This window comes from Pseudomonas sp. R2-7-07, assembly GCF_003852355.1.
Classification (GTDB): Bacteria; Pseudomonadota; Gammaproteobacteria; order Pseudomonadales; family Pseudomonadaceae; genus Aquipseudomonas.
This window is the reverse complement of sequence record NZ_CP027759.1, coordinates 1559147-1671716: the sequence shown is the minus strand read 5'-3', so window position 1 is coordinate 1671716 and position 112570 is coordinate 1559147. Positions and strand designations below refer to the sequence as shown.

General features: G+C 61.0%; 110 protein-coding genes, 1 tRNA gene and 1 pseudogene (2 of these 112 cut by a window edge). 56 read left to right on the top strand and 56 right to left on the bottom strand.

Features of this window, described 5'->3' with window-relative positions:
- Positions 1-687 carry the 5' portion of a 4-hydroxy-tetrahydrodipicolinate synthase gene (gene dapA / locus C4J86_RS07535; RefSeq protein ID WP_124366220.1) on the bottom strand. The gene continues 192 nt to the left of window position 1, outside the view, so the window shows 687 of its 879 coding nt (coding positions 1-687); the start codon lies at positions 685-687; the stop codon falls past the left edge of the window.
- Between the two features lie 262 nt (positions 688-949).
- On the opposite strand from dapA, the gene C4J86_RS07530 reads away from it, so the two are divergent.
- Both C4J86_RS07530 and C4J86_RS07525 read left to right on the top strand, forming a co-directional pair.
- Complete coding sequence (locus C4J86_RS07530; RefSeq protein WP_003189463.1) at positions 950-1510, top strand: glycine cleavage system protein R; 561 nt, start codon at positions 950-952, stop codon at positions 1508-1510.
- Positions 1511-1520: 10 nt separating this feature from the next.
- Positions 1521-1994 carry a peroxiredoxin gene (locus C4J86_RS07525; protein WP_124369959.1) on the top strand — a complete coding sequence of 158 codons (474 nt, stop codon included), beginning with the start codon at positions 1521-1523 and terminating at the stop codon, positions 1992-1994.
- 19 nt (positions 1995-2013) lie between these two features.
- Here C4J86_RS07525 and C4J86_RS07520 read toward each other — a convergent pair whose 3' ends face one another.
- Positions 2014-2253, bottom strand: coding sequence for a sulfurtransferase TusA family protein (locus C4J86_RS07520; RefSeq protein WP_124361736.1), 240 nt, complete (start codon positions 2251-2253; stop codon positions 2014-2016).
- A gap of 95 nt (positions 2254-2348) precedes the next feature.
- On the opposite strand from C4J86_RS07520, the gene C4J86_RS07515 reads away from it, so the two are divergent.
- Complete coding sequence (locus tag C4J86_RS07515) at positions 2349-3782, top strand: M48 family metalloprotease (RefSeq protein WP_124369958.1); 1434 nt, start codon at positions 2349-2351, stop codon at positions 3780-3782.
- A gap of 67 nt (positions 3783-3849) precedes the next feature.
- Here the strand turns inward: C4J86_RS07515 and C4J86_RS07510 are convergent, their stop codons facing one another.
- The 4 genes from C4J86_RS07510 to rpoE form a co-directional block, all read right to left on the bottom strand.
- A complete protein-coding gene (locus tag C4J86_RS07510) occupies positions 3850-5289 on the bottom strand; it encodes a DegQ family serine endoprotease (RefSeq protein WP_124361734.1) in 1440 nt (479 codons plus the stop codon).
- Positions 5290-5524: 235 nt separating this feature from the next.
- Positions 5525-6484 (bottom strand): MucB/RseB C-terminal domain-containing protein, encoded by a 960-nt coding sequence (locus C4J86_RS07505; RefSeq protein ID WP_124369957.1) that lies wholly within the window; start codon positions 6482-6484, stop codon positions 5525-5527.
- Positions 6485-6500: 16 nt separating this feature from the next.
- Complete coding sequence (locus tag C4J86_RS07500) at positions 6501-7088, bottom strand: sigma-E factor negative regulatory protein (protein ID WP_057723059.1); 588 nt, start codon at positions 7086-7088, stop codon at positions 6501-6503.
- A 32-nt stretch (positions 7089-7120) separates the two neighbouring features.
- Entirely contained in the window at positions 7121-7702 is a 582-nt protein-coding gene (gene rpoE, locus C4J86_RS07495; RefSeq protein WP_124369956.1) for an RNA polymerase sigma factor RpoE, read from the bottom strand.
- Positions 7703-8165: 463 nt separating this feature from the next.
- Here rpoE and nadB point away from each other — a divergent pair, with 463 nt between their 5' ends.
- On the top strand, positions 8166-9782 hold the full coding sequence (gene nadB / locus C4J86_RS07490) for an L-aspartate oxidase (RefSeq protein WP_124369955.1): 1617 nt from the start codon (positions 8166-8168) through the stop codon (positions 9780-9782).
- Here nadB and C4J86_RS07485 read toward each other — a convergent pair.
- Both C4J86_RS07485 and C4J86_RS07480 read right to left on the bottom strand, forming a co-directional pair.
- Positions 9751-10197, bottom strand: a complete 447-nt coding sequence (locus tag C4J86_RS07485; protein WP_124369954.1) for a protein YgfX — start codon at positions 10195-10197, stop codon at positions 9751-9753. The two genes, nadB and C4J86_RS07485, sit on opposite strands and share 32 nt — an antisense overlap.
- The gene (locus C4J86_RS07480) at positions 10181-10435 is read right to left on the bottom strand and encodes a succinate dehydrogenase assembly factor 2 (RefSeq protein ID WP_003189444.1); all 255 of its coding nucleotides are present in this window, start codon (positions 10433-10435) and stop codon (positions 10181-10183) included. The genes C4J86_RS07485 and C4J86_RS07480 overlap by 17 nt, the downstream gene beginning before the upstream one ends.
- A gap of 140 nt (positions 10436-10575) precedes the next feature.
- On the opposite strand from C4J86_RS07480, the gene C4J86_RS07475 reads away from it, so the two are divergent.
- Both C4J86_RS07475 and C4J86_RS07470 read left to right on the top strand, forming a co-directional pair.
- A complete protein-coding gene (locus C4J86_RS07475; protein ID WP_124369953.1) occupies positions 10576-11517 on the top strand; it encodes a folate-binding protein YgfZ in 942 nt (313 codons plus the stop codon).
- A gap of 37 nt (positions 11518-11554) precedes the next feature.
- Positions 11555-12376 carry an HDOD domain-containing protein gene (locus tag C4J86_RS07470; protein ID WP_124369952.1) on the top strand — a complete coding sequence of 274 codons (822 nt, stop codon included), beginning with the start codon at positions 11555-11557 and terminating at the stop codon, positions 12374-12376.
- Here C4J86_RS07470 and C4J86_RS07465 read toward each other — a convergent pair.
- Positions 12370-13761, bottom strand: a complete 1392-nt coding sequence (locus tag C4J86_RS07465; protein WP_124369951.1) for a sensor histidine kinase — start codon at positions 13759-13761, stop codon at positions 12370-12372. The genes C4J86_RS07470 and C4J86_RS07465 overlap by 7 nt on opposite strands.
- Positions 13754-14425 (bottom strand): response regulator, encoded by a 672-nt coding sequence (locus C4J86_RS07460; RefSeq protein WP_124366210.1) that lies wholly within the window; start codon positions 14423-14425, stop codon positions 13754-13756. The genes C4J86_RS07465 and C4J86_RS07460 overlap by 8 nt, the downstream gene beginning before the upstream one ends.
- Before the next feature lie 394 nt (positions 14426-14819).
- On the opposite strand from C4J86_RS07460, the gene C4J86_RS07455 reads away from it, so the two are divergent.
- From C4J86_RS07455 to C4J86_RS07440, 4 genes are read left to right on the top strand one after another with little or no spacing between them, the layout of a single operon-like run.
- On the top strand, positions 14820-15809 hold the full coding sequence (locus C4J86_RS07455) for a tripartite tricarboxylate transporter substrate binding protein (RefSeq protein ID WP_164484579.1): 990 nt from the start codon (positions 14820-14822) through the stop codon (positions 15807-15809).
- Positions 15810-15869: 60 nt separating this feature from the next.
- Positions 15870-16328 carry a tripartite tricarboxylate transporter TctB family protein gene (locus C4J86_RS07450; protein WP_124369950.1) on the top strand — a complete coding sequence of 153 codons (459 nt, stop codon included), beginning with the start codon at positions 15870-15872 and terminating at the stop codon, positions 16326-16328.
- A 1-nt stretch (position 16329) separates the two neighbouring features.
- On the top strand, positions 16330-17844 hold the full coding sequence (locus C4J86_RS07445) for a tripartite tricarboxylate transporter permease (protein ID WP_124369949.1): 1515 nt from the start codon (positions 16330-16332) through the stop codon (positions 17842-17844).
- Positions 17837-18874, top strand: coding sequence for an AbrB family transcriptional regulator (locus tag C4J86_RS07440; RefSeq protein ID WP_124369948.1), 1038 nt, complete (start codon positions 17837-17839; stop codon positions 18872-18874). Before C4J86_RS07445 ends, C4J86_RS07440 begins: the two co-directional genes overlap by 8 nt.
- A gap of 14 nt (positions 18875-18888) precedes the next feature.
- Here C4J86_RS07440 and ung read toward each other — a convergent pair whose 3' ends face one another.
- On the bottom strand, positions 18889-19581 hold the full coding sequence (gene ung, locus C4J86_RS07435; RefSeq protein WP_124369947.1) for a uracil-DNA glycosylase: 693 nt from the start codon (positions 19579-19581) through the stop codon (positions 18889-18891).
- Between the two features lie 136 nt (positions 19582-19717).
- Here ung and C4J86_RS07430 point away from each other — a divergent pair, with 136 nt between their 5' ends.
- Positions 19718-20830, top strand: coding sequence for an enoyl-CoA hydratase/isomerase family protein (locus tag C4J86_RS07430; RefSeq protein WP_124369946.1), 1113 nt, complete (start codon positions 19718-19720; stop codon positions 20828-20830).
- A gap of 4 nt (positions 20831-20834) precedes the next feature.
- Here C4J86_RS07430 and C4J86_RS07425 read toward each other — a convergent pair whose 3' ends face one another.
- Together C4J86_RS07425 and C4J86_RS07420 are read right to left on the bottom strand one after the other, a co-directional pair.
- Positions 20835-21269: a DUF3757 domain-containing protein gene (locus C4J86_RS07425; protein ID WP_124361719.1), complete on the bottom strand. Its 435-nt coding sequence runs from the start codon at positions 21267-21269 to the stop codon at positions 20835-20837.
- Positions 21270-21416: 147 nt separating this feature from the next.
- Positions 21417-21770 (bottom strand): hypothetical protein, encoded by a 354-nt coding sequence (locus C4J86_RS07420; RefSeq protein WP_124361718.1) that lies wholly within the window; start codon positions 21768-21770, stop codon positions 21417-21419.
- 293 nt (positions 21771-22063) lie between these two features.
- On the opposite strand from C4J86_RS07420, the gene C4J86_RS07415 reads away from it, so the two are divergent.
- The 5 genes from C4J86_RS07415 (at position 22064) to C4J86_RS07395 (ending at position 25062) form a co-directional block, all read left to right on the top strand.
- Complete coding sequence (locus C4J86_RS07415) at positions 22064-22276, top strand: cysteine-rich CWC family protein (RefSeq protein WP_124369945.1); 213 nt, start codon at positions 22064-22066, stop codon at positions 22274-22276.
- On the top strand, positions 22266-22958 hold the full coding sequence (locus tag C4J86_RS07410; RefSeq protein WP_124369944.1) for a pseudouridine synthase: 693 nt from the start codon (positions 22266-22268) through the stop codon (positions 22956-22958). The genes C4J86_RS07415 and C4J86_RS07410 overlap by 11 nt, the downstream gene beginning before the upstream one ends.
- 304 nt (positions 22959-23262) lie before the next feature.
- Positions 23263-24147, top strand: coding sequence for an alpha/beta fold hydrolase (locus C4J86_RS07405; RefSeq protein ID WP_124369943.1), 885 nt, complete (start codon positions 23263-23265; stop codon positions 24145-24147).
- Between the two features lie 134 nt (positions 24148-24281).
- Positions 24282-24355 (top strand) — tRNA-Gly (locus tag C4J86_RS07400).
- A 206-nt stretch (positions 24356-24561) separates the two neighbouring features.
- On the top strand, positions 24562-25062 hold the full coding sequence (locus C4J86_RS07395) for a methylated-DNA--[protein]-cysteine S-methyltransferase (RefSeq protein ID WP_124369942.1): 501 nt from the start codon (positions 24562-24564) through the stop codon (positions 25060-25062).
- On the opposite strand, the gene C4J86_RS07390 is transcribed toward C4J86_RS07395, so the two are convergent.
- On the bottom strand, positions 25063-25803 hold the full coding sequence (locus C4J86_RS07390) for a GNAT family N-acetyltransferase (protein ID WP_305955294.1): 741 nt from the start codon (positions 25801-25803) through the stop codon (positions 25063-25065).
- Between the two features lie 218 nt (positions 25804-26021).
- Between C4J86_RS07390 and C4J86_RS07385 the strand changes: the two genes are divergently transcribed.
- Positions 26022-26447, top strand: coding sequence for a low affinity iron permease family protein (locus tag C4J86_RS07385; protein WP_124361712.1), 426 nt, complete (start codon positions 26022-26024; stop codon positions 26445-26447).
- Positions 26448-26517: 70 nt separating this feature from the next.
- On the opposite strand, the gene C4J86_RS07380 is transcribed toward C4J86_RS07385, so the two are convergent.
- Together C4J86_RS07380 and fos are read right to left on the bottom strand one after the other, a co-directional pair.
- A complete protein-coding gene (locus C4J86_RS07380) occupies positions 26518-27045 on the bottom strand; it encodes a DUF4142 domain-containing protein (protein ID WP_057723086.1) in 528 nt (175 codons plus the stop codon).
- Between the two features lie 169 nt (positions 27046-27214).
- On the bottom strand, positions 27215-27625 hold the full coding sequence (gene fos, locus C4J86_RS07375) for a fosfomycin resistance glutathione transferase (RefSeq protein ID WP_124369940.1): 411 nt from the start codon (positions 27623-27625) through the stop codon (positions 27215-27217).
- A 100-nt stretch (positions 27626-27725) separates the two neighbouring features.
- On the opposite strand from fos, the gene C4J86_RS07370 reads away from it, so the two are divergent.
- Together C4J86_RS07370 and C4J86_RS07365 are read left to right on the top strand one after the other, a co-directional pair.
- Positions 27726-27965 (top strand): CopG family ribbon-helix-helix protein, encoded by a 240-nt coding sequence (locus C4J86_RS07370; RefSeq protein ID WP_124361708.1) that lies wholly within the window; start codon positions 27726-27728, stop codon positions 27963-27965.
- On the top strand, positions 27955-28239 hold the full coding sequence (locus tag C4J86_RS07365) for a type II toxin-antitoxin system RelE/ParE family toxin (RefSeq protein WP_124361707.1): 285 nt from the start codon (positions 27955-27957) through the stop codon (positions 28237-28239). Before C4J86_RS07370 ends, C4J86_RS07365 begins: the two co-directional genes overlap by 11 nt.
- Before the next feature lie 7 nt (positions 28240-28246).
- On the opposite strand, the gene C4J86_RS07360 is transcribed toward C4J86_RS07365, so the two are convergent.
- Positions 28247-29155, bottom strand: a complete 909-nt coding sequence (locus tag C4J86_RS07360; protein WP_177413157.1) for a LysR family transcriptional regulator — start codon at positions 29153-29155, stop codon at positions 28247-28249.
- A gap of 77 nt (positions 29156-29232) precedes the next feature.
- On the opposite strand from C4J86_RS07360, the gene C4J86_RS07355 reads away from it, so the two are divergent.
- Positions 29233-29721: a DMT family transporter gene (locus tag C4J86_RS07355; protein ID WP_124369938.1), complete on the top strand. Its 489-nt coding sequence runs from the start codon at positions 29233-29235 to the stop codon at positions 29719-29721.
- Between the two features lie 86 nt (positions 29722-29807).
- On the opposite strand, the pseudogene C4J86_RS07350 reads toward C4J86_RS07355, so the two are convergent.
- From C4J86_RS07350 to yiaY, 3 genes and pseudogenes are all read right to left on the bottom strand, one after another.
- Positions 29808-30999 (bottom strand): annotated as a pseudogene (locus C4J86_RS07350) (CaiB/BaiF CoA transferase family protein).
- Between the two features lie 92 nt (positions 31000-31091).
- Entirely contained in the window at positions 31092-31766 is a 675-nt protein-coding gene (locus C4J86_RS07345) for an NAD-dependent epimerase/dehydratase family protein (protein WP_124369937.1), read from the bottom strand.
- Between the two features lie 91 nt (positions 31767-31857).
- Positions 31858-33006 (bottom strand): L-threonine dehydrogenase, encoded by a 1149-nt coding sequence (yiaY, locus tag C4J86_RS07340; protein WP_124369936.1) that lies wholly within the window; start codon positions 33004-33006, stop codon positions 31858-31860.
- Positions 33007-33129: 123 nt separating this feature from the next.
- On the opposite strand from yiaY, the gene C4J86_RS07335 reads away from it, so the two are divergent.
- Positions 33130-34146 (top strand): DUF4917 family protein, encoded by a 1017-nt coding sequence (locus tag C4J86_RS07335; protein ID WP_124369935.1) that lies wholly within the window; start codon positions 33130-33132, stop codon positions 34144-34146.
- Between the two features lie 125 nt (positions 34147-34271).
- Here the strand turns inward: C4J86_RS07335 and C4J86_RS07325 are convergent, their stop codons facing one another.
- The 4 genes from C4J86_RS07325 to C4J86_RS07310 form a co-directional block, all read right to left on the bottom strand.
- Positions 34272-35489, bottom strand: coding sequence for an SAM-dependent methyltransferase (locus tag C4J86_RS07325; RefSeq protein WP_124369933.1), 1218 nt, complete (start codon positions 35487-35489; stop codon positions 34272-34274).
- 220 nt (positions 35490-35709) lie between these two features.
- Positions 35710-36327 carry a TPM domain-containing protein gene (locus C4J86_RS07320; RefSeq protein WP_124366185.1) on the bottom strand — a complete coding sequence of 206 codons (618 nt, stop codon included), beginning with the start codon at positions 36325-36327 and terminating at the stop codon, positions 35710-35712.
- Positions 36328-36358: 31 nt separating this feature from the next.
- Positions 36359-37120, bottom strand: coding sequence for a YgcG family protein (locus C4J86_RS07315; protein WP_124369932.1), 762 nt, complete (start codon positions 37118-37120; stop codon positions 36359-36361).
- Between the two features lie 18 nt (positions 37121-37138).
- The gene (locus C4J86_RS07310) at positions 37139-37750 is read right to left on the bottom strand and encodes a LemA family protein (RefSeq protein WP_124361693.1); all 612 of its coding nucleotides are present in this window, start codon (positions 37748-37750) and stop codon (positions 37139-37141) included.
- A 237-nt stretch (positions 37751-37987) separates the two neighbouring features.
- Between C4J86_RS07310 and bglX the strand changes: the two genes are divergently transcribed.
- Both bglX and C4J86_RS07300 read left to right on the top strand, forming a co-directional pair.
- On the top strand, positions 37988-40279 hold the full coding sequence (gene bglX, locus C4J86_RS07305; protein WP_124366183.1) for a beta-glucosidase BglX: 2292 nt from the start codon (positions 37988-37990) through the stop codon (positions 40277-40279).
- Positions 40280-40544: 265 nt separating this feature from the next.
- Positions 40545-43487: an autotransporter domain-containing protein gene (locus tag C4J86_RS07300; RefSeq protein ID WP_164487765.1), complete on the top strand. Its 2943-nt coding sequence runs from the start codon at positions 40545-40547 to the stop codon at positions 43485-43487.
- Positions 43488-43517: 30 nt separating this feature from the next.
- Here C4J86_RS07300 and C4J86_RS07295 read toward each other — a convergent pair whose 3' ends face one another.
- From C4J86_RS07295 to C4J86_RS07280, 4 genes are all read right to left on the bottom strand, one after another.
- Positions 43518-44675 (bottom strand): phosphatidylserine/phosphatidylglycerophosphate/cardiolipin synthase family protein, encoded by a 1158-nt coding sequence (locus C4J86_RS07295; protein WP_124369930.1) that lies wholly within the window; start codon positions 44673-44675, stop codon positions 43518-43520.
- 1 nt (position 44676) lies between these two features.
- Positions 44677-45258, bottom strand: a complete 582-nt coding sequence (locus C4J86_RS07290; protein ID WP_124369929.1) for a YceI family protein — start codon at positions 45256-45258, stop codon at positions 44677-44679.
- Between the two features lie 171 nt (positions 45259-45429).
- Positions 45430-45744: an amidase gene (locus tag C4J86_RS07285; RefSeq protein ID WP_124369928.1), complete on the bottom strand. Its 315-nt coding sequence runs from the start codon at positions 45742-45744 to the stop codon at positions 45430-45432.
- Positions 45741-46814 carry a serine hydrolase gene (locus C4J86_RS07280; protein WP_124369927.1) on the bottom strand — a complete coding sequence of 358 codons (1074 nt, stop codon included), beginning with the start codon at positions 46812-46814 and terminating at the stop codon, positions 45741-45743. The genes C4J86_RS07285 and C4J86_RS07280 overlap by 4 nt, the downstream gene beginning before the upstream one ends.
- A gap of 185 nt (positions 46815-46999) precedes the next feature.
- Between C4J86_RS07280 and olsB the strand changes: the two genes are divergently transcribed.
- Both olsB and C4J86_RS07270 read left to right on the top strand, forming a co-directional pair.
- Positions 47000-47755, top strand: coding sequence for an L-ornithine N(alpha)-acyltransferase (gene olsB, locus C4J86_RS07275; RefSeq protein ID WP_124361688.1), 756 nt, complete (start codon positions 47000-47002; stop codon positions 47753-47755).
- Positions 47755-48546 carry a 1-acyl-sn-glycerol-3-phosphate acyltransferase gene (locus C4J86_RS07270; RefSeq protein ID WP_124369926.1) on the top strand — a complete coding sequence of 264 codons (792 nt, stop codon included), beginning with the start codon at positions 47755-47757 and terminating at the stop codon, positions 48544-48546. Before olsB ends, C4J86_RS07270 begins: the two co-directional genes overlap by 1 nt.
- Positions 48547-48659: 113 nt before the next feature.
- On the opposite strand, the gene C4J86_RS07265 is transcribed toward C4J86_RS07270, so the two are convergent.
- Positions 48660-49244 carry an ACP phosphodiesterase gene (locus tag C4J86_RS07265; RefSeq protein ID WP_124369925.1) on the bottom strand — a complete coding sequence of 195 codons (585 nt, stop codon included), beginning with the start codon at positions 49242-49244 and terminating at the stop codon, positions 48660-48662.
- 154 nt (positions 49245-49398) lie between these two features.
- On the opposite strand from C4J86_RS07265, the gene C4J86_RS07260 reads away from it, so the two are divergent.
- Both C4J86_RS07260 and C4J86_RS07255 read left to right on the top strand, forming a co-directional pair.
- Positions 49399-49740 carry a helix-turn-helix transcriptional regulator gene (locus C4J86_RS07260; protein ID WP_124361685.1) on the top strand — a complete coding sequence of 114 codons (342 nt, stop codon included), beginning with the start codon at positions 49399-49401 and terminating at the stop codon, positions 49738-49740.
- A 26-nt stretch (positions 49741-49766) separates the two neighbouring features.
- Positions 49767-50822, top strand: a complete 1056-nt coding sequence (locus C4J86_RS07255; protein WP_124369924.1) for an alkene reductase — start codon at positions 49767-49769, stop codon at positions 50820-50822.
- A 303-nt stretch (positions 50823-51125) separates the two neighbouring features.
- On the opposite strand, the gene C4J86_RS07250 is transcribed toward C4J86_RS07255, so the two are convergent.
- Positions 51126-51758, bottom strand: a complete 633-nt coding sequence (locus C4J86_RS07250) for a TetR family transcriptional regulator (protein WP_124369923.1) — start codon at positions 51756-51758, stop codon at positions 51126-51128.
- Positions 51759-52044: 286 nt separating this feature from the next.
- Between C4J86_RS07250 and C4J86_RS07245 the strand changes: the two genes are divergently transcribed.
- The 5 genes from C4J86_RS07245 (at position 52045) to C4J86_RS07225 (ending at position 60228) form a co-directional block, all read left to right on the top strand.
- A complete protein-coding gene (locus C4J86_RS07245) occupies positions 52045-53193 on the top strand; it encodes an efflux RND transporter periplasmic adaptor subunit (RefSeq protein WP_124369922.1) in 1149 nt (382 codons plus the stop codon).
- 3 nt (positions 53194-53196) lie between these two features.
- On the top strand, positions 53197-56358 hold the full coding sequence (locus C4J86_RS07240; RefSeq protein ID WP_124369921.1) for an efflux RND transporter permease subunit: 3162 nt from the start codon (positions 53197-53199) through the stop codon (positions 56356-56358).
- The gene (gene adeC, locus C4J86_RS07235) at positions 56355-57812 is read left to right on the top strand and encodes an AdeC/AdeK/OprM family multidrug efflux complex outer membrane factor (RefSeq protein WP_124361680.1); all 1458 of its coding nucleotides are present in this window, start codon (positions 56355-56357) and stop codon (positions 57810-57812) included. Before C4J86_RS07240 ends, adeC begins: the two co-directional genes overlap by 4 nt.
- 181 nt (positions 57813-57993) lie before the next feature.
- A complete protein-coding gene (locus tag C4J86_RS07230) occupies positions 57994-59244 on the top strand; it encodes an OprD family porin (protein ID WP_124369920.1) in 1251 nt (416 codons plus the stop codon).
- Between the two features lie 84 nt (positions 59245-59328).
- Positions 59329-60228: a polysaccharide deacetylase family protein gene (locus C4J86_RS07225; RefSeq protein ID WP_124369919.1), complete on the top strand. Its 900-nt coding sequence runs from the start codon at positions 59329-59331 to the stop codon at positions 60226-60228.
- A 139-nt stretch (positions 60229-60367) separates the two neighbouring features.
- Here C4J86_RS07225 and pcaC read toward each other — a convergent pair whose 3' ends face one another.
- The 11 genes from pcaC to pcaR form a co-directional block, all read right to left on the bottom strand.
- Positions 60368-60763: a 4-carboxymuconolactone decarboxylase gene (gene pcaC, locus C4J86_RS07220; RefSeq protein WP_124366168.1), complete on the bottom strand. Its 396-nt coding sequence runs from the start codon at positions 60761-60763 to the stop codon at positions 60368-60370.
- 10 nt (positions 60764-60773) lie between these two features.
- Complete coding sequence (pcaD, locus tag C4J86_RS07215) at positions 60774-61565, bottom strand: 3-oxoadipate enol-lactonase (protein ID WP_124369918.1); 792 nt, start codon at positions 61563-61565, stop codon at positions 60774-60776.
- Positions 61566-61575: 10 nt separating this feature from the next.
- Complete coding sequence (locus C4J86_RS07210; RefSeq protein WP_124369917.1) at positions 61576-62940, bottom strand: 3-carboxy-cis,cis-muconate cycloisomerase; 1365 nt, start codon at positions 62938-62940, stop codon at positions 61576-61578.
- A 10-nt stretch (positions 62941-62950) separates the two neighbouring features.
- Positions 62951-64246, bottom strand: a complete 1296-nt coding sequence (locus C4J86_RS07205) for an MFS family transporter (RefSeq protein ID WP_124369916.1) — start codon at positions 64244-64246, stop codon at positions 62951-62953.
- A 186-nt stretch (positions 64247-64432) separates the two neighbouring features.
- Positions 64433-64999, bottom strand: a complete 567-nt coding sequence (gene pcaG, locus C4J86_RS07200; protein WP_124369915.1) for a protocatechuate 3,4-dioxygenase subunit alpha — start codon at positions 64997-64999, stop codon at positions 64433-64435.
- Position 65000: 1 nt separating this feature from the next.
- Positions 65001-65705 carry a protocatechuate 3,4-dioxygenase subunit beta gene (pcaH, locus tag C4J86_RS07195; RefSeq protein WP_124369914.1) on the bottom strand — a complete coding sequence of 235 codons (705 nt, stop codon included), beginning with the start codon at positions 65703-65705 and terminating at the stop codon, positions 65001-65003.
- A gap of 17 nt (positions 65706-65722) precedes the next feature.
- Entirely contained in the window at positions 65723-66925 is a 1203-nt protein-coding gene (pcaF, locus tag C4J86_RS07190) for a 3-oxoadipyl-CoA thiolase (protein WP_177412772.1), read from the bottom strand.
- Positions 66922-67704, bottom strand: a complete 783-nt coding sequence (locus C4J86_RS07185; protein WP_177412742.1) for a CoA-transferase subunit beta — start codon at positions 67702-67704, stop codon at positions 66922-66924. The genes pcaF and C4J86_RS07185 overlap by 4 nt, the downstream gene beginning before the upstream one ends.
- Positions 67701-68558 (bottom strand): CoA transferase subunit A, encoded by an 858-nt coding sequence (locus C4J86_RS07180; protein ID WP_124366160.1) that lies wholly within the window; start codon positions 68556-68558, stop codon positions 67701-67703. Before C4J86_RS07180 ends, C4J86_RS07185 begins: the two co-directional genes overlap by 4 nt.
- Before the next feature lie 446 nt (positions 68559-69004).
- Entirely contained in the window at positions 69005-70345 is a 1341-nt protein-coding gene (locus C4J86_RS07170; RefSeq protein WP_124366158.1) for an MFS transporter, read from the bottom strand.
- Positions 70346-70487: 142 nt separating this feature from the next.
- A complete protein-coding gene (gene pcaR / locus C4J86_RS07165) occupies positions 70488-71330 on the bottom strand; it encodes a pca regulon transcriptional regulator PcaR (protein ID WP_124361666.1) in 843 nt (280 codons plus the stop codon).
- A gap of 513 nt (positions 71331-71843) precedes the next feature.
- On the opposite strand from pcaR, the gene C4J86_RS07160 reads away from it, so the two are divergent.
- Together C4J86_RS07160 and C4J86_RS07155 are read left to right on the top strand one after the other, a co-directional pair.
- Positions 71844-72044: a hypothetical protein gene (locus C4J86_RS07160; RefSeq protein WP_003189295.1), complete on the top strand. Its 201-nt coding sequence runs from the start codon at positions 71844-71846 to the stop codon at positions 72042-72044.
- Between the two features lie 334 nt (positions 72045-72378).
- Positions 72379-73854 (top strand): inorganic phosphate transporter, encoded by a 1476-nt coding sequence (locus C4J86_RS07155; protein WP_124361665.1) that lies wholly within the window; start codon positions 72379-72381, stop codon positions 73852-73854.
- 247 nt (positions 73855-74101) lie between these two features.
- Here the strand turns inward: C4J86_RS07155 and ccoM are convergent, their stop codons facing one another.
- The 3 genes from ccoM to C4J86_RS07145 form a co-directional block, all read right to left on the bottom strand.
- Complete coding sequence (ccoM, locus tag C4J86_RS27230) at positions 74102-74218, bottom strand: cytochrome c oxidase subunit CcoM (RefSeq protein WP_034096309.1); 117 nt, start codon at positions 74216-74218, stop codon at positions 74102-74104.
- A 143-nt stretch (positions 74219-74361) separates the two neighbouring features.
- On the bottom strand, positions 74362-74523 hold the full coding sequence (locus C4J86_RS26805) for a hypothetical protein (RefSeq protein ID WP_090408332.1): 162 nt from the start codon (positions 74521-74523) through the stop codon (positions 74362-74364).
- Positions 74524-74596: 73 nt separating this feature from the next.
- Positions 74597-74938 (bottom strand): aspartate-semialdehyde dehydrogenase, encoded by a 342-nt coding sequence (locus tag C4J86_RS07145; RefSeq protein ID WP_124361664.1) that lies wholly within the window; start codon positions 74936-74938, stop codon positions 74597-74599.
- 249 nt (positions 74939-75187) lie between these two features.
- On the opposite strand from C4J86_RS07145, the gene rapA reads away from it, so the two are divergent.
- Positions 75188-78034, top strand: coding sequence for an RNA polymerase-associated protein RapA (gene rapA / locus C4J86_RS07140; RefSeq protein ID WP_124361663.1), 2847 nt, complete (start codon positions 75188-75190; stop codon positions 78032-78034).
- A gap of 165 nt (positions 78035-78199) precedes the next feature.
- On the opposite strand, the gene C4J86_RS07135 is transcribed toward rapA, so the two are convergent.
- On the bottom strand, positions 78200-79543 hold the full coding sequence (locus C4J86_RS07135) for an MFS transporter (RefSeq protein WP_124366156.1): 1344 nt from the start codon (positions 79541-79543) through the stop codon (positions 78200-78202).
- A gap of 251 nt (positions 79544-79794) precedes the next feature.
- On the opposite strand from C4J86_RS07135, the gene C4J86_RS07125 reads away from it, so the two are divergent.
- Both C4J86_RS07125 and C4J86_RS07120 read left to right on the top strand, forming a co-directional pair.
- Positions 79795-80163: a YkgJ family cysteine cluster protein gene (locus C4J86_RS07125; RefSeq protein WP_124361661.1), complete on the top strand. Its 369-nt coding sequence runs from the start codon at positions 79795-79797 to the stop codon at positions 80161-80163.
- 137 nt (positions 80164-80300) lie between these two features.
- Complete coding sequence (locus tag C4J86_RS07120) at positions 80301-82565, top strand: bifunctional diguanylate cyclase/phosphodiesterase (protein ID WP_124369913.1); 2265 nt, start codon at positions 80301-80303, stop codon at positions 82563-82565.
- Between the two features lie 204 nt (positions 82566-82769).
- Here the strand turns inward: C4J86_RS07120 and C4J86_RS07115 are convergent, their stop codons facing one another.
- Complete coding sequence (locus C4J86_RS07115) at positions 82770-83072, bottom strand: DUF2288 domain-containing protein (RefSeq protein WP_124369912.1); 303 nt, start codon at positions 83070-83072, stop codon at positions 82770-82772.
- 340 nt (positions 83073-83412) lie between these two features.
- On the opposite strand from C4J86_RS07115, the gene C4J86_RS07105 reads away from it, so the two are divergent.
- The 9 genes from C4J86_RS07105 (at position 83413) to C4J86_RS07065 (ending at position 91038) form a co-directional block, all read left to right on the top strand.
- Positions 83413-84540 carry a branched-chain amino acid ABC transporter substrate-binding protein gene (locus C4J86_RS07105; RefSeq protein WP_027604422.1) on the top strand — a complete coding sequence of 376 codons (1128 nt, stop codon included), beginning with the start codon at positions 83413-83415 and terminating at the stop codon, positions 84538-84540.
- A 229-nt stretch (positions 84541-84769) separates the two neighbouring features.
- Positions 84770-85693 (top strand): high-affinity branched-chain amino acid ABC transporter permease LivH, encoded by a 924-nt coding sequence (gene livH / locus C4J86_RS07100; protein ID WP_003231100.1) that lies wholly within the window; start codon positions 84770-84772, stop codon positions 85691-85693.
- On the top strand, positions 85690-86943 hold the full coding sequence (locus C4J86_RS07095) for a high-affinity branched-chain amino acid ABC transporter permease LivM (protein WP_124361657.1): 1254 nt from the start codon (positions 85690-85692) through the stop codon (positions 86941-86943). Before livH ends, C4J86_RS07095 begins: the two co-directional genes overlap by 4 nt.
- Positions 86940-87707: a high-affinity branched-chain amino acid ABC transporter ATP-binding protein LivG gene (livG, locus tag C4J86_RS07090; protein ID WP_027604424.1), complete on the top strand. Its 768-nt coding sequence runs from the start codon at positions 86940-86942 to the stop codon at positions 87705-87707. The genes C4J86_RS07095 and livG overlap by 4 nt, the downstream gene beginning before the upstream one ends.
- Position 87708: 1 nt before the next feature.
- Positions 87709-88410: an ABC transporter ATP-binding protein gene (locus tag C4J86_RS07085; protein ID WP_065932826.1), complete on the top strand. Its 702-nt coding sequence runs from the start codon at positions 87709-87711 to the stop codon at positions 88408-88410.
- Between the two features lie 174 nt (positions 88411-88584).
- Positions 88585-88881, top strand: coding sequence for a DUF2282 domain-containing protein (locus C4J86_RS07080; protein ID WP_124361656.1), 297 nt, complete (start codon positions 88585-88587; stop codon positions 88879-88881).
- A gap of 23 nt (positions 88882-88904) precedes the next feature.
- Positions 88905-89783, top strand: a complete 879-nt coding sequence (locus C4J86_RS07075; RefSeq protein ID WP_124369911.1) for a DUF692 domain-containing protein — start codon at positions 88905-88907, stop codon at positions 89781-89783.
- On the top strand, positions 89780-90556 hold the full coding sequence (locus C4J86_RS07070; RefSeq protein ID WP_124369910.1) for a DUF2063 domain-containing protein: 777 nt from the start codon (positions 89780-89782) through the stop codon (positions 90554-90556). Before C4J86_RS07075 ends, C4J86_RS07070 begins: the two co-directional genes overlap by 4 nt.
- Positions 90553-91038: a DoxX family protein gene (locus tag C4J86_RS07065; protein ID WP_124361653.1), complete on the top strand. Its 486-nt coding sequence runs from the start codon at positions 90553-90555 to the stop codon at positions 91036-91038. The genes C4J86_RS07070 and C4J86_RS07065 overlap by 4 nt, the downstream gene beginning before the upstream one ends.
- Here C4J86_RS07065 and C4J86_RS07060 read toward each other — a convergent pair.
- Entirely contained in the window at positions 91026-91943 is a 918-nt protein-coding gene (locus tag C4J86_RS07060; RefSeq protein ID WP_124361652.1) for a LysR family transcriptional regulator, read from the bottom strand. The two genes, C4J86_RS07065 and C4J86_RS07060, sit on opposite strands and share 13 nt — an antisense overlap.
- Before the next feature lie 104 nt (positions 91944-92047).
- Here C4J86_RS07060 and C4J86_RS07055 point away from each other — a divergent pair, with 104 nt between their 5' ends.
- The 3 genes from C4J86_RS07055 (at position 92048) to C4J86_RS07045 (ending at position 95136) form a co-directional block, all read left to right on the top strand.
- Positions 92048-92647: a short chain dehydrogenase gene (locus tag C4J86_RS07055; protein ID WP_124369909.1), complete on the top strand. Its 600-nt coding sequence runs from the start codon at positions 92048-92050 to the stop codon at positions 92645-92647.
- Between the two features lie 95 nt (positions 92648-92742).
- The gene (locus C4J86_RS07050) at positions 92743-93414 is read left to right on the top strand and encodes a COG3650 family protein (protein ID WP_124361650.1); all 672 of its coding nucleotides are present in this window, start codon (positions 92743-92745) and stop codon (positions 93412-93414) included.
- A 108-nt stretch (positions 93415-93522) separates the two neighbouring features.
- The gene (locus tag C4J86_RS07045) at positions 93523-95136 is read left to right on the top strand and encodes an NAD(P)/FAD-dependent oxidoreductase (RefSeq protein WP_124366147.1); all 1614 of its coding nucleotides are present in this window, start codon (positions 93523-93525) and stop codon (positions 95134-95136) included.
- A 366-nt stretch (positions 95137-95502) separates the two neighbouring features.
- Here C4J86_RS07045 and C4J86_RS07040 read toward each other — a convergent pair whose 3' ends face one another.
- Positions 95503-96627, bottom strand: coding sequence for an IS481 family transposase (locus tag C4J86_RS07040; RefSeq protein WP_124369797.1), 1125 nt, complete (start codon positions 96625-96627; stop codon positions 95503-95505).
- A 449-nt stretch (positions 96628-97076) separates the two neighbouring features.
- Positions 97077-98171, bottom strand: coding sequence for a PLP-dependent cysteine synthase family protein (locus tag C4J86_RS07030; RefSeq protein WP_124366146.1), 1095 nt, complete (start codon positions 98169-98171; stop codon positions 97077-97079).
- Positions 98172-98388: 217 nt separating this feature from the next.
- Between C4J86_RS07030 and nhaA the strand changes: the two genes are divergently transcribed.
- The gene (gene nhaA, locus C4J86_RS07025; RefSeq protein WP_124369907.1) at positions 98389-99573 is read left to right on the top strand and encodes a Na+/H+ antiporter NhaA; all 1185 of its coding nucleotides are present in this window, start codon (positions 98389-98391) and stop codon (positions 99571-99573) included.
- Between the two features lie 713 nt (positions 99574-100286).
- Here the strand turns inward: nhaA and C4J86_RS07020 are convergent.
- From C4J86_RS07020 to dinG, 6 genes are all read right to left on the bottom strand, one after another.
- Positions 100287-100751, bottom strand: a complete 465-nt coding sequence (locus tag C4J86_RS07020; RefSeq protein ID WP_065886131.1) for a glycine zipper 2TM domain-containing protein — start codon at positions 100749-100751, stop codon at positions 100287-100289.
- Positions 100752-101007: 256 nt separating this feature from the next.
- Positions 101008-101655 (bottom strand): pyridoxamine 5'-phosphate oxidase, encoded by a 648-nt coding sequence (gene pdxH, locus C4J86_RS07015; protein WP_124361646.1) that lies wholly within the window; start codon positions 101653-101655, stop codon positions 101008-101010.
- A 27-nt stretch (positions 101656-101682) separates the two neighbouring features.
- The gene (locus C4J86_RS07010; protein WP_124369906.1) at positions 101683-102837 is read right to left on the bottom strand and encodes an OmpA family protein; all 1155 of its coding nucleotides are present in this window, start codon (positions 102835-102837) and stop codon (positions 101683-101685) included.
- A gap of 144 nt (positions 102838-102981) precedes the next feature.
- Positions 102982-104127 (bottom strand): serine hydrolase domain-containing protein, encoded by a 1146-nt coding sequence (locus C4J86_RS07005; RefSeq protein WP_124368943.1) that lies wholly within the window; start codon positions 104125-104127, stop codon positions 102982-102984.
- An 82-nt stretch (positions 104128-104209) separates the two neighbouring features.
- A complete protein-coding gene (locus C4J86_RS07000; RefSeq protein WP_124369905.1) occupies positions 104210-106519 on the bottom strand; it encodes a beta-galactosidase in 2310 nt (769 codons plus the stop codon).
- A gap of 89 nt (positions 106520-106608) precedes the next feature.
- Complete coding sequence (gene dinG, locus C4J86_RS06995; RefSeq protein ID WP_124361643.1) at positions 106609-108753, bottom strand: ATP-dependent DNA helicase DinG; 2145 nt, start codon at positions 108751-108753, stop codon at positions 106609-106611.
- 99 nt (positions 108754-108852) lie between these two features.
- Here dinG and C4J86_RS06990 point away from each other — a divergent pair, with 99 nt between their 5' ends.
- Positions 108853-109317: a CopD family protein gene (locus tag C4J86_RS06990; protein ID WP_124369904.1), complete on the top strand. Its 465-nt coding sequence runs from the start codon at positions 108853-108855 to the stop codon at positions 109315-109317.
- 116 nt (positions 109318-109433) lie between these two features.
- Here C4J86_RS06990 and C4J86_RS06985 read toward each other — a convergent pair whose 3' ends face one another.
- Positions 109434-110192 (bottom strand): collagen-like protein, encoded by a 759-nt coding sequence (locus C4J86_RS06985; protein WP_124369903.1) that lies wholly within the window; start codon positions 110190-110192, stop codon positions 109434-109436.
- Between the two features lie 187 nt (positions 110193-110379).
- Here C4J86_RS06985 and C4J86_RS06980 point away from each other — a divergent pair, with 187 nt between their 5' ends.
- The 5 genes from C4J86_RS06980 to C4J86_RS06960 all read left to right on the top strand — a co-directional run.
- Positions 110380-110877 (top strand): DUF6231 family protein, encoded by a 498-nt coding sequence (locus C4J86_RS06980; RefSeq protein ID WP_124369902.1) that lies wholly within the window; start codon positions 110380-110382, stop codon positions 110875-110877.
- A 4-nt stretch (positions 110878-110881) separates the two neighbouring features.
- Entirely contained in the window at positions 110882-111352 is a 471-nt protein-coding gene (locus tag C4J86_RS06975; protein WP_124369901.1) for a YchJ family protein, read from the top strand.
- A gap of 22 nt (positions 111353-111374) precedes the next feature.
- A complete protein-coding gene (locus C4J86_RS06970) occupies positions 111375-111857 on the top strand; it encodes an LEA type 2 family protein (protein WP_124361638.1) in 483 nt (160 codons plus the stop codon).
- Positions 111854-112072 (top strand): SEC-C metal-binding domain-containing protein, encoded by a 219-nt coding sequence (locus C4J86_RS06965; RefSeq protein WP_124369900.1) that lies wholly within the window; start codon positions 111854-111856, stop codon positions 112070-112072. Before C4J86_RS06970 ends, C4J86_RS06965 begins: the two co-directional genes overlap by 4 nt.
- 222 nt (positions 112073-112294) lie before the next feature.
- A protein-coding gene (locus C4J86_RS06960; protein ID WP_124369899.1) for a penicillin acylase family protein crosses the window boundary here: on the top strand, positions 112295-112570 show its 5' portion. The gene runs 2166 nt beyond the window's last position; the window shows 276 of its 2442 coding nt (coding positions 1-276); the start codon lies at positions 112295-112297; its stop codon lies beyond the right edge, outside the window.

Below are 112570 nucleotides of genomic sequence, written 5' to 3'. Positions count from 1 at the left end.
TGCGGTCGTGGCGTCACCGGCAATGGCGGCGGCGCACATTTCGCTCATGGCGCGCGGGGCGACGTTGGCGGTCACGGAAATGTTGCCCTTGCCGCCCAGCAGGATCAGCTCGACGGCGGTGGCGTCGTCACCGGAATACACCAGGAAATCGCTGCTCACGCCGGCCAGGATGTCTTTGGCGCGCTGCAGGTCGCCGGTGGCTTCCTTGATTCCGATGATGTTCGCCACGGTGGACAGGCGGATCACCGTCTCGGCTTTCATATCGCACGCAGTGCGGCCGGGTACGTTGTAGAGGATCTGCGGGATGTCGACAGCTTCGGCAATGGTGCGAAAGTGCTGGTACAGGCCTTCCTGAGTCGGCTTGTTGTAATACGGAGTCACCAGCAGGCACGCATCGGCGCCGGCCTTCTTGGCGTTTTTGGTCAGCTCGATTGCTTCACGCGTCGAGTTGGCGCCGGTACCGGCGATCACGGCGATGCGGCCCGCAACGCGCTTGACCACGAACTCGATCACCTGGATGTGTTCTTCCACATCGAGGGTGGCCGATTCACCTGTGGTGCCGACCGCTACGATGGCGTTGGTGCCTTCTTGCAGGTGGAAGTCCACCAGTTTGCCCAGGCTGTCCCAGTCGAGATGACCTTGTGCATCCATGGGTGTGACCAGTGCCACCATACTGCCCGCAATCATGCAACCGCTCCTGCCGGAAAAAGAGAGCCGTAATGGTACTGGCGCCAAGATGCTTGTACAAGCGAAGTACCGTGCGACGATGCGTTCTGGCGTAACTAAACGACGGGCAATGCCATCATTGGGCCAAAGCACCGCGTGAAGCACGCCGTTCACGTAATGAAAACGCCACCTCCTAGCCCTTGGCGATGGTTTTCGCTACCCTTCATCCTTTGATCGATACAGCTCTAACGGTATCGACCGCTCATCGCTTTAGGAAGGCTGCATGTCCACCCCCACAGTTCGCGAACAATTCCTTGTTATCAGTGCCCTCGGCGCCAACCCCATGGAGCTGACCAACGTCCTGTGCCGCGCCAGCCATGAAAACCGCTGCGCCGTCGTGACCTCGCGCCTGACCCGCCATGGCGAGTGCAGTGCGCTGGTGCTGCAGATTTCCGGCAGTTGGGACGCCTTGGCGCGCCTGGAAACCGGCCTGCCGGGACTGGCCAAGAAGCACGACTTCACCGTTAACGTGGTGCGCAGCGCAGCCCTGGAAAATCGCCCGCAGGCCCTGCCTTACGTGGCGTACGTCAGCTCGGCCTACCGCTCGGACATCGTCAACGAGCTGTGCCAGTTCTTTATCGACCACAACGTCGAGTTGGAGAACCTGACCTGCGACACCTACCAGGCGCCACAAACCGGCGGCACCATGCTCAACGCCACCTTCACCGTGACCTTGCCGGCCGGCGTGCAGATCAGTTGGCTACGCGACCAGTTCCTGGATTTCGCCGACGCCCTGAACCTTGACGCCCTGATCGAGCCTTGGCGCCCACAGAACCCCATGTAAGGACTTGCCCATGCCGGTAGCCATCGACACACCCGTCGCCGATTTCGAAGCCCAGGCCACCAGCGGCCAGACCTTCAGCCTTGCGGCCCTCAAGGGCAAGCAAGTGGTGCTCTATTTCTACCCGAAAGACAGCACCCCGGGCTGCACCACCCAGGGCCAGGGTTTCCGCGACCAATACGCCGCGTTCCAGGCCGCCAATACCGAAGTGTTTGGCGTGTCGCGCGACAGCGTGAAGTCCCATGAGAACTTCAAGAGTAAGCAGGCGTTTCCGTTCGAGCTGATCAGTGACAAGGACGAAGCGGTGTGCCAGCTGTTTGATGTGATCAAGCTGAAGAAGCTCTACGGCAAGGAATACCTGGGCGTGGATCGCAGCACCTTTCTGATCGACAGCGAAGGTGTGCTCCGCCAGGAATGGCGCGGCGTGAAAGTGCCAGGGCATGTGGACGCGGTCTTGGCGGCGGCGCAGGCGCTGAACAAGGGCTGATCTTCAGCCCATAAAGCCATCAGGCTTTGCGCAACCAATAACGGTACACACCTGCCGCTTCTTCTTCCTGGACCAGCGTATGGCCTGCCAGCTTGGCAAAGGTGCGGAAGTCGCGCTGGGAGCCTGCGTCCGTGGCGGTTACTTTGAGTACAGCCCCGCTGGCCAGTCGATTGAGCTCCAGCTTGGCCTTGAGCAAGGGCAGCGGACAGTTGAGGCCGCTGGCGTCGAGCTCGGCGTCAAAGGCTACAGCGTCGGTCATGGTGTTACTCCAGGCAAACATTTGAGCTGCTTAGAATATCTGGTCCGAAGCTCAGTGTCCGGCTACAGTAAGCTCTTTGTCGAAAGGCTTTGTGCATGACTTTCCTGCGCCCTACCCTGCTGACGCTGGCCTGCCTGCTGGCCTCCCCGGCCTTCGCTGACGAGCTGCCCTCACTTGGCGACGCCAGTTCTGCCATTGTCTCGCCGCAACAGGAATATCAACTGGGCCGCGCCTGGCTGGCCTACCTGCGCGGCCAGGTCTCGCAACTCAACGACCCGCAGCTCAAGGACTACGTCGAAACCAGCGTGTACAAGCTGGTGGAGACCAGCCAGGTCAATGACCGGCGCCTGGAATTCATCCTGATCAACAGCCCACAACTCAACGCCTTCGCCGCACCCGGCGGGATCGTCGGGGTCAATGGCGGCTTGTTCCTCAATGCCCAGACCGAAGGTGAGTACGCATCAGTGCTGGCTCACGAATTGGCGCATTTGTCCCAGCGCCACTTTGCTCGAGGCGTGGAAGCGCAGTCGCGCATGCAGATCCCGATGATGGCTGCCCTGCTCGGCGGCATCATTGCTGCCGCAGCCGGCGCTGGCGATGCAGGCATCGCCGCGATTGCCGGCTCCCAGGCCGCCGCGATCCAGGAGCAGCGTCGATTCTCTCGGCAGAATGAACAGGAGGCCGACCGTATTGGCATCCTCAACCTGGAGAAAGCCGGCTACGACCCGCGCTCCATGCCTACCATGTTCGAGCGCCTGATGCGCCAGTACCGCTTCGACGCGAAGCCGCCGGAATTCCTGTTGACGCACCCGGTGACGGAATCGCGGATCGCCGACACCCGCAACCGCGCCGAGCAGGCCAAACCCGGCGGAAAGGAAGACAGCCTGCGCTATCAGTTAATCCGCGCTCGGGTGCAATTGAAGTACGAAGACACGCCAGGCCTCGCCGCCAAGCGCTTCCAGGCCCAGTTGGACGAGAACCCGAAGAACGATGTGGCGCGTTATGGCCTGGCCATCGCCCAGATCAAGGGCACCCAGCTCAAGGAAGCACGGGAGAGCCTGGCACCGCTGCTGGCCAAAGCGCCCAACGACATCACCTACAACCTGGCGCAGATCGAGCTGGACATCACCAGCAATCGCATGCCAGACGCACAACAACGCACTGACCGCATGCTTGCCCAGTACCCCAGCAACTACCCGCTGAACCAGGTACGCGTAGATCTGCTACTCAAGCAGAATCGCACCGCTGATGCAGAGAAAGCCCTGGATGGCTTGCTCAAGTCCCGCCCGGATGATCCGGACGTGTGGTATCAGGTCGCCGAGACCCGTGGCTTGTCGGGCAATATCATCGGCCTGCACCAGGCACGCGCCGAATATTTCGCCCTGGTGGGCGACTTCCAGCAAGCCATCCAGCAACTGGACTTTGCCAAGCGCCGCGCAGGCAATAATTTTCCACTGTCCTCGCGCATCGATGCACGCCAGCGCGAGTTGATCGAACAGGAACGCCTGGTGAAAGGGATGATGAGCTAAACCCATCGCCCACAAAAAAGCCCCGCCATCATTCACCGATGGCGGGGCTTTTTATTGGGCTGGAAGGTTACTCGGCCAGCTTGAAGGTGATGAAGCTGGCACGCCCCTGACGCAGCACGCGCATCGACACCGAACGATTCTTCGGCAACGCCTTGGCGATGTCGGCGAATTCCTTGGTGGTATCGATCGCCTGGTTGTTCAGGTGGGTGATCACATCGCCCGGTTGCAGGCCGATCAAGGCGGCTGGGCCGTCCAGCACTTCCTTGATCACGACACCGCTCTTGAGATCGAAGGTTTTCTTCTGCTCGGCAGTCAGCTCAACCACGGCAATGCCCAAGCGGTTGCTGCTGCGCTCGGCGCCTGGCTTGGCGTTACCCAGGGCATCCAGGGTCGCGCCCTCTTCCGGGATTGCCCCCACGGTGAGCTCGACATTCTGGCGCTTGCCGTCACGAATCACTTCCAGCTTGGCTTTGCTGCCCGCCTTGAGTGCGCCGACCAGATGCGGCAAGTCAGCCGACATGATGATCGGCTGGCCGTTCATGCTCAGGATCACGTCGCCAACCCGCAGGCCGCCTTTGGCAGCCGGGCCGTCGTCCTGGATCTGCGCGACCAGTGCACCCGCCGGCTTATCGAGACCGAAAGACTCAGCGAGGTCCTTGTTCACTTCCTGGATCACCACGCCCAGCCAACCGCGGCTCACTTTGCCACCGGCCTTCAACTGGTTGGAAACGTCCATGGCCACGTCGATTGGAATCGCGAAGGACACGCCCATGAAACCACCGGAACGGGTGTAGATCTGCGAGTTGATGCCTACGACTTCGCCGGCCAGGTTGAACAGCGGCCCGCCGGAGTTGCCTGGGTTGATCGGCACGTCGGTCTGGATGAACGGCACATAGTTTTCATTGGGCAGGCTGCGGCCGATGGCGCTGACAATGCCCTGGGTGACGGTGTGGTCAAAGCCGAACGGCGACCCGATCGCCACCACCCACTGGCCCGCTTTCAGGTCCTGGGATTTGCCGAGTTTGAGCACCGGCAGGTCTTTGCCTTCGATTTTCAGCAAGGCCACGTCGGAACGCGGGTCGGTGCCGACCAGCTTGGCTTTCAACTCACTGCGATCGGCCAGGCGCACGAGGATCTCGTCAGCATCGGCAATCACGTGGTTGTTGGTGAGGATATAGCCGTCGGGCGAAATGATGAAACCGGAGCCCAGGGACTGCGCTTCGCGCTGGCCACCGCCACCACCGCGCGGGGTGCGTGGTTGCGGCATGCCTCGCTCGAAAAACTCGCGCAGCATCGGCGGCAAGCCTTCCAGGTCGGGCATCTGCTGGTTCGAAACTTTGCGATCCGGCAATTTCTGCGTGGTACTGATGTTCACCACCGCAGGCGAGGCCTGCTCCACCAGTTGGGTGAAATCAGGCAGCTCGACCGCTTGCGCGGGCACGGCCTGACCCAGCACCAGCACCGTGGCGACTATGGATAGGTAAGACTTCAAACGTGGTATCGACATACAGCTCCCGTTACGACGAGCAGGGTTGAGCGACAGGGTTCAAAAAAAGCCGGAAACCGCGCCCGGCATTTTTTGTTCCGCGAACAAAACAAGGCAAGGGCCGAGAAGCCCTGACCTATAAAAAACATAAGGATTTTTTGCAAGTGAAAATGCTGATCCAGACATTTCATGCTCTCGACAGGCACCCTAGCATGGCAGCAGGGTGAAAGATCAGGATGAACACTGGATTAACGACTCACGGATTGGCTGCGGCCTTTTCACCGCGAACCGACAACGCGATGCGCTCGGCGGTGCCGATTGGGATTTCCCCGACAACCGTCACCATCATCTGCCCGTCCACCGTATTCACATGCCGCGACACCGCAACCGTAGGCCCAAGCTGAGTGCGGGTTTCCGACACACTTGCGCCGTCGGCGGGTTCAAGAAATACCGAGAAACGTGCAAGCCCATCGTCGTACATCAAGCTGTCGAGGGTGGTTTTTGTCTGGGGGTCTTTGCGCGATGTAGTGCTGCTCAGCTCAAAGCCCGGCGGCAACCAGTCCAGGTGCCATGCATTGGAGGCGGGCGTTTGTGATGTCTCGCTGCGGCCAATCGCAACAGGCGTGCAGTCTCTGCTGGGCTGCAAGTCTCGATCAATGGGAGCGGCGGACGTATTCAATCGAACAAACTGAAAGCGCTCCAGCAGTCGCCCCTGCTCGCTGAGGAGCAACGACTTGAGGGGTAACGCGGTTTCACGATCCAGGTGCAACTCGAAACCATAGCGGTAAGGGTCGCGCGGGGTGATCGAAACAATAATTGCATTACGACCGGCCACGCGAGATTTGCCGATAACGGCCAGATCGTAGAATTGATTGAGTTTTTGCGGGTTCAGCGAACGTGACGCACTGTCACGGGAATTGCCCAGGCCGGCGACAAGGGTGCCGCTGACGCACTGAGTGTGACCTTCTACCCGCACGATTTCCTGGGCAGAGCCATCGAGCTGCAATAGCCGCTCCCGAACCTGACCGTTCTGAACAAGGTGCCAGATATCGTAGGTAGAAAAACTGCCGTTACGCTCATAGATGAACGTACCTTGAAAGCTTTGCTGCTGCTCTGCACGCCCAAGTCGAGTCAGCCAATCTTGGGCTTCATCGGCATGGGCGGGTAGTGCAAACCAACTACTGAACAAAAGCGTAAGGAGCGGTATGGCGCGCATAGGGCTCCTTAGCGGTTCAGCGGTTTTCCAGGCTTGCTGCGCGAGCGTATGGCAGAGCACTTTCAGCGTTCTTGCCAGCCGCTTCCTGTGCATGTTGACGCAGGTAGCCTGGGAGACGCTGGTCCTGCCAGCCGGATTGCCCCTGAAGCACACCGTTAGCCATAGGGCCGGCGGTATCAGAGCTTTCCTTGTAGCCAGCCAGTACAGCCGGGCCTTTGACTTGCGGACCGGCCATGACCGGTTGCTGAGTCTGCTGGGCCAGCTCGGCACCGGCTATTTCGTCCTGGTTGTACAGACGAACACCGGCCAGTACGGCGACGGTCACCGAGGCAGCGACTGCCAGACGACCCAGGCTACGCCATGGACCACGAGCAGCTTTAGCCGGAACGGCTTCATCGGCCAACGCGGCAGAAACGGCCGCAGCAATATCCAGACGAGGGATTAGAAGATCCTTGTGCATCACCGCCCGAGCGACTTGGTAACGAGACCAGGTGTCACGGGTTTGGGCATCATCAAATGCGTTGAGCACTCGACGAAGTTCCAGTTCATCCGCTTCGTTATCCATCACTGCGGACAGCGATTCCTGCAGGGCATCACGACTCATGGCGGTTCCTCTCTTGGCTGTCGCCGCTGTCTTTAGTTTTCCTGCAACAACGGTTGCAAGGCTTTGTCGATGGCTTCCCGGGCCCGGAAAATCCGTGACCTTACAGTCCCCACCGGACATTGCATGACGCTCGCAATGTCTTCGTAACTCAGACCATCGAATTCACGTAAAGTTAACGCCGTACGTAAATCTTCTGGCAGTTGCTGAATTGTTCGATGAACGGTTCCCTCGATTTCGTCGCGCAGCAACGCACGCTCCGGCGACTCGAGATCTTTGAGGCCGTGATCACCATCATAGAATTCAGCATCTTCTGAACTGACATCACTGTCTGGTGGGCGGCGGCCGCGAGACACCAGATAGTTCTTCGCCGTATTAATGGCGATGCGATATAGCCACGTATAAAACGCACTATCACCGCGGAAATTGCCCAGTGCACGGTACGCCTTGATAAAGGCTTCCTGTGCAACGTCCTGCGCTTCATGGGTGTCGTGCACAAACCGCACGATCAACCCGAGAATTTTGTGCTGATATTTCAGCATTAGCAGATCAAATGCGCGCTTGTCGCCGCGTTGTACGCGCTCGACCAGCTGCTGATCCTCTTCCTGGGTTAGCATGAACACTCCTCGTTGTACTCGAAGGAGGCTTGCATAACTAAACGATCAGGCTTGTAAACATAGACTCGGGCTTTTCGCAAAAGTTCTCCCCCTTCAAGCAAGTTTCCGGCACGCACTGATTTGGCACACACGAAAAACGCAGCTCAGGCAACGCCGGCTGCGCGAATAATCTTTTCGTCGGTTTTCTGACGCGTCCAATGCTCCCGACGGGCCAATAAACACAACGTTTTTCCCAGCTTTCGGGCAACCTGCTATTGAGTCGGGGCTTATGCAAAAAGTTCCCGCTCGCTGACTGGCTGTTTAACCGGGTGCTGTGCACCGTAATCTCACAATGCCACGAATGCCTGGCTATTGTGCCGCTCCACCCCTCTATATACTAGTGGTCCGTGTGCCCCTTTGATTCGCCGATCCAGGCGTCCTGCTTGCGCCTCCTCTTCGGATCGCTTTTTGCGGAATCCATTCAATGAGCCAACAGTTTCAACACGATGTCCTTGTGATCGGCAGCGGCGCCGCCGGCCTGAGCCTGGCACTGACCCTCCCCAGCCATCTGCGTATAGCCGTACTGAGCAAAGGCGACCTGGCCAACGGTTCGACATTCTGGGCACAGGGCGGCGTCGCTGCCGTACTGGACGACACCGACACCGTACAGTCTCATGTCGAAGACACCCTCAATGCCGGCGGCGGCCTGTGCAATGAAGACGCGGTGCGCTTCACCGTCGAGCATAGTCGCGAGGCGATCCAATGGCTGATCGACCAGGGTGTGCCTTTTACCCGCGATGAACACGCGGGCAGCGATGACGGCGGCTTCGAGTTCCATCTGACCCGTGAGGGCGGCCACAGCCACCGCCGCATCATCCATGCCGCCGACGCCACCGGCGCCGCCATTTTCAGGACCTTGCTCGACCAGGCGCGCCAACGCCCCAACATCGAATTGCTGGAGCAGTGCGTCGCCGTCGACCTGATCACCGAAAAACGCCTGGGCCTTCCCGGCGAGCGCTGCCTCGGCGCCTATGTGCTCAACCGCACCAGCGGCGAAGTCGACACCTACGGCGCGCGCTTCACCATCCTTGCCTCAGGTGGCGCGGCCAAGGTCTACCTCTATACCAGCAACCCCGACGGGGCCTGCGGCGACGGCATCGCCATGGCCTGGCGCTCGGGCTGCCGGGTGGCGAACCTGGAATTCAACCAGTTCCACCCCACTTGCCTGTACCACCCCCAGGCCAAGAGTTTCCTGATCACCGAGGCGCTGCGCGGGGAAGGTGCACACTTGAAGCTGCCCAATGGCGAACGCTTCATGCAACGCTTCGACCCGCGCGCCGAGCTGGCACCGCGCGACATCGTCGCCCGCGCCATCGACCACGAGATGAAGCGCCTGGGCATCGACTGCGTCTACCTGGACATCAGCCACAAACCCGAAGCCTTCATCAAGACGCACTTCCCCACCGTCTATGAACGCTGCCTGACCTTCAACATCGACATCACCAAAGGCCCGATCCCGGTCGTGCCTGCCGCGCATTACACCTGCGGCGGCGTAATGGTCGACCAGCATGGCCGCACCGACGTGCCCGGCCTGTACGCCATTGGCGAAACCAGTTTCACCGGCCTGCACGGCGCCAACCGCATGGCCAGCAACTCGCTGCTCGAATGCTTTGTATATGCGCGCTCGGCGGCGGCGGACATCCTCGAACAACTGCCGCGCATCGCGGTGCCGGCCGCCCTGCCGCGCTGGGATGCCAGCCAGGTGACGGATTCGGACGAAGACGTGATCATCGCGCACAACTGGGACGAACTGCGGCGCTTCATGTGGGACTACGTGGGGATCGTGCGGACCAACAAGCGCCTGCAACGGGCACAGCACCGGGTGCGTTTGCTGCTGGATGAGATCGACGAGTTCTACAGCAACTATAAAGTCAGCCGCGACCTGATCGAATTACGCAACCTGGCCCAAGTCGCCGAGTTGATGATCCGCTCGGCCATGGCGCGCAAGGAAAGCCGAGGGCTGCATTACACCCTCGACTACCCGCAGATGCTGCCTGAGGCCCGCGACACTATTCTGGTGCCAGCCACCTACGGCGACTGAACTTCAAGCGTACGCGCAGGCGCCGGTGCATATCGGCGGTCTGCGCGTCGTGAGGCACGCACGTCGAGCGCACCCATCGTTCACCTTGCACACGATAGCGCAGCACCACGACCAGCGGCAGCGCCAGGCTGTCAGGCCGCAGTTGCACGCTGTGCCAGCCGCGCTCGGCGCTGAACAATTGCCAGCCATCCTCATCGCGGCGCAGGCCCCGAATCGACGAGCGGTGGGTCAGCAACACATGCCGCGGCAACACCCAGGCGGCGTGGGCCAGGCACGCCAGCATGCCAAGGGATGCAAGCGGCAGATCGACTACCAGGCAGGCACCCAGTGCGAACAGCTGCGCAAGCAGATACGCCGCCAGCAACAGCCGTGAGGCCTGCCAGCGGCATTCAAAACGGTTACTTGGGCTGGACACGGTCCAGGATCATCCGAACCATGCGTTGCAGCTCCGGATCTTCCGATTCGGCGCGCTCCATGAACCAGCCGAACATGTCCTGGTCTTCGCATTCCAGCAGCCGTACGTAAAGGTCGCGATCTACCTGGTTGAGCGTCGCGTAGACTTCTTTGGTGAAAGGCACCAGCAACACGTCCAGCTCCAGCATGCCGCGACGGCTGTGCCAGTAGAGGCGATTGATTTCTACATCTTCGACCATGGAACGCTCCTCAAATAGAGCGCAAGTATACAGGCCCGACGGCACCGGGACAGCCGGCTTTGGTCGCGCCCCATGGAAACTATGCATTTGCCGGGCGCCCCTCTATGATGCACCCATGACTTTTTGACCTGCGATGACCCATGGCCGACTCTGCTTTCTTCTGCCCGCTGTCCCACGAAGGCGTTCTCGCCGTCCGCGGCGCGGACGCTGCCAAATTCCTGCAGGGCCAACTGACCTGCAACCTCAATTACCTGAGTGACACCCAGGCCAGCCTGGGCGCGCGCTGCACGCAAAAAGGCCGGATGCAGTCAAGTTTTCGCATCCTGCTACAAGGTGACGGCGTGCTCCTGGCCATGGCCAGCGAACTGCTAGAGCCGCAATTGGCAGACCTGAAGAAATACGCAGTGTTCTCCAAATCCAAACTCACCGATGAAAGCGCCGCCTGGGTGCGTTTCGGCCTGGCGCATGCCGACCAGGCGCTGGCCGCGCTGGGCCTGGCGTTGCCGGTCGAGACCGACAGCGTGGCGCGCACCGAGACGTTGATCGCCATCCGCGTGTCGCCCGACCGCGCTGAACTCTGGGCACCCGCCGAACACGCCGAAAGCCTGCGCAACCAGTTGGCGGCAAGCCTGCCGCAAGCCGAGCTGAATGAATGGCTGCTGGGCCAGGTCCGCGCCGGCATCGGCCAGGTGATGTCGCAGACCCGCGAACTATTCATCCCGCAGATGCTCAACCTGCAGGCGGTGGGCGGCGTCAGCTTCAAGAAAGGCTGCTACACCGGCCAGGAAATCGTCGCGCGCATGCAGTACCTGGGCAAACTCAAACGCCGCCTGTACCGCCTGAGTCTGGCTGCGACTGAATTACCCGAGCCAGGCACCGCACTGTTTTCCCCGAGCCATAACAGTTCGATCGGCGAAGTGGTCATCGCGGCAAAAGCCGGTCAGTCCATTGAACTTCTTGCCGTGCTGCAAGCCGAAGCTGCCGATAATGGCGACGTACGCTTAGGCAGCCTGGAAGGCCCGGGCCTGCGGCTGCTTGACCTGCCCTACGCGCTGGACCGCGATCGTGAGATCCAGCGTTAACCGCCGTACTTTTTTTGCAACACCCTAGAGAGTATGAATGAACGAGCTGGCGGAAAAAGTCCAACAGGCTTTGATGAAGGCCATCGACAACGATGACCTGGTTCTGCCGACATTACCGGAGGTGGCCCTGAAAATTCGTCAGGCCGCCGAAGACCCGGAGATCAGCATCAGCCACTTGAGTAAAGTGATCAGTCGCGATACCGCCCTGTCGGCGCGCCTGATCAAAGTGGTCAATAGCCCGTTACTCAGAGCAACTCAGGAAGTTACCGACCTGCACACTGCCATCACGCGGCTCGGCACCAATTACAGCAGCAACCTGGCCATCGGCCTGGTCATGGAGCAGATCTTTCACGCCCGCTCCGAGGTGGTCGAACAGAAAATGCGCGAAGTGTGGCGCCGCAGCCTCGAGGTCGCGGGCGTCAGCTATGCCTTGTGTCGCCGGCATAGCCAACTCAAGCCGGACCAGGCGGCCCTGGGCGGCCTGGTGCACCAGATTGGCGTGCTGCCGATCCTCACCTACGCCGAAGACCATTACGAGCTGCTGTCCGACCCGGTCAGCCTCAACCACGTGATCGACAGCATCCATCCGGTATTGGGCGACAAGCTGCTCAGCGGCTGGGACTTCCCCGAAATGCTGGCAAAACTGCCCGGCCAGTATCTGAACCTGGAACGCGACTGCGCCCAGCTCGATTACATCGATGTGGTGCAGGTCGCCGTGCTCTACTGTCACCGCCACACCGGACACCCACTGGCAAACGTCGATATGGCCGACGTACCGGCGGTGAAGAAGCTGCGGATTGACCCCTACAGCGAGACGTTGCGCACCGAACTGGATGAAGCACGTTCGATGTTCTACTGATCCCCGGCGATAAAACTCACGCGCACTTTCAACCCCACCGATTCGCCATCGTGCAGGCTGATCTGCGCCAGGTGCGCACGGCAGATCTCCCCGACAATCGCCAGCCCCAGGCCCGACCCCATACCCTGCTGGCTGCGCCGATAAAATCGCTCGAATACCCGGTCCCGCTCATCCAGCGGGATACCGGGTCCATCGTCTTCGACTTCGAGCACCGCTGGCGCCGTAACCCGCAAAATCACGTTGCCACCCGGTGGTGTGTGCGCCAGCGCATTGTCCACCAGGTTGCTCAGCAACTCATTGAGCAGCGTCGGTTCGCCGCGCAGCCACACCGGCTCGTCTGCTTCCAGCGCTAAGGCAACGCCTCGCGCGTGGGCCAATGGCGCCATGGCCATGCCCAGCTCTCGGGCCAATTGGCTGAGGTCGAGCAACTGCGCGCCGCCTTCGGCAATGGCCCTGGCACCATTTTCGATGCGTGCCAGGGACAGCAACTGATTAGCCAGGTGCGTGAGACGGTCGGTGCCCTGGGCGGCGGTTTCCAGGGTGGTGCGCCACGTGGCCGGGTCTTCGGCGCGCAGGCCCAGTTCCAGGCGGGCCTTGAGCGCGGCCAGCGGCGTACGCAACTCGTGGGCGGCGTCGGCAATGAACTGCGCCTGGCGTTCGAACTGGCCGCGCAAGCGTTCGGTGAAATGGTTGAGGGAACGCACCAGCGGGCCGAACTCATCCTGCACCTCTACCAGCGGCAAGGGCCGCAGGTCGTCGGGCTGGCGTTCTTCCACCGCCGTGCGCAGGCGCTCCAGCGGGCGCAGCGCCGCGCTGACGGCAAACCACACCAGCAACAGCGCGCCAATGGCAAGCATGCCCAGGCGCAACAAGGTGTCGGCCATCAGGCTACGGGCCATGGCGACCCGGGCTTCGTCAGTTTCCGCGACACGGATCTCCGCCATGCCATTCATGTTCGGCTCGGAGACAGCCTTGAGCAGGCTCACCACGCGCACAGGCTGGCCCTGATACACGGCGTCGTAGAACCGCGCCAAGGCTGGGTAATCATCCGTACGCGGGGTGCCGGGCGGCGGGCCGGGAAGGTTTTCGTAACCCGATATCAGCTTCTGGTTGATGTCATTGACCTGGTAATAGATACGCCCGGCGCTGTCGTAGGCAAAGGTGTCCAGGGCCACGTAGGGCACGTTGGCACTGAGCGTGCCGTCCACCTGGGTCAAGCCGGCGGCAATGGTGCGCGCCGAGGCCAGCAGCGTGCGGTCATAGGCGGTGTCGGCCGCTTCGCGCCCGTTCCAGTAGGCACTCATGCCACTGGCGAGCATCAGCAGCACCAGCAACAGCGCGAGGTTCCACAGCAGGCGCCAGCGCAGGCTGCTGGGCTTATGCATCGCGGGCTTCCAGCAGGTAGCCAAGGCCACGGAAGGTCACGATGGCGATAGGCTGGCCGTCGAGTTTCTTGCGCAGGCGGTGCACATAAATTTCGATAGCGTCCGGGCTGGCTTCTTCGTCGAGACCGAACACCTGGGAGGCCAGTTGCTCCTTGCTCATCACGCGGCCAGGCCGGGCGATGAGCGCCTCGAGCACCGCTTGCTCGCGCGAGGTCAGCGTCAGCAGTTCGCCACCGGCCGTGAAGCGCCGAGTATCGAGGTCGTACACCAGCACGCCGCACGCCTGCTGGCGCTCGCCGCCCAATACGCTGCGCCGTAGCAGCGCCTTGACCCGCGCTTCCAGTTCCGTCAGCTCAAACGGTTTGGCGAGGTAATCGTCGGCGCCCAGGTTCAAGCCATGCACGCGGTCTTTTACATCGCTGCGTGCCGTCAGCATCAACACCGGCAAATTTTTTCCACGGGCGCGCAAGCGTGCCAACACTTCGAAACCATCCATGCGCGGCAGCCCCACATCAAGGATCGCCGCCGCGTATTCCTCGCTGCTCAACGCCAGGTCCGCAGCCACGCCATCGTGCAATACGTCGACGGTCAACCCTATGCTCTTGAGCGCTTGGGCGACACTTTCGGCGAGTTGCAAATGGTCTTCAACCAGAAGGACACGCATGAATTTCTACCTCGTGCAGGCGTGGGCGACGCCACGCTTTGGCGGGCAGTTTACAGGCGCAACCTGCCCTGTGAAGCCCGAAAACATTGAAAGGCAACTGAAAGGTTAGTGAAAGCTTCGCCCTTTAGCATCCAGTTACGGTGGTTACGCCCGCCGAGCTACCTCACCCGTAGCGCCCGAAAAACGCCTCGAAGCGTTTTCGCCAAAATAAGAACAATAACGGAGTGCACCACGATGCTGTCGACACAGCCCCAGGCTCGCCCGCCTGCAAGAAATTCCCGCCTTACTCACACCCACTCTGCCCTTGCCGTCTTCGAAGACGGTGGCCGTGCGCTCGCGCAACGCCAGGCACAGCAGCGCACGCGGCTAAGCCACTCATAACAAAAATACGGAGATCACCATGACCCTTTCACTGCGTAAAGTTGCGATTACCGCCGGCTGCATGCTGTTTGCCGGCCAACTGCTGGCCGCCGACGAACCCAAGCGCCCTGAATGCATCGCCCCGGCTTCCCCGGGCGGTGGTTTTGACCTGACCTGCAAGCTGGCACAAAGCGCGCTGGTCAACCAGAAACTGCTGAGCAAGCCGATGCGCGTGACCTACATGCCAGGCGGCGTCGGCGCAGTGGCCTACAACGCGGTGGTCGCTCAGCGCCCTGCGGATGGAGGTACCCTGGTGGCCTGGTCCAGCGGTTCATTGCTGAACCTGGCCCAGGGCAAGTTCGGTCGCTTCGATGAAAGCGCCGTGCGCTGGCTCGCAGCGGTAGGCACCAGCTACGGTGCCATCGCAGTGAAAAGTGATTCACCCTACAAGACCCTCGACGATCTCGTAAAAGCCTTGAAGAAAGATCCAGGCAGCGTAGTGATAGGTTCCGGCGGTACGGTTGGCAGCCAGGACTGGATGCAAACCGCCCTGATCGCCAAGGCCGCCGGCATCAACCCGCGCGAGCTGCGTTACGTCGCGCTGGAAGGCGGCGGCGAAATCGCTACCGCTTTGCTCGGTGGCCACATTCAGGTGGGCAGCACCGATATTTCCGACTCCATGCCGCACATCCTCAGCGGCGACATGCGCTTGTTGGCGGTGTTCTCCGAGCAGCGCCTGGACGAGCCGGAAATGAAGAACATCCCGACCGCCAAAGAGCAAGGCTATGACATCGTCTGGCCAGTGGTGCGCGGCTTCTACCTCGGGCCAAAAGTCAGCGATGCCGACTACGCCTGGTGGAAGGATGCGTTTGACAAACTGCTGGCTTCCGACGAGTTCGCCAAGCTGCGTGACCAGCGCGAGCTGTTCCCGTTCGCCATGACAGGCCCGGAACTGGACACCTACGTGAAGAAACAGGTGGCTGACTACAAAGTGCTGGCCAAAGAGTTCGGCCTGATCCAGTAAACGCCCCGCTTTCGCGCGGCCACGCCCGTTTAAACACGCGGTGTGGCCCAGGAGTTCACCATGCTCTTACAACGCATTTTCGCCGCCGTACTGTTGCTGGCCTGCGCCGGCCTCGCCCTGATGGCCTGGCCGTATCAGGCGGCGTTTTCCTACGAGCCGGTCGGGCCTCGCGCCTTTCCGCTGCTGATGCTCGGGCTGATGAGCCTGGCGCTGATCTACATGCTGTTTCGCCCGCAACCCACCCAACACACCGAAGAAGACCCGGCGCTGGACCGCGACACACTGGTCAAGATCGGCATTTGCATAGCGCTGTTGATCGTGTTCGCCGCCACCTTCGAATCGTTGGGTTTCATCCTCAGCAGCCTGTTGATCGGCATCCCGATGGCACGCCTGTATGGCGGGCGCTGGATGCCCAGCGTAGTGATCGTCGGCCTGATGGCCATCGGCTTATACCTGCTGTTCGACAAAGCCATGGATGTGCCGCTGCCCCTCGGCCTGCTCGACGTACTGGAGAACTGATATGGATACTTTTGCCTATTTGGGCCAGGGGTTCGGCGTCGCGCTGAGCCCGTACAACCTGGTGACCGCCTTGTGCGGCACGCTGATCGGCACCGTGGTCGGCCTGTTGCCGGGCCTGGGGCCGATCAATGGCGTGGCGTTGTTGATCCCCATCGCATTCGCCCTGGGCCTGCCGCCCGAGTCGGCGTTGATCCTGCTTGCAGCGGTGTACCTGGGCTGCGAATACGGCGGCCGTATCAGCTCGATCTTGCTCAATATTCCGGGCGAAGCCTCCACCGTGATGACCACCCTCGACGGCTACCCGATGGCCCGCAAAGGCCTGGCCGGCGTGGCGCTGTCGTTGTCGGCGTGGAGTTCGTTCATCGGCGCGTTTATCGCCACCTGCGGCATGGTGCTGTTTGCCCCGCTGCTGGCCAAATGGGCGATTGCCTTCGGCCCGGCGGAATATTTCGTACTGATGGTGTTCGCGATTGTGTGCCTGGGCGGCATGGCCGGTGACAAGCCGCTGAAAACCTTTGTGGCGGCGCTGATCGGCCTGTTCCTCTCGGCGGTGGGCATCGACGCCAACAGCGGCGTGTACCGCTTTACCGGCGACAACATCCACCTCACCGATGGCATTCAGTTCGTGGTGTTGGTGCTGGGCCTGTTTTCCATCAGCGAGATCCTGCTGCTGCTGGAGAAAACCCACCGTGGCCAGGAAGCGGTCAAAGCCACCGGACGGATGATGTTCAACCTGAAGGAAGCGTCTTCGGTTTTCGTAGTCAACATCCGTTGCGGCCTGCTCGGCTTCATCATGGGTGTGCTGCCGGGCGCGGGTGCTACGTTGGCCTCGGCCGTTGCCTACATGACCGAGAAACGCCTGGCCGGCGCCAGCGGCACATTCGGCCAAGGTGACATGCGTGGCCTGGCCGCCCCGGAAACCGCAATCGGCGCGTCCGCCTGCGGCGCCCTGGTGCCGATGCTGACCCTGGGCGTGCCCGGTTCGGGCACCACGGCGGTGATGATCGGCGCGCTGTCGCTGTACAACATCACCCCAGGACCGCTGCTGTTCCAACAGCAACCGGACATTGTCTGGGGCCTGATCGCCTCGTTGTTCATTGCCAACATCATGCTGGTGATCCTCAACATCCCGATGATCCGCATCTTCACCCGCATCCTCGCCGTGCCGAACTGGGCGCTGGTGCCGGTGATCGCCATCATCACCGCAATTGGCGTGTACGCGGTGCATGCCACCACGTTCGACCTGTTCCTGATGGTCGGCATCGGCATCTTCGGCTACATCCTGCGCAAGCTCGACTTTCCGCTGTCGCCGGTATTGCTGGGCTTTATCCTCGGCGGCCTGATGGAACAGAACCTGCGCCGCGCGCTGTCGATCTCCAACGGTGCGCTGGACATCCTGTGGTCGAGCCCGATCACCTTCGGCGTCTGGGTACTGACCGCGCTGATGCTGATGTTCCCGCTGGTGCGCATCTACCGCAAACGTGCCCTGCAGCGTCGTGCCGTGGCCGATGTCTGAGGTCACTTTCAAGCAATGGTGGGGAACACCGCTGGTCGGCCTGGCCGGCGGTTACCTGGCCAGCCTCGTCGGCTGGCCCTTGCCCTATATGGTCGGCTCGTTGCTGGCGATCATCCTGGTGCGCTGCCTCACGCCCTGGCAATTGGCGGAAATTCCCGGCGGGCGCAAATGCGGCCAATGGGTGGTGGGCATCGGCATCGGCCTGCACTTCACGCCGGTAGTGATCGAACAGGTGATGAGCCACTTCGGGCTGATCTTCTTCGGCGCCTTGGTGACGAGTTTGTCGAGCGTGGTCGGGGTGTGGTTGATGCGCCGCAGCGGTGAAGACCGCGCCACCGCGTTTTTCTCCAGCATGCCGGGCGGCTCCGGGGAGATGGTCAACCTTGGCGCGCGCAATGGTGCGGTGCTCAGCCGGGTTGCGGCGGGGCAGAGTCTGCGCGTGCTGGTAGTGGTGCTGTGTGTGCCGGCGATCTTCAAGTATTTATTGGACGGTGGCGCGCCGCAGTTTCACCCGGCACCTGTGGATTGGCGGTGGCTGGCGTTGCTGTTTCCGATGGGGGCTCTGGTGGCCTGGGGCTGGCAGCGTTTGCACCAGCCGAACCCTTGGCTGTTCGGCCCGTTGCTGGTGAGTGCGACTGCCAGTGTGGTCTGGGACCTGCATATCGGCCTGCCCGATGGCGGCAGCCAGATCGGCCAATGGCTGATCGGCAGCGGCTTGGCGTGTCACTTCAACCGCCAGTTCTTTCGCAGGGCTCCATCCTTTATGGGTCGCACGTTGATCGGCACCGCCTTGACCATGGCACTGGCAACATTGGCGGCGGTGGGCCTTAGCGCCCTGACCCAGTTGGACCTGCGCTCCTTGACCCTGGGCATGATGCCCGGCGGCATTGCCGAAATGAGCCTCACGGCTGAAACCTTGCAATTGTCGGTGCCGTTGGTGACTGCAATGCAGGTGATGCGGCTGTTGTTCGTGCTGTTTCTGGCGGAGCCGTTGTTCAGGCATTGGAACCGCCGGCCGGAAACAATCTGAATCCTCTTCGCAGTTCAGAGCGGCGGCAACCGCCACTCGATCGGCGCCTCGCCATTCTGCTCCAGAAACTTGTTGGCGCGACTGAAATGCCCGCAGCCCAGGAACCCGCGATACGCCGACAACGGTGATGGATGCACCGAGGTCAGCACTAGGTGCTTGGTGGCATCGATCAGCTTCTGTTTGCTCTGGGCGTGGGCGCCCCACAACAAAAACACCAGATGCGGCTGATGCTCGCTGACCACCTCGATGATCCGGTCGGTAAAGAACTGCCAGCCCTTGCCCGCATGGGCATTGGCATTGGCGCGTTCCACGGTCATGGTGGTGTTGAGCATCAGCACGCCCTGGTCGGCCCAGCTTTGCAGGTAGCCGTGGTTGGGGATGTCGATGTTCAGGTCACGCTTGAGTTCTTTATAGATATTGACCAGGGACGGCGGCGCCGGCACGCCCGGTTGCACCGAGAAGCACAGGCCGTGGGCCTGGCCGGGGCCGTGGTACGGGTCCTGGCCGAGGATCACTACCTTGACCTTGTCCAGCGGCGTCGAGTTGAGGGCATTGAAAATCAGCGGGCCAGGCGGGTAGATCTCCTTGCCGGCCGCATGTTCCTGGCGCAGGAACTCGCGCAACTGGGCCATGTAGGGCTTCTCGAACTCATCGCGCAGGGCGTGTTTCCAGCTGGGTTCGAGTTTGATACGGTCGCCATCGGTCATAGTTGAATTGTCTTGTAAAAAAGAATGAGGCGAACCCTAGGAAAGCCGACCCCGCTTGTCAATTGATCTGACACACCACCGGCGCTTTCCCACGAAGGGATCATACTCATCCTTCACCTTCTCGATTGAGGTCACGATGAACCTGCACTTCGAAGAACTGACCGGCAGCGACGGCGCCCGCATCGGCATCGCCAGCCTGGACGCGCAAAAGACCCTCAACGCCCTGTCCCTGCCGATGATTTTGGCCTTGGGTGATCGCCTGGATGCCTGGGCCAAGGACCCGAACATCGTCTGCGTATTGCTGCGCGGCAATGGCCCCAAGGCCTTTTGCGCCGGTGGCGAAGTGCGCAGCCTGGCGCAGGCCTGTCGCGAACATCCCGGCGAAGTACCCGCCCTGGCCGCGCAGTTTTTCGCCGCGGAGTACCGCCTCGATTATCGCCTGCACACCTATCCCAAACCGCTGATCTGTTGGGGCCACGGCTATGTGCTGGGCGGCGGCATGGGGCTGCTGCAAAGCGCGTCCGTGCGTGTCGTGACGCCCACCAGCCGGCTGGCCATGCCGGAAATCAGCATCGGCCTGTACCCGGATGTCGGCGCCAGCAGGTTCTTGTCGCGCCTGCCCGGCAAACTCGGGTTGTTCCTGGGCCTTACCGGCGCCCATATCAATGGCCGCGATGCCTTGGACCTGGGCCTGGCCGACCGTTTCCTGCGCGATGACCAGCAAGACGAACTGCTCGAAGGCCTGCTGCAACTGAACTGGCAGGAACAGAGCGCAATGCAGCTCAACAGCCTGCTCAAGGCCCTCGCCCAGGAAGCCGTCGACCAGCAACCCGAAGCGCAGTGGTTGCCGCGCCGTAGGCAGATCGACGACTGGCTGGATGTGGGTGACATACGCTGCGCCTGGCGCGCGTTGAGCCAGTTGCGTGATCATGCTGATCCGCTGCTGGCTCGCGCCGGCAAAACGCTGAGCGAAGGCTGCCCGCTGACCGCCCATCTGGTGTGGGAGCAAATCCGCCGGGCTCGGCATTTGTCGTTGGCCCAAGTGTTCCAGATGGAGTACACGGTGAGCCTCAACTGCTGCCGTCATCCGGAATTCGCCGAAGGGGTAAGGGCGCGGTTGATCGATAAGGACCAGGCGCCGCACTGGCACTGGCCGGATATCAACACAATTCCAGAGGCGGTGGTGCAGGCGCATTTTGAAAAAGCCTGGGAGGGTAGGAATCCTCTGGCAGATTTATCCGATTATTGACAGCCTATCGTTGCGAGTCATTTATCGTGAATGCGCAATTATCGGGTTGATTGTCACGGCAGACGTAAACCTGTTGATCGAAGGGAATCTTGCCAAGCTCCCAATGCAAGCTGTCGGTCAGTGACATGGTGTTGGCAGCGCCTGAAATGCAAGGACGCATAACGACCAGCTCTTCACGCTGGTTTTCATAAACGCACTTTTCCACGTAGCCGTTTTTTCGGTCAGTGCCCTTTTCAGGCGTGAATAAAGCGCCAAGAAAGCTATGTATATATTCGTTAGGCTCAACCTTGGGACCTTGCCAGAGCACGCCATCCTGCTGGTATTGAAAGTAGCCTTTGACGTTTCGGATCATCGATTTATCCGGACAAAACTGCTTTGCCCCCGCCGGGCCCATGACGCAGCCGACTAGTAAAAGCACGCACATCAGTTGTTTGAACATAGAGGCTTTCCTTCGACAAACACACAGCGTTTCCCCGCAGTGAAATATATCTTGAGCCTCAAAGATAGCTGTTAAATCTGACAGTGCCGACGAATGGCAGGCGAAAAAAAGCGGCGCATCATGCGCCGCTTGGTTCAAAGCCTTTCTTCAGCGGTGACCACCACGCCCGCCGCCATGCTCACCACCCCGTCCGTGACCGCCGTTTCCCCAACGATTTCCTCCCCAGCCCTGGTTCGGATACGCCCGGTAGGCAGACCTCGGATAATAACGTGGCGCGGGTTGGTAATAACGCGGCGCCGAGTAATAGCGCGGGGCCGGATAGTAACGTGGAGCCGGCGCGTAGTAGCTGCCCCTGTCATAGCGAGGGCCACCGTAGTAATAGGCCGGCGCCGGTGCGGTATACACCTCGGAGCGATAGTAAGTGGCGCCTCCATCGTAGTAGGGCACACAAGCTGACAAGGTCAGGCCGAGTAATGCAGTGAGCAGCAGTCGTCGATACATGGCGGCCTCCTGGACCGCGGAAGAGCACCTCCAGCGACGCTGGAGAGCGGCACCCAGCTTGCGCCGAATGACACAATATCTGACATCAAAAACAACATCTGGTGCGTTTCAGTAACAACTTGATACATCAACACGCAATTCCTGTAGGGGCACCCGACGGGAGCCCAAGCTATATCGTCTCAGTCATATTCAGGCAGATACCGTGTCGCTCTCGATGACGGCGTTGTCCTGCTGCGGGTCCGCGCTGTATTGTGCAAGGCCGAGCATACCTGCCTATACAGCCTGACCCAGCCATGACCACACCCACGCTTTGCCCCGCCTGCGGAGCCGTCAACGACTGCGCCCTGGCAGACCCACGCACGGTTGACCAGGCGTGCTGGTGCTTCAATGTCACCATTGACCCGGCGGTACTCCTCGCGCTGCCTGACGAACTGCGCAATAAAGCCTGCCTGTGCTCGCGTTGCGCCCAAGTGGATGAACAGTTGCGCACCCCTGATGCGCGTTGATCGGTTCCTCAGCAACCTGCCGCGCTTCAATCGCAGGCAAGTACGGTTGCTGTTGGTGGAACGCCACGTCAGCGTTGATGGCGTAACGGTCAGCGATCCCCACCATGAGGTACGCGAGTTCAGCCAGGTGTGCGTGGATGGTGAGGTGCTGCAGGCGGGCAAACCGGCGCGCTATTTCATGCTGCACAAACCCCAAGGGTGCGTGAGTGCCACAGCGGATCCGCAACACCCTACCGTGCTCGATCTGCTGAATGAGCCGGACAAAAGCACGCTGCATATTGCCGGGCGCCTGGACTACAACACGACCGGCCTGATGTTGATCACCAACGACGGCCAGTGGTCGCGGCGCCTGACACAACCGACGACCAAGTTGCCCAAGGTGTACCGCGTGGAAACAGCGCAGCAAATCGGCCCCGAATACGCGGTGACATTCAAGGCGGGCCTGTACTTCGCGTTCGAAGACCTCACCACCCAACCCGCCGAGCTGGAATTACTGGGACCGACCACGGCGCGCTTGAGCATCATCGAAGGCCGTTATCACCAGGTGAAACGCATGTTCGGGCACTTCAATAACCAGGTGATTGCGCTGCACCGTGAGCGCATGGGCCCGCTGCAGTTGGATCCGTCCCTTGCGCCGGGGGAATACCGAGCCCTGACTGACGATGAAATCCGACAAGTCTGACGACCGTTCAGCCGCTGGTGGCAAAAAACCAGCCAGGCGGCTTGCGACCTGCCGAGTCTGTGCTTGAATCAAGCTCACCCGTTGAAATATGACTGGCGAGTCACCTATAACCTCCAAGAAACACCTTGCCCCGCCCGTGCTGGATTGGCGGGCCGTCCCGGCAAACATCCCGCCCTGACAACCGCTGTCGGCCAACCGCAATCGGGCCGACAGGGGCGCTCATCTTCCAGGCGTATGCCTACCTGTCATAAAGCTCGTGCAAAGTCATTTGCGCGCCCTACCCGCTTGCCAGGAGTCTTACGACATGAGGCCAGAAATCGCTGTGTTGGATATACAGGGTCAGTACCGGGTTTACACGGAGTTCTATCGCGCGGATGCCGCTGAAAAGACCATCATTCTGGTCAACGGCTCGATGGCCACCACGGCCTCTTTCGCCCAAACCGTGAAAAGCCTTTACCCCCAATTCAATGTGGTGCTGTACGACCAGCCCTACGCCGGCCGTTCCAAAATCCACAACCGCCACGAGCGGATGCTGACGAAGGAAGTCGAAGGCCAGATCCTGCTGGAGCTGATCGAGCGCTTCGCCGCCGAACACGTGCTCTCGTTCTCGTGGGGCGGTACTGCCGCCCTGTTCGCCCTCGCCCAACGCCCGCGACGCATTGAAAAGGCGGTGATCAGCTCGTTCTCCCCGGTGATCAACGCGCCCATGCGCGACTACCTTGAGCGCGGCGTCGACTACCTCGGCAACCTCGACCGCGACCGCGTCGGCCATCTGGTCAACAGCACCATCGGCAAGCACCTGCCGTCGCTGTTCAAGCGCTTCAACTACAAGCACGTCAGCAGCCTGGCCGAGCATGAATACGGGCAGATGCACTTCCACATCAGCCAGGTGCTTCACAGCGATCGCTTGTGTTACCTCAATGCAGCCAGGCAGATCGACATTCCGGTGCTATTCCTGAACGGCGAATGGGACGAGTACACCAGCGCCGAGGATGCCAGGCTGTTTGGGCAACATATAACCCACAGCAGCTTCAGCACTATCCAGGCCACGGGGCATTTCCTGGATATGGAGCATAAAGCGGCATGCCGGGACAGCCGGGAGGCTGTGGTAGGCTTTTTGAAAGGGCAGCGGCCGGTGAGTCGGTTACGCTACCAGCAGGGTCAGACGCAACATGCATGGGCGGTCTGAAGTGAGGCCCACTGTAGGAGCGGGTTCCTGCAGTGGCGCCGCTCATTTGCGGGCGGTGCGCGCGCAACATGCGATTTTTTCGAAGAAAAACTTCAAATCCAGCTGAACATCTGGTACAAAGTCAGCCGCTTTGAGCGGGTATAGTTTAGTGGCAAAACGAAAGCTTCCCAAGCTTTAGTTGAGGGTTCGATTCCCTCTACCCGCTCCACTCAAATTGGCTTTCATGTCATGCCACGGCTGACACGGAACGCATAAAAAACCGGCTCCTGGGGCCGGTTTTTTTTGGCTGGCGTTCGGGTGCCTATAACGCTCGCCTTCTACAAAGAATTCGAGCGCAAGAAACGTAGTTTGCCAATACCCTGATGGACCTACACTGGCGCCGTACGCTTCAGCATCCCTTCGAGGAGCCCGCCCATGCCATGTGAATACACACTCATGCCCTCCCCTGTCGGCGAACTCACCTTGGTGGCGCGCCATGGCAAACTTGGCGCCATCCTGTGGCAAACAGAGCGCGCCAACCGCGTACGCCTGGGTGAATTGATCGAGACCAACGACAGCCTGGTGCTATTGGAAGCCCAGCGCCAGCTAAACGAATACTTCGCGGGAACACGCAGCCAGTTCGAGCTGGAGTTGGACTTCGCCGGCACTGACTTTCAGAAACAAGTCTGGCAGGCCCTGCTGACCATTCCGTTTGGCGAAACGCGCAGCTACAGCCAGATAGCCGAGCAGATCGGCAACCCGAAAGCCGTGCGTGCAGTCGGGGCGGCGAATGGGCGTAATCCGATTTCGATCATTGCGCCCTGTCACCGAGTGGTGGGTGCTTCGGGCGGGCTGACCGGGTTTGCGGGAGGGCTTGAGGCCAAGCAATATCTGTTGACGCTGGAGAATCGCGGCCAGGCGAAACTGGCGTTCTGATCATGGCTGTGGGGCAGCTGCGCGAATAAAGGACGCGCAATCGAACAAGCGTTGGAAACCGAGCTTTCCATACAGTGCAACGGCGGCCGTCGAGGCCTCGAGAAAACACCGACGAGCCCCCAGGCCCGAGGCGTGAAGCAGGGCCGCTTGAATCAATCGAGTGGCGTAGCCTCTTCCACGAAAGCCGACCCGCGTGCCGACATCACTCAGTCGGGCCTCCCCCTCACATAACGACAAGGTCAACGAACAGCTCACCTGCCCCTCCACAGACAATGTGAAGTGATAAAGGGCTTCACCGGCGTCCAGGGATCGCTGGTGCCGAGCCTGGTAATGCGCGACCGCCTTGGGCGCTATCAGGAATGCACTGTCGAGCGGAGTCGCCCATTCGTTCAGGTTCCGAGTCAGGCTGATCTGCACACCTTCCTCGTTTATCAATGGAGCAAGGCGCGCCAATGACAGGACCATCGCCGTGGTCTCTTCAGCCGGCTGAAAGCCGAGCTGCGCGAGCACGTCGCGCAAGCCATCGACCTGTTCCTGAGGAATCACGATACGAATGGGGATCAAGGTACGGCGGATCAGTTCCAGCGGTAACTCCGTCGCTTCGCACAGCGGGTCGCTGCCCAGACGAATAAACAACATATTCCACGGCGCGCAATGTTCCTCAGCAAAGTAGGTGCTGATACCGGCGCTATGTCGACAATACATCGCGCAGGTCGCCGCAAAAAAATGCGCTTCGGTCAAGTCATAGCGTGCGAATAGGTCATGGGCGTTTTTAGCGTGCATAAGCAATAACCAGGCAAAAACCCAGTCTTGTGCTCAAGGTTTCACAGCGCCGTAGGCCCGCTCCTAAAAGCCCGACAGAAAAACCTCTACTTTTGTCCGACCGATAAGTTGTAAAAAGAAATTTCAGCGAGCGACTGCTGTCAGTAGTTTCATCACCCTTCTTGAGGAAAACGGTCATGAACTTCTCTGCAGTCTCCCAAACCCTGTCGCGCTGGGCCGGCAGCCCCCGGACGTTCTACACGGCGGTGGCGCTGATCCTGGCGTGGAGCCTGAGCGGGCCGTACTTTCATTACAACGACACCTGGCAATTGATCATTAACACCTCGACCACCATCATCACGTTCCTGATGGTGTTCCTGATCCAGAACACACAGAACCGCGACAATGACATCCTGCATATCAAGATCGACGAGCTGTTGCGTGTGTCCAAGGATGCGCAGAACGCGGTGCTGAGCCTGGACGGCCTGGACCGCAAGGAGCTTGAAAAGCTACGCCAGGAATATCGCGATATCGGCAAAGCCGGCAGCTTGAACCTCAACAGCAGTTGCGGCCCTGCCGCCGACGACGCGGCGGCGCCGAAAACAAATTTGAACCAGGCCTGAAAAAAACGGCGGTTGGAGATGATCCAACCGCCGTTTTCATTTCAAAGGGAGCTTCAACTCAAAGGGAGCTTCAACCGTCGCCTTGGTGCCCCTTGCCGTAGGTCGATGCCAGGGCGCGGGCTTTTTCCAGACGCTCCTGCAGCTTGGGCAGCGTCTCATCCACCAACGCTTTTATCTCTGGCACCTGCGACGCCGCGCCTTCCTGCTTGAACAGGGCGATGGCGTCTTCGTTTTCCTTGACCTGCTGCGCGGTGTAAGCGGCGTCGAAGGAGTCGCCGTCCTTGAGTTCGGGCATCAGGGTTTCGGCCTTGTCGACGATCTTCTCGCGCGGGGCTACCGGCAAGTCGAGCTTTTTAGCGATAGCCGCCAGATGCTGGTTGGCCAGGGTGCGCTCATTGATCACCTCGATGGTGTAATCCTTGATCTCCTGGGACGAAGTTCTGGCGTGGGCCATGCGACTGGTTTCGATATCGGCCATGCCTTTGGCCGAAGCCTGCTCGATGAATTCGGCAGGTGACTGGGCGAAAGCATTGCTGGCGCCGAGGCCCAGCAGCATCGCGAAACTGGCGGTGCGTAACCGGATAGCCATGCGGCTCATGATGGGTTCCTCCAGGGCAAAAATAGGTGCGAGGAAACAGCGCCTCGCCCTGGATTCGAATTTTGCTTGAGGCAAAGGTTTAGAAAATACTTTCCAGTGCGACGAACGGTCGTTGTTGAGTCGGGCGGTTTTGTCAGCAAACAGACCCGGACTTCTGCACGTTCCCAGTCTAGGGGTAAAACTTCATTCCGGCATAAGGCTTGGCGCGACAGGCTTGCAACCGCGAGGCGAGATCGCCGACATGGGCTTCGAGCTTGTGACCATCGGGGTCGAGAAAATAGAACGAGGCGCCTTCACTGCGATTGTCGCGCCACTCCTCCACGCCAGCGCCTCGCAAGCGTGCGACCAGGGTCATGAAATCGTGCGCTTCGACGGTCAACGCGTAATGCGTGTAATCGGCTGCCGGGATCGGGTCACGCAACGGGTCCAGCGACAAACATAACCACAGCCCAGGCAACGAAAGGTAGGCGCCGTTATCCCAAGTGGCGTCAAGCCGAAGCTGCAAGAGCTCATGGTAGAAACGGATGCTGCGCTGCAGATCGGTGACGGCCAGGGTCAGGTGATTCAGCCCGGTTAGCATAAGTTTTTCCTTGTCCGGAATGCCTCTGACGAACGGGACAATCGATCAATGAGATGACGCTGTAATATGTTGCACTACCTATCACTACATTGAGGTTCGTATGTCTGTTATGTCCCTGCGGATACCGGACGATGTCGCCGATACGCTTGCCAGTCTGGCCAAAGCGACCGGTCGCAGCAAATCGTTCCTCGCTGTTGACGCGCTACGTGAATACTTGACGCGTGAAGCATGGCAAATCGAAGAGATTCAAAAGGCGCTGAAAGAAGCTGATGCGGGGGATTTCGCGACGGCTGCCGAGGTAAAAGCCGTCGCTGACAAATGGCGCAACAATGCAGGTTGAGTGGCTGAGGACAGCCCTCAGAAACCTGGATGATGAAGCGGCCTTTATTGCTGAAGAAAACCCTAAAGCCGCCTACGAGTTCGTCCAGGCGATTTTGGCCGGGCTTGAACACATTGCGCAATTTCCCGCGTTGGGAAAAACCGGGCGCGTCCCAGGGACGCGTGAATGGGTGGTGCCCCGGTGGCCCTACATTGTCCCTTACCGTATTCGTGAAGGGCGACTACAGGTGATGCGAATTTTTCATACCCGCCGCCAACCACCTACCTCCTGGTAGCAGCTGATCAGCCCTTTAGCACACCTTGCACCCGCCCACTCAACCACTGCAACCCCGCATCCCCACCCCGTCGCGCATGCCATGCCAGCTCAAATGCAAACGAAGGAATATGAAACGGCGGTGGCACGGCGATCAGTTGGGCATGATCGATATTCAACAGGCCCCGGGAGGAGACGGTCAGGATCAGGTCCGTGCCCTGAATCAACTGCGGTGCCACGCCCCAGTGCGGCAGGCTGACGGCCACATGCCGGCGCTGACGAATCGCGGTCAGCGCACGCTCGATTTCCGGCGTGCCGCTGCCGCGCATTTCCAGCAAGACATGGGGGCGTGACAGGTAGGTAGGCAGGTCCAGCACACCCGTCGTCGGCAGGCTGTCGCGGTCGACCAGGCAGGTGTAATGCTCTTCGAATAAAGGCGTAGTCCGCAGTTCGGCAGGCATGTCAGGGAAAACCCCGGCGGCCAGGTCGAGATCGCCATTGAGCACGCCGTCGACCATGCCTTCGCGGCTGGCCTGGATGATTTGCAGGTCGATGCCCGGCGCTTCACGGCGCAACAAGCGCACCAATCCCGGTAGGAAAATCGCCGCACTGTAGTCCGACATTGCCACGCGAAAGCGGCGTTTGGCCGACGCCGGGTCAAAGCGGTTCGGCGCCAGCAGCACTTGCACCTGGGCCAGCGCCTCCGCCAACGGCGTAGCCAACTCCAGCGCACGCGCCGTTGGTATCAATGAGCCGCCCTGACGCACCAGCAACGGGTCGCCCAGCAGGTCACGCAAGCGCGCCAGCGCGTGGCTGACCGCCGGTTGGCTCAGGTGCAGACGTTCGGCGGCGCGGGTGACGTGTTGCTCGCTGAGCAACACGTCAAGAATCACCAACAGGTTGAGGTCGATGCGCCTTAGATCATTCATCAGCTGCATGCTCGGTATAAGAACTTGGAATTTAAATTTGCGCGACGAATAACCTAGAGTCCAGCAAAACCTCTGGGAGATTCGCCATGACGACGTTGCATTGGCTGGGTGTGTTGCTGCTGGCGGTGATCGCTGGTGCCGTGGTGCCGTTTCAAAGCGCGATCAACGCCAACCTGGGTCGCGGGCTCGGTCACCCGTTGTGGGCGACGCTGGCTTCGCTGTTGGTGAGCATCATTGTGTTGCTGCCGGTGATCATCGCCCTACGGCTGCCCTTGCCGAACCTGGCCTTTATCACCCAGGCGCCGCTGTGGATGTGGGCCGGTGGCGCGTTCGGGGTGTGCTTTATCTCGCTGGCATTGGTGCTGATGCCCACGCTGGGCGCATCAGGCTTCGTTGCCCTGGCGATGGCCGGGCAGATTCTCGCGTCGTTGCTGCTCGACCATTTCGGCCTGTTCGGGCTGGTGGAGCGCCAACTCACAACGCCCCGCGTGGTGGGGGCGTTGCTGTTGATCGGCGGCGTCGCACTGATTCAGTTCAGCGCGACACCGGCCCGTGCATTGGCAACGGCTGGCTGACGACCACAGCGAACCGCCATGCTGATACACGAAAACCCGGCGCGGGCAGACCTCCTACACAATCAGCGGGTCGGAATAATCGGTGATCATTGCACCACTCCCGAAGCCTTCAGACGTTGAATGTCAGCGTCTGTCAGGCCCAGGCCTGCGAGGATGTCATCGGTATGCTGGCCCAGCGCAGGCCCTTGCCAATTCACCGCGCCGGGCGTTTCCGACAGTTTGGGCACGATGCCGGGCATTTTTACCGACACACCACCGGGCAAATCGGCATCGAGCAACATATCCCGTGCCTGGTAGTGCGGGTCGCTGACAATGTCCGCCACGGAGTAGATGCGCCCGGCCGGCACTTCAGCGGCCTCCAGGGCGCTGAGCACCTGCTCGATGGGCAGGCTGCTGGTCCAGTGGGTGATTGCCGCGTCGAGCAAACCACTCTGTGCCGCACGGCCATCGTTATGGGCGAACTCAGGCGCAGCGGCCAGGTCGGCGCGGCCGATGGCGGTCATCAGGCGCTTGTAGATCGGGTCGCTGTTACCAGCGATCACCACGTAGGCGCCGTCGGCGGTCAGGTAGGTATTGGACGGCGCGATACCGGGCAAGGCACCGCCGCTGCGCTCACGCACATGGCCGAGCATGTCGTATTCGGGCACCAGGCTTTCCATCAGGTTGAACACGCTTTCCGCCAGGGACACATCGACGATCTGGCCGTCACCCTGGCCGGTCTTGACCCGCAGCAGCGACATCAGCGCGCCGATCACACCGTGCAACGACGCAAGCGAATCCCCCAGGCTCACGCCGACCCGCGCCGGTGGCGAATCCGGGTTGCCGGTGGTGTAGCGAATGCCACCCATGGCCTCGCCGATCGCACCGAAACCCGGGCGGTCGCGATAGGGCCCGGTGGCCATAGCCGGAGATGCGCACCAGGGTCAGCTTGGGGTTGAGGGCATGCAACACATCCCAACCCAGGGCGAGTTTTTCCAGGCCTCCGGGGCGCAGGTTTTCGATCAGCACGTCGGCGTCGGCGAGCAGCTGCTTGATCAGGCTCAAGCCCTCTGCCGACTTGAGGTCCAGGGCCAGGGACTGCTTGTTGCGCGATTGCAGGTACCACCACAGCGACGTGCCTTCGTGCAGCTTTCGCCATTTGCGAAGCGGATCGCCCTGCCCCATGGCTTCGATCTTGATCACCTCGGCACCAAAATCGGCCATCATCCGCGCCGCGAAGGGCGCGGCAATCAGGGTGCCGATCTCGATAACCTTGACACCGTTCAGGGGAGCCGTCATGGGATGTACCTCTTATTCTTGGAGTGTGCACCGAGGCTAAAGCACTCGGGCAGGAAAAATCCAACCGCAGCACACCAGACTTTTGTGCAGCATCAGCTACGCTCGGCGGCCAAGCGATTGATCTCGGCCTGCTCCACCACAGGCTGCGGCGCGCCACGGCTCACCGCCTGCAACATCGCACGGCCGACGGTCTCGGTGCTGACGACCCAGCTCGGCTTTATCCGACGTACAAACGAGAGCAACGGCCCGAGCACGCTATAAAACGCTTGGTACAACGGCGTCTTCGAACGCACACCGTGCAACGGCTGGACAATCCCCGGCCGGAACACATAGACCGCCTTGAACGGCAAGCGCAGCAAGGCGTTCTCGGTCTTGCCCTTGACCCGCGCCCACATCGACTTGCCCGTCTCGGAACTGTCAGTGCCGGCGCCGGAGACATAGATAAACGTCATCTGCGGGTTGAGCCGCGCCAGGGTGCTGGCGGCGACTAAAGTCAGGTCATAAGTGAGGTGGGTGTAGTTGATTTCATTCATGCCCGCCGAGGAAACACCCAGGCAAAAGAAACACGCATCAAAGCCTTGCAGCAGGTTTTCCAGAGGTTGGAAATCCAGCATGTCGCTGTGCAACACCTGATGCAGTTTGCCGTGCTCCTGGGTCAACGACGTGCGGCCGACGGCAACGACTTCCTGCACGTCGGGCGCCAGCAGGCACTCGCGCAGTACGCCCTGACCGATCATGCCGGTGGCGCCGAATAATAGAACTCTCATGGGGGACCTCAGCGGCAAGCCGCAAGCTTCAAGCTCAAGTTGAACGCGTTCAACCTTTAGCTTAACGCTTGCAGCCCAAAGCTGCCCCCTATCAAAACGCGCTGCGAAAAATCTCCTCGATCTGACGCTGATCCGCCCGTCGTGGGTTGGTCAGGCCGCATGCATCCTTCAGCGCATTACTCGCCAGCAGCGGAATATCCTGCAATTTGGCGCCAAGTTCGCGCAGGCCGGCGGGGATTTCCACGTCCTGGGACAGGGCGCGAATCGCGACGATAGCGGCCTGCGCGCCCTCTTCCGGGGTAACGCCCTTGATATCAGCCCCCAACGCGCGCGCCACGTCACTCAAACGCTTGGCGCTGACACTGGCATTGAAACTCTGCACGTGGGGCAGCAGCACCGCATTGCACACGCCATGGGGCAGGTCGTAGAGGCCGCCGAGCTGATGCGCCATGGCGTGCACGAATCCCAGCGACGCGTTGTTGAACGCCATGCCCGCGAGGAACTGCGCATACGCCATGTTTTCCCGCGCGGCTATGTCGCTGCCATCGCGCACGGCCAGGCGCAGGTTGGCGCTGATCAGTTCGATCGCCTTGATTGCGCAGGCGTCGGTGATCGGTGTGGCGGCGGTGGACACGTAGGCTTCGATGGCATGCGTCAAGGCATCCATGCCGGTGGCAGCGGTGAGGCCCTTGGGCATTGCGACCATCAATGCCGGGTCGTTGACCGACAGCAGCGGCGTGACATTGCGGTCGACGATGGCCATTTTCACGTGGCGGGTTTCGTCGGTGATGATGCAGAAACGGGTCATCTCACTGGCCGTGCCGGCAGTGGTGTTGATCGCCACCAGCGGCAATTGCGGCTTGCTCGATTGATCGACACCCTCATAGTCGCCGATACGCCCGCCGTTGGTGGCGCACAGGGCGATCCCCTTGGCGCAGTCATGGGGCGAACCGCCGCCCAGGGACACCACAAAATCGCAGGCGCTCTGTTGCAGCAGCGCCAGGCCTTTTTCGACGTTTTCCACCGTGGGGTTGGGCCTGGCGCCATCGTAGACCACCGAATCGATGTCCTGCAGCGCCAGCTTTTCGGCGATCATGCTGGCCATGCCGGCTTTGCACAGGCCCTGGTCAGTGACGATCAACGCCTTGCGAAAGCCGTAGTTGCGTATAGCAATCATGGCTTCGTCGAGGCAGCCGATGCCCATGATATTGACGGCGGGAATAAAGAACGTGCTGCTCATGGTCGATCCTCAGGGGCTTTATAGCCACAGAATCCACCGGTACCACTTGCCGCATCTTGACCAGGATCAACGCCGGCTCGTGATAAAGTCACCGTCCAGCCGATTTCGAGTAGACCCGCCGCAATGAAGGATTTCCAGGATATTGACGCCCACCTTGAAGACTGGAGCGCACTGCGCGGCGCCATCGACTTCAACGGGATTCTGATCGGCAACGGCGCAAGCCGCACGATTTGGGAAGACTTTGCCTACGACTCACTGTTTGAAAACGCCCGCACAGTGGAAGAAAAACCCCTGGGTCAATCCGAACTCAGCGTATTCGACGCGCTGCAAACCCGCAGTTTCGAGCAGGCCCTTGGTGCGCTGAAAACCACCAGCCGCGTCAACAAGGCCCTGGCGGTCAGCTCGGCGGCGCCACGCAATCGCTACTATGCGATCAAGGAAGCGCTGATCAATACGATCCACGCCGTGCACATCCCCTGGCGCCTGGTGCAGCCCTCGACCCTGACGGCCCTGAACACCGAAATGGCCCGCTACGCTACGGTCTTCACCAGCAACTACGACCTGCTCAACTACTGGGCGATCCTGCACACGCCGGGTATCGACGACCTGTTCCGCAGCGCCGATTCAAGCTTCGACCTGCGCGATACTCGCACCGACGCCACGCGTATCCTGTACCTGCACGGCGGCCTGCACCTGGTGCGCAACCTCGACGGCACCGCGCGCAAACTGCCGTCCACCGACAGCACATTGCTCAGCAGTTTCGCGATCAACAACACGATCAAGACCCTGGACGACGTGCCGCTGTTCGTCAGTGAAGGCCCGGTGCACGAGAAGCTCAAGACCATCCGCAGTTCGGATTATCTGTCGTTCTGTTATGAACAGTTGCTCACCCACGAAGGCGCGCTGTGCATCTTCGGCCATGGCCTGGGGCCGCAGGATAAACACTTGGTGGATGCGATCCGCCAGGCCAGCATCACCACCCTGGCGATTTCGGTATCGGGGCGCAGCGACGGGTTTATTCGTCAGCAGAAGCAGCGGTATTCGCAGTTATTCCAAGGCACCGGCATGGAACTGAAATTCTTTGCCGCGCGTACTCATCCACTGGGTAATCCGGCGCTGTCGGTGCCAGTCGAACACTGATCCAGTGAACGAAGAAGGCCAAATGTGGGAGGGGGCTTGCTCCCGATAACGGTGGATCAGCCAATGAATGTGTCGGCTGACACACCGCCATCGGGAGCAAGCCCCCTCCCACATGGGCCCCGCGCTTAGTTCAAGAAACTATCGGCGCGCAGCAGGGTTTCCAGGCAATGTTCGGTGATGTGGTAGAACGCCTTCAGCTCCTGAATTTTCCCCAGCAGTTGCGCGTTATCCAACGGCTGCGTGCGCTTGATCGCCAGGATCATCTTGTTCTTGTTGGTGTGCTCCAGCGAGATGAACTCAAATACTTTGGTTTCATAGCCACAGGCTTCGAGATACAAGGCGCGCAAGCTGTCGGTGACCATTTCTGCCTGTTGGCCCAGGTGCAGGCCGTATTGCAGCATTGGCTTGAGCAGCACCGGGCTCTGGATCTGCAGGCGAATCTGTTTGTGGCAGCACGGTGAGCACATGATGATCGACGCGCCGGAACGGATGCCGGTGTGAATCGCGTAGTCGGTGGCGATATCGCACGCATGCAGGGCGATCATTACGTCCAGCTCGCTCGGCGCGACGCTGCGCACGTCGCCGCACTTGAATACCAGCCCTGGGTGTTCCAGGCGTGCGGCGGCGGCGTTGCACAGGGTCACCAGGTCTTGACGCAGCTCGACACCGGTCACTTCGCCTTCGGCCTTGAGGGTGTTGCGCAGGTAGTCATGGATCGCGAACGTGAGGTAGCCCTTGCCCGAGCCGAAATCGGCGACGCGCACCGGTTGGTCCAGCTGCAACGGTGAGGCTGTCAGCGCATGGCTGAACACTTCGATGAACTTGTTGATCTGCTTCCACTTGCGCGACATCGACGGGATCAGCGCTTGGCTGGCGTCGGTCACGCCCAGATCGGCAAGGAACGGCCGGCTCAGGTCGAGGAAGCGATTTTTCTCGCGGTTATGCTCGGCAGATGGCGCCTCACGCAATTGTTGCGGCTTGCTTTTGAACAGCGAGCTTTTGTTCTTCTTGCTGTATTCCAGCTGGGCTTCGTCCGTCAGCGACAACAAGTGTGCGTTCTTGAACGAGGCTGGCAGCAGCTCGGCAATCGCCGCCACGCCGTCCGCCAGTGGGAAATTCTTGGTAATGTCGCGGGTCTTGTAGCGGTATACGAAGGACAGGCAGGGCTGCTCCTTGACCGTCACGGGCTTGATGATCAGCCGCTGCAGTTCGGCTTCCGTGCCCACGTATTTGGCCAGCACCAGCTTGATGAAGGCGTTCTGCGCCAGGCTTGCGCTCAGCAGTTCGATGAACTGGGCGTGATGATCCGGCGCAGGGCTGGCAGGTTGAGCGGTGACGGACATGAACAAAAGCGCCTCGGACAAAGAATGCGGGGCATTTTAGGGGGGATAACTGGCCAGGGCACGGAGTTATTTGACCAATGGTACGTTCCAACAGCCAAAGTAGATCCAAATGTGGGAGGGGGCTTGCTCCCGATAGCGGTGTGTCAGCCAGCTTATCTATAGCTGACACACCCTCATCGGGAGCAAGCCCCCTCCCACATTTGGAATTTTGTTGGCTGGGCTATTCGAGTACGACCAGACGGTTCGGCAGTTCATTACGCGTCTGCGTCACCGGCACATGCACCTTGAGCAATTCCCCACACGCCTCGATGCAGGCAATGAACCCGGCCAACGTCTGCCCCTGCTTCACCTGCTGGGTGAATGCCTTGACGATGCCATCCCAATTGCTGTCATCCAGCTGTTTGGAGATGCCTTCATCCACCAGGATTTCCACATAACGCTCGGCCTCGCTGACAAAAATCAGCACACCGGTGCTGCCCAGCGTGTGGTGCAGGTTCTGCTCGAGGAACTGGCGGCGTGCCAGGTTCGAGGCGCGCCAGTGGCGGACCGAGCGAGGGATCAAGCGGGTGGTGACCTTGGGCAGACGAAACAGCAGGCACAACACAATGAAGGTCGCCCACTGCGCCAACAACAAGGTGTACATGGTCAGGTAGCCCGACAGGTAATGCACCACCCCGGGTACCACCAATGCGATCAGGCTGGCCCACAGCAACGGAATGTAGGCGTAGTCATCGGCGCGTGCAGCCAGCACCGTGACCAGCTCGGCGTCGGTCTGTTGCTCGACCCGGGCGATCGCTTCGGCCACTTGGCGCTGCTCGTGTTCAGTCAGTAATGCCATGGTTGTAGATGCTCTTTTCTCGTTATTGTCATTACCAGCCGCCCGACGCCCCGCCACCGCCGAAACCACCACCGCCGCCGCGAAAACCACCGCCGCCGCCTCCCCCACTACCACCGCCGCCACCGCCACCACCGCCGCCCCCACCATGCCCGATGAGGCTGAGGATAACCAGCAGGATAGTGCCCACCGGCAGGCCCATGCGATGACACAGCCACAACACGCCGATCAGCAGGATGAAGAAACCGATGGAAAGCGCGGGATTGTCCTTCGGCGCGGACCACGGATCCGCCACACGGGCCGGCACGGCCAGCGGTTCACCGCCCACCACCTGGATCATCGCCGCGACACCGTCGCTGATGCCCTGGCTGAAATTGCCGGCCTTGAACTTGGGCGCGATCACCTGGTTGATGATCACCCAGGACTGCGCATCCGTCAGCACGCCTTCCAGGCCGTAGCCAACTTCGATGCGCAACTTGCGCTCGTCACGGGCGACGATCAACAGCGCGCCGTTGTCCTTGCCCTTCTGGCCGATCCCCCACTGGCGGCCCAATTGATAACCGTAGTCTTCAATCGGCACGCCCTGCAGGTCGGGCACGGTGACCACCACGATCTGGTCACCGGAGGTCTGTTCCAGCGCCTGCAATTGCTGCGTCAGTTGCTGGCGCACCGCCGGGTCGATCAGCTGGGCGTTGTCCACCACCCGCCCGGTCAACGCCGGGAAGGTCAGGGCCGCCTGGGCCATGCCCACGCAGGCCAGCAGCCACAGCGCCAGGCCTATCCGTAATAAACGCATCGACACCTCAAGGCAGCGTTATTTGAACTTCACCTGCGGCGCCTTATCGGCATCGGCACTGGTGGCTTCAAACGTGGCGCGGATCGGCAAGTCGCTGTACATCACGCTGTGCCACAGGCGGCCTGGGAAGGTGCGGATTTCGGTGTTGTAGGCCTGCACGGTCTGGATAAAATCGCGACGGGCCACGGCGATACGGTTTTCAGTCCCTTCGAGCTGCGATTGCAGGGCCAGGAAGTTCTGGTTGGCTTTCAGGTCCGGATAGCGTTCGGACACCACCATCAAACGGCTGAGTGCGCCGCTGAGGCCGTCCTGGGCTTGCTGGAACTGCTTGAGTTTTTCCGGGTTGTCGAGGGTGCTGGCATCGACCTGGATCGAGGTGGCCTTGGCCCGCGCTTCAATCACCGCGGTCAGGGTGTCCTGCTCATGGGCGGCATAGGCCTTCACCGTTTCCACCAGGTTGGGGATCAGGTCGGCACGGCGTTGGTACTGGTTCTGCACCTGGCCCCAGGCCGCCTTGGCCTGTTCGTCGAGGGTCGGAATGTTGTTGATGCCGCAACCGCTCAATACGCTGCTGATCAATAACAGCGCCGCGGCTTTCAAGCCCCAGCGGTAACCTTGTGCTGCTTGCATGGTGTATCTCCTGCCAATCTGGATGGAATGTGATGACTAACCCTATAAACCACGCGCTTGGGGCATAATCCGCCACCACTGGAATGCTTCGAGCCAATCAGCTACAAAGATGCCCAGCGCGAAAAAGAGTTCAGAGTGTGCTGCATTTATCTGAACAACACCCGAACAACAATAGACGCTCCCCACATTTTGGCCGATCAGCCTGACCGCTGTGCAGTGAGCCGAAAAAGGATATTCATGAAGAAGCTGTGTTTGCTCGGCCTTGTTGCCACTCTGGCCAGCCACCCCGCATGGGCAGAAACAAAGCCTGCTGCGCTTGACGACAAGGACGCCTTCGTCAGCGACCTGCTCAAGCAGATGACCCTCGATGAAAAGATCGGCCAATTGCGCCTGATCAGCATCGGCCCGGAAATGCCCCGCGAGCTGATCCGCAAGGAAATCGCCGCCGGCCGCATCGGTGGCACGTTCAACTCCATCACTCGCCCGGAAAACCGGCCGATGCAGGACGCGGCGATGCGCAGCCGGTTGAAGATCCCGATGTTCTTCGCCTACGACGTGATCCACGGCCACCGCACGATTTTCCCGATCAGCCTGGCCCTGGCCTCCAGCTGGGACATGGACGCCATCGGCCGCTCCGGGCGCATCGCCGCCCAGGAAGCCGCCGCCGACAGCCTCGACATCACCTTCGCGCCGATGGTCGACATCTCCCGTGACCCGCGCTGGGGCCGCACCTCCGAAGGCTTCGGCGAAGACACGTACCTGGTGTCGCGCATTGCCGAAGTCATGGTCAAGGCGTTCCAGGGCGCCAGCGCCGCGAACGCCGACAGCATCATGGCCAGCGTCAAGCACTTCGCCCTGTACGGCGCGGTAGAGGGCGGGCGCGATTACAACGTGGTCGACATGAGCCCGGTCAAGATGTACCAGGACTACCTGCCGCCCTACCACGCGGCGATCAAGGCCGGTTCCGGCGGCGTGATGGTAGCGCTCAACTCGATCAACGGCGTGCCCGCCACCGCCAACACCTGGCTGATGAACGACCTGCTGCGCAGGGACTGGGGCTTCAAGGGCCTGGCCGTGAGCGACCACGGTGCGATCTTCGAACTGATCAAGCACGGCGTGGCCAAGGACGGGCGTGAAGCCGCCAAACTGGCGATCAAGGCCGGCATCGACATGAGCATGAACGACACGCTGTACGGCAAGGAACTGCCGGGGCTGCTCAAGTCCGGCGAGATCGAACAGAGCGACATCGACAACGCCGTGCGCGAAGTGCTCGGCGCCAAGTACGACATGGGCCTGTTCAAGGACCCGTACCTGCGCATCGGCAAGGCCGAGGATGACCCGGCCGATACCTATGCCGACAGCCGCCTGCACCGTGCCGACGCGCGTGACATCGCGCGCCGCAGCCTGGTGTTGCTGAAGAATCAGAACCAGACGCTGCCGCTGAAAAAATCCGCGACCATCGCGCTGGTCGGCCCGCTGGCCAAGGCGCCGATCGACATGATGGGCAGCTGGGCCGCCGCCGGCAAACCGGAGCAGTCGGTGACGTTGCTGGATGGCATGAACGCCGTGATCGGCGATAAAGGCAAAATCATCTACGCCCGCGGCGCCAACATCACCAACGACAAGGCAGTGGTCGACTACCTCAACTTCCTCAACTTCGACGCCCCGGAAGTGGTGGATGACAAGCGTGCGCCGCAAGTGTTGATCGATGAGGCGGTCAAGGCGGCCCAGAATGCGGACGTCGTCGTGGCCGCCGTGGGCGAGTCCCGTGGCATGTCCCACGAGTCCTCCAGCCGTACCGACCTGAACATTCCACAAAGCCAACGGGACCTGATCAAGGCCCTAAAAGCCACCGGCAAGCCGCTGGTACTGGTGCTGATGAATGGCCGGCCGCTGTCGATTCTCGAGGAAAACCAACAGGCCGACGCCATCCTGGAAACCTGGTTCGCCGGCACCGAAGGCGGCAACGCCATTGCCGACGTGCTATTCGGCGACTACAACCCGTCGGGCAAACTGCCGATCACCTTCCCGCGTTCGGTGGGGCAGATTCCCACCTACTACAACCACCTGAGCATCGGCCGGCCGTTCACGCCGGGCAAACCGGGCAACTACACCTCGCAGTACTTCGATGACACCACCGGCCCGCTGTTTCCGTTTGGCTATGGCCTGAGCTACACCACGTTCAGCCTGTCGGACATGGCGCTGTCGTCCACCACCCTGAACAAGACCGGCAAGCTCGACGCCAGCGTCACGCTGAAAAACACCGGCAAGGTCGATGGCGAAACCGTGGTGCAGCTGTACATCCAGGACGTAGCCGGCTCGATGATCCGCCCGGTGAAAGAGCTGAAGAACTTCCAGAAAGTCATGCTCAAGGCGGGAGAGGAGCGCACGCTGCACTTCAGCATTACCGAGGAAGATTTGAAGTTTTACAACAGCCAGCTCAAATTCGCCGCAGAACCGGGTGAGTTCAATGTACAGATCGGGCTGGACTCCCAGGCTGTGCAGCAGCAGACTTTCGAGTTGCTGTAACCCACGCAGCCCCCTCTTTCGCGCGAGAGGGGGCTTGCACCCACACCTGTCGCCGTCGACATAAAGTCAAGTTTCGTTCCACAGTCCCAGCTTCCTCCGACATCCCACCCCCTGCCTGCTCGCGCACTCTGTCTGCCCTAAATCAGTGTGCAGGTGGACTATGTCGCCGACGAAAAACGTCCCACGGGCCATTTACAACATCCTTTTTTACTCAGCGCTCAAGCGAAAAGCACTCGCGCTGTGCATGCTCGGGAGTCTGCCGGGCATGCCCGTTGAAGCCGCGAGCTACAGCGAACAGGGTCGATTGCACGACGCCGCCAGCTGGCGCAGCGATGAGTTCAAAAAAAGCTGGGGGCTGGGCGCCATCGGTGCCGATTACGCTTATGCCCGGGGGTTGAGTGGCGCGGGCGTGCAAGTGGGGGTTTATGATTCCGGCAGCGACTTGCGCCATGACGAGTTTGCCGGCAAACCGCATTCCGGCGTGCGCCTGGCAGACCCCGGATGTAAAAGCGATACGGTGCTGTTCGGTGGCTGCTTCTTCAGCGAGGGTGATCGTTCCGCCGCGCATGTGCTTGAGGCTCTGCCGCCTGAAGCCTTGGTCGCATTAGAGGAGGAAATCGTCAACGGTGATTTCACCCGCGAACAAGTGGATGACTATCTTAGAAACACAGGAGCTCGCTATGAATGGCACGGCACCTTCGTGGCCGCCAACATACTCGCCAACCGAAATGGCGCCGGGGCCCATGGCGTAGCCTTCGGGGCCAATGTGAGTGCGTTGCGCAGATTCAGCAACACTTACCAGGACGGCCCCGGTGTGCGGCCGTACAGCGTCACCCATCCAACACCGGAGGCAGTCAACGCCGCCTACGCCCAACTGCACGAGCAAAATGTGCGAGTCGTCAACCATAGCTGGGGGCCTACAGTCCCCTTGGCAGATGAGGCGGCACTGGACGAGGAATTGGATCAAACCCATACCCGCAGCTATGCAGAGCTCAGAGCCATAGCCGACGCCTCCGTCAAATACGGCATGCTCCAGGTATGGGCGGCGGGCAATACACTTACCCCCAACGCAACACCACGAGCAGCACCCTTTGCTGGGGTTCATTCGAGTCTGCCGCGCGCGGTCGCCGAACTCGAGCGCTATTGGTTGACCGTGGTCAACGTCAACCAGGCGCTGACCTTGAGCGATGGTTCGTACCGCTGTGGCTTCAGCAAGGACTGGTGCCTGGCGGCGCCGGGAACGGATATCACTTCTGCCGGGGTAACAGGGGCCATACACACCGAAACCCACTACGACAACGAAGGCGACGCCGACGGCTTTACAGTGACCGGCGACAAACTCGAATTTACAGACTTCACCGCTTCCGGAACCTCCATCGCCGCGCCTCACGTAACAGGTGCACTGGCATTGCTGATCGAGCGCTTCCCTTACCTCGACAACCCGCACATCCGCGATGTGTTGCTGACCACCGCCACCGACCTGGGTGAGCCTGGCGTCGACGATGTGTACGGCTGGGGCCTGATAGATCTGAAAAAAGCCATCGACGGGCCCGGCCTACTGCGGGTGGACACACAGGTAAACATGGACCGCCCCGCCGGCGGCGCGGTGGTATGGCAAGGCGTCGCATGGGACGACTGGCGCAACGATATCAGCGGCCCCGGGCGCCTGGAAAAAAGCGGCGCCGGCTGGTTACGCTTGAGCGGCAATAACAGCTTTGCCGGGGCCACGCTCAACGCAGGTATTCTGGAGCTGGCCGGCAACAACACCCTCAAGGGCGATGTGAACCTCGAAGGCGGCGTTCTGCGCCTGAACGGCTCTTTGGCCGTCGAGGGTGACTACCGTCAAGCACCCGGCGCAACCCTGATGGCCGAGCTGGTCGCCCAGGGCCGGCCGGCAAAACTGCAGGTCGATAACCAGGCCACTGTCAACGGCGGCACGCTGTACCTGAGCGCACAACCCGGCACCTACCCATTGGGCCAGCAATACAGCATCCTCCAGGCAAAAGGTGCCGTGAGCGGCGAGTTTGCCGCGATCGACCATCGAGAGTTCTCGCCCTTTCTCAGCGTGTCCCAAGTCAAGCAAGCCAATAACCTGCTGGTCGAGTTTGCCCGTGGAAGGCCACTGGCTTCTGCGGCAAACACCACCAACCAACGCGCCGTCGCCACGGCTGCCGATGCTCAAGCTGCGCCGACCCCGCTGCTGCAGCGCCTCACCGCACTGTTCCCCGAGCAGGCCCCCTCGGCCTTGGACCAACTGAGCGGCGAGCTGCATGCCAGTACCCAAGCGGCACTGATCGAAAACAGCCGGGTAGTGCGTGAAGCCGTACTCGACCGGCAGCGTAACGCCCATGGTCGTAGCGCTACCGAGGCCGAAGCACTGAACGAGGGCGCCTGGGTGCAACTGCCACGCCAGACCGGCCAACTGCAAGGCAATAGCAACACCGCCCGCGCGTCCCACAGCAGCACAGGCCTGTTGGTCGGGTTCGATCACCGGCTGGAACAAGGCACACGCGTGGGGCTGGTTGCGGGCAGCAGCACTGGCGACGTGAAGGCCGGCGCTCGCGGTAAGGCGAGTGTCGACAGCTACCAATTGGGCCTGCACGTGGGGCACACCTGGGACGCTCTGGGCCTGTACGGCGGCATCGCCTATGCGCAGCATCAGATCGCAACCAAGCGCCGAGTCAGCTTCCCAGGCGTGGAGAATCGGCTGTCTGCCGACTACACCAGCCGTACCGTGCAGGCGTTCGCCGAAGCCAACTATCGCTTCAATCACGGTTTCTGGGATTGGCAGCCCTACCTGCAACTGGCCACTGTGCAGCAGCGCAGCGACGGCTTCACCGAACGCGGCGGCATGGCGTCACTGCGCGGCCAACGCGCGAACGACAGTGTCAAGCTGACCACCGGCGGCGTGCGCGTGAACCTCGACTTGGCCCAGGCACAGACTGGCCCGTCATGGTTGAGACTGCGTGGCGGCCTGGCCTATACCCATGCTGGCGGCGATCGACAATCGGCGGCTCAAGTGGCCTGGGAAGACGGCTACACCTTTAAGGTGAACGGCGCCCCGCTGGATCGGCTCAGCACACGACTGGAGCTGGGCGCCACCGCACGCCTGAGCCGCAACAGCGCGCTGGACCTGGCTTTCAGCCAACAGCGCGGCGAGCGTTCACGGGACCAGAACATCACGGCGCAGTATTCGTTGCAGTTCTAACCGCGTAAGTAACCAAAGGCGGGGGGCACCCTACCCTCGCCGATCCAACAGGTTGACCACCAACCTGTCGACCCACCCCCACAACCTCTGCTTCACCCGCCGCCACAGCGGCCGCGCCTTCCATGCCTGCAGGCTCATCGCCTGGCTCTGGGCGAAATCGCGCTCGAAACTGCCAGCCACAGCCTGCGTCAACTCAGGGTCCAACGCTTCGAGGTTGGCCTCCAGGTTGAAGCGCAGATTCCAGTGGTCGAAATTGCACGAGCCGATGCTCACCCAATCGTCCACCAGCACCATCTTCAGGTGCAAAAAGCACGGCTGGTATTCAAAGATCTGCACCCCCGAGCGCAGCAACCGTGGGTAATAACGGTGCCCGGCGTAACGTACGGATGGGTGGTCGGTACGCGGGCCGGTGAGCAGCAGGCGTACATCGACGCCGCGCCCCGCCGCCCGGCGTAACGCGCGACGCACGCTCCAGGTCGGCAGGAAGTACGGGGTGGCCAACCAGATCCGCTGCTGGCTGCTGTTCAAGGCGCGGATCAGCGACTGCAGGATATCGCGATGCTGACGGGCGTCGGCATAGGCAACCCGCCCCAGGCCCGGCCCGGTCGCGGGCACCTTGGGCAAACGCGGCAAACCAAAGTGGGTGGCGGGCTTCCACTCGCGGCGGGCGGCGTTGGCGTGCCATTGACGATCGAACAGCGCCTGCCAATCCAGCACCAGCGGACCGCTGATCTGCACCATCACTTCATGCCAGTCGGCGGTGTCCTGGCCCGGCGTCCAGAACTCATCCGTCACACCGGTGCCGCCAACCACCGCGATACCCTGGTCGACCAACAACACCTTGCGGTGGTCACGGTACAGGTTGCGCATCCAGCGCCGCCAGCTCAGGCGGTTGTAGAACCGCAGCTCCACACCCGCGTCGGTCAGGCGCTTGCGCAGCCCGAGGGTAAACGCCAGGCTGCCGTAATCATCGAACAGGCAACGCACCTGCACACCGCGTTCAGCCGCGAGCACCAGCGCCTGCACCATCGCTTCGGCGCAGGCGCCGGCTTCCACCAGGTACAACTCCAGATCGACCTGCTGCTCAGCCCGCGCAATCCCGGCCAACATCTGCGGGAAGAAACTCGGCCCGTCGATCAGCAACTCGAAACGGTTGGCGCTGCGCCACGGGAACACCGCGCCGCCCACGTCAGCGCGCCGTAAAGATCAGCACCGCACCCACCGGCACCGACAAACTGATCGATTTAAGACCTGCGACCTTGCGCAGCGCGGCCACGCCTGGCGCGAGGTCAAAATCCTCGGCATGCAGCACCACCGGCTCCAGGGTCACCACCTGGAAGCGCCGGTCATCCAGGCGCGTGGCCAATAGCTCGGCCGTGTAGGTCTGGGTCTTGCCATGCAAGGTGATGCTCAGCGGCAGGCGCAACTCCAGTTGCGCGCCAGAGGCCAGGTCATTGATCGGTTGCAGGTTGATCTGGGTGCTGATCAACGCTTCGGGAAACTGCTTGATCTCGAACAACTCTTTGCGCATGCGCTCGTCACGTAGCGGGACACCACTGTTGATCGACTCCAGCTCCACCTGGACCTGGGCCGCGCCCTGGCTGTCGACCTTGCCGTGCAGCACGAGGAAGCGCTGCACTTCGGCGATTTCGGTGTTTTTGGTGGTGACGAAGGACAGGCGTGAAGACTCGTTATCCAGGTACCAGTCGGCATGGGCAGGCACAGCGGCACAGGTCAGCAGTGCAAAGACCAAAGGTTTGAGATTGAACATAAAGGCTCATGGGGCAAAAAATCTGGATGAACCTTAAGCGCAATCTCACGAACGGCGCAAATCCAATGTGGGAGGGGGCTTGCCCCCGATAGCGGTGGGTCAGCAACTCATCCTGTGACTGACACGCTGCCATAGGGGGCAAGCCCCCTCCCACAGGGGTGATGTGTATATTCAGGGGTACAGGCGACAGCCCTGACGATCGCCCAGCCACCGTGCCGTGTGCGTACGTCCCAGCCCACTCGCCGTCACTTCACTGCGCTCGGGATTATCACTGAAAGCGCTGGTCGGCACGTATTGCTTCACATAGCCACGGCAGTAGTCGGCGGGTTGGTTTTCCACATAGCGACACGAGCAATACTCCTTGGCCGTGTACGCCGCGATGATGTCGGGAAAGGCTTGCAGGTTGATGCGCTCATGCCACACCCAGCCCAACAACACGAGCAACAACAGCAGCAAAACGCTGATAAGCGGATGGCGCCGAATCATGATCGCACCGCCGCCAGCACGCGTTTGAGCAGTTCGTTATGTCGGTAGCTGCCGTCGCGGTCATCGCCGTAGCGCACGATGACCAAGTGTTCGTCGGGCAGCACGAACAGCGCCTGGCCCCAGTGCCCCAATGCGGCGAAGGTGTCGGCCGGTGCGTCGGGCCAGGGTGCGGGGGTGCCCTGGTTGAGCCACCATTGCCCGCCTGGCACGGCTTCATCCTGGCCCGTTTTGTAGTGGGCGAAGGGTTGGCGATTGAACGCGACCCACTCCTTGGGCAGCAATTGTCGTTCTTCCCAACGCCCGTCCCGCGCCATCAACAGCCCGACCCGTGCCAGATCGCGGGCAGTGAGGTAGGCATAGGATGAGGCGACAAACGTCTCGTCGGCATCGGTTTCCCAGGTTGCAGTGCGAATGCCCAATGGCTTGAACAACGCCTCCCACGGGTAGCTCATATAAGCCTTGTGCCCGAGCATGCCTTTGAGCGCGGCCGACAGAATATTGCTGTCGCCGCTGGAGTAACGAAAAGCCTGGCCGGGTGCATCGGCGGCCTCGGTCTCGGCCGCGAATTGCGCCATATCGGCGCGGCCACGGGTGTAGAGCATCGCCACTACCGAGGATTTGAGCGGCGCGTATTCATAGTCTTCCTGCCAGTCCAGGCCCGAGGCCCAGTGCAGCAGGTCGGCCATCGTCACCTTGGGGTGCTGCTTCATCGGTGGGTAAAAGCGCGCGGCGGGGTCGTTCAGTTTGAAGCGGTTTTCGCCGTAGGCCACCCCCAGTACGGTCGCCATCAGGCTTTTGCTGACCGACCAGGTCAGGTGCGGCGTGCTGGCGCTAGTGGGTGCTGCGTAGCGTTCATAGATGATCTGGCCGTCGCGGATTACCAGCAGCGCGTCGGTACGAATACCTTGGCGAGTGTTGTCGTCACGGGGCGGGAATGCGTAGGCATTCAGCGCGTCGACAGCAGGACCTTCGATCAACCTGCCCGTCACCCAGTCATGGCCAGGCCAGGTTTCAGCACGTGCACTCACGGTGATGAATAACAAGACAACGCACAGCAGGCCTCTGACCATGGACGCAAACTCAAGGGGCATTCAAGCCCGCGAGCCTAATCCAGGCCGATGACAGATTGACGACAAGGGGCCTGTCATCCAACCGTCACCGTAACTTCATGGAGATGACACCGAGCCTACATAGCCTGAGTTTGGACAACAAAGTCGACTGGCCGCACAACCTGGCCGGCACTCGGAGACTCGCTATGACTCAGCTCGCCCGCATCAGCGACACCGGCAATGAACGCCGCCTGCAAGCCGAACGCCTGATTGGCGCCGCGGCCTTGCAGGAAGCCCAGGCCCTGCGGTTCAACGTGTTCAGCGGCGAGTTCAACGCCAAGCTGAAAGGCGCGGAACTGGGTCTGGACATGGATGACTATGATGTTCACTGCAGCCACATCGGCGTGCGTGACTTAAACAGCGGTCGACTGGTGGCCACCACCCGTTTGCTCGATCACCAGGCCGCCAGCACCTTGGGCCGGTTCTACAGCGAAGAGGAATTCAGCCTGCATGGGCTGCTGCACTTGCAGGGCCCGATCCTGGAAATCGGCCGTACCTGCGTCGACCCGGCCTACCGCAACGGCGGCACCATCGCGGTGCTCTGGGGCGAGTTGGCCGAGGTGCTCAACGAGGGCGGCTACAGCTACCTGATGGGGTGCGCGAGCATCCCGATGCACGACGGCGGCATCCAGGCCCACGCAATCATGCAGCGTCTGCGCGAGCGCTACCTGTGCAATGAACACCTGCGCGCCGAGCCGAAAAAGCCCCTGCCGGCGATGGACCTGCCGTCCAACGTCATCGCCGAAATGCCACCGCTGCTCAAGGCTTATATGCGCCTGGGGGCGAAGATTTGCGGCGAGCCGTGCTGGGATGAAGACTTCCAGGTGGCCGACGTGTTCATCCTGCTCAAGCGCGATGAGCTGTGCCCGCGCTATGCGCGCCACTTCAAGGCAGCCATGTGATGGGCCGCCTGCGCGTGTACGGGCGCATCGCCCGGGTGCTGCTGGTGGTGGCGCTGGGCTTGACCATGGCCAGTGTGTTTGGCCTGTTCGAGCGTTTGGGCGTGGCCAATTCGATGGTGCGACGCCAGCGTTGGTCGCGGTTCTTCATGGCGCGGTTGACCCACGCCCTGCCCTTTCGCGTGACGGTGCACGGCCAGTTGCCGCAAACGCCGATGCTGTGGGTGAGCAATCATGTGTCCTGGACGGATATTCCACTGCTGGGCATGGTGACGCCGCTGTCGTTCCTGTCCAAAGCCGAAGTGCGCACCTGGCCGGTGGCCGGCTGGTTGGCGGCGAAGGCCGGCAGCCTGTTCATCCGCCGTGGCTCGGGTGACAGCCAGTTGATTCGCAAACAGATGACCCGTCACCTGGAGCAACAGCACCCGCTGTTGATGTTCCCCGAAGGCACCACCACGGACGGTCGCAGCCTGCGCACGTTTCACGGGCGGTTGTTGGCCAGTGCGATCGATGCGGACGTGTCGCTGCAGCCGGTGGCGATTCGTTATCTGCGCAATGGCGAGGTGGACGCACTGGCACCGTTCATTGGCGACGATGATCTGCTGTCGCACCTGATGCGGCTGTTTGCCCATGACCAGGGCGATGTGGAGATTCACCTGCTCAAGCCGATTGCCTGCGCCGGGCAGGAACGCGCGGCGCTGGCGTATCAGGCGCAGCAGGCGGTGCAGAGAGCGTTGTTTGGGCCGTTGCCGGAGACTGAACAGGTAGCGGAGCGACCAGCCATCGCCGCCTGATATGAGCCATACACTGTTCCAAATGTGGGAGGGGGCTTGCTCCCGATAGCGAGGAGTCAGCTATAGATAAGCTGACTGACACACTGCTATCGGGAGCAAGCCCCCTCCCACATTCAGTTTTGGGTGGTCAGTTGGATGCTTGCGAATGCCTGTAGCTCTGGGTAGAACTCACTAAAATCCTCACTCAGCGGCTCATACAACACACGCAACTCCTGCATCGCATAACCCAACTCCTCAGGCTGGGTCAACCGCCGCGAAATCCCGCGCAACACCTGCTCCATCACTGCAAACTCACGATAAGAGCCCAACCAATCATCCGCCGCCATATACGGCGCAATCTGTGCCAACCGTCCCGGCAACTGCGGTTCGGCCGCCAGTACGCGGTACACCTGCGCGGTGAAGTGCTCCAGCGGTTGGTCGGCATACCGCGCCCAGTCCCGCGCCAGGCAATGGTCAAAAAACACATCGAGCACGATCCCGGCATAGCGCCTGCGGGTCAGACTGAAGCGCGACAACGCCTCCCCTACTAACGGGTGGCTGTCGGTAAAGCGGTCGATGGAACGGTGCAATTGGATCGCCGCTTCGATCGAGGGACTGAACTGGCCCTGCAAGCGGCCTTTGACGAAGTCGCCATACAGGCTGCCCAGCAGTTGCGCAGGCCGTTGGCCGCCCAGGTGCAAGTGTGCGAGATAATTCATGGCGCGCAGTCTACCACTGCCGCCAGCGTATCGTTATAACCCGATATATCCAATTCGACTGACCTCAGAGCAAAATCATATTGGTATATCGGGATATAACGATTTAAGGTTCGCCTCATCGCGATATAACGTTTTACGACACCGAGCCTCTGCCATGCCCTTCGACCTCGACGACATAATAAAAGCCCTGGCGCACCCAGTACGACGAGACATCCTCACCTGGCTGAAAGACCCGAAAGTGCAATTTCCCGAGCAACTGCACAATCACGAATACGGCATCTGCGCCGGGCAGATCGACCAGCGCTGCGGCTTGTCCCAGTCGACCGTGTCGGCCCACCTGGCGACGTTGCAACGGGCGGGCTTGATCACCAGCCAGAAGGCCGGGCAGTGGCATTTTTTCAAACGCAATGAGGACGTGATCCAAGCTTTCCTCACTGCGCTCTTCACCGAACTCAGCGCCCCCGGCGATGCCGAGCTGGCCCCCACGACCCACTGATCAACTTGAGACAAAGGTGCTTTCACATGCCGACTATTTTCGATCCCATCAAACTGGGCGACCTGGAACTGAAAAACCGCATCATCATGGCGCCGCTGACTCGCTGCCGTGCCGACGCCGGCCGCGTGCCCAATGCGCTAATGGCCGAGTACTACGTGCAGCGTGCATCCGCCGGGCTGATCCTCAGCGAAGCCACCTCCGTAACGCCCATGGGCGTGGGCTACCCGGACACGCCGGGCATCTGGTCCAACGACCAGGTTCGCGGCTGGTCCAATGTGACCAAGGCGATCCACGGCGCGGGCGGCAAGATCTTCCTGCAACTGTGGCACGTCGGTCGTATCTCCCATGAGTCGTACCTGAACGGCGAAACCCCGGTGGCGCCGAGCGCGATCCAACCCAAAGGCCACGTCAGCCTGGTGCGCCCACTGGCCGACTACCCGACCCCACGCGCCCTGGAAACCGCTGAAATCGCCGACATCGTCGACGCTTACCGCACCGGCGCCGAAAACGCCAAGGCCGCCGGTTTCGACGGCGTTGAAATCCACGGTGCCAACGGCTACCTGCTCGACCAGTTCCTGCAAAGCAGCACCAACCAGCGCACCGACCAGTACGGCGGTTCCCTGGAAAACCGTGCGCGCCTGCTGCTGGAAGTGACCGATGCCGCCATCGAAGTCTGGGGTGCCGGCCGCGTGGGCGTGCACCTGGCACCGCGTGCTGACGCTCACGATATGGGTGACGCCGACCTGACGGAAACCTTCACCTACGTGGCCAGTGAACTGGGCAAGCGTGGCATCGCCTTTATCTGCGCCCGTGAAAAAGAAGGCGCGGACAGCCTCGGCCCCCAACTGAAAAAAGCCTTCGGCGGCGTCTACATCGCCAACGAACGCTTCACCAAAGACAGCGCCAACGCCTGGCTGGCCGCCGGCAAGGCCGATGCGGTGGCCTTCGGCATACCGTTCATTGCCAACCCGGACCTGCCGGCACGCTTGAAGGCCAATGCGCCACTGAACGAGCCGCACCCGGAGACCTTCTACGGTAAAGGGCCAGTTGGCTATATCGACTACCCAACGCTGCCGATCTAACTGATTGAAACATGGAACAATGTGGGAGGGGGCTTGCCCCCGATGGCGGTTTGTCAGTCAATGAAGTGTTGACTGAACCACTGCTATCGGGAGCAAGCCCCCTCCCACATTTTGCCTGTGTGTAGTCCCTTGGAAACATCGCTTCACAGAACCGCAACAAAATCGCTACAAAATACTTAGGCCGCTACCTATCAACCGCCCGCCAGCGCGTATATAAAGTCATCCCTTCAATCAGGCAGAAGGACGATTGACCATCCTTAGGCTTTACTGTTGACACAACTGGACGTAATTACGCATTTTGTCTCAATTGCGCAGGCTGGGGCTCAGGCGCAGCATGTCCAGCCCGGCATCCACCCAGCGTTCGGCGTCCTGATGCAGTTGAAAGCTGTCGGGCACCAACAGCCACTGGCCGATCAGGCCTTGGATGAAGGCATGAATGCACACCGCTGCACGGGCGGTATCGAGATTTTCCGGTAATTGCCCTCGATGCACCGCATTACGCAACGTCAGGCCGATGCGCAGGTTGCACTCCAGGGTATGGGCCTGGCGCTGGCGGCGCATGTCACACATTTCATCGGTGAATTCGCACTTATGGAACAAGATCTCGTTGATGCGCCGGGTTTTCGGGTCCAGAGCCACTTGATGATAAAGATGAATCAGCAGCTTGCGCATGCACCCCAACGGGTCGACTTCATCCTCGCTTTCACTCGCCCGGGCCAATTCGTCCAAGGGTTCGTGCAGCGTGTCGAGCAGCGCCTGCAGCAAGTCGGATTTGTTGCTGAAATGCCAGTAGATGGCACCGCGCGTCACGCCCGCCAGAGCGGCGATGTCCGCCAGCGTGGTGCGCGCAACGCCCCGTTCATAAAAGGCTTGCTCGGCGGCTTGGAGGATCTGGCTGCGCGTTTCCTGAGCTTCCTCTTTGGTGCGACGAACCATGGCAGTAAAACCTCAATCAGAACACTGGGGACTATCGTTAACGCAAGGTTAATAGACGCGAACGATCATCTGAATAATTGTGGGACGACACCGTCATGGGCACCGAACGTACTAAAATCGAGGCTTTGGGCGTTGCTTTGTCAACATTGCGCCAAGCCTGTCAAGAGTTTACAAACAACCATGAACGTAAGTATATTGCGTAGCAAGCTACTTATCCACTCACAGCTTGTTTTTCACCCTTCCACACTTCTTGTGCGCACCCTGCGCGCCTGACCCGAGGATCTTCATGCAACTTAAGCCAGCTGTTACCGCTCTGGTCACTGCCGTCGCCCTGGCATCGCTGCTCAGCGGATGTAAAAAGGAAGAAGCGGCTCCGCCCGCTCAAACCCCTCAGGTCGGCGTGGTCACTATTCAACCGCAAGCCTTTACCCTGACCACCGAGCTGCCAGGCCGCACCACGGCCTATCGCATTGCCGAAGTGCGCCCGCAGGTGAACGGCATCATTCTCAAACGCCTGTTCAAGGAAGGCGCCGATGTGAAGGAAGGGCAGCAGCTCTACCAGATCGATCCGTCGGTGTATGAGGCCACGCTCAAGAGCGCCCAGGCCAAGCTGACCCAGACCAAGTCGATCACCGATCGCTACAAGCAATTGGTCGATGAGCAAGCCGTCAGCCGCCAGGAATACGACACTGCCGTCGCCGACCGCATGACCGCCGAGGCCGACCTGCAGAGCGCGCAGATCAACGTGCGCTACACCAAGGTATTCGCGCCGATCTCCGGGCGCATTGGCCGTTCTGCAGTGACGGAAGGCGCGCTGGTCAGCAATGGCCAGGCCGATGCCATGGCCGTGATCCAGCAACTGGATCCGATCTACGTCGACGTCACCCAGTCTTCGGCAGAAATGCTGAAACTGCGCCGCGACCTGGAAAGCGGCCAATTGCAAAAAGCCGGCGACAACGCCGCCATGGTCAAGCTGACCCTGGAAGACGGCAGCGACTACGGCCACCCAGGCAAGCTGGAGTTCTCTGAGGTGTCGGTCGACCAGACCACCGGTTCCGTGACCCTGCGCGCCGTGTTCCCTAACCCTGACCATGTGCTGCTGCCCGGCATGTTCGTGCACGCCCAGCTGCAAGCCGGTGTGAACAGCAAGGCCATTCTCGCGCCGCAACAAGGCGTGACCCGTGACCTGAAGGGCATTCCGACCGCACTGATCGTGAACAAGGACAACAAGGTCGAGCAGCGCGTACTGGTTGCCAATCGGACTTCCGGCGCCTACTGGCTGGTGGAAAAAGGCCTGGACGCCGGTGACCGCGTGATCACCGAAGGCCTGCAATTCATCAAGCCGGGCATTGAAGTCAAGGTCAAGGACGCCGACAACGCCAAACCCGCCGGTACTGCTGCAGCGCCTGCTGCCGCTGCTGGTCAAGGGGAGTAATCCATGTCGAAATTTTTTATCGACCGTCCCATTTTTGCCTGGGTAATTGCCCTGGTGATCATGCTGGTCGGGGCACTGTCGATCCTGAAGTTGCCCATCAACCAATACCCGGCCATTGCGCCAACCGCTATTGATATCCAGGTGACCTACCCAGGCGCGTCCGCACAAACCGTGCAGGACACCGTGGTGCAGGTCATCGAGCAACAGCTCAACGGTATCGACAACCTGCGCTATGTGGCCTCGGACAGTAACTCCGACGGCAGCATGACCATCACCGCGACGTTCAACCAGGGTACCAACCCGGACATCGCCCAGGTGCAGGTGCAGAACAAGCTGAACCTGGCGACCCCACTGCTGCCGCAAGAAGTGCAGCAGCAGGGTATCCGCGTGACCAAGTCGGTGAAGAACTTCCTGATGGTGATCGGTCTGGTGTCGGAAGACGGCAGCATGACCAAGGACGACCTCTCCAACTACATCGTGTCCAACATCCAGGACCCGATCTCCCGTACTTCGGGTGTGGGTGACTTCCAGGTGTTCGGTTCGCAGTACGCCATGCGTATCTGGCTCGACCCGGCCAAGCTGAACAACTTCCAGCTGACCCCGGTAGATGTCAGCAACGCCATCAAGGCCCAGAACGTGCAGGTGGCCACCGGCCAACTGGGCGGCCTGCCTGCCCTGCCCGGCACCCAGCTGAACGCCACCATCATCGGCAAGACCCGTCTGCAAAGCGCTGAAGAGTTCGCCAAGATCCTGATGAAGGTGAATGCCGACGGTTCCCAAGTGCGCCTGGGCGACGTTGCGCGTATCGAACTGGGCGGCCAGAACTACAGCATCAGTGCACAGTTCAACGGCAAGCCGGCCTCCGGTATGGCGATCAAGCTGGCAGCCGGTGCGAACGCCCTGGACACCGGTAAAGCGATCCGCGCTACCGTGGCGTCCCTGGAACCGTTCTTCCCGCCTGGCATGAAAGCCGTGGTGCCGTACGACACGACCCCGGTGGTGACCGAATCGATCTCCGGTGTGGTGCACACCCTGGTCGAAGCGATCGTGCTGGTGTTCCTGGTGATGTTCCTGTTCCTGCAGAACTTCCGCGCCACCATCATCACCACCATGACCGTACCAGTGGTATTGCTGGGTACCTTCGGGATCCTGGCGGCGTTCGGCTTCACCATCAACACCCTGACCATGTTCGGCATGATCCTGGCCATCGGCTTGCTGGTGGACGATGCCATCGTCGTGGTGGAAAACGTCGAACGGGTGATGGCCGAGGAACACCTGTCGCCCAAGGAAGCGACGATCAAGTCCATGGGCCAGATCCAGGGCGCCCTGGTGGGTATTGCCCTGGTACTGTCGGCGGTACTGCTGCCGATGGCCTTCTTCGGCGGTTCCACCGGTGTGATCTACCGCCAGTTCTCCATCACGATCGTGTCGGCGATGGCGTTGTCGGTACTGGTTGCCCTGATCTTCACCCCTGCCCTGTGCGCCACCATGCTCAAGGCGATCGACCCGGAAAAACACGGCCAACCCAAGCGCGGCTTCTTTGGCTGGTTCAACCGCACCTTCGACAGCGGCGTACTCAAGTACGAGCGCGGCGTGGGCGCGATGATCAAGCACAAAATCCCGGCCTTCCTGGTGTACGTGCTGATCCTGGCCGGCATGATCTGGATGTTCACCCGTATTCCGAGCGCGTTCCTGCCTGAAGAAGACCAGGGCGTGATCTTTGCCCAGGTGCAGACACCGGTAGGCTCCTCGGCGGAACGCACGCAAAAAGTCATCGACGACATGCGTTCCTTCCTGCTGCATGACAAGGAAGGCGAGCCAGGCGAAGGCAAGGGCGTGAAATCGGTGTTCACCGTGAACGGCTTCAACTTTGCCGGTCGTGGTCAAAGCTCGGGTCTGGCCTTCGTGATGCTCAAGCCGTGGGACGAGCGTGATGCGTCCACGTCGGTATTCGAGATTGCCAAGCGCGCCCAGGGCTACTTCATGCAGACCTTCAAGGACGCCATGGTTTTTGCCATCGTGCCGCCGTCGGTTCTGGAATTGGGTAACGCCACCGGCTTCGACGTGTTCCTGCAAGACCAGGGTGGTGTCGGCCATGACAAGCTGATGGCAGCCCGTAACCAGTTCCTCGGTGCGGCAGCCCAAAGCAAGATACTGGCGGGCGTGCGGCCCAACGGCGTGAACGATGAGCCGCAGTACGAACTGACCGTCGATGACGAGAAAGCCAGCGCCCAGGGCATCAGCCTCTCGGACATCCAGCAGACCCTGGCCATCGCCTTGGGCGGTAGCTACATCAACGACTTCATCGACCGTGGTCGTGTGAAGAAGGTGTATGTGCAGGGTGACGCGGCCAGCCGTATGTCGCCGGAAGACCTGGACAAATGGTACGTGCGCGCCGACTCCGGGAAAATGGTGCCACTGTCGGCCATTTCGTCGGGCAAGTGGATCTACGGCTCGCCGAAGCTCTCGCGTTATAACGGTGTAGCGGCGATGGAAATCCTCGGCACGCCGGCGCCTGGCTACAGTACCGGTGACGCGATGGCGGAAGTCGAGCGCATTGCCAAGGAACTGCCGGCCGGCATCGGCTATGCGTGGACAGGCCTGTCGTACGAAGAACGTCTGTCCGGCTCCCAGGCGCCTGCGCTGTACGCCCTGTCGCTGCTCGTGGTGTTCCTGTGCCTTGCGGCCTTGTACGAAAGCTGGTCGATTCCGATCGCGGTGATCCTGGTAGTGCCACTGGGTGTGATCGGTGCGCTGATCGCCACCAGCATGCGCGGCTTGTCCAACGACGTGTTCTTCCAGGTGGGCTTGCTGGTGACAGTGGGCCTGGCGGCGAAAAACGCCATCCTGATCGTGGAGTTCGCCAAAGAGCTCCACGAACAGGGCAAGGGCATCGTCGAGGCGGCCATCGAGGCGTCCCGCATGCGTCTGCGCCCGATCATCATGACGTCCATGGCGTTCGTGCTCGGCGTATTGCCGCTGGCGATTTCCACCGGCGCCGGCTCGGGCAGCCAACACGCGATCGGTACCGGCGTTATCGGCGGTATGATCACGGCCACGGTGCTGGCGATCTTCTGGGTGCCATTGTTCTACGCAACCGTGTCCTCCGCTGGCGAGCGTAAAAAGACAGAAACCAAGCAAACTCCTAAAGAGGCTGGCCAATGAGCAAGTCGCTACTTTCCTTAGCCGTCACCGCATTCGTGCTCAGTGGCTGCTCGCTGATCCCTGACTACCAGCGCCCCGAAGCGCCGGTAGCGGCGCAGTTCCCGCAGGGGCCGGCGTATTCGTCGGCCCAGGCGCCGGGCCAGGCTGCCGCCGAGCAAGGCTGGAAGCAGTTTTTCCATGACCCTGCCCTGCAACAGTTGATCCAGACTGCGCTGGTGAACAACCGTGACCTGCGCGTCGCGGCCCTGAACATCGACGCGTATGCGGCGCAGTACCAGATCCAGCGTGCCGACCTGTTCCCGGCCGTCTCGGCCACTGGCAGCGGCAGCCGTTCGCGTACTCCGGCGCGCCTGTCGCAGACCGGCGAATCGACCATCGCCAGCCAGTATTCGGCAGGCCTGGGGATCAGCTCTTATGAGCTGGACCTGTTCGGTCGCGTCCGCAGCCTGAGTGAAGAAGCGCTGCAGAGATACTTCGCCACCGAAGAAGCGCGGCGCAGCACCCAGATCAGCCTGGTGGCCAGTGTGGCGAATGCCTACCTGACCTGGCAGGCCGACAAGGAACTGCTCAAGCTGACCCAGGACACTCTCGGCGCGTTCGAGCAGAGCTTCAAGCTCACCTCGCGCAGCAACGAAGTCGGCGTGGCCTCGGCCCTCGACCTCAGCCAGGCGCGCACCTCGGTGGAAAACGCCCGCGTGCAGCTGGCCCGCTATACGCGCCAGGTGGCTCAGGACGAAAACAGCCTGACCCTGCTGTTGGGCACCGGCCTGCCGGCGAATATCGCCAGCAAGCCACTGTCGGATGACCTGCTCAGCGAAGTACCCGCTGGCCTGCCGTCGGACCTGCTGCAACGGCGTCCCGACATCGTTCAGGCCGAGTACAACCTCAAGGCCGCCAACGCCAACATCGGTGCGGCCCGCGCGGCGTTCTTCCCGAGCATCAGCCTGACCGCCAGCGCCGGTACCGCCAGCCCGAACCTGGGCGGCCTGTTCAAGGGCGGCTCGGGCACCTGGTCCTTCGCGCCGCAGATCAACATCCCGATCTTCAACGCCGGTAGCCTGCGCGCAAGCCTGGACTACTCGAAGATCCAGAAAGAGATCAACGTGGCCAACTACGAGAAGGCCATCCAGACCGGCTTCCAGGAAGTCTCCGACGGCCTCGCCGCGCGTGCGACCTACAAGCAGCAACTGGATGCACAACGTGGCTTCGTCGCCGCCAACCAGGACTACTACCGCCTGGCCGAGCGTCGCTACCGCATCGGTGTGGACAGCAACCTGACCTTCCTCGATGCCCAGCGCCAACTGTTCAGTGCCCAGCAATCGCTGATCACCGACCGCCTGGCGCAGCTGACCAGCGAGGTCAACCTGTACAAGGCCCTCGGCGGTGGCTGGAACGAGCAGACCGCGAAGAACGAGCCTGTGAAAGAAGAAGCTCCGCCGCTGAAGTTGTTCTAATAGCGCCGATGTAAACAAACCGCCTCCCTCACCGGAAGCGGTTTTTTTTACGCCGGCTTTTTATCACCAACTTGCGTTCGATCATCGCCCACAACCCGCTCTCCCCCACTTTCATCGCTCCCGCACCGCCGCGCACCATGGCCGCCACCTGCATAAACCCAATAACAACAGGTCCGAAACCATGAGCACTTTCCACCCGCGCCGGCTGTTGCTGGCAACTGCGGTCGCCAGTCTTGCCCTCCCCGTGGTCGCCGAAGAACACGGCTTTCTCGAAGATGCCAGCGCCAACCTCAACCTGCGCAATTTATTCTTCAATCGCAACTACACCAACCCGACCAAAACCCAGGGCGGCGCGCAGGAGTGGACGCAAAGTTTCATCTTCGACGCCAAGTCCGGGTTCACTCAGGGCACGGTCGGCTTCGGGGTGGACGTGCTGGGCCTGTACTCGCTCAAGCTCGATGGCGGGCGCGGCACCGGCGGCACTCAGTTATTGCCGCTGGACCACGACGGCCGGCCGGCCGATGAGTTCGGTCGCCTGGGCGTGGCGTTCAAGGCGCGTTTTTCCAAGACGGAGGTGAAAGTCGGCGAATGGATGCCGGTGCTGCCGATCCTGCGCGCGGACGATGGCCGCTCACTGCCGCAAACCCTGCGTGGCGGGCAGATCACATCCAAGGAAATCGAGGGCCTGACCCTGTATGGCGGTCAGTTCCGTGCCAACAGCCCGCGCGACGACAGCAGCATGGGCGACATGTCGATGACCGGCAAAACCGCGTTCACCTCCGACCGCTTCAATTTCCAGGGCGCCGAATACGCCTTCAACGACAAACGCACGCAAGTCGGCGTATGGAATGCCCAGCTCAAGGACATTTACCGCCAGCAATTCGTCAATCTGATCCACAGCCAGCCGGTAGGCGACTGGACCCTGGGCGCCAACCTGGGGTTCTTCTACGGCCAGGACGACGGCAGCGCCCGCGCCGGCAGCCTGGACAACAAGACCTGGTCCGGTTTGTTATCCGCCCGCCACGGTGGCAACACTTTCTACGTCGGCCTGCAAAAGCTCACCGGCAACAGCGCCTGGATGCGGGTCAACGGCACCAGCGGCGGAACCCTGGCCAACGACAGCTATAACGCGAGCTACGACAACGCCGAGGAAAAATCCTGGCAGGTGCGCCACGACTATAACTTCGCCGCCCTTGGCGTACCCGGCCTGACCTTGATGAACCGCTATATCAGCGGCAGCAACGTGCACACCGGCACGGTGACCGACGGCAAGGAATGGGGCCGCGAAAGCGAATTGGGCTACACCGTGCAAAGCGGCAGCCTGAAAAACCTCACCCTGCGCTGGCGCAACTCCAGCATGCGTCGCGACTACAGCAACAATGAGTTCGACGAAAACCGGTTGATCGTCAGCTACCCGATAAGTCTGCTGTAAACCGGCGCCGCAGTTACTGTATGGTGCGCGCCTGCCGCTGCTGATCGAACCAGCAGCGGCCTTTTATTCGGGCACGCGCACAGCATGAAAACCTTCGCTACAGCCATCGCAGTGTTGGCCCTGGCCGTGAGCCTGGGGGGCTGTATCGGTGCGCCCATCGCCCTGACACCGCAGACCGAACAGCGCCTGCAAGCGCAGGCGCCGATCCGCTTCCTGCTGACCTTCGATGATGGCCCCAGCGCATCGGGGTACAACAACCCGACCCGTTCGGTGATGGCCGACCTGGCGCACAACCCGGTGCTGCCAGGGATCAAGGCGGTGTTCTTCCTGCAGACCGAAGCGGCACGCTCCGGCGGCAGCGCCCGGGGGCGCAAGACCATGGAGCGCGAGTACGCTGCCGGCCATGTCCTGGCCTTCCATACGGCCACGGCGTTTCACACCAACCACCGCTGGCTGAACGATGCCGAGCTGGAACGCACACTCACCGAAGGCGCCGCGCACATTGGCGCCATCACCGGCACGCCGCCCCTGCTGGTGCGACCACCGTTCTGGAACTACGACCGCCGCACCTTCGCCGCCTACCAGCGCCACGGCATGCAGGTATTACTGACCGACCTGAGTGCCAATGACGGCAAAATCTGGGGCTTCAACGCCAGCCCGCGCCGCCGCGCCAACCTGTACCGGCAGCTGTCGGTGGTGCGTGAACGCATAGCCTTGGGCGAGTTGCCGTCGGTGGACGGCGTAATACCGGTGGTGGTGACCTTCCACGACATCAACCGCTACACCGCGCGGCATATGCAGGAGTACCTGCAGATCCTGATGGACAGTGCCCGCATCAACGGGATGACTACCGCCGCCGAGCCGTTTTACACCGACACCGCTGCGCTGCAACGCGCGGCGCTGGCACGCACGGTCAAGGATGTGAACGAGCCGGTGCATCTGCCGGGGGTGTGGAATTGGGTGTGGGATGCCGATATGCGCTGATGCCTGAAATTTCATGGCCTACAGAGATCTAATGTGGGAGGGGGCTTGCTCCCGATAGCGGTGGGTCAGTCACCAATCAGCTCACTGACACACCGTCATCGGGAGCAAGCCCCCTCCCACATTTGCCTGTATTCCAGAGTCAGGTCTCGCGGGACTCGACACCCAACTCATCCCACACCGACTCGGCCAGATGAAACGTCGCATTCGCCGCCGGTATCCCGCAGTAGATCGCGCTCTGCATCAGCACTTCCTTGATTTCGGCGCGGGTCACGCCGTTGCTCGCGGCGGCACGTAGATGCAGCTTCAACTCTTCTGTGCGGTTCATGCCGATCAGCATGGCAATGGTGATCAGGCTGCGGGTGTGCCGGGGCAAGCCAGGACGGGTCCAGATGTCGCCCCAGGCATGGCGGGTGATCATTTCCTGGAACTCGCTGTTGAATTCGGTCAGCGCGTTGAGGCTGCGTTCGACATGGGCGTCGCCCAGCACGTCGCGGCGCACTTGCAGACCTTCGGCATAACGTTGTTTCTCGTCCACGAAAAGCTCCTCAGCGGCCCAGCAGAAATTCAACGACACGGTCACTGAAGGCAGCGCCGGCCTGGACATTGGACAGGTGCGCCGCATAGAACTCAGCGTATTCGGCGCCCTGCACATGGTTCTGGATAAAGTGGCTGCCGGCCGGAGGTGTTACCGCGTCTTCCGTGCCGGCAATCACCAGGGTCGGTACCTTGATCGACGCCAACTGCTCACGCAAATCCGCATCACGCACCGCCGCGCAGTTGGCGGCATACCCCTCGGGCGAGGTGGCCGCGAGCATGTCGGTGATCTGCTTGGCCTGGTGGGGATGGGCGGCGGCAAAATCGGCGGTGAACCAGCGTGCAATCGAGGCATCGCGCAGCGCGACCATCGCCGCCGCGCCATCGCGCAAGACCATCTCTATACGCGGGTTCCACACCTCTGGCGTGCCGATCTTGGCGGCGGTATTGCAGACCACCAGGCGGTTAAGCCGCTTCCCTGCGTTGATGCCCAGCCACTGGCCGATCAGCCCGCCCATGGACAGCCCGCAAAAATGCGCGCGCTGAATATCCAGCGCATCCAGCAACGCGAGCACATCCTGGCCCAGTTGTTCGATGCTGTAGGGCCCTGGGGTGACCAGGGACTGGCCATGGCCTCGGGTGTCGAAGCGCAGCACACGAAAATGCTCGGTGAACGCCGGAATCTGGATGTCCCACATATGCAGGTCGGTACCCAGGGAATTGGACAGCACCAATACCGGCGCATCGACGGGCCCATCGAGTTGGTAATGCAGTTCGCCCTCGGCGAGTTGTACGAAAGCCACAGCGGTCTCCTTACGCAGTCAATCCAAAGTGTTCGGTCACGGCGCGGCTGACCCAGGTCTGAGCCTGGCCCAAGTAGTGGGCCGGGTCGAGCAAACGGTCCAGTTCGTCCGAAGACAACTCGGCGGTGATCTGCGCCTCGTCCGCCAGCACAGCACGTAAATGGCGCTGCTCGGCGACGGCGCGCTTGCAGCACTGCTCCAGCAGGTGATGCGCGGTTTCACGGCCCAGGCGTTTGGCCAGCACGATGCTGACGGCTTCGGCCAGCACCAGGCCCTGGGTCAGGTCGAGGTTGCGGGCCATGCGCGCGGCATCCACCTCCAGGCCTTCGCTGAGCAGCAGCGCCTGTTGCAGCGCACCCGATACCAATCGGCAGATCTCGGGCAAGGTTTCCCATTCGGCATGCCACAGTCCCAGGCTGCGTTCGTGCTCCTGGGGCATGGCACTGAACATCGTCGCAACCAGACCGGGCACGCGGGTCGCGGCGCTGATCAGCACGGCAGCGCCGACGGGGTTGCGCTTGTGGGGCATGGTTGACGAACCGCCCTTGCCCGGCGCCGAGGGCTCGAACACTTCCGCCGCTTCGGTTTGCATCAACAGGCTGATATCGCGGCCCAGCTTGCCAAGGCTGCCGGCGATCAGGCCCAGCACGCTGGCGAACTCCACCAGGCGATCACGTTGCGTGTGCCAGGGCTGTTCGGGCAAGGCCAGTTGCAGCTCGGCGGCCAAGGCTTGCGCCACCGGCATGGCCTGCTCGCCGAGCGCCGCCAGGGTGCCGGACGCACCGCCAAATTGCAGCACCAGCAAACGCGGTTTCAATTCCACCAGCCGCTGGCGACTGCGCGTTACCGCACCCAGCCAGCCGGCGATTTTCATGCCCAGGGTGACGGGCGTGGCGTGTTGCAGCCAGGTGCGTCCCGCCAAGGGTGTCGACGCATGCCGCTGCGCCTGGGCGGCCAGCACATCGCCCAGGCGCGCCAGGTCCGCTTCGATCAACCCCAGCGCGCGGCGCAACTGCACCACCAGGCCGGTGTCCATCACATCCTGGCTGGTGGCGCCCAGGTGCACATAGCGCTCGGCCCCGGCATCTGCCTCGGCAATCAACTTGCCCAGCGCCTTGACCAATGGAATCGCCGAGTTACCCGCCGTGGCAATCGCCACGCTTAGCGCGTCCACGTCATACAACGAGGCCAGGCAGGCCTGGGCAATCGGTGCCACGGCGGCCTGCGGGATCAGCCCGACCTGGGCCTCGGCCCGGGCCAGCGCGGCCTCGAAATCCAGCATGCCCTGCAGGCGGCCCTGGTCGCAGAACACCTCGGCCATGCTGTCAGCGGTGAAGTAAGCGTCGAACAGTTGGTTGCTCGTGCGCAGTGTCATAACTCATCCCTTACAAATCATGGTGCAAATAAGCGGCCTGTTTGGGCAGACGCAAACTGAACAGGAACGCCACCGCCATCATCGCGGTGACGTACCAGTAGAAGGTGTTTTCCATACCGATGGACTTCAGGCTCAACGCGACCACTTCCGCCGAACCGCCGAATACCGCGTTGGCCACGGCGTATGCCAGGCCCACGCCCAAGGCGCGTACCTGGGGCGGGAACATCTCCGCTTTGACCAGGCCGCTGATCGAGGTGTAGAAGCTGACGATCGCCAGGGCCAGGGTAATCAGGACAAAGGCCAGGAACGGACTGGTGACGGTTTTCAGGGTCAGCAGGATCGGCACCGTGAACAGCGTGCCGAGGCCGGCGAACCAGAGCATGGAATTGCGCCGGCCGATCTTGTCGGCCAGCATGCCGAACAGTGGCTGCATGCACATGTAGAGAAACAGCGCACCGGTCATGATGTAGCTGGACGTCTTGGCGTGCATACCGACGGTGTTCACCAGGTACTTCTGCATGTAGGTGGTGAAGGTATAGAAAATCAACGAGCCGCCGGCGGTGTAGCCCAGCACCGTGATGAGCGCTTTGCCATGGTCACGGAACAGCGCGACGATACTGCCGGCGTCCTTGTCTTCGCGCATTTCCTTGCTGGTGGTTTCCTTGAGGGTGCGACGCAGCAGCAGGGAGATCACCGCCGCAATGGCGCCGATCACGAACGGAATCCGCCAGCCCCAGGCGCGCAATTCTTCTTCGGTGAGGATCTGTTGCAGGATCACCACCACCAGCACCGCCAGCAGTTGCCCGCCGATCAGTGTCACGTACTGGAACGAAGCGAAGAAACCGCGCTGGCCCTTGAGCGCCACTTCGCTCATGTAGGTGGCCGTGGTGCCGTATTCGCCACCCACCGACAAACCCTGGAACAGCCGCGCCACCAACAGCAGCGCCGGGGCCCAGGCGCCGATATCCTTGTAAGTGGGCAGGAAGGCAATGACCAGGGAGCCGGCGCACATCATCAGCACCGAGATCATCATTGAGTTCTTGCGGCCATGCTTGTCGGCCACCCGGCCAAACAGCCAGCCGCCGATGGGGCGCATCAGGAACCCGGCGGCGAATACGCCCGCGGTGTTGAGCAGTTGGACGGTGGGGTCGTCCGAGGGGAAAAACGCCGGGGCAAAGTAGATGGCGCAGAAGGCATAGACGTAGAAGTCGAACCATTCGACCAGGTTGCCGGAGGAAGCACCGACAATCGCAAAAATCCGTTTGCTGCGTTCTTCTCCGGTGTAGTGACTGGTTTTTGTTGTCATGTTTTTTACTCAATGGGAACGGTTATAGCCTAGACATACTTTGCAACAACCATGTTCCGCAAGCAGACTTTTCGGACAGTGTTGCCTGGGAGGGCCCTATCGGGGGCAAGCCCCCTCCCACACTTGATAAGCGGCGCGGTCAAAATGTGGGAGGGGGCTTGCCCCCGATGAGGCCCTCCAGCCAACTCAGTAATCGAAGAACACCGTTTCCTTATCTGTCCCTTGCAAAATCACATTCCACTGATGCACACCCGCCGCATCCGGCTTGGCAATCAAGGTGCCGCGACGCTCAGCCGGCACACACGCCAGCAGCGGGTCATCGCCATTCAACGCTTCACCGTCAAAATAAATCCGCGTCAGCAGGTGCTTCACCAACCCTCGGGCAAACACCAGCACGACCAGATGCGGCGCCTGGGTCGTGCGCCTGAGCCCCGGCACGCTGCCCGGCTTGATCGTGGTAAAGCGAAAGCGCCCTTCGGCATCCACCGGCACGCGGCCAAAGCCTTCAAAGTGGGGGTCCAGCGCTTTGTCCTGCTCGTCTTCCGGGTGGGCGTACTTGCCGGCGGCGTTCGCCTGCCAGACCTCGAGCATGGCGTCGTTGACCACCTCACCGTTGCCGTCCAGCACCTGCCCGCTGATCGCCACGCGCTCGCCGAGGGTGGCGGCGACGGTCAGGTCTTCGCGGTTGAGCCAGGTCAGGCCGATGTGGTAATACGGCCCGACGGTGTGGGACGTGGTTGCGTAAAGGCTCATCTCATTTCTCCATCGGCGTGGCGTCGCGGCCGCGCAGGACGATGTCCCAGCGGTAGCCGAGGGCATAGGAAGGAATGGTTTTTTCCAGGTCGAAACTGGCGATCAAGCGTTGCTTGGCGCGGGTGTCCGGCACGCAGTTGTAGATCGGGTCGTATTCCAGCAGCGGGTCGCCGGGGAAATACATTTGCGTGACCAACCGCGTCAGCACACTCGGGCCGAACAGCGAAAAGTGGATATGCGCCGGACGCCAGGCGTTGTGGTGGTTGCCCCACGGGTAGGCGCCGGGCTTGATGGTCTGGAACTGGTACCAGCCGTCGGCGTCGGTGACGGTGCGCCCGGTGCCGCTGAAATTCGGGTCCAGCGGCGCATCGTGCAGGTCGCGCTTGTGGTTGTAGCGACCGGCGGCGTTGGCTTGCCAGATCTCCACGAGGATGCCCGGCACCGGCAGGCCGTTCTCGTCCAGCACACGCCCGTGAATGATGATGCGCTCGCCCTGGGGCTCGCCTTCATGCTGGGCGGTGAGGTCGTTGTCCTGGGCATCGATACGCTCGGCACCGATGGTCGGGCCGGTGATTTCCGACAACGAATGGGGCAGGAACACCAACGGCTGGGACGGCGAACGCAGGTTCGTCGACTGATAGGCCGGGTGCAGGTAATCAGGTTGAGTGCCCGCTTGCGGGCGCCGGTAACCGGGCTTGTCACTCATGGAGCAATCCTCTCTTGTTAGATGCGTTCAATCGCCAGGGCCAGGCCTTGGCCGACGCCCACACACATAGTCGCCAGGCCTTTGCGGCCGCCGGTTTTTTCCAGCTGATGCAGGGCGGTCAGTACCAACCGCGCACCGCTCATGCCCAGGGGATGGCCCAGGGCGATGGCGCCGCCGTTGGGGTTGACCTGCGGCGCATCATCGGCGAGGCCCAGCTCGCGCAGCACCGCCAGGCCTTGGCTGGCGAACGCTTCGTTGAGCTCGATCACGTCAAAATCGGTGATCGCCAACCCCAGGCGCTCCACCAGCTTGCGCACCGCCGGCACCGGACCGATGCCCATCACACGCGGGGCGACGCCGGCACTGGCCATGCCCAGTACCCGGGCGCGGGCGGTGAGGCCGTGTTTTTTCACCGCCTCGCCAGAGGCCAGGATCAGCGCGGCAGCGCCATCGTTGACACCTGAGGCATTGCCGGCGGTCACGGTTTTGTCGGGACCATTCACCGGTTTGAGTTTGGCCAGCGCTTCCAGGGTGGTGTCCCGCGGATGCTCATCGTGCTCCACCAGGGTTTCGCCTTTTTTATGGGCGACCCGCACCGGTACGATTTCTTCGGCGAAGAAGCCGGCAGCTTGCGCGGCGGCGGTACGCTGCTGGCTGCGCAGGGCGAACGCGTCCTGGTCGGCGCGGGAAATGTGGTAGTCGTCGGCGACGTTATCGGCGGTCTGCGGCATCGCATCCACGCCGTACAGGGCCTTCATCAACGGGTTGATAAAGCGCCAGCCAATGGTGGTGTCTTCCAGTTTCATGCTGCGCGAAAACGCCGCATCGGCCTTGCCCATCACGAACGGCGCGCGGGACATCGACTCGACGCCACCGGCAATCGCCAACTCCATCTCGCCGCTGGCAATCGCGCGAAAGGCCGTGCCGATGGCGTCCATGCCCGAGGCGCACAGGCGGTTGAGGGTCACGCCTGGGGTGCTTTCCGGCAGACCCGCCAACAGCAGCGCCATGCGTGCCACGTTACGGTTGTCTTCGCCGGCCTGGTTGGCGCAGCCGAGGAACACTTCATCAACGGCATTCCAGTCCACCGTCGGGTTGCGCTCCATCAGTGCCTTGATCGGCAAGGCCGCCAGGTCATCGGCACGCACCGTGGACAGGCCACCGCCGAAACGACCGATGGGGGTTCGAATAGCATCACAGATAAAGACATCACGCATCAGGCTTCTCCCGGCGCTTGGCCATGGGCGGCCGCGGTGCGGGCCTCAAGGTCACGCAACGCGCTCAGTTCGACCTCCGTCGGCTCGGCGGTGGTCTCGACCTGCTCGGCAAACCGAATGGCCCAGCCGGTCGCCGCTGTCACCTGCTCACGGGTCACGCCCGGGTGCAACGCGGTGACCACGAACTCATGAGTGCCCTCTTCCGGCTCCATGATGCACAGGTCGGTAATGATGCCGACGGGACCGGCGCCCGGCAGGCCCAGGCGTTTACGCGAATCGCCACCTTCGCCGTGGCCGACCGAGGTGATGAAGTCCAGCTTGTCGACAAACGAGCGGGACGACTGTTTAAGGATGATCAACACGCTCTTGGCAGAACCGGCGATCTCCGGCGCGCCGCCGGCCCCCGGCAAACGCACCTTGGGCTGGTGATAATCGCCGACCACGGTGGTGTTGATGTTGCCGAAACGGTCAACCTGAGCCGCGCCAAGAAAGCCCACGTCGATGCGCCCGCCTTGCAGCCAGTAGCGGAAGATCTCACCGGTAGGCACCACCGTATCGGCGGTTTCCGCCAGCTCACCGTCGCCGATGGACAACGGCAGCACCGATGGCTTGGCGCCAATCGGGCCGGACTCGTAGATCAGCACCACGTCGGGCGACGAAGTCAGGCGCGCCAAGTTGGCCGCCTTGGACGGCAGGCCGATGCCGACGAAGCACACCGAGCCATTCTTGAGGCGGCGCGCGGCGGCGACGGTCATCATTTCATTGGTGGAGTAAGCCATCACTTGGCCTCCTGCGCGGTGGCCAGCTTGGCCTGGAATTCACTGAAGTCGGCGGTGCCGTGAATGTATTCGTCGATCCAGGCGGTAAAGGTCCCACGGTCGCGGGCAATAGGGTCCCACGCCTGGTAGAAACGGTTGTCCCGCTCGTTGTAGCCGTGGGCGTAGGACGGATGCGCGCCACCGGGCACGTGGCACACAGCGGTCAGGGCCCAGGTCGGCAATACACAGCTGTTCATCGGCGCGTTCAGGTCATCGACGATTTCCTCGACGGTGACGATGCAGCGCTTGGCCGCCAGGGCCGCCTCCTTCTGCACGCCGAGAATGCCCCAGAGCAGCACGTTGCCCTTGCGGTCGGCCTTCTGCGCGTGGATCACCGTGACATCCGGGCGCACCGACGGCACAGCCGCCAGCACTTCGCCAGTGAATGGGCAGGTGACGGTCTTGATCAGCGGGTTGACCTTGGGCAAGTCGGAACCGGCGTAGGCACGCAACACCGCAAACGGCAGACCGGAGGCGCCGGCAACGTAGGCATTGGCCAGGTCGGCATGGCTGTGTTCTTCGATCTCCAGTGGCTGCGGCCAGTGTTTTTCCACGGCGTCGCGCAGGCGATGCAGGGAACCCACGCCAGGGTTGCCGCCCCAGGAGAAAATCAACTTGCGCGCACAGCCGGCGCCGATCAACTGGTCGTAGATCAGATCAGGCGTCATACGCACCAGCGTCAGGTCTTTCTTGCCCTGACGAATGATTTCATGACCTGCGGCTGTAGGGATCAGGTGAGTAAAGCCTTCGAGCGCGACGGTATCGCCGTCGCTCACGAAGCGCTTGACCGCATCACGCAGGGTAAGAATTTCAGCCATGGGGTTGGGCTCCCGGTGTTGATCGAAAAAGGCGCTGAGGTGGCGCCGAAGTGCTTGAAGATTAAGCCGGGGAAATGGGTGGAACAATCCGATAATCGACTCAGTGTTCGATTATCGAACGAATTGTTGCGTACTAATCTTCTAAGCCAACGCAATTCAAATGTGGGAGGGGGCTTGCCCCCGATAGCGGTGCATCAGTCAGGAATTAGTCAACTGACCCACCGCTATCGGGAGCAAGCCCTAAATGCCAGTCAGTTAAGGCGACACCGAACCTGTGGCGAGGGAGCTTGCTCCCGCTGGACTGCGCAGCAGTCCCATTGTTTGGGGCCGCTTCGCGTCCCAGCGGGAGCAAGCTCCCTCGCCACAAGTTAGTTCTCGCTCCTGCTACTTCTTAACTGACTGGCATTAGGGCAAGCCCCCTCCCACATTTTTAGCTGTGCCAGAGGTCAGGTCGCGTCGGCATGGCTGACCATGCCTTTGATCACCACGGCAGCGGTGGCCAGCGCTGCCGGAATCACCAGCGCCGTCAGCACCTGCTCGAAATTCCAGCCCAGGCCCAGCAAGGTAGCCCCCATCCACGCTCCCAGAATTGCACCGAAACGGCCAATACCGAGCATCCACGACACGCCGGTGGCGCGGCCCTGAGTGGGGTAGAAACGCGCCGCCAGTGAGGGCATCGCCGATTGCGCACCGTTGACGCACATCCCGGCCATCAGCACCAGGGTGGCCAGTAAGGTGATATTGCCCAGGCTCTGCCCTACCGCGTAGGCAAACACCCCGGCCAGCAGATAGAAGGTGCCGATCACCTTGTGCGGGTTGAACCGATCCATCGCCCAGCCCACGCCCACTGCGCTCAATACGCCGCCAAACTGGAACAACGCGCCGATGAACGCGGCCTGTTCCATGCTGGCGCCACTGTCGCGCATCAGGGTTGGCAGCCAACTGGTGAGCAGATAAACGATCACCAGGCCCATGAAGTAGGTGAGCCACAGCAACAACGTGCCGGCGCTGTAGGTGCCGGAGAAAATCACCGCGAGCACGTTGCGTGTCTTGACGGTCTTCTGCTCCGGCACGCTGAAGGCGCTGGCCTGGGCAACGATAGCGGGCGCAATGGGAGACAGGGTCTTGCGCACCTTGTCGGTGCCACGGTTGCGCACCACCAGGTAACGCGCCGATTCCGGCAACCACACCAACAGCACGGCGGCCAGGATCAACGGCAGGATGCCGCCGATCAGCAACAGGCTGTGCCAGCCGAACGCCGGGATCAACTTGGCCGAGATAAACCCGCCACCGGCCATGCCCAGGTTGAAGCCGCAGAACATGCTGGTCACCAGCAGCGACTTGTGCCGCTCGGGCGTGTATTCAGAAAGCAGCGTAGTGGCGTTGGGCATGCCGGCGCCCAGGCCCAGGCCCGTCAGGAAACGCAACACCAGCAGTTGGTCGACATTGCTGCTGTAGGCCGATGCCAGGCTGAAGGCGCCAAACACCAGCACCGCGCCCACCAGCACGCCTTTACGCCCGAAGCGGTCGGCCAGCGGGCCGGAACCCAGCGCGCCGAACACCATGCCGATCAATGCGGCGCTCATCACCGGGCCGAGGCTGGCGCGGTCGATGCCCCAGTCCTGGGACAGCGCGGGCGCGATAAAACCCATGGCGGCGGTGTCGAGGCCGTCGAGAAAGACAATCAGGAAACACAGGATCACCACACGCCATTGATAACGCGACAACGGCTGGGCGTTGATGAAGGACTGCACGTCCAAGGTGGTACCGACAGAGGGCTGATTCATTATTTTTATTCCACACCGATGGCGGGTCAGCGACCGGGGGTCGCCGTTATTATTGGAGCGCTTGGGAGCGCTGCCGCACATTAATGAGCCAGGGGAAACAGCGTCAATCGATCAAGCCGGGATCTGTGCGGTCACCGAACACTTAGGCAAACAGTTGCGTACTCAGCTCGCGGCTGGCGCTGAGCATGCTCGGCAGGAAGCGCTGCTCCAGCTCGCTGCGGCTGACCCGCCCGGCATGGGTACTCACATTGAGTGCGGCCAACACCTGGCCGGACGCGTCGTACACCGGTACGGCGATGGAGCGCAGGCCCTGCTCCAGTTCCTGATCGACGATGCACCAGCCCTGCTGACGAACCTGTTGCAGGCATTCGAACAAGGCTTCGGGCGTGGTCAAGGTGCGACTGGTCTTGGTTTGCAGGTCGGCGTGATCGAGATAATCCTGCAGCGAGGCATCGTCCAGGGCGGCCAGCAGGATACGGCCCATGGAGGTGCAGTACGCCGGCAAGCGGCCGCCGACGGAAAGGTCCACGGAAATCAGGCGCTGAGTGGTGGCGGAACGGGCGATGTACAGAATGTCGTCGCCTTCAAGGGTCGCCATGTTGCAGGCTTCGTGAAGCTGTTCGCTCATGCGGTCCAGATAAGGCTGGGCCGACACGGCCAAGGGCGTCGATGACAGATACGCATGGCCAAGGGTCAGCACTTTGGGCAGCAACGAGTAGGTACGGCCATCGGTGGTGGCGTAACCGAGTTTGATCAAGGTGTGCAGGCAACGGCGCACGGCGGCGCGGGGGATTTCGGTGCGGTGGCTGATCTGGGCGATGGTCAGGTGACGCTTGCGCTCCTGAAACGCCTGCACCACGGCCAGGCCACGGGCCAGGGAGGTCATGAAGTCCGGATCACCCGTGAAGGCCTGGATGCGCTTGGCGGGTGAGGCCACGATCGGCGGCGCCACGGACGCGAAAGAATTGCGCAATTGATCGTTCATTGCAGGGATCCTTTTTCTTGTTTTCAACCACAGAAGGGCTGGCTGTCATTTCTAGCCGCGCCAGCAGAGATGTACAAGACGGGGCCGGCAACATTGGGCGATTATCGGACGATCATTCGATTATCGCAATTTTCAGCGGCCAAGCCTGTTTCAAAGCCTTGTGGAAGAAAAACCAGATGACCATGGATAGATATGTTCAGCCAACACTTACGTTGTGATGTAACAAAACCCGCATATGAAGTTGATACTTTTAACTTTATGCCGATAGCGTTATTCACATGCATCGCTATAATGCAGCCTGTGCAGAGGTCAGCCCAATTTACCTGTTGGGATCAGAGCTCGCCCGGCGCCGCATACTCGAGCGCAGGGTCGATTAAAGTATCGGATTGAAAAAGCGACCTAGGGTCCCCACTTCAAACTTGCACGGTCAGTCTGTTCAAGTTCGTACACCCCAAGGCCGCCTTTTGGCATGACGTTGCACTTTTATTAAACTCAACTCAATTAGGTACAACTGTGACGAAAGATGAACTGCGCGCGGAACTTGAGCGCCAGGAGCAACGTTACAAGGATGTTTACGGCGGGGAAGTCACCACCTACGCCGCCCAGCCTGAGCCGGAACGTAAGCCATGGCGCAAGCGCGCCAGCCTGCTGGACCAGGCATTCGCCCAGGAAATCCAGAAAATCGAGCAGGAACTCAAGACCGAAGAGCCCTGAGTGCTCCTCGGGTTGAGTCTTCAGGTTTTTGCTGCCTTTGCGGCCCACCACCGGCCGGGGGCAGCACGCATTGGCTGCCGCTGGTCGGCGCTCCACTGCCGCCAACGAAATTTCATACAAATGTTTCACACATGACATTTTCGTGACGAAACCGCGTCTTTCCACGCCCCTGCGTTAAAAATCAAAGACTTGCCAAAGCCCCGAAAACCCTGGGATGCGCCCATTTCAACCAGTTTTTTTCAATGTAGATTGTTACCAATGAGCAGCTAATGCATCGATTACTGAGGTTTTCTGGCATAATCGCGCCCCCTTACGACCGGGTCAGAAAACCTTCATGATCGATTTATTCAGCGGACTGGATGCTTGGGTTCTAGTGAGCCTGTTGCTCGCCCTGGCCTTTGTCCTCGCCTTCGAGTTCATCAATGGCTTTCATGACACCGCTAACGCGGTGGCCACAGTCATCTATACCAAAGCGATGCCGCCACACCTGGCGGTGTTCTTCTCCGGGGTGTTCAATTTCCTCGGCGTGCTGCTCGGTGGTGTGGGTGTCGCCTACGCCATCGTGCATTTGCTGCCGGTGGAGTTGCTGATCAATGTGAACACCGGCCATGGTCTGGCGATGGTCTTCTCGTTGTTGGCGGCGGCAATCACCTGGAACCTGGGCACCTGGTACTTCGGTATCCCGGCCTCCAGCTCCCACACGTTGATCGGCTCGATCCTCGGCGTGGGCCTGGCCAACGCCCTGATCAACGATATTCCCCTGGCTGACGGTGTGAACTGGCAGAAAGCGATCGATATCGGTGCGTCCCTGGTGTTCTCGCCGATGGCCGGTTTCCTGGTCGCAGCCCTGGTGCTGATCGGCCTGAAGTGGTGGCGCCCGCTGTCGAAGATGCACAAGACCCCGGACCAACGCCGCAAGCTTGATGACAAGAAGCACCCGCCGTTCTGGAACCGCTTGGTCCTGGTGATTTCCGCCATGGCCGTGAGCTTCGTGCACGGCTCCAACGATGGGCAGAAAGGTATCGGCCTGATCATGCTGGTGCTGATCGGTATCGTGCCGGCGCAGTTCGTGCTCGACCTGGGCAGCACCACCTACCAGATCGAACGGACCCGCGACGCCACTGTGCATCTGAGCCAGTTCTACCAGCGCAACAACGCCACCCTCGGCGAGTTCCTGGCACTGGGCAAAAGCGTGAAGGACGACCTGCCGGGCAAGTTCCAGTGCAACCCGCAGCAGACCGAGCCGACCATCAACGCGCTCGTTGACACGCTCAAAGGTGTGTCCGACTACCACTCGTTGAATGCCGACCAGCGCATTGAAGTGCGTCGCTACCTGCTCTGCCTGGACGATACCGCGAAGAAAGTCGGCAAGCTGCCTGGCCTGGATGCGCGTGAGAAGTCCGACCTCGACAAGCTGCGCAAAGACCTGACCGCCACGACCGAATACGCGCCGTTCTGGGTGATCCTCGCGGTCGCACTGGCCCTGGGCCTGGGCACCATGGTGGGCTGGAAACGCGTGGTACTGACCATCGGTGAAAAGATCGGCAAGCAAGGCATGACCTATGCCCAGGGCATGTCGGCGCAGATTACCACCGCCACCATGATCGGCTTTGCCAATATCTTCGCCCTGCCGGTGTCCACCACCCACGTGTTGTCTTCTGGCGTGGCCGGTACCATGGTCGCCAACAAAAGCGGCCTGCAAGGCGGCACGGTCAAGACTATCCTGATGGCGTGGGTGCTGACCCTGCCGGCAACCGTAGGCCTCTCGGCCGGGTTGTTCTGGCTGGCGTCCAAGGCGCTGGGCAGCTGATAGCAGCCAGCAATGAACAAGGTGCGATTCGCGAGAATCGCACCTTTTTTATGGCCCTGATGATCGTTCCCACGCTCTGCGTGGGAATACGCCCCGTGACGCTCCGCGTCACCCATGCGCAGGCCTCAACAGCGGACGCGGAGCGTCCGAGGCGGCATTCCCACGCAGAGCGTGGGAACGATCGGCCAAAAAAAAAGGCGACCGAAGTCGCCCAAAATGCCTTGCGTGCCCTGTAACCCGGAAAGACTTAGGGTTTTTTACGCTTGTGTGCGTCTTTCCAGATAAAAATTCCAAACCCTACAAAAAACAGCACCATGAGGCTTACGGTCAGCACTCCGGCAAATACCACATTATCGATAAACATGACCGGCCTCCTGCACTTGCCCTGTTGCGATAGGGCTAAGTTAATCGAGAAGGCGGAATGGAAAATTGACGGGGATCAATGTCGCCCTCGACGGGGCGTAAAGAAAGGCACTAACTGACCTGCATCAATGGAGGCCAGTTGATTCAACGTTTTTTCGGCTTGTTCTTCGATTTCTTCTTGGCCTTACCCAGGGGCATGGCCTGTTCAAACGCCTGGCGCACTTCATTCAGGCGTTTGTCATTGAGATCATGCACACGCTTGGCGCGTTCGGCATTCAGGTCGATCAGCTTGTCATCATCACTCATGGCTTGGCTTACGTTATGGCGGGAATGTTCCAATAATGCGGCCTCCTCCGCTCGACGGCAAATCAGCTGGCGATCAAACCTCGATATCCACCCACAGGCCCTGGCGCGGCGCGTCTTCAATCAGCGGCGCCACAGGGACAGTATTGTCGGCGTTGAGCAGATCACCGGGGATCGGCAGGTGCTGCTCGGGGTCCTCGCTGGCTTCACGCTGACGCTTTTGCTGCTCTTGCTGACGGCGCTGTTCTTCGCGCAGCAGAAAGGTCGATTGTTCGGCATCGCCTTTTTTCAGGTCGATGGTGCTCTCGTTGGAGCCTTGTTGAACCGGCACCACGGGCGGGATATCCGGCTTCTGGCGTACCGGATCGAGTTGTGACGTGACCGGCACAACGCTGACGGGCAGCATGGGTGGCAACATAATCTTGATTCTCCTGATCAACAGGCTGTCGGCGCGCCCTGGGGCGACTTGAACATTCGCTGGTCAAGCTGTGACCCAGTCGACACTTATGAGTGCCCGCCACCCGTCGATTCGCCCTGCGGGCCTGGGCGCTGACGCAGTAGTTTTTGTCAGAGTACTTTTTGTCAGAGTACTTTTTGTCGGAGTCCTTGGGCGTGAGGCCTTGTTCCGTTAAGATAGTCGGCTTTTTCACGGCGGGAGTCAGGCAGCATGGCGCAGCAGTATCAACCGGGGCAACGCTGGATTAGTGACAGCGAAGCAGAGCTGGGGTTAGGCACCGTTCTGGCACAGGACGGCCGCTTGTTGACCGTGCTCTATCCGGCCACTGGCGACACCCGCCAGTATGCGCTACGGAATGCGCCCCTCACCCGCGTGAGGTTTTCGCCGGGCGACAGCATCACCCATTTCGAAGGCTGGAAGATGACCGTGCAGGAAGTCGACGACGTCGACGGCCTGCTGGTTTACCACGGCCTCAACGGGCAGAACGAACAGGTCACCCTGCCGGAAACCCAACTGTCCAACTTCATCCAGTTCCGCCTCGCCAGCGACCGCCTGTTCGCCGGGCAGATCGACCCGCTGGCCTGGTTCTCGCTGCGCTACCACACCCTGGAACACACCAGTCGCCAATTGCAGTCCGCACTGTGGGGCCTGGGCGGCGTGCGTGCGCAACCTATCGCGCACCAACTGCACATCGCCCGTGAAGTCGCTGACCGTATTGCGCCACGGGTATTGCTGGCCGACGAAGTGGGCCTGGGCAAGACCATCGAAGCCGGCCTGGTGATCCATCGCCAGCTGCTGTCGGGCCGTGCCAGCCGCGTGCTGATCCTGGTCCCGGAAAACCTGCAGCACCAGTGGCTGGTGGAAATGCGCCGGCGCTTCAACCTGCAGGTTGCGCTGTTCGACGAAGAGCGCTTTATCGAAAGCGATGCCACCAACCCGTTCGAAGACACTCAGCTGGCGCTGGTCGCCCTGGAATGGCTGGTGGACGACGAGAAGGCTCAGGACGCGCTGTTCGCGGCCGGTTGGGACCTGCTGGTGGTCGACGAAGCCCACCACCTGGTGTGGCACGAAGAAAAAGCCAGCGCCGAGTACTCGCTGGTCGAGCAACTCGCCGAAGTGATTCCCGGCGTGCTGCTGCTCACCGCTACCCCGGAACAACTGGGCCAGGACAGCCACTTCGCGCGCCTGCGCCTGCTGGACCCGAACCGTTTCCACGACCTGCACGCCTTCCGCGCCGAGAGCGAGAACTACCGCCCGGTGGCCGAAGCCGTGCAGGAGCTGCTGGACAAGGGCCGCTTGTCGCCCGCCGCGCACAAAACCATCCAGGGTTTCCTCGGCAATGAAGGCGAAGCCTTGCTTACCGCCGTCAACGATGGCGACAGCGAGGCCAGCGCGCGCCTGGTGCGTGAACTGCTCGACCGCCACGGCACCGGCCGCGTGCTGTTTCGCAACACCCGCGCCGCCGTACAGGGGTTCCCCGAGCGGAAACTGCACGCCTACCCGCTGCCTAACCCAGATGAATACATGGAGTTGCCCCTGGGCGAACATGCCGAGCTGTATCCGGAAGTCAGCTTCCAGTCGCAGCCGGACATCGAGGAAGACAACCGCTGGTGGCGCTTCGACCCGCGCGTCGAGTGGCTGATCGACCAGCTGAAAATGCTCAAGCGCACCAAGGTCCTGGTGATCTGCGCCCACGCCGAAACCGCCATGGACCTGGAAGACGCGCTGCGCGTACGCTCCGGCATTCCGGCCACGGTGTTCCACGAAGGCATGAACATCCTCGAACGCGACCGCGCCGCAGCGTACTTCGCGGATGAAGAGTTCGGCGCCCAGGTGCTGATCTGTTCGGAAATCGGCAGTGAAGGCCGCAACTTCCAGTTCTCCCACCACCTGGTGCTGTTCGACCTGCCGTCGCACCCCGACCTGCTGGAACAGCGCATCGGCCGTCTGGACCGGATCGGCCAGAAACACGTGATCGAATTGCATGTGCCGTACCTGGAAACCAGCCCGCAAGAGCGCCTGTTCCAGTGGTACCACGAAGCGCTGAACGCATTCCTCAACACCTGCCCGACCGGCAACGCCTTGCAGCATCAGTTCGGCCCGCGCCTGCTGCCGCTGCTGGAAAACGCCGACGATGGCGAATGGCAGGCCCTGATCGACGAAGCCCGTGCCGAGCGCGAGCGTCTGGAGCAGGAACTGCACACCGGTCGTGACCGCTTGCTGGAGCTCAACTCCGGTGGTGCCGGTGAAGGCGATGCGCTGGTCGAAGACATCCTCGAGCAAGACGACCAGTTCGCCCTGCCGATCTATATGGAAACCCTGTTCGACGCTTTCGGCATCGACAGCGAAGACCATTCGGAAAACGCACTGATCCTCAAGCCCAGCGAGAAGATGCTCGACGCCAGCTTCCCCCTGGGCGACGACGAAGGCGTGACCATCACCTACGACCGTAACCAGGCGCTGTCCCGTGAAGACATGCAGTTCATCACCTGGGAACACCCGATGGTGCAAGGCGGCATGGACCTGGTGCTGTCCGGTTCCATGGGCAACACCGCCGTGGCGCTGATCAAGAACAAGGCGCTCAAGCCGGGCACCGTATTGCTCGAACTGCTGTATGTCAGCGAAGTGGTTGCCCCGCGCTCGCTGCAACTGGGTCGCTACCTGCCACCGGCGGCGCTGCGCTGCCTGCTGGATGCCAACGGCAATGACCTGTCCGGCCGCGTGTCGTTCGTGACCTTGAACGAGCAGTTGGAAAGCGTGCCCCGGGCCAGCGCCAACAAATTCGTGCAGGCCCAGCGCGACCAATTGACGCCGCGCATCAATGCCGGCGAAGAGAAAATCGCCCCGCGTCACGCCGAACGTGTGGCCGAGGCCAAGCGTCGCCTGGCGGCAGACACCGACGAAGAGCTGGCGCGCTTGACGGCGCTGCAAGCGGTCAACCCGACCGTACGCGACAGCGAGCTGGTCGCCCTGCGCAACCAGCGCGAGCAAGGCCTGGCCATGCTCGACAAGGCGGCGTTGCGACTGGAAGCGATTCGGGTGTTGGTCGCGGGTTGATCCTGCGCTGAATGAGAGAGGCCCGCGCAATGCGGGCCTTTTTTATTCACTTGAGAACACCGTTGGCGTTGCGGGCCTCATCGGGAGCAAGCCCCCTCCCACATTTGAACTGTGAATACATTCGAGTGTGGGAGGGGGCTTGCTCCCGATAGCGTCAACTCGGTCTCAAGCCGTAGCCAACGCCGGCACCTCCACCGCACTCAACCCCTCTTTCATCCGCTTGGCATCACGCACAAAACTGCGCGATGCCTGGAACAGAAACAGCATGGTCAGGAACAACGCCACCGGAATCAGGTACATGGCGTCGTGCAAACCTACAGCCTTGTAGGCCTCAGTCATCTGCTCGGCCCCCGCCGCATACATCGCAGCATGCGCAAAGTGATCAGACAGGCCGCCCACCACAATCGGCCCCATGCCCCCACCCAGCAGATACAAGCCGGCAAAGAACAACGCCATCGCCGTGGCCCGCAGGCGCGGTTCAACCACGTCCTGGATTGCCGTGTACACGCAGGTATAGAAGTTATAGGCAAACAACCAGCCCACGCTGAACAGCGCGACGAACACGCCGATCTCGATCCGTCCGGCATGCAATGCCCAGGCGGTGGTGAGCGTGGAGATGATCAGACTGCACGCGGCAAACAGCAGCCGGCCATTGGCGACCCGCTGATGGATCTTGTCGGCAATCCAGCCGCCCAGGGTCAGGCCCACCAGGCCGGTCACACCGACGATGACACCGGTGGCCACCGCTGCGTCCTGCAACGGCATCAGAAAGTAACGCTGCAGCATCGGCACCAGGAACGAGTTGCACGCATAGGTGGCGAAGTTGAAGCACAGCCCGGCCAGCACCAGCCACAGGAAGGTCGGCACCGCGAGTACGCGGCGGATCGGGCGGTCGACGCGTTCCTGGGGCACTTGCACCGTTTCCGCCGCGCCGCGTTTGGGCTCCTTGATGTAGAACATGAATACCGCGAGGATCAGCCCCGGTACGGCGGCAATAAAGAACGGCGCACGCCAGCTGTCGAACGCCTTGACCATCCAGCCGATGGTGAAGAACGCCAGCAGCAAGCCCAACGGCAGGCCCAGCATGAAAATGCCCATGGCGCGCGCGCGGCGGTGGGCGGGAAACAGATCGCCAATCAATGAATTGGCGGCGGGGGCATAGCTGGCCTCCCCGATGCCAATGCCCATGCGCACCACCAGGAAGCTCCAGAAACTGCCGGCCAGGCCATTGAGCGCCGTCAGCCCGCTCCAGGCAAACAAGCCCCAGCCCATCAGTTTGCTGCGCGAGCCGGTGTCGGCCAGGCGCCCCAGCGGCAGCCCGGCGATGGCATAGACGATGGTGAAAGAGGTACCGATGATGCCGAGCTGAAAGTCGCTCAGGTGCCATTCCATGCGGATCGGCTCGATGATGATCGCGGGAATGGTCCGGTCGAAGAAGTTGAACAGGTTGGCGAGGAACAGCAGGAACAGAATGCGCCAGGCATTCGCCGCTTGGGTCGAGTTCTGCATGGGTCCGTCTCTTTTATTGTTATGAGAGCTGCGATGCCCACTGCATCCTGCTCAGGTATCTGCAACATAGTCAGGCTGGCGGCGCTTGTCTGTAATGATTCGTAAAGCTGATAGGACGTGATTTCACCCGGCATTACGGGGTTTTCCCTACAAAAATATATGTGCGCGCCCCCCTTCCCAATGGCCAGCGCCCGGATAGAATGGCGAGCCTTCCCGCAGTCCCCCTTACCTATCCTTAATCGATGACGCCCATGTCCGAAGCCAGTCCGTGTCTGAATTGCGGTGCCTGCTGTTCATACTTTCGTGTGTCTTTCTTCTGGGGCGAGTGCGCCTCATCGGGCGGCACCGTGCCCGATGACCTGGTGGTGCAGATCAACCCCACCCGAGTGGCGATGATCGGTACCGACCAGAAGCCCGCACGCTGCTGCAGCCTCGAGGGTGAAGTGGGCAAAGGCACGCGCTGCTCAATTTATGAACAGCGCTCAAGCCCCTGCCGCGAGTTCGACGCCTCTTGGAGCCAGGGCGTGCAAAACGCCGATTGCGATGCTGCCCGTGCCGCCTTCGGCCTGGCGCCGCTCGACGAGCCGCTTTTCGAGCTGGATCTGCCCATCAGCGCTTAGCATCAAACGCTATGACTGGCATGCAAAAAGAGTTGTATCAAAGTGCCATTATTCCTGGCAAATCCCGCGAGGCTTCTATACTCGACCTCATAGGTCATCGCCTGAGGCAATGACGCGACACTATGACGGGACACGCTATGGAATGGCTGGGACTGCACTTTTTCACCGACCTTCCAGACAACGGGCACTTATTACTCAATTGCAGTCATAACCCCTTTCTGGTGCTGCTGGCGTACCTGGTCGCCTGCGCGGCCGGCTTTGGCACGCTGGACATGGCCGAGCGCGTCGGTCATGTCGAAGACCCCACCGCCCGCCGTCGCTGGTGTTGGTTGGGCGCCGGTTGCCTGGCGGGCGGTATCTGGTCGACCCACTTCATCAGCATGCTGGCCTTCCAGGCCCCCGTCGCCATTCATTACGAATTGCTGATGACCTTCGCCTCGTTGGTGATTGCCCTGATCGCTTCGCTGTTCGCCATGCAAACCCTCAGTCATGCGCACCTGCGGCTCCATCAGTACCTGCTGGCCTCAGTGTGGATGGGGCTGGGTATCGCGCTGATGCACTACGTCGGCATGTCAGCCATGCGTTCCCAGGCCCAGGCCTACTTCGACTCCAGGCTGCTCATGGCCTCGGTCGCGATTGCCATCGGCGCAAGCCTGGCAGCGTTGTTGTTGTCGAGCTACCTGCGCGACGGTACCGGCGTGTTTCATCAATTGCTCAAATACGCCGCCAGCCTGGTGCTGGGCGCCGGCATCCTGAGCATGCATTTCACCGGCATGGCGGCCATGCAAATGCTGATACCGGACGGCGCGGATCTGTCGTTGCCCGTCGATAACAATCCGCTGCAACTGAGCCTGTCGGTGGCGACGATCACCTTGCTGGTTATCGGCAGCAGCATCAGCGCAGCGTTGGCCGACAAAAAGCTGCAGCACAAGGAACGCGATTTGCGCCGGGTCAACGCACTGCTCAGCGAGCTGGACCAGGCCCGTGCCTCGCTGCAACAGGTGGCCCATTACGACGCGCTGACCAGCTTGCTCAACCGGCGTGGCTTCAATCAGATCTTTGCGGAAAAGGTCGCGGAAAAAACCGCGACACGCGGCATGATGGCGGTGATCTTCCTCGACATCGACCATTTCAAGCGCATCAACGACAGCCTTGGACATGATGCCGGTGACCAATTGCTTTCCGTGCTGGCCAGCCATATCAAAGGCTCGGTACGCAGCCATGCCGACGTGGTCGCGCGTTTTGGCGGGGATGAATTCTGCATTCTGATCAATATCCATCATCGCGACGAAGCGCGGCACATGGCCCAGCGCATCATGCAAAAAATGAAGGAACCCATCGAGTTGGCAGGCCGGCGCATGGTCATGACTACCAGTATCGGTATCAGCCTGTTTCCCGACGATGGCCAAACCTGTGAAGAACTGCTGAAAACCGCCGACCTGGCGCTTTACCAGTCCAAGGATGCTGGACGCAATAGCCTGCACTTCTTCAGTTCCAACCTGAAAACCCGCGCTTTCCTTGAGCTGCAACTTGAAGAGCAACTGCGCGCGGCCCTGCGCGGGCGCAATGAGTTGGTGCTGTTTTATCAGCCGATCTTCGACATGAAGCTCGGCAAGGTCACGCGCCTGGAGGCCCTGGTGCGCTGGCAGCACCCACAACATGGGTTGCTGGCGCCGGACCGGTTTATCGGGATTGCCGAGAATAACGGTTTGATTGCCGAACTGGACCACTGGGTATTGCGCCAGGCTTGTCATGACTTGAGCCTGTTGTCTGATCGCGGCTATAGCGAGTTGACCATGGCCGTGAATTGCTCGGCCCTGAACCTGGCCCGTGATGAACTGGCGGATGAAATCGAAGCGGCCCTGCGCTTTGCAGGCATTGCTGCCAATCGCCTGGAGCTGGAAGTCACCGAAAACGCGTTGATGGGCAATATCAGCAGCACCCTGGCCCTGTTGCGGCAAATCCGCGCGTTGGGCGTATCCCTGGCGATCGATGACTTCGGCACCGGCTATTCATCCCTGGCCTACCTCAAGCGCCTGCCGCTCAACACCTTGAAGATCGACCGGTCGTTTATCCAGGACATACCCAGGTCCACCGCCGACAGCGAAATCGTCCAGGCCATCATTGCCATGGCTCATACGCTGCACTTGGAGGTGGTGACCGAAGGGGTGGAGACCCAGGCGCAATTCGAGCTGTTGCAGCAGCATGGCTGCGATTTCATTCAGGGTTATTTGCTGAGCCCGGCGGTGGCCTTCAGCGACATCATTGGCGTCATGCAAGGCATGCAGATACGCAACCCGCTCCACACATTCAGCGCAGACGGTAATAAAGAGGCTCCGCCGCCAAAGGAACCTGCCCCGGCGTGCATCAGTTCGCCTTCAGTTGTCAGGCCCATCCGCTGACATGGCAGGCTGCCAGTAGTCAGGCGCCAATACCTTGAAACAATTTCCCAGCCGTTACGCCAGCGCTCCAACTGTTCCCGTGACGTTAACGTCACCGTCACCTGTGACCTTTCTCTACGGCAACGTGCCATCACGGGGGAAGCGGTTACTCCGCTACACACTTGCGCAAGCGCGAGCCGTGCACCCATTTGGCTCACTGGTTTCTTACACTGCCCTTTCCTGGATCAAAATCCACGGCGAGACCACCACCGCCCAAAGGCCCGGGTCACGCGTGACCAAGTCCACCGCCCGCGTCGCAGACACTTCGCCAAGACTCCCCGCAGCCAGCCAGGCAGCGACTTTGTCGCGATTGTCTTCGGCCATCGCTTCGGCCGCTTCGATCAAATCCAGGTCGGCGTCGACCCACAATAGGGCACCCTTGGCAAAGAACGGTTCGAGCTCCTTCCAGGAAATTTCGGCGGTTTCACCGAGCAGCTTGGCATAGAGGGTGCTAGGTTCTTGCGTCATGGGAGTTCACCTGAGTAAAAAATCGGCGCAATCATAACGTCGTGTCACAGTTGGAAAAACCCAGTAGCAAATAAGCTGGCGATTGAAAGTGTCGGAAAAGCCAAGGAATGCTCGGAAGGCTGGCATTACCCCGCCGCAATTCTGTCTTTTTCTTTCATTTAAGCGACACAACCCGGTTTTGCCCCCAGCAGCCAGCTTTCCAAGCGATCAACCGGCGCTCTACACTGTACCGGTACAGTTGCCAGGGCATCGCCGAGGGATATCCGAGATATCTGATCCGGTTCTGCAGCTCACAAGGCCGCTAGAACTATAAAAAATACAACAGTAAGAGTGGAGCACTATGAATAAGGCTACTAAGCAGATTTCCAAACTGTTTGCCGCTATGGTCCTGGCTGGGGTTGCCGGCCATTCGTTCGCAGCCGACACCATCAAGATCGGCATTGCCGGCCCCAAGACCGGGCCTGTAACGCAATATGGCGACATGCAATTCATGGGTGCCAAGCAGGCCATCGCCGACATCAACGCCAAGGGCGGCGTCGACGGCAAAATGCTTGAAGCCAAGGAATACGACGACGCGTGCGATCCGAAGCAAGCCGTTGCCGTCGCCAACAAAGTGGTCAATGACGGCGTCAAGTTCGTGGTCGGTCACCTTTGCTCCAGCTCCACTCAGCCAGCCTCGGATATCTATGAAGACGAAGGCGTCATCATGATTACCCCGGCGGCCACCAGCCCGGAAATCACCGCCCGTGGCTACAAGCTGATCTTCCGCACCATCGGCCTGGACAGCGCCCAGGGCCCGGCGGCCGGCAACTACATCGCCGACCACGTCAAGCCGAAGATCGTTGCCGTGCTGCATGACAAGCAGCAATACGGTGAAGGCATCGCCACCGCCGTCAAGCAGACCCTCGAGAAGAAAGGCACCAAGGTTGCCGTCTTCGAAGGCCTGAACGCCGGCGACAAGGACTTCTCCTCAATCATCCAGAAACTCAAGCAAGCCAACGTCGACTTCGTCTACTACGGCGGCTACCACCCTGAGCTGGGCCTGATCCTGCGCCAAGCCAAGGAAAAAGGCCTGAACGCCAAGTTCATGGGCCCAGAGGGCGTCGGCAACGACTCCATCTCGCAAATCGCCCAGGGCGCTTCCGAAGGCCTGCTGGTGACCCTGCCTAAATCCTTCGACACCGACCCGGCCAACAAGGCCATCGTTGAAGAGTTCGCCAAGAACAAGCAGGACCCAACCGGTCCGTTCGTGTTCCCGGCCTACTCGGCCATCGAAGTGATCGCCGGCGGCATCAAGGCTGCCAAGAGCGAAGACACCGCCAAGGTGGCCGAGGCCATCCACGCGGGTACCTTCAAGACCCCGACCGGCGAGCTGAGCTTCGACGCCAAGGGCGACCTGAAGGACTTCAAGTTCGTGGTCTATGAATGGCACTTCGGCAAACCAAAAACCGAAGTATCCCCTCAGTAAGCCAGGCATTACTGGTCAACAAGCCCACTGTGAAAGCAGTGGGTTTTGTTTTACGAGGTTTATGGGCCATGTCACCCGCGATCCGGGCGCTGGCTCACCTGAAAATCTTAAAACCGTCACTAGCGGTTCGCTGGCAAACGCTTTGTGCAAATGTGCTCGCAGAACACAGCGCAGGGCCGGAACATGACTCCACCAGTGAAATGCGTATCGGGTTTTTAGGAGCGCTGTAATGCCTGAGATCTATCATTTTTTCCAACAGCTGGTTAATGGCCTGACCATTGGCAGCACCTATGCCTTGATAGCCATTGGCTACACAATGGTTTACGGCATCATTGGAATGATCAACTTCGCCCATGGCGAGGTGTACATGATTGGTTCCTACGTGGCCTTCATCGCCCTTGCCGGGCTGGCCATGATGGGTATCCACTCCCTGCCGCTGTTGATGACCGCTGCGTTCCTGGCATCGATCGTCGTGACCAGTGCCTATGGCTACAGTATCGAGCGCGTTGCCTACCGCCCCTTGCGCGGCAGCAATCGGTTGATCCCGCTGATTTCCGCCATCGGCATGTCGATTTTCCTGCAGAACACCGTATTGCTGTCCCAGGATTCCAAGGACAAGTCCATTCCCAACCTGATCCCGGGAAGCTTCTCCTTCGGCCCCGGTGGTGCGCAAGAAGTACTGATTTCCTACATGCAGATCCTGGTCTTTGTCGTCACCCTGGTGGCGATGCTCGGCCTCACGCTGTTCATTTCCCGCTCTCGTCTGGGGCGCGCCTGCCGGGCCTGCGCCGAAGACATCAAGATGGCCAACCTGTTGGGCATCAACACCAATAACATCATCGCCCTGACCTTCGTGATCGGTGCCGCGCTGGCGGCGGTCGCGGCCGTGTTGCTGAGCATGCAGTACGGCGTGATCAACCCCAACGCCGGTTTCCTGGTGGGCCTCAAGGCCTTCACCGCAGCGGTGCTGGGCGGTATCGGCAGTATTCCGGGCGCCATGCTCGGTGGGCTGGTGCTGGGCGTGGCCGAAGCCTTTGGCGCCGATATCTTCGGTGACCAATACAAGGACGTCGTGGCGTTCGGCTTGTTGGTCCTGGTGTTGTTGTTCCGTCCGACCGGCATCCTGGGCCGTCCGGAGGTTGAGAAAGTATGAGCAGATATCTTAAATCGGCGTTTTTCAGCGCCTTGCTGGTGTGGGCCGTGGCCTTCCCGGTACTCGGCCTCAAGCTGAGCATTGTCGGCATCAACCTGGAAGTGCATGGCACAGGGCCCGTGACCCTGACCATCATCGCCCTGTGCTCGGTGCTGATGTTCCTGCGCGTGCTGTTCACCCAGCAGGTCGGCGCCCTGTTCAAGGGCAACCGTGCGCCGTTGGTGTCGCCCAAGGTCAGCCAATTCCTGACCCTGCCGCGCACCCAGCGCTACATCATCATCGGCCTGATCGTGGCCGCGTTGATCTGGCCGTTCTTCGGCTCGCGCGGTGCAGTCGACATCGCCACCCTGATCCTGATCTACGTGTTGCTGGGCCTGGGCCTGAACATCGTGGTGGGCCTGGCCGGCCTGCTCGACCTGGGTTATGTGGGCTTCTATGCGGTGGGTGCCTACACCTACGCGCTGCTGTCGCACTACCTGGGTTGGAGCTTCTGGGTCTGCCTGCCACTCGCCGGTCTGATGGCGGCCACGTTCGGCTTCCTGCTGGGCTTCCCGGTGTTGCGTTTGCGCGGTGACTACCTGGCGATCGTGACCCTGGGCTTCGGTGAAATCATCCGTCTGTTCCTGCGTAACCTCACCGATATCACCGGCGGCCCCAACGGCATCAGCAGCATCCCCAAGCCGACGTTCTTCGGGCTGTCGTTCGACCGCACCGCCGCAGAGGGCATGCAGACTTTCCACGAGTACTTCGGGATTGCCTACAACCCGGTGAGCAAAGTGGTGTTCCTGTACCTGGTGGCGCTGTTGCTGGCACTGGCGGCACTGTTCGTGATCAACCGCCTGCTGCGCATGCCGATTGGCCGCGCGTGGGAAGCGCTGCGCGAAGATGAAATCGCCTGCCGTGCACTGGGCATGAACCCGACAGTCATCAAACTTTCGGCCTTCACCCTTGGGGCAACCTTCGCCGGTTTCGCTGGCAGCTTCTTCGCCGCACGCCAAGGCCTGGTGACCCCGGAGTCGTTCACGTTCATCGAGTCGGCGATCATCCTCGCCATCGTGGTACTGGGTGGCATGGGCTCGCAACTGGGTGTGATTCTGGCCGCGATCGTAATGATCCTGCTGCCGGAAATGATGCGAGAGTTCAGCGAGTACCGCATGTTGATGTTCGGCGCCATGATGGTGCTGATGATGATCTGGCGCCCTCAAGGCCTGCTGCCCATGCAACGTCCACACATGGAGCTGCGCAAATGAGCCGCGAGATCCTGAAAGTCGAAAATCTGAGCATGCGCTTCGGCGGCTTGCTCGCGGTCAACGGCGTCGCCCTGACCGTCAAAGAGAAGCAGGTCGTCGCGCTGATCGGCCCCAATGGCGCCGGCAAGACCACGGTGTTCAACTGCCTCACCGGTTTCTACAAGCCGAGCGGCGGCAGTATCCTGCTGGACGGCCAGCCGATCCAGGGCCTGGCCGGTCACGAGATCGCCCGCAAGGGCGTGGTGCGCACGTTCCAGAACGTGCGCTTGTTCAAGGACATGACAGCGGTCGAGAACCTGCTTATCGCCCAGCACCGTCACCTGAACACCAACTTCTTCGCAGGCCTGTTCAAGACCCCGGCGTTTCGCAAGAGCGAGCGTGAGGCCATGGAGTACGCGGCGTATTGGCTGGACAAGGTCAATCTCACCGAGTTCGCCAACCGCCCGGCCGGCACCCTGGCCTATGGTCAGCAACGCCGCCTGGAAATCGCCCGCTGCATGATGACCCGTCCGCGGATCCTGATGCTCGACGAACCGGCGGCGGGCTTGAACCCCAAGGAAACCGAAGACCTCAAGGCGCTGATCGGCGTGTTGCGTGAGGAAAACAACGCCACCGTGCTGTTGATCGAACACGATATGAAACTGGTCATGAGCATTTCCGACCATATCGTGGTGATCAACCAGGGCACGCCGCTCGCCGACGGGACGCCGGAGCAGATCCGTGACAATCCCGAAGTGATCAAAGCCTATCTGGGGGAAGCGTAAAATGCTGCAATTCGAAAACGTTTCCACTTTCTACGGCAAGATCCAGGCCCTGCACAGCGTCAACGTGGAAGTGCGCCAGGGTGAAATCGTGACCCTGATCGGCGCCAACGGCGCTGGCAAGTCCACGTTGCTGATGACCCTGTGCGGCTCGCCCCAGGCCCACAGCGGCAGCATCCGCTACATGGGTGAAGAGCTGGTGGGCAAGCACTCCGCCGAAATCATGCGCAAGAGCATTGCGGTGGTACCGGAAGGCCGTCGCGTGTTTTCGCGCCTGACCGTGGAAGAGAACCTGGCCATGGGTGGGTTCTTTACCGACAAGGGCGATTACCAGGAACAGATGGACAAGGTGCTGCACCTGTTCCCTCGGCTCAAGGAGCGCTTCAGCCAGCGCGGCGGCACCATGTCCGGCGGCGAGCAGCAAATGCTCGCCATCGGGCGGGCGTTGATGAGCAAGCCCAAGCTGTTGCTGTTGGACGAGCCGTCCCTGGGCCTGGCACCGATCATCATCCAGCAGATCTTCGACATCATCGAGCAACTGCGCAAGGACGGGGTAACGGTGTTTTTGGTGGAACAGAACGCCAACCAGGCCCTGAAAATCGCCGACCGGGCCTACGTGCTGGAAAACGGCCGGGTGGTGATGCAGGGCACTGGCGAGCAATTACTGACCGATCCTAAGGTGCGTGAAGCCTACCTGGGCGGTTAAAACGGTTGCTGGATGAACCGGCTTTAAAATGTGGGAGGGGCAACCCCTCCCACATTTGCTTTGCGTGATATTTAAATTTTTTCCGGCTGGCTTGTAACGAAGTTCGTCCCCCTCTCTCTAGTGGTGCAAGCAGGCAATCAAGCCTGCCAACTCGACCACTGCTGGAGATACTCCATGACCACCAAACTGTCCGCTGCCGCCCTCCTCCTGGCCCTCGGTTCGACCCTGAGCCTGTCCGCCCTGACCACCACCGCCCATGCTGCCGACGACATGCAGAAATGCTTCGGCATCGCCGAGGCCGGCAAGAACGACTGCGCCGCCGGCGCTGGCACCTCGTGCGCCGGTACGTCCAAAACCAAGGACCAGGCCAACGCCTGGAAACTGGTCCCAGCCGGTACCTGCCTGAAAACCCCAAGCACTACCTCGCCGACCGGTTTCGGCCAGGAAGCTGCTTTCACCGCAAAGTCCTGAAGCCCAGCGCGACCTGAGTACTGATGATGACCCTTTCATCCCTGCAAGCCGTCTCCCAGGCTCAGGCATCCGGCCTGCCGCGTCGGACCGGATTGGGACTTAAGACCGAGCACTTCACTGAAGTGCTCGGCTCTTCACCAGACATTGGTTTCTTTGAAGTGCATGCCGAAAACTACATGGTCGCCGGCGGCCCTTTTCACCATTACCTGGGGTTGATCCGCGAACGCTACCCGCTGTCGTTGCACGGCGTGGGCCTCTCCATCGGTGGCGAAGGTCCGCTCGCCCCTGAGCACCTGGCACGGTTGGCCGGGCTGATCGAACGCTATCAACCCCACTCATTTTCCGAACACCTGGCCTGGTCCAGCCACGGCCCGGTGTTTCTCAATGACCTGCTGCCCCTGGCCTACGATGCACAAACCCTGGCGCGTGTCTGCGCGCACGTAGATCAGGTGCAAAGCACGCTCAAGCGGCCGATGCTGCTGGAAAACCCATCCACTTATGTGCAGTTGCAACGCTCCACCCTGGACGAAGCGGAGTTCATCAGCGAAGTCATTCGGCGCACCGGCTGCGGGTTACTGCTGGACGTGAATAACGTCTACGTGTCGTGCATCAATCATCAGCGCGATCCGCTGGCCTACATCGATGCCTTACCTTTGCATGCAGTCGGCGAGATCCATCTGGCCGGGTTTGCCGAAGACACCGACAGCCTGGGCGACAGGCTGCTTATCGATGATCACGGTGCGCCGGTCGATGACGCGGTGTGGCAGCTATACGCGCAACTGCTCAAGCGCACGGGGCCGGTCGCCACGCTGATCGAACGGGATAACCAGGTGCCGAGCTTCAGCACGCTGCACGCCGAGGCCAGGCACGCCGAATGGTATCTGTCGCAGGTGATGTCATGAGCTTTCAGGACGCGTTCACCAACGCCCTGCTCGCGGCGCACGGTTCCTGCCCGGAGGGGGTGTTCAGCAGTAACGGCGCCGACCCCGCCAGCCGCTTTGCGGTGTATCGCAATAACGTCCACAGTTCGTTGATCAATGCCCTGGCGGCCAGTTATCCCGTGACGCTGCAGCTGGTGGGCGATGAGTTTTTCCGCGCCATGGCTGGCGTTTTCGTCCAGGCCAACCCGCCCACCAGCCCGCTCATCAACGCGTACGGCAGCACATTGGCCGACTTTATCCAGGCATTCGCACCAGCCGCCAGCGTGCCCTACCTGGCGGATGTCGCGCGGCTGGAGCGCCTGCGGGTGCGTGCTTATCACGCGCCCGACATTCCGGCGCTGTGCCAGCACGCTGTTCTCCAGCATCTGCAAGGTCAAGCAGGCGTAGCGCGGTTGAGCCTGACGCTGCATCCATCGCTCGCCACCTTGAGCTCTCCTTACGCGGTCGTGACGGTATGGGCCGCGCACCAGGCGGACGGCGACCTCGCTGGCGTGGCCGGATGGCCTGCCCAGAACGCGTTGGTGTTGCGCCACGGGTTGGCGGTCAAGGTCTTCGCCATCGACAGCGGCTCGGTGGCCTTTATCAACTGCCTGAACCAGGGCGCGGGACTGGAGATAGCGGTGGAGCATGCCTTGCAGGCCTCGTCCGAATTCGATCTGCATCGGTGCCTGACGCTGTTGATCAGCCACGACGCCATTACTCATTTACACCTGGAACCCAAGGTATCGCCATGAACAATTCCGCCGCCAGCCTGCTGAAACAGGCCATCGCACTTTTTGAAAAAATTCCCTACAGCCTGATCGCCTTTATCGCGCGCTTCTCTATCGCGGCGGTGTTCTGGAAATCCGGACAAACCAAAGTCGAAGGGTTTGCCATTGATCTGATCAGCGGCACCTTCCAACTCGGCGCCCCCAAACTGGCCGCCTCGACCTTGCCGTTATTTCGCAGCGAATACCACGTGCCGCTGTTGTCACCCGAAGTCGCCGCGCACCTGGCAGCGTTTGCCGAGCACTTTTTCCCGGTGCTGATCCTGCTGGGATTCGCCACGCGATTCTCGGCCCTTGCCTTGATCGGCATGACCCTGACTATCCAGTTGTTTGTCTATCCGGACGCCTACCCGACCCATGGCACCTGGATCGCGCTGTTACTGCTGCTGGTGGCCAAGGGCCCGGGCCGGCTGTCCATCGACCACTGGATCGCCCGTCACTCCCGCTGAAGACGGTCCAGGGCCGCGCCGCTGCGCTTGAACCAGTCCACCAAATAGTCGGCCAGTACCTGGGTGCGCCGCGGCAGGCCACCTTGATAGGGGTGCACCAGGTACATCGGCTGGCTGCGCGTTTGATAATCGCGCAGCAGCCAGCGCAATCGACCCTCCGCCAATTCCGTCGGTAGCAGGTAAGACGGCAGGCGCGCGATACCGGCGCCCACCAGTGCGGCTTTCTTCAAGAGGTTGTAGTGGTTGGACGCAAAAGTGCCACTGACCCGCACACGCAACAGCTCATGCTGCTGGTGATACAGCCACTCCTCGCGGCCGCTGTAGTGACTGTTGAGCAAACAGGTATGGCCCGCCAGCTCCGCCGGGTGCAGCGGTTCACCGTGCTGTTCCAGATAGGCCGGACTGGCGCAGGTCATCTCGTGCCAGGCCAGCAGCGGCTTGATCACCAGGCGCTCATTCTCGATGGCCCCCGAGCGTACGCCCAGATCGAAGCCGTCTCGCGCCAGATCCCGATAGCTATTGTTGAGCTCCAGCTCGATCTGCACTTGCGGGTAGTGCTTGGAAAATTCCAGCAACAAGCCATCGAAGAAGGTTTCTCCCAATGACACCGGAACCGTCATACGCACCGGCCCGGCCAAATCATCTTTGAGTCGCGCCAAGGCCTGACGCGCACGCTCCACCTGTACCACCAGCGCCTGTGCCTGGGGCAGCAAGGCTGCGCCTGCGGCGGTCAGGCTCAGCTTGCGCGTGGTGCGATGCAACAGCACCACGGCGTACTGCGCTTCGAGCTGGCTGATTCGCTTGGACAACTGGCCCTTGCTGCACCCCAGTTGCTCCGACGCCACGGTGAAACTCCCGGCTTCGATCAACACCGCGAAGGCCGCCAAGTCATCCATTTCGCTCATGGATTGTTTCCAACTGAAAACCAAAGGTTGCCTATTAGCAGGTTTATCCGCTGAAAAAGCCACCCTAGACTCAACCTTCACCCAGCCCCTGAAGGAGCAGCACGATGAAAATTCTTTTAATTGGTGCCAACGGCACGATCGGTTCAGCGGTTAAGGCAGAGCTGGCGCAGCGTCACGAGGTGATCGCCATCGGCCGCCACAGCGGCGACTTCCACGTCGATATCAGCGACAGCGCCTCGATTCGCACGCTGTTCGAGCAGACCGGCAAGTTCGACGCGCTGGTGTGCGCGGCAGGCAGCGTGAACTTCGTGGCGCTGGACGACATGAGCGAAGCAGACTTCGAACTGGGCCTGCGGGACAAGCTGATGGGCCAGGTTAACCTGCTGCTCATCGGCCGGGAGTTCGCCAATGACGGCGCGTCGTTTACCTTTACCAGCGGCATTTTGAACCGTGATCCGATTCGCACCGGCGCCTCTGCTGCGCTGGTCAACGGCGCGCTGGATGCCTTCGTCAAAGCAGCGGCAATCGAACTGCCACGCGGCTTGCGCATTAATGCCGTGAGCCCGACGGTGCTGGTGGAAGCCATGGGCAGCTATGCGCCGTACTTCCGTGGGTTCAAACCGGTTGCCGGCGCTGAAGTGGCCTTGGCCTACGCAAAAAGTGTCGAGGGCTTACAGACCGGTCAGACCTTTATCGTGGGCTGAGTTTCAGGTCTGTAAGAATCGCCTGAAGCTGGGCCACGGGCTTGTGATGCGGCGCGAGCCTGCGTAACGTGGCGGCACTTGTCTGGAGACCGAAAATGCGTGCCGCCTCGACCCTAACGTTGCTAGCCCTGTTCCCCTTCTTCGCCGCTTGCCAGATGTTCGACAGCGAGCCCGCCAAGCTGTCTACCGCGGGGCTGACCCGCATGCAGGGTGAATTGACGGCGGTGGACGGCAAGCTGTTGTTCCAGCCCTGCAACGACCAGCGCAACTACGTGGTCAACGACACCGGTGGCACCAGCATTCTGCAGGAAGCCGCCTCGCTGGCCGGTCAGCAGGGCGCGTTGTTTGCAGATTTGCGTGGCAAGTTTTCCGGCGTTGCCAGCGGCACCCAGGGTTCGGTGGACCTGCAACAGCTGTATCGCGTCGAGCGCTCGACCTCAGCCTGTGGCGACCCGGACTTCAAGCGCATGATCCTGCGGGCAAACGGCCATAAGCCGGCCTGGGCGATGAGCGTCACGGCCAAGGGCATGGTGCTGGAGCGCGAAGGCCAACCGCCCCTGGCAGTGCCTTATGTCGAAGAGCAACTGGGTGACGGGCGCTTCAACCTGATGACCGACGCCAATAACCAGCACATCGAATTATGGGTCGCCCCGCAGCGATGCGTCGACAGCGTAAGCGGCAGCCTGCAGCACATGACCGCCCAATTGCGTGTCAACGGCCAGGTCCAGCGTGGTTGCGCAGCCTTTGGTGGCTCGCGGGACGACTGATTGCGCCCTGCGCTGTTTTTTAACCTGACGGAAAGACGCCATTGGGGCTTATAATCGCCGGTTTGCAAAACAGCCGGCCTTCTTGCCCGCCGCCTACCGGATCCTGTCATGTTACGAATCACCGAACTCAAGCTGCCCATCGACCATCCCGAAGAAGACCTGCGGCCCGCCATCGTGCAGCGCCTGGGCATCGCCAGTGATGACCTGCTCGATTTCACCCTGTTCAAGCGCAGCTACGATGCCCGCAAGAAGTCCTCGGAGCTGTGCTTCATCTACACCGTCGACTTGAATGTAAAGGGCGAAGCCGCCTTGCTGCTCAAGTTCGCCGATGATCGCAACGTCAATCCGGCGCCGGATGTTAGTTACCACGTAGTGGGGCAGGCACCGGAAGGCTTGGTCGAACGGCCGGTGGTGGTCGGTTTCGGCCCATGCGGCATCTTCGCCGGGCTGCTGCTGGCACAGATGGGCTTCAAGCCGATCATCCTCGAGCGTGGCAAGGAAGTACGCCAGCGCACCAAGGACACCTGGGGCCTGTGGCGCAAAAGCGTACTCAACCCCGAGTCCAACGTGCAGTTCGGCGAAGGCGGCGCCGGGACCTTCTCCGACGGCAAGCTGTATAGCCAGATCAAGGACCCCAAATTCCACGGGCGCAAGGTGCTGCATGAGTTCGTCAAGGCCGGCGCCCCGGAAGAGATTCTCTACGTCAGCAAGCCGCATATCGGCACGTTCCGTCTGACCGGCGTGGTGGAAAACATGCGCCAGCAAATCATTGCCCTGGGCGGTGAAGTGCGCTTCGAACAACGGGTCACCGATGTGCTGATCGAAGAGGGCCAGTTGAAGGGCGTGGTCATCGACGGCGGCGAGCAAATCCTCTCCAGGCACGTGATCCTCGCCCTGGGCCACAGCGCCCGCGACACCTTCCGCATGCTTCACGGCCGTGGCGTGTACATGGAGGCCAAGCCGTTCTCGGTGGGCTTTCGGATCGAGCACCCACAGTCGCTGATCGACGCCGCGCGCCTGGGCAAATACGCCGGGCATCCGAAACTCGGCGCGGCTGATTACAAGTTGGTGCACCACGCCAAGAACGGTCGCTCGGTCTACAGCTTCTGCATGTGCCCTGGCGGCACCGTGGTGGCCGCGACGTCGGAGCCCAATCGCGTCGTGACCAACGGCATGAGCCAGTATTCGCGCAATGAGCGCAACGCCAACTCAGGCATCGTGGTCGGCATCACGCCTGAGGTGGACTACCCAGGCGGCCCGCTCGCCGGTATCGAACTGCAGGAGCGCCTGGAGTCCCATGCCTACGTGCTCGGCGGCAGTAATTACGAGGCCCCGGCACAGTTGGTCGGCGATTTCATCGCAGGCCGGCCGTCCACTGCCATCGGCAGCGTAGAACCGTCCTACAAGCCTGGGGTAGCCCTGGGTGACCTGGCCCTGGCCCTGCCGGACTTCGCCATCGAAGCCATCCGCGAAGCCTTGCCGGCGTTCGAAAAGCAGATCAAAGGCTACTCGCTGCACGATGCGGTCTTGACTGGTATCGAGACGCGCACCTCATCGCCGCTGCGCATTACCCGCAATGAGTCGATGCAGAGCCTCAACGTGAAAGGCCTGTTCCCGGCCGGTGAAGGCGCGGGCTATGCCGGCGGGATCCTGTCGGCGGGCGTTGACGGGATCCGGATTGCCGAGGCTTTGGCGCGGGATATGCTGGGCATTGAGGCCTGAAAACGCCTCGGTACAATGTGGGAGGGGGCTTGCCCTAATGCCAGTCAGTTAAGGCTTTTTGTAGGAGCGAGCTTGCTCGCGAAAAACTCACAGGCACTGCGTTTATTCAGGCAGCACTCGTTATCGTTGACGTTTTTCGCGAGCAAGCTCGCTCCTACAGACGGTGGTGTACGCTTAACTGACTGGCATTAGGGCTTGCCCCCGATGGCGGCCTGACAGCCGACCAGGATGTTGGATCAAGGCGAGTACATATCCGTTGCTGCGGTCACGGCGGCTTAGGGTTCCGCCCTTACGGCGGCTCACTTTTGAAAAGCGTGTACGGACCGGACACATGGTTGACACCTGTGCGGGGACATAGTGGACACATTATGCCCCGTAGTCAGGGTTATTCACGTCGAAGGTCCGTAGAAATTGATGACAGAAGTAGACGTCAAATAAGCCATCTCTCTCAGCGTTAGGACGTATTGCGATGTGTTGTCCACGCAGACCTTTGGCGATGCTGAAGTAGCGTTTCTGAAAGCGAAATCGACTGTCATAAACCTTAGCCAACACATCATCTGGGCCATATTCAAATTCCGACAGTTGCTGTGGATACGCCCAGGGACTGCTCCGATAGCGGTCCATAGGCACCTTGTAGCCCAGCGCCTGATGAGGGCGCTGCAGGTTATAAACCTCACGCCATTGATCAAAAGCCGATTGAGCCTCCATCAGTGTGGAAAAATAACGTCCATCAAGCACTTCTGCTTTGAGCGAGCGGTGGAAACGTTCGATCTTCCCATTGGTTTGAGGATGGCGAGGACGGCTGAAGCTGATCCGAATTCCCAGGCGAATCAGCCAGATACTCAGTTCTGAAACTTCACCCGGATTGCGTGGCGAGCCCCAGGGAGCGCCGTTATCAACGTTGATCCGAACTGGCAAGCCATAGCGCTGGAAAACCTCGATCATCTTCTCCTTCACCGTGGCTCCCCGTTCGTTATCACAGGCATCAATGGCTAGGCTGAACCGGGAGTGGTCATCCAACAGAGTCAGGGGGTGGCATCGACCTTGTTGCAGTGCGAAATGTCCTTTGAAATCCATCTGCCACAGATCATTAGGCGCGTCGTGCTCAAATCGCAACGTCGCCGTATGTTCCTTCTGAGGCGGTTGAATCAGACCATGGCGGTGCAAGACATTGGTGACGGTGCTGGGAGCAATGCGCTTTTCCAACAGGCTACTAATGGTGCGTCCACCCCATGCTGGATGGGCCTGTCTAAGTGCGATGATTTGGGCTTCCAAAGCCGTCTGAGTCAGTTTAGGGCTGGTCGCTGGCCTGCGGGATTTCTCTTGCAGACCAGGCTGACCCAGCGCCTCGTAGCGTTTGAGCCACTTGTACGCTGTTTGTGGGCTGATACCGAATCGTCGACACAACTCACGTTTGTTGCTGCCGGGTTGCCGTGCTAAGGCAACGAACTCTTCTTTCAGGCTCATGGCGTCTCTCGTAGTCCAAGGCATGATGGCTTTCCGACGAAGTTGGCTCGCCGCAAAGTGTCCACCATGTCCCCGCACACCCGTCAACCATGTGTCCGGTCCGTACAAAAAGCGCAAAAGTAAGCAAAACGCTCTTGCCCCACCACTCGGCACCTCGCCTAGGCTCGGTGTGCCCGTAATCCGATAGTGATTTGGGGGGCCGCCGCCACGCGCCATCCATGGCGCGGGGCGGCTAAACCGGCATCCCTGCCGGTTTACCCCCCAAATCACTATCGATTCCGGCCAGCGTGGTTTAACGGGGCGCTTAAGATCAAGAGCAAGATCAAGAGCGGCTCGCTTCGCATCGTGGTTACCGTAGGCTGCTACAAAGCTGTATAGATACCTATGTCCCGATAGCAGTGGTTCAGTCTGAATTTCTTGACTGAAACACCGCAATCGATGGCAAGCCCCTCCCACATTTGGTTTGCGACGTGTCAGATATTGGCACGCAGGATGCTGGCCGGCAGTGGCTCACCCTGCTCGACACTCGCCGCAACGGCCGCGATCAACCCTTGCAACTCATAGCCCTGCGCCGCCAGCCACGCCTGATCATAGTAAGTCGTGGCATAGCGCTCGCCGCCATCACACAAGATCGCCACGATCGACCCCGACTCCCCCGCCGCTTTCATCTGCTGCGCAGCTACAAGGGCACCGATCAGGTTGGTCCCGCTGGAACCGCCCACGCGCCGCCCCAACCGCTCGGCCAGGTAATGCATGGCCGCCAGAGACAGCGCATCCGGCACCTTGACCATCGCATCGATCACAGCGGGCAAAAACGAGGCTTCGACCCGTGGCCGGCCAATCCCTTCGATCCGTGAGCCGCAGTCCAGACGCAGGCTGGCGTCGCCGCTCAGGTAATAATCGAAAAACACCGAACGTTCGGCATCGGCACATAGCACTCGCGTGCAATGCTGGCGATAACGCACATAGCGCCCCAGGGTCGCGGTAGTGCCGCCAGTTCCGGGGCTGGAAATCAACCAGCTCGGCTCCGGGTGCTGCTCGAAACGCAACTGCTGGAAGATCGACTCGGCGATGTTGTTGTTTGCGCGCCAGTCGGTGGCGCGTTCGGCGTAAGTGAACTGGTCCATGAAGTGGCCGCCGCTTTCCTGGGCCAAACGTTCGGATTCGGCGTAGATCTGCGTGGGATCCTGCACCAGATGGCTCTTGCCACCATAAAAGGCGATTTGGGCGATCTTCTCCTGGGAAGTGGTGGCGGGCATCACGGCGATAAACGGCAGGCCGAGCAGGCGCGCAAAATAGGCTTCGGAGATCGCCGTCGAACCGCTGGAGGCCTCGATCACGGGGGCGTGCGGCTTCAGCCAGCCATTGCACAACGCGTACAGGAACAGCGAGCGCGCCAGCCGATGTTTCAGGCTGCCGGTCGGGTGGCTGGATTCATCCTTGAAATACAACTCGATACCCGGCAAACCCGGCAATGGCAAAGGGATCAGATGGGTGTCTGCGCTGCGCTGGAAATCCGCTTCAATGATACGAATGGCTTCGCGGGCCCAGGGACGGTGATCGCTCATGAGGAGGTTTCTCTAAGAATTTCAGCCCCGATATTAGGGGGTTTCCTACACTGCACACAGATACAGTGAGGACTCAATTGGACACACAATTGCTAGGCTTTGAAACAACGCCCGCTCTGACCAACGCTTATAACAAATAAGAATATAACTTTTGTTTTAACAACTAACGGTACGGGTTAGGGTACCCACCTATTGAACCTGGATTGGAGAGCATCCCTTGCCTCTGCGAAGCACTTTCACCCGTTTTTTCCAGCTGGAAGCCGCCAGCGGCCTGTTATTGATTGCCGCTGCCGCGTTGGCGCTGATTATCAACAACTCACCTTTGTCGCACCTGTATGGCGCCTTTCTCGACACCCCGGTGGTGGCACAGGTTGGCGCGCTGCAAATCGCCAAGCCCGCCTTGCTGTGGATCAACGACGGCCTGATGGCCCTGTTCTTCCTGCTGATCGGCCTCGAAGTCAAACGCGAGCTGCTCGATGGTCACCTGTCCAAACCGTCGCAGGTGGTCCTTCCCGGCGCGGCGGCTATCGGCGGCATGGTCGTCCCCGCGCTCATCTATTGGGCGTTGAACAAGGACAACCCTGCAGCACTCGCCGGCTGGGCGATCCCGATGGCCACGGATATCGCCTTTGCGCTCGGCGTCCTGGCGCTGCTGGGCAAGCGCGTGCCGGTGTCGCTGAAACTGTTCCTGATGACCCTGGCAATCATTGACGACCTGGGTGCCATTATCGTCATTGCGCTGTTCTATTCCGCTGACCTGTCCGGCGCGTCCCTGGCGGGTGCAGCGGCCTGCCTGGTCGCCCTTATCGCGATGAACCGCCTGGGTGTGGTCAAGCTCGGGCCGTACCTGATCATCGGCCTGATCCTGTGGGTGTGCGTGCTCAAGAGCGGCGTCCACGCCACCCTCGCCGGGGTGACTCTGGCGTTCTGCATTCCACTGCGCACCAAAAATGCCGAAACTTCGCCCCTGCTGACCCTGGAGCATGCGCTGCACCCGTGGGTGGCCTACGCCATCCTGCCGCTGTTCGCATTCGCCAACGCCGGGGTGTCCCTCACCGGCGTCAGCCTCGAGAGCTTCACCCACCCTGTGCCCATGGGCATCGCCGCCGGCCTGTTGATTGGCAAAACCGTCGGTGTGTTCGGCCTTACCTGGCTGGCCATCAAGACCGGCATTGCCTCACTGCCCAGCGGTGCGAACTGGGGCCAGGTGCTGGGCGTGGCGATCCTGTGCGGCATCGGCTTTACCATGAGCCTGTTTGTCGGCTCACTGGCATTTGTACCGGGGGTCAGCGAGTTCGCCGGCGAAGATCGCATGGGGATTCTGACCGGGTCGATAATTGCGGCGTGTATTGGTTATGCGGTGACGGCGATGGCGAGTCGCAAGAAAGCCGTTATTTCATAGTTGAGGTGACATCCAAACACCAAAAAGCCGCCTCGACCTGAATCGAGGCGGCTCCACTTCTCAGACCTTACAGGTCATCAAAGCTGTCCCGCAGGAATACCCATACGTGATAAACACGCAGGGCATTCACTACGAGGTTCCACGTACGTCGTGCAAACTTAGACATACTCGACCCTCCTAGAGTTGGGCCTACCTCCAGCGCACTTACCGGAACATGTGAGCCTTCGAATGCTGTCATTGCGTTCCATGAGGCGGCAGGGTTGACGGGCCCTCCGCATCAATCCGGCACGGATTACTAGCCCGTGGCGGCTGGTCCAGAAAACTTGTTTTTGCTGACCCCGTCGACTCACAGAGTGACGAACGTAGAACGGCGTCGATACTAGCTGAGCGGCCCTTCGAAGGTGTGACTAAGCACAGGGTGGCCCGGAATATTTATTGCCATTTTTTTCTGACAAAAAAAGTATCAGAAGCGATAGTTCCTCTTAGAGCTGCATCTTGCGTGAAGCATCAACCGACAGTAGTATTCCGACATGTCATTGCGTTCTGTGAGCATGCAAGCCAAGCTTCATAATGGCCTTGCGATAAAAAACCGCCCTACTAAGGCGGTTTTTTATTGCCTGCAACTTATGCGCTTTTAAAAAGATCAGGCCCACAGGCAAAAAACCCCAACCAGTCACCCGGTTGGGGTTTTTCTTTACTTGTTGCTTACGCTTTTAGCGAGTAACGCGGCTGGTGCCGTCGACCGTCATGATGCGCACACGGTCGCCAATTCGGAAAATTTCATTTTCCTGCACGGCTTGTACGTAGGAACGCATGCTGCCGTCGTCTTCACGAACGGTGATTTCCACGCCCTGGGTACGAGTCAGGCCTTCTTCGGTGGCCGAGCCCAGCAGGCCACCGGCTACCGCGCCGATCACAGCGGTAACGATGCTGCCACGGCCGCCGCCGATGGCGCTGCCGCCAACGCCGCCGATGACCGCACCCGCAGCACCGCCGATTGGGGTCTTGGTGCCTTCGATCTTGACCGGACGCAGGGATTCGATGGTACCCATGCGGACGGTCTGTACACGACGCGCCTCGTCACGGGAGTACGAGTCGCCGGTCAGACTCGAGGCGCAGCCACCCAACAGCAATGACAGGGTGGTAAAGCAGGCAACTAGTAAAACGGACTTACGCATAGCATCAACTCCAAAGGACAGGTATTCATTAAACGCTGCAGCCTGGCGCCTGTCACGGCGAGCCAGGCAGAAAAGTGCTTTCATTCAGCCTGAGTACAGGCTGTCGGCACCACACAGCTCGACGAACGGTAGCTTAACCAAAACATGCCATAGCGTGGTTAGTCAGTGTAGCCATACAGCCGAAAACGCCGAAGTCTCCTGCATAAAGACTTCGGCGCAAAGGGCATGATTCAAATTAGATGACGAAAGGGGACGCTCAGGGCGCCAGACGCTCGCGCGTCCATTGGCCCGCTTGCAGCCGATAGTTAAGACGGTCATGCAGGCGGCTGGCGCGGCCTTGCCAGAACTCGATGCGCTCGGGCAACAAGCGATAACCCCCCCAATGCTCAGGGCAGTCGGGCTGGGTGTCGCTGAAACGCTGTTCGGTCGCCTTGAGCAGCGCCTGCAGTTCTTCGCGATCACCAATGACCTTGCTCTGCGGCGATGCCCACGCCCCCAGGCGGCTGCCCAGAGGTCGTACCTGATAATAAGCATCCGATTCTTCAGGCGTGACCTTGACCACGCGACCTTCAATGCGCACCTGGCGCTCGAGGGTCGGCCAGAAAAAGGTCATTGCCGCGAATGGCCGCGCCGCCAGTTGTTCACCCTTGGCGCTCTGATAGTTGGTAAAGAAGGTAAAGCCCTGCGCATCCAGGCCCTTGAGCAACAAGATACGACAGTGCGGTCGACCCTCCTGGTCGACCGTGGCCAGGGTCATGGCATTGGCCTCCACCGGTGCCTGCTCGGTTTTCACCGCATCGGCGAACCATTGGTGGAACAAGGCAAACGGCTCGTCCGGGGCCTGGGCCTCGCTCAAACCGTCCCGTGTGTAGTCACGGCGCATATCGGCCAGTGCCTGGGTCATGCGGCGTTATCCTTCTGGTTCAACGGATCAGTTTTTCGCCTGGTCGTTACTCGCCGGTGCAGCAGCCTTGGCCTTGGCCGGAGCCGGTTTCTTTGCAGCCGGTTTGGCCGGGGCTTTTTTAGCGGCTTTAGCAGCCGGCTTGGCGGCGGCTTTCTTGGCTGGCGCTTTCTTCGCAGGAGCTTTTGCTGCCGGGGCCGGTGCGGGAACATCCTGCACGGCAACCATTTCCGCCACAGGCGGGGTCTTGCCCGAGTTGTACTTGTTCAGCAGCGCCAACATAGTTGTACGCTGAGTGAACATGATTTCCATGCGACGATTCAGCGCACGGCCCTGGGAACTGTCGTTGGCGGCACGCGGCATCAGGTCGCCCATGCCACGCAGCATCAGGCGATCCTGCTTCAAACCGCTGAGGCTGAAAATCGAGGCAATCGACTGCGCACGTTCCTTGCTCAGCGCCTGGCTGGCCGGCGCGCTACCGGTGGCATCAACGTGGCCCAGCACCAGTACGGCGGTCTTTGGATCCGCTTCGACGGCCTTGGCGACGCGAGTGAACGGGCCCAGGGTCACCGGCAGCAGCATCGCTGGACGTTTCGGGTTGTAGGAGCCGTCCACCGGGGCAATCACTACCAGCACGTTGTCACGACGTTCCAATTGCAGGTTGCTGTCCTTGATGGCGGCACGCAGGCGCGGCTCGTAATCGTCCAACCAGGCCTGGGTGATTTTCGGATCAGGCATCGGCACATTGGTCACATCGACCTTGGCCAGCGGCTTTGGCTTGGTATCGAACGGCCACCACCAGTGGGCTTCGGTATCGGTCTTGGCCACGACCGGAGCACCGTCCGGAGCCGGGGTTGCGGCCTTGAGGTCAGCTTTCAGGTCGGCCTTGGCCTCGGCGGCCTTTTCGTCGGCGCTCTTGGTGGAGAAGGGCCACCAGCTGGAGCCTGTGTCAGCCTTGGCTGCCGGAGCAGGCGCTGCGGCAGCGGCAACAGGCGCGGCATCCTTGGCGCCAGCAGCGGGCTTGGCATCCGGCTTGGCGTCGGTTTGGGTCACTGCGTCCTTGGTAGCAGCCTTATCGGACCCAAATGACCACCAGTGCCCACCTTCGGCATCATTCTGTGGTGTTTGTGCACAGCCGGTAATAGTGAGGCACAGCGCCAGTGCCAAGGACTTGTTCGATAACATGAGATATCCACAAAATGAGAAAAAACCAGGGGGGGCCAGGTGCCCCGTTAAACCGACGCTTAAAGAACATTGAAGTTACATCATTGCGTTCAGCGTCTTCTTATACGTGTCTTTGTAACAAAAAATTGTGAAACAGCAAGGGGTTTATAGACAACCGGCCAATATTCCGACCAACTTCTGCGCACGTGGGTCCATAAGTACATAGGGCCCCAGGGTATTAGTCACGAAACCGAACGCTACATCGTGCTCTGGGTCGGCAAACCCTACCGAGCCCCCTGCCCCGGGATGCCCAAAGGCGCGCGGGCCAAGGCCGAATGTCGCATTGGGCAACTGCGGTTGATCCAACATGCAACCCAGGCCGAAACGGGTTTGGGTCAATAAGGTTTTATCCGGGCCAATACTGTGTTCACGGGTCAATTGTTCGAGCATGTCGCTTTCCAGCAAACTACCGTCCAATAAACCGCTATAAAACCCGGCCAGGCTCCGTGCATTCCCGTGACCATTTGCCGCCGGTTGCTGCATACGCCGCCACTCGGGTTTATTAGTGCTGGTCAGAATAGACGGTGGGTTGGCAAATGCACGGGTAGTCATGGCCGTGGGTTCACGCATCATTACTTGAAGTAACCGTTGTGCCGCTGCATCGCCCATATTGCCTTTGCTGCGCGCTATATGGGCGACACGATAGAACTCTTCGTCCGCCAGGCCGACGTGAAAATCCAGCCCCAATGGCCGCGCCACCCGCGCCACGATGGACTCCCCAGGCCCGCGCCCGTCGGCACGGCGCAGCAGCTCGCCGACCAACCAGCCATAGGTGATCGCCTCGTAGCCATGGCCCTGGCCGGGTGTCCACCACGGCGCTTCGGCCGCCAGGGTATCGACCATCAGTTGCCAGTCGTACAGGGCTTCGGCGGGCAGCATCTCGCGGATCGCCGGCAACCCGGCCTGATGGCAGAGCAACTGGCGCAGGGTGATGGATTCCTTGCCCGCCGCCGCGAATTCCGGCCAGTACTCGGCCACGGGCGCGTCCAGCTTCAGCTTGCCTTCGGCCACCAGTTGCAGCGCAGCGACCGCAGTGAAGGTCTTGGTGCAAGAGAACAGGTTGACGATCGTGTCGCTGTGCCAGGCTTCGGCGCCGTCCTTGTCGGCGGTGCCGGCCCACAGGTCGACGACCGTCTCGCCGCCGACCTGGATGCAAAGCCCGGCACCGCGCTCCTGAGGGTCATCGAACAATGCGGCGAACGCTTCACGTACCGCTTCGAACTGGAGCTCGTAATGACCCTGAATCTGCACCTGAGCGACCTCGAAAAACATCATGAAAAGTGGCCGACATTGTTCCAGCCATTAGGGGTTTTGTGAACCCATCAACGACGAATCAATGCCCATTTGCGGAGTGCCCGCCGGCGTGCCCGGCGCCCTGGCCTGCGTCTTTGCCGGCCTGGCCTGCCCGGCCGCCCTCGCTCTCGCGTGCCGCGCCGACCGCCTTGGCCTTTTCGGCCGCCTTACCCAACTGGTCGACCGCCGCGAGATTGCTTTTGCGCACGCTGTCGACAAAGCCCTGAAAGGGCACGTCGGTAATGCCAACGAGGCCGAAGTGACCGTTTTCACCGTCCAGCAAGCGCCCGGTCACCGGCTGGTCCAGGTACTGGAACCAGTGCACGCCGACAATCGACGGCTCCGCCATGGCTTGCTTGAGGAAGGCCGCGTACGCCGCGCCACGCTCTTCTTCGGCGGCCAATTGGGTGACGCCGCCCCAGAACGGGCCACGGTCGGTCGAGCCAAAATTGAATTCGGTGATCAGTACCGGCTTGTCGAGTGCACGCAGGGCGGCGAAGTCATAACCGTCCTGGGGCTTGAGGGTGTACATGTTGAAGCTCAGCACATCGCAGTACTGGGCACAGGCTGCCACGGCTTCGGGGGTGCTCACCGCATAACGCCCACCCAGCAGCAACTGGTTGGGTGCGTGCCATTTCAGCGAATCGGAAATGGTCTTGAAGTAGGCGTCGGCGAAGGTCTTCTGGAAATACTTGAAGTCAGCCTCGATTTCGGGATGCTCCGGGTCAGGCATCGGCGGCTCGAAGCCAGGGTCTTCCATCAGTTCCCAGCCGGCCAGGTGGATGCCCCAGGCTTTCGACAGGCCTTCTTCATTGCGGTATTTGTCGCGCAGTTGCTTGAGGAAGGCACGCTTGGCCGGTACGTCGGTGGTCATGCGCAGGGTGCCGTAGGCCAGGGCGTAACGGGATTTTGCATCGTCGCCAGGGCCGGCCCAGGCCAGTTCGTTGTCGGCAAAGAAGCCGATTAGCCACGGGTCGTCGCGATGATCGCGAGCGGCAATGGCCACGGCGCGTTCAGTGGCCATGGCAAAGCGTGGGTCGAACGGGTCGGGCATGCCGCCCCACCAGTCGGTGCCGGTGCTGATGCTGGCGTAGTCACCCACAATCGACAGCGGCAAGGTGTAGGGCACGCGGTCGGCCGTGGCCAGGTCCGGATCGCTCCAGTTGCCCACGGTATTGAAGCCCCAGGCTTGCAGGCGGTCGAGGGTGTGGCTCACCCAGCGCTGCTGGTCGAAACCGTCGGTGCCGGTTTCAGTGCCATAGGTGCGCTGCAGGTTGGCGCCATAAAAATCATACCAACGCCCTGCGCCAAAACCGCGCCCCTCGCCCGCGCCGTTGCCGGTGCGGTTATCGCCGCTGCCGTAATACTTGTCGAAGGGCTCGCCGGCCTTGGGCAGCGCCGCAAACATCCACTCACGCCCGGCGACGTAGCTCTGGCTGTTGTCCGGGGCCACGGTGTTGACACCCAGCGAGTAGAACGGATGGCCTTGCGGTGTGACCAGATACCAGCGACCGTCGCGCTTTTCGGTGCGGAAGAAACCGCTGGCGTCGAACGCCGGGCCCTTGTTCCAGCCGCCGTATTGATCCAGGGACGACTTGTCACGCTCGGCAAGCCACGCCTTCAGTTGTTGTTGCTCCTTGGCCGCCGCAGCCTTGAGCTGCTCGTCGTTGCTGACTTTTTCCGGCCAGCGCGCGCGGGTGGACTGGCCGTAAGCGTCCACCAGTTCGCTGTAGGCCGCTTTCAACACCGGCTCGCTGTCCTGCACGCCAAAGCGCTCCAGCAGGATGCTTTGGGCGGCATTCGGCTTGATCATTGACAGCGTCACCGACACCACCTGGCTGCGGTCGATTTCCCCGGCGCTGGCAGCCAGCAACACACGCTGGCCGTCCACGGTCATCGGCATCGGCGGGCCGGCCTTCATGCCCTGGCTCAGCGGCGAGTGGGCTTGCAGCGGCACCAGCAAGGTCTGCGCCGGGCCGGCCGGCAGGTCGATGCGGCTGACCAGGGTTTTACCGTCGGCACTTTGTACCTTTACGTAGAGGGTCAACGCCCAGTTCATGGCGCTCTGGATACGCAGGCTCATGGCGCCCGATTGCGACCAGTCCCACACGCCCGTTTGCGGGCTGAGTACCAGGCTCGGCTCGGCGGCCGGGTTGAAGGTGATGCGGCGCAGCACCTCGCCTTCGGGGGTTTGTTCGGCGTTGTATTGCGGCAGGCTGGCGTCCTGGGTCGCCACCTTGACCACATCAGCGGGCCGGACGAAATTGAACAGGGTTTGTTGCCCGGCCGGCGCGGCCAATAGCGGCGCGGCGAACAGCAGGGCAAAAATAGCGGGCAGCGTGCGAATCATACGAACAAGGTTCTCCCAAACGGCCGATGGCTGGCCTGATGACATACAGTGAGATAGACCACGCCGTGGGCGAATTCGCCCACGGTGGCTTAAGAAATTTCGCGCCTGAACGGCGGCAAGGCATTCAAGATGGCCTTGCCATAGCGCTGGGTGACCAGGCGGCGATCGAGCAAGGTGATGGTGCCCCGGTCCTGCTCGGTGCGCAGCAAGCGCCCGCAGGCCTGCACCAGTTTCAGGGAAGCATCGGGCACCGAGATTTCCATGAACGGGTTGCCGCCCCGGGCTTCGATCCATTCGGCCAGCGCGGCTTCAACCGGATCGTCCGGCACCGAGAATGGAATCTTGGCGATGACCACGTGTTCGCAGTAGGCGCCGGGCAAGTCCACGCCTTCGGCAAAGCTCGCCAGGCCGAACAACACGCTGGAATCACCGCCATCGACCCGCGCTTTGTGCTTGTTCAAGGTCTCCTGCTTGGACAGGTTGCCCTGGATAAACACCTGTTTACGCCAGTCGCGATCAAGGCCGTCAAACACGTCCTGCATCTGCTTGCGCGACGAAAACAGCACCAGGGTGCCCCGCGAGCCTTCCACCAATCCGGGCAGGTCGCGGATGATCGCCGCCGTGTGCGCCGGCGCGTCCCTTGGGTCGGCCTTGAGGTCGGGCACCCGCAGCACGCCGGCGTCGGCGTGGTGAAACGGGCTCGGCACCACCGCGGTGACAGCCTTTTTCGGCAGGCCGGCGCGCATGCGGAAGCGGTCGAAGGTGCCAAGGGCGGTCAGCGTGGCCGACGTCACCAGGCAGCCGTAGGCCACGTTCCACAGGTTGCGGCGCAGCATTTCGGCGGCCAGGATCGGGCTGGCATTGACCTCGATATCGAACAGCGCACCGCTTTCCGACAAGGTCAGCCAACGCGCCATGGGCGGGTTGTCTTCCGGGTCTTCGACGGTAAAGGCGGTCCACAACTCCCAGTTGCCCTGGGCGCGGGACAGCAGGCTACCGAACAGCGGGTACCATTCTTCGGCCTGGTTGCTGGCGATGCCGATATTGACCTCGCCATCCATGCCTTCCTTGAGCAAGTCCGTCAGACGGGTGAACAGGTCGGTCAGGCGTGAAAAGCCTTTCTTCAGTTCAATGCCCATTTCGCGCATATGCTCGGGAATCATCCCGCCAACAAACCGGTGACGCGGCCGCTCACGGCCTTCCACATCTTCGCCGGGCTTGAAGTCGGCCACCTGCTCGCAGGCGCTGAACATGAACTGCTGCTGGGTCTTGATCTCCCGCGCCAGCTCGGGCACCTGTTCGATCAGCTTGCCCAGGTCACCGGGCAGCGGATGCTGGGCGAGCAGCTTGGTGAGGTTCTTGGCGGTGGTTTCCAGCCAGTCGGCGGTAGAGCGCAGGCGCGTGTAATGGGCAAAGTGGCCGATGGCCTTGTCCGGCAGGTGATGGCCTTCGTCGAACACGTACAGGGTGTCGCGCGGGTCCGGCAGTACGGCGCCGCCGCCCAGGGCCAGGTCGGCCAGCACCATGTCGTGGTTGGTGACGATCACATCAACCTTGCCCATGCCTTCGCGGGCCTTGTAGAAGGCGCACTGGCCGAAGTTGGGGCAATGGCGGTTGGTGCACTGGCTGTGGTCGGTGGTCAGGCGCGCCCAGTCGGAATCCTCCAGGGCGGTGGGCCAGCTGTCGCGATCACCGTCCCATTTATTGCCGGCGAGTTTCTCGATCATGCTGGTGAACAGCTTCTGGCTGGCCTCATCGACCTCGATCTTGAAGCCTTCTTCTTCGAACAGCGAGGCGGTGGCGGTCTGCGCGTGGCCTTCCTGCAGCAACACATCGAGCTTGGACAGGCACATGTAGCGGCCACGCCCCTTGGCGAGGGCAAAGGTAAAACTCAAGCCGCTATTGCGCATCAGGTCAGGCAGGTCTTTGTAGACAATCTGCTCCTGCAGTGCGACGGTCGCCGTGGCGATCACCAGGCGCTTGCCCGCGGCCTTGGCGGTGGGGATCGCAGCCAGGCTGTAGGCCACGGTCTTGCCGGTGCCGGTGCCGGCCTCGACGGCCACGACCGCCGGTTCGCCCGCACGGCGGCCCTCGTCGTCAGTGTCGATATCCCCGAGGACTTTCGCCACTTCGGCGATCATCAGGCGTTGGCCGTAGCGCGGTTTCAAGCTCTTGGCTTCGAGAAAACGCGTATAGGCGCCCTGGATCGTAGTTTTGAGTTCAGTGCTGATCATGGATAGTCGGGCGCAAAAAACGCTGGATAAATTTTCAGTGGTTCGGATCGGCCGCTATCATACCCCGCTAATTAATCCCGCGCAGAACGGAGTACCACAATGACCGCGTTTAGCCTCGCTTACACCCTGCATGTATTGGCCGCCCTGATCTGGGTCGGCGGTATGTTTTTCGCCTGGATGATCCTGCGCCCCGCCGCCATGGCGGCCCTTGAGGGCCCTGCCCGGCTGAAGCTGTGGGCAAATGTGTTTCAACGTTTTTTTGTATGGGTGTGGGTGGCGGTGCTGGTTTTGCCGATCAGCGGCGTCGGCCTGCTACACCTGCGCTTCAACGGCTTTGAAACCGCACCGCGTTATGTACAGGTGATGATGGGCTTGTACCTGGTGATGACGGCGCTGTTTATTCGCATCCAGGCGTTGAAGTTTCCGGCGTTGAAGGCGGCGGTGGCGGCCGAGGATTGGGCGGCGGGCGCGGCTGCATTGGGGCAGATTCGCAAACTGGTGGGCGTTAACTTGATTGTGGGGCTGGTGGTGGTGGCGATTGCTTCGGCTCGGCCGATGTTCTGAATAGACCTATAGTCCGCTATCGGGGGCAAGCCCCCTCCCACATTGGAATGCATTCCAACTGTGGGAGGGGCGGTGCGACGATTCGACTTGCCCCCGATAGCGTCAGAACAAGCGACTCAGAGGCGCTGGATAGTCACAGACCCCGCAGGCCCAGCCGGCCCCGGCTGCCCTTCCAACCCCGGCCGGCCTTTGTCGCCGCCATCGGCGCGGTACACCAGGCAGCCCTTGGACTGCCCGCCCTTGCCAGGTTTGCCCGCTACACCGGCCAAACCACCGGCGCCGCCGTCCACCAAGATCTTGATCTTGTCGCCAGGGAAATCCTGAGGCAGCTCAATACGCACCGCCGCACCCGACGCCCCCGGCAACCCATCGCCGCCATTATCGCCATTGAACCCGCGCCCGGCTGAACCCCAGGTGCAACCTGGGTCGACGCCATTGGCGCCATCCAGGCCCGCATACCCTTGGGCACCGGCGCCACCACGGGCATCCACCGACAGTTCTTCAGCCGTCAGCGAATCAATGCGCAAGGTCAGGTCACGCCCGGCTTTGGCCGGTTTTTCATGAGTGCCGGGTGCGCCTCGGGAGGTGATCTGGCTGCCGTGCTCCAGTTGCGCCTGGCGCACCTGCAACTGCAGCGCGGTATTGCCGGGGACAATGGCGATGCGCGCGTCACGCCCCAGATGCAGTTCTTCCACCGCGATCTGACTGATGGTGGCCGGAATCAGCAGGGTGCCGTAGTCCGCCACGTCCAGGCGTTCCAGTTGCAACACGCTGGTGCTGCTGGGCAGGCGCATCAAAGAGTTGGTTTCGACGCTGACACTCTGGGCCAGGGCAATGGGGCTGACCAACAGGGCCAGCAGAAAAACCTTACGCATCATGGGGCTCCCGAGTGTTTTCAAATTTTTCTTTGAACGCACAGTAACGACTTCTACAGGCGCTTTGCCAGTGAAGGATCAAAAAACTTCGCACGCAACGACTCAAGTGCCGGCGGTATTACCCGGATGCTCTAGGCCCGCACGCCCAGGCGCGCTAGTCTCTACGGTCCTGATGTGAGGATCTGCGATGATCGCTGGAATTTCTGCCCGTACGCCCCAGCAAGCGTTGGCTGCGCTGCTGGACCTGCACGCTCCCAAACGCCTGCTGCTGTTGGGCGCCAGCCACTTCCCGGCACTGGATGCGTTTAAAACGGCGCACCCCGATGTGCTCGTCAGTGTTGCGCAACCCGGACCACTGCCTGCCGACCTGGCGGCGCAGCGTTTTGACCTGGCGCTGGTGGTCGATTGCCTTGAACACCTGCCCAAACCCCAAGGTCTGAGGTTATTGGGTGGTATCCGTAACCTCAATGCCAGCCGCATCGCGGTGCTGGTGGACATGGATGCCTGCGCCTGGAAGGACACCGACTTTTTCTCCCTGGCGTTGCAAGCCGGTGAGCGTTTCCAGCGTGATGAGCAAGTGCTGACGCTGTTTACCTACGATCTGCTTGACTATAAACAAGTGCCGGACTGGCTCAACGCTCGCTTTTGGGCCAATCCGGAAAATTTTGGAAAGTATTGGTGGTAACACGATGAGTACATCCATTTGCCCCTGCGGCAGTGGCAATCTGCTGGACGCCTGCTGCGGCCATTACCACGCCGGCCACCCGGCGCCCTCTGCCGAGGCGCTGATGCGTTCGCGTTACAGCGCCTACGTGTTGGGCCTGGTGGACTATCTGGTGAGCACCACCCTGCCGGCGCAGCAAGCGGGCCTCGATCGCAACGCGATTGCCGTCTGGAGTGCCCAAAGCACCTGGCTCGGCCTTGAGGTGGAAAGCTCAGAGGTGTTCGGTGGCCAGCCGGAGCACGCCTTCGTCACCTTCACGGCGCGCTGGCACGACAGTGCTGGTGAACACAGCCACCGTGAACGCTCTTCTTTCGTACAGAACGAGGGGCACTGGTACTTCATCGATCCGACGGTGGAGGTGAAGGCCGGGCGTAATGATGTATGTTTGTGTGGCAGCGGACAGAAATTCAAGAAGTGCTGCTCCAGCTACTTTTAACGACCTGACAGGGATAACGCCAATGCTCCGCACCTTCAGCTTGATGCTGGCGTTAACCCTGGGCCTGACCGGCTGCGCCTCGTGGTTCGAAGACGATTCGCCGCCGCCCCACGTCTCCCTGGTGAACGTCGAAGTGGTGCGGGCCAAGCTGCTGGAGCAGAAATTCAAGCTCTACTTTCGCGTGGACAACCGCGACGACGCTGACCTGACCGTGCGTGGCCTGATCTACAAGGTCACCCTTGGCGATCTGGTGCTGACCGAAGGTGAGTCCAACGAATGGCTGACCGTGCCGCCGCGCAGTCATAAATTCTTCCGGGTGTCGGTGCGCACCAACCTGTGGCCACGCATACGCGATGTAGTGCAGATGCTGAAGAATCCCGACCGCCCCGTGCCCTATCGCCTGGAAGGCGAGCTGAAAACCGGATTATTCATCGGTAATGACGTGCAGGTGGCCCACAATGGCGAGATAATCCCCGGCGATTTTATTCCGGAGCGACATCGATGACTCAGCAACCCCATGTCCATGGTCCTGACTGCAACCACGATCATGCTCACGATCATGGTCACGATCACCATGATCACGACCACGGCCATGTCCACGGCCCGAACTGCGGCCACGCTCACCAGGAGCCGGTGCGCAACGCCTTGAAAGACGTTGGTCGCAACGACCCTTGCCCCTGCGGCAGCGAGAAAAAATTCAAGAAGTGCCACGGCGCTTAAGCTACCCAATATCCAATGTGGGAGGGGGCTTGCTCCCGATAGCGGTGTGTCAGTCGACATAGGCTTCGACTGGATGACCGCAATCGGGAGCAAGCCCCCTCCCACATTGATTTGCATATAAGCCTGAGTACTCACGTAATTACAAAACTCCCGCTTGCGTCGTTTCGCCGCGCTCACTAACGTAGCGCCTTTAATGACGCTACCCCCCGCAGGAGCTTTGCCATGGCCTCGCCAGCCCTTACACATTTTCTTCCCCGGTTCGGCGTTGCCGCGGCAGTGGCCAGTGCGTTGAGCCTGGCCGGTTGCCAGCTCCAGAGCACCCAGGACACCCTGCCCCCCATCGCCGGCGTACAGCCGATCAAGGGCCTGGCGCAAAACGTGTCGATACGCCGCAATGCCCAGGGCATGCCGCTGATTGAAAGCAACACCTTCCACGACGCGCTGTTCAGCCTCGGCTATGTGCACGCCAGCGACCGGATCACGCAGATGGTCACCCTG

Bases quoted from the DNA above. Each gene is read 5' to 3' on its own strand.
- C4J86_RS06980 (WP_124369902.1), top strand. From the start codon at position 110,380: ATGATCGCTGGAATTTCTGCCCGTACGCCCCAGCAAGCGTTGGCTGCG.
- C4J86_RS07415 (WP_124369945.1), top strand. From the start codon at position 22,064: ATGACCACACCCACGCTTTGCCCCGCCTGCGGAGCCGTCAACGACTGC.
- C4J86_RS07105 (WP_027604422.1), top strand. From the start codon at position 83,413: ATGAATAAGGCTACTAAGCAGATTTCCAAACTGTTTGCCGCTATGGTC.
- C4J86_RS07425 (WP_124361719.1), bottom strand. From the start codon at position 21,269: ATGTTCAAACAACTGATGTGCGTGCTTTTACTAGTCGGCTGCGTCATG.
- C4J86_RS07210 (WP_124369917.1), bottom strand. From the start codon at position 62,940: ATGACACTGCGCACGAGCAACCAACTGTTCGACGCTTACTTCACCGCT.
- ung (WP_124369947.1), bottom strand. From the start codon at position 19,581: ATGACCGATGGCGACCGTATCAAACTCGAACCCAGCTGGAAACACGCC.
- C4J86_RS07115 (WP_124369912.1), bottom strand. From the start codon at position 83,072: ATGACGCAAGAACCTAGCACCCTCTATGCCAAGCTGCTCGGTGAAACC.
- C4J86_RS07365 (WP_124361707.1), top strand. From the start codon at position 27,955: ATGCAGGTTGAGTGGCTGAGGACAGCCCTCAGAAACCTGGATGATGAA.
- C4J86_RS07060 (WP_124361652.1), bottom strand. From the start codon at position 91,943: ATGAGCGAAATGGATGACTTGGCGGCCTTCGCGGTGTTGATCGAAGCC.
- C4J86_RS07335 (WP_124369935.1), top strand. From the start codon at position 33,130: ATGAAGGATTTCCAGGATATTGACGCCCACCTTGAAGACTGGAGCGCA.
- C4J86_RS07385 (WP_124361712.1), top strand. From the start codon at position 26,022: ATGAACTTCTCTGCAGTCTCCCAAACCCTGTCGCGCTGGGCCGGCAGC.
- C4J86_RS07045 (WP_124366147.1), top strand. From the start codon at position 93,523: ATGTTACGAATCACCGAACTCAAGCTGCCCATCGACCATCCCGAAGAA.
- C4J86_RS07245 (WP_124369922.1), top strand. From the start codon at position 52,045: ATGCAACTTAAGCCAGCTGTTACCGCTCTGGTCACTGCCGTCGCCCTG.
- dinG (WP_124361643.1), bottom strand. From the start codon at position 108,753: ATGATCAGCACTGAACTCAAAACTACGATCCAGGGCGCCTATACGCGT.
- C4J86_RS07260 (WP_124361685.1), top strand. From the start codon at position 49,399: ATGCCCTTCGACCTCGACGACATAATAAAAGCCCTGGCGCACCCAGTA.
- C4J86_RS07380 (WP_057723086.1), bottom strand. From the start codon at position 27,045: ATGAGCCGCATGGCTATCCGGTTACGCACCGCCAGTTTCGCGATGCTG.
- rapA (WP_124361663.1), top strand. From the start codon at position 75,188: ATGGCGCAGCAGTATCAACCGGGGCAACGCTGGATTAGTGACAGCGAA.
- C4J86_RS07000 (WP_124369905.1), bottom strand. From the start codon at position 106,519: ATGATTCGCACGCTGCCCGCTATTTTTGCCCTGCTGTTCGCCGCGCCG.
- C4J86_RS07095 (WP_124361657.1), top strand. From the start codon at position 85,690: ATGAGCAGATATCTTAAATCGGCGTTTTTCAGCGCCTTGCTGGTGTGG.
- yiaY (WP_124369936.1), bottom strand. From the start codon at position 33,006: ATGAGCAGCACGTTCTTTATTCCCGCCGTCAATATCATGGGCATCGGC.
- C4J86_RS06975 (WP_124369901.1), top strand. From the start codon at position 110,882: ATGAGTACATCCATTTGCCCCTGCGGCAGTGGCAATCTGCTGGACGCC.
- C4J86_RS07460 (WP_124366210.1), bottom strand. From the start codon at position 14,425: ATGCGTGTCCTTCTGGTTGAAGACCATTTGCAACTCGCCGAAAGTGTC.
- nadB (WP_124369955.1), top strand. From the start codon at position 8,166: ATGAGCCAACAGTTTCAACACGATGTCCTTGTGATCGGCAGCGGCGCC.
- C4J86_RS07085 (WP_065932826.1), top strand. From the start codon at position 87,709: ATGCTGCAATTCGAAAACGTTTCCACTTTCTACGGCAAGATCCAGGCC.
- C4J86_RS07430 (WP_124369946.1), top strand. From the start codon at position 19,718: ATGAACCTGCACTTCGAAGAACTGACCGGCAGCGACGGCGCCCGCATC.
- C4J86_RS07445 (WP_124369949.1), top strand. From the start codon at position 16,330: ATGGATACTTTTGCCTATTTGGGCCAGGGGTTCGGCGTCGCGCTGAGC.
- fos (WP_124369940.1), bottom strand. From the start codon at position 27,625: ATGCTAACCGGGCTGAATCACCTGACCCTGGCCGTCACCGATCTGCAG.
- C4J86_RS07505 (WP_124369957.1), bottom strand. From the start codon at position 6,484: ATGCGCGCCATACCGCTCCTTACGCTTTTGTTCAGTAGTTGGTTTGCA.
- pdxH (WP_124361646.1), bottom strand. From the start codon at position 101,655: ATGACCCAGGCACTGGCCGATATGCGCCGTGACTACACACGGGACGGT.
- bglX (WP_124366183.1), top strand. From the start codon at position 37,988: ATGAAGAAGCTGTGTTTGCTCGGCCTTGTTGCCACTCTGGCCAGCCAC.
- C4J86_RS07145 (WP_124361664.1), bottom strand. From the start codon at position 74,938: ATGTTGCCACCCATGCTGCCCGTCAGCGTTGTGCCGGTCACGTCACAA.
- C4J86_RS07515 (WP_124369958.1), top strand. From the start codon at position 2,349: ATGACTTTCCTGCGCCCTACCCTGCTGACGCTGGCCTGCCTGCTGGCC.
- C4J86_RS07525 (WP_124369959.1), top strand. From the start codon at position 1,521: ATGCCGGTAGCCATCGACACACCCGTCGCCGATTTCGAAGCCCAGGCC.
- C4J86_RS07270 (WP_124369926.1), top strand. From the start codon at position 47,755: ATGGGCCGCCTGCGCGTGTACGGGCGCATCGCCCGGGTGCTGCTGGTG.
- C4J86_RS07050 (WP_124361650.1), top strand. From the start codon at position 92,743: ATGCGTGCCGCCTCGACCCTAACGTTGCTAGCCCTGTTCCCCTTCTTC.
- C4J86_RS07410 (WP_124369944.1), top strand. From the start codon at position 22,266: ATGCGCGTTGATCGGTTCCTCAGCAACCTGCCGCGCTTCAATCGCAGG.
- C4J86_RS07180 (WP_124366160.1), bottom strand. From the start codon at position 68,558: ATGGCTGAAATTCTTACCCTGCGTGATGCGGTCAAGCGCTTCGTGAGC.
- C4J86_RS07310 (WP_124361693.1), bottom strand. From the start codon at position 37,750: ATGCAAGCAGCACAAGGTTACCGCTGGGGCTTGAAAGCCGCGGCGCTG.
- C4J86_RS07265 (WP_124369925.1), bottom strand. From the start codon at position 49,244: ATGAATTATCTCGCACACTTGCACCTGGGCGGCCAACGGCCTGCGCAA.
- C4J86_RS07440 (WP_124369948.1), top strand. From the start codon at position 17,837: ATGTCTGAGGTCACTTTCAAGCAATGGTGGGGAACACCGCTGGTCGGC.
- C4J86_RS07405 (WP_124369943.1), top strand. From the start codon at position 23,263: ATGAGGCCAGAAATCGCTGTGTTGGATATACAGGGTCAGTACCGGGTT.
- C4J86_RS07205 (WP_124369916.1), bottom strand. From the start codon at position 64,246: ATGACAACAAAAACCAGTCACTACACCGGAGAAGAACGCAGCAAACGG.
- C4J86_RS07055 (WP_124369909.1), top strand. From the start codon at position 92,048: ATGAAAATTCTTTTAATTGGTGCCAACGGCACGATCGGTTCAGCGGTT.
- adeC (WP_124361680.1), top strand. From the start codon at position 56,355: ATGAGCAAGTCGCTACTTTCCTTAGCCGTCACCGCATTCGTGCTCAGT.
- C4J86_RS07480 (WP_003189444.1), bottom strand. From the start codon at position 10,435: ATGGTCGAAGATGTAGAAATCAATCGCCTCTACTGGCACAGCCGTCGC.
- C4J86_RS07530 (WP_003189463.1), top strand. From the start codon at position 950: ATGTCCACCCCCACAGTTCGCGAACAATTCCTTGTTATCAGTGCCCTC.
- C4J86_RS07520 (WP_124361736.1), bottom strand. From the start codon at position 2,253: ATGACCGACGCTGTAGCCTTTGACGCCGAGCTCGACGCCAGCGGCCTC.
- C4J86_RS07510 (WP_124361734.1), bottom strand. From the start codon at position 5,289: ATGTCGATACCACGTTTGAAGTCTTACCTATCCATAGTCGCCACGGTG.
- C4J86_RS07230 (WP_124369920.1), top strand. From the start codon at position 57,994: ATGAGCACTTTCCACCCGCGCCGGCTGTTGCTGGCAACTGCGGTCGCC.
- rpoE (WP_124369956.1), bottom strand. From the start codon at position 7,702: ATGCTAACCCAGGAAGAGGATCAGCAGCTGGTCGAGCGCGTACAACGC.
- C4J86_RS07280 (WP_124369927.1), bottom strand. From the start codon at position 46,814: ATGGTCAGAGGCCTGCTGTGCGTTGTCTTGTTATTCATCACCGTGAGT.
- pcaG (WP_124369915.1), bottom strand. From the start codon at position 64,999: ATGAGCCTTTACGCAACCACGTCCCACACCGTCGGGCCGTATTACCAC.
- C4J86_RS07355 (WP_124369938.1), top strand. From the start codon at position 29,233: ATGACGACGTTGCATTGGCTGGGTGTGTTGCTGCTGGCGGTGATCGCT.
- C4J86_RS07285 (WP_124369928.1), bottom strand. From the start codon at position 45,744: ATGATTCGGCGCCATCCGCTTATCAGCGTTTTGCTGCTGTTGTTGCTC.
- ccoM (WP_034096309.1), bottom strand. From the start codon at position 74,218: ATGTTTATCGATAATGTGGTATTTGCCGGAGTGCTGACCGTAAGCCTC.
- C4J86_RS07395 (WP_124369942.1), top strand. From the start codon at position 24,562: ATGCCATGTGAATACACACTCATGCCCTCCCCTGTCGGCGAACTCACC.
- C4J86_RS06965 (WP_124369900.1), top strand. From the start codon at position 111,854: ATGACTCAGCAACCCCATGTCCATGGTCCTGACTGCAACCACGATCAT.
- C4J86_RS07155 (WP_124361665.1), top strand. From the start codon at position 72,379: ATGATCGATTTATTCAGCGGACTGGATGCTTGGGTTCTAGTGAGCCTG.
- C4J86_RS07255 (WP_124369924.1), top strand. From the start codon at position 49,767: ATGCCGACTATTTTCGATCCCATCAAACTGGGCGACCTGGAACTGAAA.
- C4J86_RS07250 (WP_124369923.1), bottom strand. From the start codon at position 51,758: ATGGTTCGTCGCACCAAAGAGGAAGCTCAGGAAACGCGCAGCCAGATC.
- C4J86_RS07465 (WP_124369951.1), bottom strand. From the start codon at position 13,761: ATGCATAAGCCCAGCAGCCTGCGCTGGCGCCTGCTGTGGAACCTCGCG.
- C4J86_RS07225 (WP_124369919.1), top strand. From the start codon at position 59,329: ATGAAAACCTTCGCTACAGCCATCGCAGTGTTGGCCCTGGCCGTGAGC.
- C4J86_RS06990 (WP_124369904.1), top strand. From the start codon at position 108,853: ATGACCGCGTTTAGCCTCGCTTACACCCTGCATGTATTGGCCGCCCTG.
- C4J86_RS07030 (WP_124366146.1), bottom strand. From the start codon at position 98,171: ATGAGCGATCACCGTCCCTGGGCCCGCGAAGCCATTCGTATCATTGAA.
- C4J86_RS07500 (WP_057723059.1), bottom strand. From the start codon at position 7,088: ATGAGTCGTGATGCCCTGCAGGAATCGCTGTCCGCAGTGATGGATAAC.
- C4J86_RS07070 (WP_124369910.1), top strand. From the start codon at position 89,780: ATGAGCTTTCAGGACGCGTTCACCAACGCCCTGCTCGCGGCGCACGGT.
- C4J86_RS07470 (WP_124369952.1), top strand. From the start codon at position 11,555: ATGAACGAGCTGGCGGAAAAAGTCCAACAGGCTTTGATGAAGGCCATC.
- C4J86_RS07325 (WP_124369933.1), bottom strand. From the start codon at position 35,489: ATGTCCGTCACCGCTCAACCTGCCAGCCCTGCGCCGGATCATCACGCC.
- pcaH (WP_124369914.1), bottom strand. From the start codon at position 65,705: ATGAGTGACAAGCCCGGTTACCGGCGCCCGCAAGCGGGCACTCAACCT.
- C4J86_RS07020 (WP_065886131.1), bottom strand. From the start codon at position 100,751: ATGCGTAAGTCCGTTTTACTAGTTGCCTGCTTTACCACCCTGTCATTG.
- C4J86_RS07120 (WP_124369913.1), top strand. From the start codon at position 80,301: ATGGAATGGCTGGGACTGCACTTTTTCACCGACCTTCCAGACAACGGG.
- C4J86_RS07065 (WP_124361653.1), top strand. From the start codon at position 90,553: ATGAACAATTCCGCCGCCAGCCTGCTGAAACAGGCCATCGCACTTTTT.
- C4J86_RS07010 (WP_124369906.1), bottom strand. From the start codon at position 102,837: ATGTTATCGAACAAGTCCTTGGCACTGGCGCTGTGCCTCACTATTACC.
- C4J86_RS07170 (WP_124366158.1), bottom strand. From the start codon at position 70,345: ATGAATCAGCCCTCTGTCGGTACCACCTTGGACGTGCAGTCCTTCATC.
- pcaR (WP_124361666.1), bottom strand. From the start codon at position 71,330: ATGAACGATCAATTGCGCAATTCTTTCGCGTCCGTGGCGCCGCCGATC.
- C4J86_RS07315 (WP_124369932.1), bottom strand. From the start codon at position 37,120: ATGCGTTTATTACGGATAGGCCTGGCGCTGTGGCTGCTGGCCTGCGTG.
- C4J86_RS07320 (WP_124366185.1), bottom strand. From the start codon at position 36,327: ATGGCATTACTGACTGAACACGAGCAGCGCCAAGTGGCCGAAGCGATC.
- C4J86_RS07300 (WP_164487765.1), top strand. From the start codon at position 40,545: ATGCCCGTTGAAGCCGCGAGCTACAGCGAACAGGGTCGATTGCACGAC.
- livH (WP_003231100.1), top strand. From the start codon at position 84,770: ATGCCTGAGATCTATCATTTTTTCCAACAGCTGGTTAATGGCCTGACC.
- C4J86_RS07345 (WP_124369937.1), bottom strand. From the start codon at position 31,766: ATGAGAGTTCTATTATTCGGCGCCACCGGCATGATCGGTCAGGGCGTA.
- C4J86_RS07135 (WP_124366156.1), bottom strand. From the start codon at position 79,543: ATGCAGAACTCGACCCAAGCGGCGAATGCCTGGCGCATTCTGTTCCTG.
- C4J86_RS07075 (WP_124369911.1), top strand. From the start codon at position 88,905: ATGATGACCCTTTCATCCCTGCAAGCCGTCTCCCAGGCTCAGGCATCC.
- C4J86_RS07080 (WP_124361656.1), top strand. From the start codon at position 88,585: ATGACCACCAAACTGTCCGCTGCCGCCCTCCTCCTGGCCCTCGGTTCG.
- C4J86_RS07370 (WP_124361708.1), top strand. From the start codon at position 27,726: ATGTCTGTTATGTCCCTGCGGATACCGGACGATGTCGCCGATACGCTT.
- C4J86_RS26805 (WP_090408332.1), bottom strand. From the start codon at position 74,523: ATGAGTGATGATGACAAGCTGATCGACCTGAATGCCGAACGCGCCAAG.
- C4J86_RS07450 (WP_124369950.1), top strand. From the start codon at position 15,870: ATGCTCTTACAACGCATTTTCGCCGCCGTACTGTTGCTGGCCTGCGCC.
- C4J86_RS07420 (WP_124361718.1), bottom strand. From the start codon at position 21,770: ATGTATCGACGACTGCTGCTCACTGCATTACTCGGCCTGACCTTGTCA.
- livG (WP_027604424.1), top strand. From the start codon at position 86,940: ATGAGCCGCGAGATCCTGAAAGTCGAAAATCTGAGCATGCGCTTCGGC.
- C4J86_RS07240 (WP_124369921.1), top strand. From the start codon at position 53,197: ATGTCGAAATTTTTTATCGACCGTCCCATTTTTGCCTGGGTAATTGCC.
- C4J86_RS07290 (WP_124369929.1), bottom strand. From the start codon at position 45,258: ATGTTCAATCTCAAACCTTTGGTCTTTGCACTGCTGACCTGTGCCGCT.
- C4J86_RS06985 (WP_124369903.1), bottom strand. From the start codon at position 110,192: ATGCGTAAGGTTTTTCTGCTGGCCCTGTTGGTCAGCCCCATTGCCCTG.
- C4J86_RS07360 (WP_177413157.1), bottom strand. From the start codon at position 29,155: ATGCAGCTGATGAATGATCTAAGGCGCATCGACCTCAACCTGTTGGTG.
- C4J86_RS07125 (WP_124361661.1), top strand. From the start codon at position 79,795: ATGTCCGAAGCCAGTCCGTGTCTGAATTGCGGTGCCTGCTGTTCATAC.
- olsB (WP_124361688.1), top strand. From the start codon at position 47,000: ATGACTCAGCTCGCCCGCATCAGCGACACCGGCAATGAACGCCGCCTG.
- C4J86_RS07040 (WP_124369797.1), bottom strand. From the start codon at position 96,627: ATGCCTTGGACTACGAGAGACGCCATGAGCCTGAAAGAAGAGTTCGTT.
- C4J86_RS06970 (WP_124361638.1), top strand. From the start codon at position 111,375: ATGCTCCGCACCTTCAGCTTGATGCTGGCGTTAACCCTGGGCCTGACC.
- C4J86_RS07475 (WP_124369953.1), top strand. From the start codon at position 10,576: ATGGCCGACTCTGCTTTCTTCTGCCCGCTGTCCCACGAAGGCGTTCTC.